Source organism: Patiriisocius sp. 208BN25-11 (assembly GCF_058147145.1).
In genome coordinates, this window is sequence record NZ_JBYVJY010000002.1 from 288358 (window position 1) to 403700 (window position 115343).

Sequence of the window (115343 nt, forward strand, 5' to 3'; positions counted from 1 at the left end):
TGCCATTTATGGTGTTGAAAAAGACGGACGTTATGTAACAGAAGCACGTTTACAAAAAATGCTTTCACACGAAATGGAACTCATTGAAGAACGTATTCTTCGTGAAAAGCATCCAAATAAAATATACTTTGCTTACGCCAATACGGTAGCTACCATAGATTTTGCAAAAAAATATAAAGGTCATGGCTGGGTAGGGATTCGTTTTCAAACAGATCCAGACGAAGCCTACAGTGAGATTATTTTGCACATACGCTTCCACGAAACAGAAGCCTTATTACAACAACACACGCTTGGAATCTTAGGAGTTAATTTAATTTATGGGGCTTATTACAAGCATGATACTCCAAAAAAATTACTTCGTTACCTCTACGATCATATTGATAAAGACAAAATAGAGATTGACACTATTAACTTCTCAGGCCCTAAGTTTGAAAAAGTTGACAACCGTTTAATGAGTTTACAGCTTATTAAAAATGGTATGACAGATGCCGTTATGTTTGGACCAGATGGAAACAACATCTTACCTGCACGTATTTTGTACAAGAAAAATGTACTCGCATTACGAGGTAGTTTTAGACCCGTAACCAAGGTAAACATTGATATGTTTGAAAAATCACATCATATGTTTGTCAATGAATCGAAGGTAGATCCAGATAGGACAGTTACCATTTTTGAGATTACACTTTCTAACCTTAGGGCAGAAGGTGAAATTGATGAAGAAGACTTCATGGATCGTGCTAGATTACTATGCTCTTTAGGGCATACGGTAATGATATCAAATTTCCAAGAGTATTATAAGTTGGTAGAATATTTTTCTAGATATACCAAAATGCGCCTAGGTCTTGCCATGGGTGTCAATAACTTAGTCGATATATTTGATGAAAAATACTACCGACATCTAAGTGGTGGTATCTTGGAAGCCTTTGGAAAATTATTCTTCAAAGATTTAAAGGTATATTTATACCCAATGAAAAACAAGGATGGAGTATTTACAACCAGTGAGAACTTAAAGGTACATCCAAGAATGAAAGAGCTTTACAAGTTCTTTAAGTATAATGGTAAAGTAGTAGATGTAGAAAATTACAATCCAGAAATTATGGATATTTTCTCCAGAGAAGTACTTGCTATGATAGAAAGAGGAGATTCTGGTTGGGAGGAAATGCTACCAAATGGAGTAGCCGATATTATTAAAAACAAAAAATTATTTAGCTGTAGCATAGAAGAGAACCATACAGCATAATATATACTTAATAAAAACAGCAACATATGTCATAAAGGTTAAGTCCCGAAGCTTCGGGGGCGCTTAACCTGACACATGTTGCTGTTTTATAATATTGTAAGTAATCGTTAACCTTCGAGAATTTGTTCTGCGTGGGCTTTTGTTTTTACTTTATCGATAACACGTTCTACAACACCATTGGTGACAATAAACGTTTTACGGTGTATTCCATCATACTCTTTTCCCATAAACTTTTTTAATCCCCAAACACCAAAGGCATTAATAACGTCTTTCTCAGTATCTGCAAGTAATGGAAAAGGAAACTCATATTTATTTCTAAAATTTGTTTGACGTTTCTCAGAATCTGCACTTACGCCAAGCAATTCATATCCTTGCTCTTGAAGTGTAGTGTAATGGTCTCTTAAATTACAAGCCTCTGCTGTACATCCCGGCGTGCTTGCTTTTGGATAGAAAAACACAATTACTTTTTTATCACTATAATCACTCATAGAAATTGCATTTCCATCCTGATCATTTACAGTAAAATTTGGGACCTTGTCTCCTACTTTAAGTGTATTCATTCTTGTAAATTTGTTTTATGTTATTCATGTAAATGTAAACCAAATGACCAAGCAAGAAAAGGTAGACTTTGTTATAAATACGTTAAAAGAGCTATATCCCGAAATTCCTATTCCCTTAGATCATAAAGATCCGTATACCTTACTTATTGCTGTATTGATGTCTGCGCAAAGTACCGATGTGAGGGTTAATAAAATTACGCCTTTGTTGTTTGAGGTTGCAGATAATCCCTATGACATGATTAAGTTGACTATTGAAGAAATTAGAGAAATCATCAAACCCGTTGGGCTATCTCCTATGAAAGCAAAAGGAATTCATGGCTTATCGCATATTTTAATCAACAAGCATAATGGGCAAGTTCCTAACGACTTAGAAGCATTGGAAGAACTACCAGCAGTTGGACATAAAACCGCTAGTGTTGTAATATCACAGGCCTTTGGTGTTCCAGCATTCCCAGTAGACACACACATTCATAGACTTATGTATCGTTGGGGTTTCACGAATGGCAAAAACGTGGTACAAACCGAAAAAGATGCAAAGCGATTATTCCCAGAGCATACCTGGAACGATTTACACTTACAAATAATATGGTATGGTCGTCAATATTCTCCTGCGAGGGGTTGGGATTTAGAAAAAGATATCATTACCAAAACAATAGGAAGAAAAACGGTACTTCAAGAGTATTATAAAAGCAAGAAAAAGTGATTCTTTAAAATAGCTTCGGAAATATTAATATTTCCGAAGAGATGGAGCATAAAAAAACCCGAAACAATGTCTCGGGTTTTTCCAAAGTTTAGTTTAGAAGTGCTTCAAACTTCAAATTTTGGTAATCTATAACACTTAAAGCCTTAGAATAATCCAGAAGAAACTGTATTGTTTCATCTTTTGGGACTAAGTTTTGATTCACCTGTCCCGACGGTGAAGTTTCAGAGTACATTTTTTGCATATAATGTTATTTTAGAGGTTATTGTTACCAAGATAACGATGCAAATATGTATTTATTGTATTAGTTCGTCAACACAATGTTATGTTTATCAATTACTTTACGTAAATTAATAAGTGCGTAGCGCATTCTTCCCAGTGCAGTATTGATACTTACACCTGTTTGCTCGCTAATTTCTTTAAAGCTCATATCTCTGTAAATACGCATCATTAGTACTTCCCTTTGATCATCTGGAAGCTCATCAACCAAGCGTCTAACATCACTTTCTACCTGACCCTTTATAAGAGTGCTTTCTGCATTTAATGCATTGTCTGATAACACAGAAAAAATATTAAAATCGCTGTTATTTTCAAACTTAGGCATGCGATTGTTCTTTCTGAAATGGTCAATAACCAAATTATGAGCGATACGCATTACCCAAGGTAAAAACTTACCTTCTTCATTATATTTTCCTCTCTTTAAAGAGTTTATGACTTTAATAAAGGTATCTTGAAAAACGTCTTCAGCAACATCTCTATCAAAAACCTTTGAATAGATAAAACTGTAAATTCTTTGTTTGTGACGTGTGATGAGGATGGAAAGAGCAGACTCTTCTCCTTGAAGGTACGAAGTAACTAAAACCGCATCTGTAGATTTGCTTTGTCTCATATCAATACTTTTTAAAGTGAACAACTATTAAATTGGGTCAGCTAGTTGTTATAATCAAATTTTAAAAAAAGTAGTAATACGCTATAGGCAATAATTTTAGTTTATATCGTTGTGAGCCGTAAATATAACAACAATAAATTTACAATTCCAAAAAAAAGAGTCATTTTTCTTAAATTAAACTTAAAAAGCGCTGCAATGTGTTAGACAAATTGCAATGTATTATATTTGTGAAAACCCTCATTTAACAAGGCCTTACATTGAAAACCGAAACACTAGACCCCAAGGAAAATATTATTATAAAAGGTGCCAAATTACACAACCTAAAAAACATAAATGTTGTTATTCCTCGTAATAAATTGGTTGTAATTACTGGTCTTTCGGGTAGTGGAAAGTCTAGTTTGGCCTTTGACACACTTTATGCAGAAGGACAAAGAAGGTACGTAGAAAGCCTCTCAAGTTATGCAAGACAGTTTTTAGGAAGACTCAACAAACCAAAAGTAGATAGCATCAAAGGAATTGCACCTGCCATTGCCATAGAACAAAAGGTAAATGCAACCAACCCGAGATCTACGGTAGGGACTTCTACCGAAATATATGATTACCTAAAACTATTGTACACCAGAATTGGTAAGACCTATTCTCCTATAAGTGGTGAAGAAGTTAAAAAAGATAACGTTACTGATGTGATTACATTTGTAAAAACTTTTAAAGAAGGCACCAAATTGCTACTCCTCACTCCTATTGTACTAGAAGAAGGTAGGACGATGGAGAACAAATTAAAGTCCTTAGCACAACAAGGTTTTGCGCGTGTAAAAATTAATGAAGAAGTCGTTCGTATAGACACACTAAAGGGGGACTCTTTTCCAAAAGATATTCAATTAGTAGTAGATCGTGTTATTACCAAAGATGACGAAGATTTCTACAATCGCTTGGCAGATGCTATACAAATGGCATTCTACGAAGGAAAAGGTTCCTTATTCATAGAACAGCTTGATACCCATAATATTTCAGAATTCAACAATCGTTTTGAACGAGATGGAATTACTTTTACAGAACCGAATGTGCATCTGTTTAGTTTCAACAATCCATTTGGAGCCTGTCCTACTTGCGAAGGCTATGGAGATGTTATTGGTATTGATAAAGATCTTGTGATTCCAAACACAGCGCTTTCAATTTATGAAAATGCTATTTTTCCATGGCGAGGCGATAGTATGGGATGGTATCGAGATCAACTCGTCAATAGCGCTTATAAATTTGATTTCCCTATCCATAAACCTTGGTTCGAGCTTACCGAAGCCCAGCAGCAACTCGTTTGGGATGGAAACGAACACTTTGAAGGACTCCATAGTTTTTTCAAGTTTTTAGAAAGTAAAAGTTATAAAATTCAAAACAGGGTCATGTTATCTCGGTATAGAGGAAAAACAACCTGTAGTACTTGTAAAGGAAGAAGACTAAGACCCGAAGCCAGTTACGTAAAAGTAGCCAATACTTCGCTGCAAGACTTAGTAGCCTTGCCGCTAGAGGAAGTTACCTTATTTTTTAAAGACCTAACTTTAAATTTGCACGATGCTACCATTGCAAAGCGACTTTTGTTAGAAATTAACAATAGGTTGTCCTTTTTAATAGATGTGGGACTCTCCTACCTTACCTTAAATAGAAAAAGCAACACACTTTCTGGAGGAGAATCACAACGTATTAATTTAGCAACCTCATTGGGAAGTAGCCTTGTAGGTTCTATGTATATTTTGGATGAGCCTAGTATTGGTTTGCATCCAAAAGACACAGAACGTCTTATAAAAGTGTTGCAATCTTTAAGAGATTTAGGAAATACCGTAATTGTGGTAGAACATGACGAAGACATCATGAAAGCTGCAGATACAATTATAGATATTGGTCCAGAAGCTGGAACCTTCGGTGGTGAAGTGGTTGCGGTGGGTACCTATGCTGAAATTTTAAAACACGACTCCCTTACGGCTGGATATTTAAATGAAAGCTTACAAATTGAAGTTCCGTCGAAACGCAGAAGTTATTCCAATGCTATTGAAGTAAAAGGAGCGAGACAGCACAACCTAAAAAATATTGATGCGACCTTCCCTATTGGTTTGTTCACAGCCGTTACTGGTGTTTCAGGAAGTGGTAAAAGTACCTTAGTGAAAAAAATACTATACCCAGCATTACAAAGAGAAATAGGTGGCTATGGAGATAAACCGGGTCAGTTTTCTAGCCTAGAAGGTGATTTTTCAAATATTAAAAATGTAGAGTTTATTGATCAAAACCCTATTGGCCGTTCTAGTAGATCGAATCCTGTTACCTACATCAAAGCCTATGACGACATTCGAAGTTTGTTTGCAAAACAAAAATTAAGTGATATTAGAGGTTACAAAACAAAACACTTTAGTTTTAATGTAGACGGCGGGCGTTGTGAAACCTGTAAAGGTGAGGGCGAAGTTACCATCGAAATGCAATTCATGGCAGATGTACATTTAGAATGTGATGTGTGTAATGGAAAACGTTTCAAAAAAGAAGTTTTAGAAGTCAAAGTGGGTGATAAAAACATAGACGACATTTTACGTCTTACAGTAGATGACGCCATTGCTTTCTTTAAGAACCAAGAACAAAAACGCATTGTTACCAAATTACAACCCCTTCAAGATGTAGGTTTGGGTTATGTTCAACTAGGACAAAGCTCTTCTACCCTATCTGGTGGTGAAGCGCAACGTATTAAATTAGCTTCATTTCTAGTAAAAGGAATCACCAAAGACAAAACACTCTTTATTTTTGATGAACCTACTACCGGACTACATTTTCATGATATTAAAAAATTACTCGCTTCTTTTTATGCTTTATTAGACAAAGGACATACGCTAATTGTTGTAGAACATAATCTGGATCTTATAAAATGTGCAGATCACATTATAGACTTAGGTGAAGATGGAGGCAGTAAAGGCGGAACAATCATGGCACAGGGCACTCCCGAAGCGATTATAAAAAACAAAAAATCGTATACTGCTCAGTATTTAAAAGAAAAACTATAGTCTTCAAACAACTCATAAAACACTAACAAACAGCTGTTTGTGTTTTTGGCACGCGCTTTGGTTTACTACTACCAATAGCGTAAGTCTCTTGGCTTTATTAAGAGACATAATCTTTAAATACTAGTACTATGAAAAAAGTAGTTTTACTCGCAAGTTTGTTTCTAGTAGGGATGACTGCACAGGCATTTACAAATCACCAAAGTGATGCAATTTCAACTCCAGGAAAACACAATCGCTATAACAATGCACAAGAAATATCTTTTGTAGAAAATGGCGTACTATTTACGGTAACCACAAATGGATATTTCCATTTTAAACAATTGGAGCGTTGGTCACCTAGAGACCGCTACAATAGAAGGGACAGAAGAGGTAGAAATCATCAAGTAGCAAATCGCAACAGGAATCAAGTACGTTATATTACAAATTACAGACCTCAAAGGTTACGTATACTAAGAGATCGATATGGATATATCACACAAGTAGGGAACACTCCTATTAACTATAGTAAAAAAGGACGTGTGAAACACATTGGAAATGTAAAAATGAAGTACCAAAGAGGACAATTAGTTCGTGTAGGGAATATGACGATTACCTACAACCGTTTTGGGGATATTAGAGATACATTTGGATATATTAATCGCTATAACAATTTCTGGCACGATGATTGTAATTTACAAAATGAAGATCATTGGAACCATCATCATAATAACAGAAGAGATGGTATTGAACATGACGATGATGATCATTCGCACAGAAGAGAAGAAAGAATTAGAACATAATAAGTTTTTGGTTGGTTAGTTTTTAAGACCCGTCTTTATCGCAAGATACTGGCGGGTTTTAATTTTTCAAGAAAGAGTAAAAGAGCTATTCATGTATTCTTTTTGTGCAAAAGTAGATTTGAGTCTTGGCGCTTGCTTATTGTGTCTTGAGTCTTGTTTACTGTTTCTTTTATCCAGAAGTTCAACGTAACTAACATTCTTGGGTCCAAGAGATTAAAACGACTCATCAACAAACACAAAATAGTTCAATAATATTTCCGAAGCTAGTAAAACCAGCAGATACAACGCATTCTTAATTTTTGGCACGGGCTTTGTAATTGTAAAATCGTACGACGCCCAACACAGTAATTTGGCAAGTACAGAAAATACATTTATTATGAAAAACTTCAAAACATTGTTAGTATTCCTTTTTGTAGGTATCACAGCTAACGTAGCAAAAGCAACAACTCCAGAAGTTGCATCGTATAACAAATATGATGGCAAAGCTTACATCTTTACAGAAGGCGGAGTTGAATTCTCAGTATTCCCAGATGGTCAGTTTGACTTTGTTTATATAGGGCCACAAAACGGTACCGAAGTCGTTATTTCAACACCAAATGTAAATGTAAGTTTTAATGGCGGACATGATTATGAAGCGTATGTACAGTACGATGATTATGGCGCAGTAATTCAAGTAGAAGATGTTCCAGTATTTTATGATGAATACGGTAGAATTACACAAGCAGGATCAGTAGATATTAATTACAGAAACAGACGTATTGTTCGCGTTGGAGGTCTTAATGTTTTCTATAATAACTATGGATATTTTGACTACTGTACAGGATTTATCAACCCTTTTAACAGATTTTATGTATACCGTCCATGGCACATATACTATGCAAGACCTATCTATAACAACTGTATTGTTTGGGATATTCCTTACAGAAGATTTTATACTCCTGTACGTTACACCTACTATAACCATGTTAGATTTTACAACAACAGATTTAACAAACCATATAACAACTGTAGAAGAGATTTTTATAGACCGGGAAGTAGAGTACATTACAGAAATGGAAGAACTGCAATAAACAGAAACTATAGAGAAGGTAGAAGAAACAGTATGGTAAGCAATCATGGAAGAAGAGATGCTTCCAGTGTAAGAACCAATACCTATAGAAATACAACTACTGCAACGGCAAGGAACGATAGAAGAAATGGAAATGCAGCTAGAAATTCGAGAACTGTATCAAGGGATGCTAACACATCTAGAGCAAACAGAAATGTGGTGACGAGAGGAAATGACAGAAGAAACGCAAATACTGTTACTTCTAGAAATGAAAGAAGAAACAACAGAACGATTGCTCAAAACAAACGTACAGCGCCTAAAGCGAATAGAAGTGTTACAAGACAAACTCCTAGGGCTTCTAAGCCAAGTTCTAGAGATGTAAGAAGAGGAGCTCAAACAAACAGAGCTCCAAAGGTAAGAACACAAAGATCACCAAAACCTAGTGCTAGAACAACTAGATCTGGATCTAGAAACAAGACTACACGTCCTTCTAGAAATACCAATACTAGAAAAACGACTACTAGGTCTGGTTCAAGAAATAATTCTCGTGGTAACACACGTAGTTCAGTTCCAAGAAGAGGACGCGGACTATAATAAATTTTTGGTTGGTTAGTTAGAAACCCCTTGTAATACTCTGTATTGCGGGGGTTTCGCTTTTAGATACCTAAAGTAGCTTCTATAACAGCAGCTAATTTTTGCGTCAATGCTTTTCTACTATACGATTCAATATGTTTTGAATCAATCTTTAAGTCAGCTTTGCCATATACTGTATACAAAGAAAGAATATGCTCTTTTAAGCGTGCTTTTTCATCTGGGTTCACATATACCCCACTTTGAGTAGTAGTAATAATATTCTCCATATCACTCCCATCGGGACCAATAGCAAGAATAGGACGTCTGGCTTGCAAATATTCAAACAATTTCCCAGGAATAATCGCTTTGGTTGCCTCACTATTTATTTCAAGTAACAATAACACTTGCGCATTGTGTTGCATTTGAATCGCTTCCTTATGACTTACATAACCTTTTAACATGGTGCTTTTTGTTAATCCATAAGAAGCAATACTTGCTAATACTTCTTCACTCACAGCACCCGCAAGAGTAATTTGCAGATCCTCACCAAAGGCATCGTCGGTCGCTGCTATTTCAGAGAGCACCTCCCATAACATTTCTGGATTCCGCTCTGTTAATAGCGACCCTATATGAGCAATTGAAAATGAAGCATCTAAAGAAGAAGTAATACCTTCTATGGGTTCGTACCCATTGGTGATTACTGTAATTGGCTTTTGTGTTAATACACTAAATTCTTTTTGAGTAGAAGGACTTGTCACTACAATGTGATCTGCTTTTTGTAATACTTCCGACTCTAATCTTTTATGTTTTTTTGCTGAAATATTAGTTAGCCGTAATGATTCATGATAATGAATGGTGGTCCAAGGGTCTCTAAAATCAGCAATCCATGGAAGTTGGGTTGCTTCTTGCAACTGCATTCCAATAAGGTGCAAACTATGCGGTGGTCCAGTAGTAATGATGCAATCTATGTTATTTTCTGAAAGGTATCGTTTCAAATATGTAACCGATGGCTTCACCCACCCTATTCTTGCGTCTGGAATAAAAAAATTACCTCTAATAAATAGCAATACCTTTTCAATAAACGAGGGTTTCTTTTTAGAAATAATCCCACGGCTCATTTGCTGAGTCTTTTTCTTTGAAAGAAATTTTGCAAATTTATAAGGCTCTTTTACTGGGTATTTTAGTACCGTAATTCCCTCTGGCACTTCGGCCAAAATATCTTCATCTATAATTGGGTAACTTGGATTTTCTGGCACATAAACAACAGGTTCTATACCAAAACTCTGTAAATACGTTGCAAATTTCAACCATCGTTGCACTCCTGGCCCACCCGCAGGAGGCCAATAATAACATATAATGAGTGCCTTCTTCATGAGATTACTCTGTTGGTTTTTGTTGCCTTTTTTTAAACTCAAACCATATTGTGCTTAACAGAAGTAAAAACAATAAAACACCACTCACTAATGAAATAGTACTCCCCGTTTTTACCACAGTAGGTTCAAACTTGAATTCAATTTTAGAATACCCTTCAGGAAGTGGTAATGCTCTTAGAATATAATTTGCTCGTATATGGTCTACTGGAACACCATTTATATAAGCGTTCCAACCCTTTGGATAGTATATTTCACTAAACACAGCCAATTGCGGAGATGTTGTTGCCGCTTCGTATATTAAATGATTTGGAAGATCTTGCACCAATTCTATGGTTGCGGTACTATCCCGCTGTATATCTTTAACCGGCAATTGTGGTAAGAATTCCTTATGGATAACTACTATTTTCTTAGTATCTAAGCTATCTAATTGCAAAATCTCTTCATCTGCAGTTGATGCCAATAATACATTTTCTACAAACCAAGCATTTCCATTAGCATAGGGGTTCCGTTGTCCAACAACTCCCCCATTTTTACTTCGCGTAATGATGTATCGAACGTTCATCATATTCAGCATCCCAATATCACCACGATTGATATAAAAATCTGCTATGTCCTGCATCCTTCTTGGTTTCGCAGCATGATAGCCCCCTAAAGAACTATGATAATAACTTGCTTCTGCACTGTTAAAAGCGTTGTTAGCTGCATCGTAGACTCTGTAACGATCTGTATCTTTTTCAAATTGTAAAGTAGCAGCCGTTTTTTGAAACGGTTGTTCCATAATGCGTTTGTTTACAAAATCTTCATTGTTTACATAACGTCTATCTACTCCTACTAAATCAAACACAACCAAGGCTGCAAGTACTGCAATAGTAATAGTTTCCTTAAATTTCTTACTAATAAATAACCAAAGAGCTGCACCCGCCAACAAAACAAAAACAAGACTTCTCAAGGCATCCATGGTAAGCAACGACATTCTATCTTCACGAACAGCATCCATAAAAGGAGCTCCCATAGCTTCAATAATATCGCCATCATACGGACTCACAAAACTGAATAATGAACCTTTTGCAACTACAAAAAGTGCAAGCAATCCTCCCGTAATTCCTATCGTGTATAGTAATGCTTTTTTCCTTTTCTCTTCGGAAATATAATCGTTAAAAAACTGGTGTAACCCAACCATAGCAAGGACAGGAAGTACTAGTTCTAGAATTACTTGGATGGACGATACTGCTCTAAACTTATTATACAAGGGTACATAGTCAATAAAAAGATCTGTTAGAAAGCTGAAATTTTTTCCCCAAGACAATAATAGACTTAGGGTAAATCCTGCCAGTATCCACCATTTTAATCTTCCTCTTACTAAGAATAGCGCCAATACCGCCAAGAAAACTACGACTGCACCAATATAGGCGGGTGCTGCCACTATAGGCTGATCTCCCCAATATAGAGGGATTTGGTATAGGGTATCTGCTGCCTGTTGCGGAGAAGCTCCCATTCTTAAAAGTACTTCTTCGGTGGCAGAATTTTCTGGGAAAGATTCACTAGAGCCCCCTCCCATAAACCTTGGAACCAATAAATTAAAGGTTTCAAGTTTTCCATAACTATAGGTCGTTATGTAATCATAATCTAATCCGTCTGTGTCTAATTTTGGAGAACCATCTGGATTAATTGTTAAGTCACTTTTACCACGAGTAGACGTATCTGCATATTCTTTAGTTGCTAACAAATTAGTAGCATTTAAACCTAAAGCAAGTAACACTCCAACTGCCATTATACCTACCGACTTAAAAAAATGTGGGACTTGTTTCTTTTTAAAGGCATCCATTAAGTAGGCCAATCCCAAACAAAGCACCAACAACAATAGATAATACGTCATTTGGATATGGTTGGCGGTAAGTTCTAATGCCATGGCAACCGTAGTGAGCAAAAATCCCCAGAGAAACTTTCCTCTAAACGTTAGGATAATTCCGCTTAGTACTAAAGGCATGTAAGCGATGGCATGTGCCTTTGCATTGTGTCCTACACCCAATATAATAATGAGGTAAGTTGAAAAACCAAAAGCCAAAGCCCCTAAAAAAGCAATTTTATAATCGAGTTTTAGCACCAAAAACAAGATATACATTCCGATAAAATACAAGAATAAATAATCTGCTGGTCTAGGCAGAAAACGCAAGGTTTCGTCAAGTGTTTTTATATAATTATGAGGATAACGAGCACCCAATTGGTAGGTTGGCATTCCTCCAAAGGCGCTATCTGTCCAATAGGTTTCGGAATCGTTTGTTTTCCTAAAATCACGCAATTCTTTTGCCATTCCATTGTGTTGTGCAATGTCACTTTGAAAAATAGTTTTACCACTCAATACTGGATTAAAATACAATAGTGACGTAATTACAAATAGTAGTAAAATCACTATATGCGGCAGTACTTTTTTAACTGAAATTTGCATACAAGAAAGTTGATTTATAAAAATCGAAAATTAGGAAAAATATTGAAGAAACAAGCGCACTATTGTTAAAAACAAAAAGAGCTAGTCTATTTCTTCATAATCTACATATTCACCAACAGTATTGCTGGTTTTTTTTGTGTTTGGCACTTTGTCAATTGTAACGCTGCCTTCTTTTTCTTCGGAAGCACTTGGAGGTCTCATATTTCCGAAGTCAGCACCAAAACGATCTGCTAACTTCTTTGAAAAATATTTCATAATGTAAGGAGCAGCGAGTTTCAAAATTATTTTAAGCCCGTAGTATACTAGCAGAATAATTAAAATCGTTTTGAGGAATGTAATCATATCAATAAAATAAATTTCAAAAATACAAATAGTGCTACAAAAAGCCTGTATAAGCCTATTAAATAAATGATAAATCTTATATCTTTGATGTTAAACCCGACCGTATGAAATCGTTTTCTTTCTCGCTTACCCTACTCGCTATTTTTTCATTTTTTATCGCAGAGGCTCAGTATACCGAAACTATAAATAACAATAGACCCGGCGGTTCTCAAGGAGCATTCTCGGTGGGTACTAATGTACTGCAATTTGAGGGAGGATTTGGATTTGGTTCTGAAAATCATAGACTATTACAAACAGACGCAAGTGCTTTTGCTATAGATTATTCGGTACGTTTTGGATTTTGGAAAGAAGAATTAGAAGTGAGCTTAACGGGTGAGTTTCAATCTAATAATGTAACCGATTCTCGTGGAGCTATTCCTACAGAATACAGACAAAGCAATTTTAGAAGCAATACACTTGGCGCAAAATATTTAGTGTATGATCCCTACAGAAAAAGAGATCTTGAAGGTCCTAATTTATATAGCTGGAAAGCCAACAACAGATTTCAATGGAGAGATTTAATTCCTGCTATCTCTGTGTATGCGGGAGCAAATTTCGATACAGCGGATAATCCCTTTACCCCAGAAGAAGCCTTTAGTATTAGTCCTAGAGTGTCTGTACAAACACAGAATAATTTTAAAAGTGGTTTTGTATTGGTTACCAATATCATTGTCGATCGTTTTACCACACAGGCACCCACCTACGGATACATTGTAACCATGACCTACTCTGTTACTGATTGGTTTTCGGTATTTATAGAAAACCAAGGTTTTGATAGTGACTTCTATGCAGACAACTTATTACGAGGAGGTGCTGCAGCATTGATTACAAAGGATTGGCAAGTAGATGCATCTTTTTTGTATAGTTTAAAAGACACACCTACAAGAACCTATGGCCGTATTGGAGTCTCATATCGATTTGATTTCCATGGAGAAGATGAGTATATTGAAGAAAAAGGGAAAGCCGGAAGAGAGAAAAGAAGAGCCGAAAGAGATAAAAAGAAAGGCAAAAAGGACAAAGACAAAAAAGAAAAAAAGGAAAAGAAGAATAGAAAAGATGGTTTTGAAGGTGACGATGACGGAGATGACGAAGGCACAGAAAGACCCTAATACATTGCCGATTGAATATTGAGATATGATTACAGTACAAGAAGTAACTAGCAAAAAACAACTCGTCCAATTTGTAAAGTTTCCTTTTAAACTTTATAAAGATTGCGATATGTGGGTGCCACCCTTGAGCAAAGATGAGCTTGAAACATTAGATAAATCTAAAAACCCTGTATTTAATAATGCAGATGCAAATTACTATTTAGCCTATAAAGACGGGGCCATAGTGGGGCGTATCGCCGCCATAGTAAATCATCTAGAAATCAATAAAATTGGTAAAAAGAAAGTCCGTTTTGGTTGGTTAGACATGATAGACGATATCAACGTAACCAAGGCATTACTGAAGAAAGTATATGAAATTGGCGCAAAACATCAATTAGAATACGTAGAAGGCCCTGTAGGCTTTAGTAATATGGAAAAAGCCGGTATTTTAACTAAAGGCTTCGATGAATTAAATACCATGATTACTTGGTATCAATATCCTTATTATGCAGCACATTTTGAAAAATTAGGATTTGAGAAGCAAGCCACTTGGGTAGAATATAAATTAACCATCCCTCCTACCATAAAAGAAAAAGTAGCCAAATTTTCGAGCATTATAAAAAGACGATACGAACTTTCTGTTATTGATTTTAAGAGCAAAAAAGACATTTTACCTTATGTAGATACCATGTTTGAATTGTTGAATAAAACGTATAACTCTTTACAAACTTTTGTTCCAATTCAGCAATACCAAATTGATTATTACAAAGAGAAATATTTTGGTTTCATACAACCAGATTACATAACATGTATTCAAGATAAAGATAAGAATCTAGTAGCTTTTTCTATTGTAATGCCCTCTTTTAGCAAAGCATTAAAAAAAGCCAATGGTTCTTTGTTTCCATTAGGATGGTATCATTTATTACAAGCACAAAAAAAGAATGACCGCGCCGCTTTCTATTTAATTGGTATTGACCCAGAATATCAAGGAAAAGGAGTTACTGCCATTATTTTTGAAGAAATGCAAAACCTTTTCAATGCTAAAGGAATTGATAAGGTAGAAACCAACCCAGAATTGATAGAAAACACAGCTGTACAGTTACTTTGGAAAGATTATGAACCCATACAGCACAAGGAACGAAGTACTTTTAAGAAAGCTTTATAAAAACAAAAACCACCTATTTAGGTGGTTTTTTTATGTTTATCTATAAAAATTTATTCTCCAAAAGCAGCAGCTACAGAAGCAGACAACCTTTTATAAGTACCATTTTCTAGACGTTCTCTAATACCAGAGAAAGCATCTAAAGTTTCTTCAATATCTTGCATGGTATGTGTTGCCGTAGGAATCATTCTAAGTAAAATAAGTCCTTTAGGTATTACTGGATACACTACTATGGATGTAAAGACACCATAATTTTCACGTAAATCTTTCACCAAAGCCATTGCTTCTGGTACAGATCCTTTTAAATACACAGGTGTTACACAACTTTGTGTGGTTCCTAAATCAAAACCACGTTGACGTAAACCACCTTGTAAAGCACGTACGTTTTCCCAAAGCTTATCTTTATACTTTGTGCTAGAACGCATCATATCTAAACGTTTTAAAGCTCCTACCACTAATTGCATTTGCAATGACTTTGCAAACATTTGAGATCGTAGGTTATACTTTAGATAATTCATAATTTCTTCATCTCCAGCTATAAAAGCACCTGTGCTTGCCATAGATTTTGCAAAGGTTGCGAAATACACATCTATATCATCTTGAACACCTTGCTCCTCACCTGCTCCAGCACCTGTTTTACCAAGCGTTCCAAAACCATGAGCATCATCAACAAATAATCTGAAATTATATTTTTTCTTGAGCGCAACGATTTCTTTTAAACGTCCTTGTTCTCCACGCATTCCAAAAACACCTTCAGAAATCAATAAAATTCCTCCGCCTGTTTTCTCTGCCATTTTTGTAGCACGCTTTAGGTTTTTCTCGATACTTTCCATATCGTTGTGCTTATAAGTAAAGCGTTGGCCCATATGCAAACGTACACCATCAATAATACAGGCATGTGCGTCTACATCATATACAATAACATCATCTTTAGAAACCAATGCATCAATGGTAGAAACCATTCCTTGGTACCCAAAATTCAATAAATAAGCCGCTTCTTTATTCACAAAGGCTGCTAATTCATTTTGCAATTGTTCGTGCAAATCTGTGTGACCACTCATCATTCTGGCACCCATTGGGTATGCAGAACCGTAAGCTGCAGCTGCTTCTGCATCAACTTTGCGAACTTCTGGGTCATTTGCCAATCCAAGGTAATCGTTCACACTCCATGTAATCACTTCTTTACCGTTGAATTTCATACGATTAGAAATCGGACCTTCCAATTTTGGAAATACAAAATATCCTTCTGCTACTTCAGCCCACTTCCCAAGTGGCCCTTTATCTCTATAAATCTTATCAAATAAATCTTTCATCTATATACGTTGGTTTCTGTATAAGCTACAAAACTACTGATTTTAATTTTCTTTGCATAGTATTTTGCGAATAGTAGCCCACAATCTTGTAAACAAGGAATAAACAAATAGCGCTAAGAATTTTTAAAAACAAAAACAAATTTCTATAAAACTAAAATTTCCGAAGGTATACTTACTTCGGAAATTTTAGACTATGATAAGTTTGCTGTTTATTTCACATAAGAAATGGCATTACTCTCTTCGTTAATTGCGTCGAAGAAGCCCTGTTGTTTCATCCATTCATCGCTATACACTTTACTCATGTATCGTGAGCCATGATCGGGGAAAATAACAACTACATTACTAGAAGCGTCAAAGAAACCTTCTTCATCTAATTGTTTGATTCCTTGCATGGCAGCACCACTGGTATATCCAACAAAAAGACCTTCGGTCTTTGCCAGTTCACGTGCGGTGTGTGCGCTTTTTTCATCACTTACTTTTTCAAAATGATCTATGGTATCAAAATCTGTAGCGGTTGGAATTAGGTTTTTACCTAAACCTTCTATTCGATACGGATATATCTCATCACGGTCAAACTCTCTTGTTTGATGGTATTTTTGTAATACCGAACCATAAGCATCAATTCCAATAATTTGGATGTCTGGATTTTGTTCTTTTAAATATCGTCCAACACCAGAGATAGTACCTCCGGTACCACTACAAGCAACTAAATGTGTAATCTGGCCATTTGTTTGCTCCCATATTTCTTTCCCAGTAGTATGATAATGTGCATCAATATTAAGTGTATTGAAGTATTGGTTTATATATACAGAGCCTTTGGTTTCATTATGCAACCTCTTTGCTACTTCATAATAAGATCGTGGGTCGTCTGCACTTACATGTGCTGGACATACATAAACTTCAGCTCCCATAGTGCGAAGCATATCGATTTTATCTTTAGAAGATTTTGAGCTTACGGCTAAGATACATTTGTACCCTTTTATAATACTCACCATAGCAATACTAAAACCAGTATTTCCACTTGTGGTTTCAATAATCGTGTCGCCTGGTTTTAAGATTCCTTTTTTCTCAGCTTCTTCAAGAATATATAATGCAATTCTATCTTTTGAGGAATGGCCTGGATTAAATGCTTCTACTTTGGCAAAGTAATTTCCCTTTAGAGAAGCAGTAATTGTGTTAAGTTCTATTAATGGGGTATTCCCGATTAATTCTAACACATTTTTATGAGCCTTAATTTGTTGTTTCATAGAGGAATTTTAATTCTAAAAGATAGCCTATTTTTAAAACTTCGCAAAGATACATAATAATAATTACTCTGTAATCCCTTCTAAGTCAAGCATAAACGCATAGTCTTTTGCTGTCTCTTTTAAAGCCTCAAAACGTCCCGAAGCACCACCATGTCCTGCTTCCATGTTTGTGTCTAAAAACAATACATTATCATCTGTCTTTAACTCTCTAAGCTTTGCAACCCATTTGGCAGGTTCAAAGTACTGTACCTGACTATCATGTAATCCTGTAGTTACCAAAAGATTTGGATAGTATTGTGCCTTTACGTTATCATAAGGTGAATACGATTTCATGTAGTCATAATATTCCTTATCATTAGGATTTCCCCATTCGTCATACTCTCCTGTTGTTAATGGAATGGTATCATCTAACATCGTTGTAACGACATCAACAAATGGTACAGCCGCAACTACACCATTGTATAATTCTGGTGCCATATTTACTACTGTACCCATAAGAAGTCCTCCTGCAGAGCCACCCATAGCATACAGGTGATCTTTTGAGGTATAGCCCTCTGTAATAACATACTTAGAAGCATCTATAAAGTCTGTAAATGTATTTTTCTTTTTTAATAGCTTTCCATCTTCATACCAGGTACGGCCTAGATATTGTCCTCCACGAACATGAGCAATAGCAAAAATAAATCCTCTATCTAATAAGCTTAAACGCGTTGATGAGAAATAAGGATCCATTGTGGCTCCATAAGAACCATAGGCATATAATAAGAAAGGATTGGTACCATCCATTTTGATACCTTTTTTGTAGACCATCGAAATAGGCACTTTGGTGCCATCTGTTGCAGTTGCCCAAATACGTTTTGATTCGTAATTATCTTTGTTAAATTTTCCACCAAGTACTTCAGCTTCTTTCAAAACTGTTTTTTCTTGGGTTTTCATATTAAAATCTATCGTCGAATACGGTGTGGTTAGAGAAGAATACCCATATCTTAAAATTTCAGAATCAAAATCAGGATTTGTTCTTGAACCCGCCGTATAGGTTTCGTTATCAAAAGGTAAATAATAACTTTCTGAACCATCCCATCTCTTGATATGCATTTTATTTAAACCATTATCACGTTCTTCAACAACTAAATAGTCTTTAAATATTTCGATATCTTCTAACAGTACATCTTTTCTATGTGGTATTTCATCTACCCAATTTTCTTTAGTGGTTTTAGTCTCAGGAGTTTTCATGAGTTTAAAATTAGTAGCATTGTCTTTGTTAGTCACGATAAAGAAATCATTACCATAATGTGCGATACTATATTCTAATCCGCGCTCTCTTGGTTGAAATACTTTAAACTCCCCATTAGGCGTATTTGCATCAAGAATTTGATATTCTGTAGAAAGCGTACTATAACTACCTATGATGATGTATTTTTTAGATTTTGATTTGTATACGAACGTCCCAAAGGTTTCGTCTTCTTCTGTAAAGATCTTTTCATCATCTTTGGCATTCGTGCCAAGCACATGCTTAAAGATTTCATTCGAACGAAGGGTTTGTTCATCTTTCTTGGTATAAAAAATGGTTTTATTATCATTTGCCCAAGTAGCGCCACCTGTCGTTAACGGAATGTTTTCTTTGAGAATTTCACCCGTAACAAGGTTTTTGATATGAATGGTATACTTTCTTCTACTTACAGTATCCACACCAAAAGTTACCATGGTGTTATCTGGACTTACATTAATACCGTTTAAATTATAGTACGAATGTCCTTCTGCCATTTCATTAACATCGAACATGATTTCTTCTTCGGCGTCTAATGAACCTTTTTTACGGGTATAAATAGGGTAATCTTTACCGGTTTCAAAACGAGTAATGTAGTAATATCCATTCAACTTATAGGGAACAGAAGCGTCGTCTTCTTTGATACGGCCTTTCATTTCTTCAAAAAGTGACTTTTGAAATGCTTTAGTGTGCGCAGTCATCTTTTCATAATAGTCGTTTTCACGCTCTAAATAGTCAATTACTTCTGGGTTCTCTTTTTCGTTTAACCAATAGTAGCTATCATCTCTTGCATCTCCATGCTTTTCAAGATTTTTAGCTATTTTCTCAACTGTTGGAGGAATGTGATTCATTGATTTCTTTGTCGATTTAGTATCATTACATGCCAATAATAATGTAACAACTAATAGTAATATTGGAGCATTTTTTTTCATGGCAAAAGTATTATTTGTATGATTGCAAAATACTAAATTTGTAAGGAACTAAAAATTAAAATTATGTTTGGAGATCTCATGGGAATGATGGGTAAATTAAAAGAAACCCAAGAAAAAGTAGCCGCTACAAAAGAGCGCCTAAATACTGTACTTATTGACGAACAAAGCAATGATGGATTGCTAAAAGTTACCCTAACTGCCAACAGAACCATAAAAGCTATAGAAGTTGACAATGCCTTACTAGAAGACAAAGAACAACTAGAAGATTATTTGATACTAACTTTAAACAAAGCGATTGAAAAAGCAACTCAGATACATGAAACTGAACTAGCTTCAGTAGCTAAAGATGGTATGCCAAATATTCCAGGAATGGATGGCTTATTTAAATAATAAATACGCGTTATTAACAAAAAATCCCGAAGTAATTACTTCGGGATTTTTTTGTTAGCTTACATACTCATCTATTTAGAAGCATATTTGCTCACAAAGGTATAATGATGTGAGGTATCCTTATAGGTATTAAAAGAACTATATCCAGATAATTTCCCCATTTCAGAACCATTTTTATCTAACATTATTATCTTAGGGAAAGTTTTGCTTTTGTTGTATTTGTCAATCATACTGCGATTGTATTTTGTTTGCTCAGCTGTTAGAATATCCTTCCTTCTAGGATAATCAATCATTACAAATACAAAGTCGTTTGCATATTCTTGTTGAAACTTCTCCGCTCCAAAAAAATCGCTTTTTAAAGCAATACATGGTGCACACCAATCGCTACCAGTAAAATATACTAAAATTGGTTTTTTTGTTGCTGCTGAAATTTTCTTGGCCTCATCAATATTAGTAATCCATTTAAAATTTGAGGTTTGTATAGTTTCTGAAGATTCTTCAATAGTAGTTTCTTCGAGATTTTCTTCAAAACTAAATTGCGCATTCATAAAAAATGAAGCACACATTAGGAGGGCTAAAAGGATAGGTTTCATAGGTTCTAATTATGAGTAGGGTTAAGCATAATTTATGCCAAAGATGCTAAAAAAAAAAAAAGAATTCCCAAATTAATGAGAATTCTCTTTATAACGAAGTATGTATATACTTAGTATGTAATATGCTTAGTTATTGATTAATCTAAACTCTGTACGACGGTTTGCACTGTGCTCACGCTCTGTACATGAAACACCATCTTTACATCTGTTTGTTAATCTGTTTTCACCAAATCCGTTAGCAACTAATAAGCTACTGTTAACTCCTTTAGACTCTAAGTATCTTACAACTGCTTGCGCTCTTCTTTCAGAAAGATCTTGGTTAGATGTTGCTCCACCTCTAGAATCTGTGTGAGAAGCAATCTCTAATTTAACACCAGGGTTTTGAGCAAGAACTGGCATTAGACGCGTGTCAATGATGTTCTTAGCTTGAGGTGTTAATGTTGCAGAACCTAAGTTCCAGTTAATTGGTAATGCTTGGTACTCAACAAGAGCACACTCTACTTCTTTCCAAGTAGTTAAACCACCTTTTGTTTGTAGTACTTCTTTAGATACTGTTCTCGTTTGAGCAGGGACAGTTACTTCCTCTACTCTTGCGTCCGCAGCTAACTTAGTAACTTTTAATGTTCTCATTTGGTTAGGAACATCAATCGTTCTAGTTGTTGGAGGTGTAGACATTACAGTTTTTGTGAATGTTTTAGACTCAGCAGGAATATCTTCAACTCTTGTAGACTCATTAGAGATAATTGTTCTCTTCACCGTTTTTGTAACAGCAGGAATCTCAATACGCTCTGTAGTTGGAGGAGTCACCATTACTCTTTTTGTCATTGTCTTACGTACTTCTGGTACATCTACAACTCTTGTTGTTGGAGGAGTTACCATTACAGTAGTTTTGATAGTCTTAGTTTCTCCAGGAATATCAATTACTCTTGTAGAAGCTGGACGTACTAAAATTGTCCTAGTATATGTATCTTGTCCACAAGGAGTACCTCCGTTGTTTCCATCAACACAGTCAGGAGTTCTTACGAAAGATGCATCAGCAGCTAAACGTTGTACAGGTACTGTTGTGTACTCAGCTGGAACACCTTTGTAACACCAGTATCTACAATCGTTAGGATCGCTTGACTGACAGTCAGCAGCAGGAGTATCACTCATTTCCCAACGTGCAGTAGCTGGCTTAACTTCGATAGTTTCGTAATCTGTAGTGAAACTAGCAGGAGTAGTACTAATAGAAGAACCAAATTCTCTTTTCTTGTACGTTGCAGTCTCAGTTCCAAACTCAGCAGGAACAACTTCTAAACGTTGCGATGGTTCTTTAACAGTAATTGTTACGTCTCTTGTTTCGTATACAGCTGGTACGATTTCAACTTTTTGGTAAGCAGGTTGTGTAACTACTTCAAAAGTTCTGTCTTCGTATACAGCAGGCACAACACGTAAGCTATAACTAGCATCGCTTACTGTAACAGTCTCAGTATCTGAACTACGCTCAGAACCAATTTTTACTAAACGTTGAGAAGCTTCTCTTGTAACTATGCTAAAAGACTCAGTTGTATACTCAGCTGGAATTACTTCTAATTTTTGTGAAGCTACTTTAGATTCAACAGTGATATTGTCTGTAGTGTACTGTGCAGGAACAACACTTAATGTTTTGTATGCAGGAGATGTTTGTACAGTAACTTGTTGGTTTACCCAAACATCTGGTGTTACACAACGTACATAACATTTTCCTGGCTCAGGATTTGTTGGTAGATCTTGTGCGAATGTTACATTAGCAACTAAAAGCGCAAGAGCTAGTAAAATAGTTTTTTTCATGTTTGTTTGTTTAAAATGGTTATTTATTATTTTGCAAAAATACTATTCTTGCATATCAAATTTAGCCAAAAGCGGACTTAAAATTGATCACCATTACCATTTTTCGACAACGAACCTTAATTGGGGGATAAATTACATTTTTTATAGATAAAAGACTTAAAATCGCGGAAAAAATACTTACAAAACCAAAGGTTACCTTAAATACAATATTAGTGTAAGTACGTAGTTATTGAATCTAAAAACCTCGTATGCATCTCTTTAGAATAATCATGATGTGTTACTACACGAAGTTTTCCTTGCCCCATAGCACTAATACGAATACCCTTTTCTGCTAAGGCGTTTATAAATGTTTCTTCAGAAATATCATCCTTCAAATAAAAGATGACAATGTTTGTCTCTGTAGGTTCTACCTTTTTGATGTATGATAGTTGTTGTAAAGTTTCTGAAATTTCTTTGGCTTTTTGATGATCTTCTGCTAATCTTGAAACTTGATGATCCAGGGCATATACTCCTGCAGCTGCCATGAAACCTACTTGTCTCATTCCACCTCCAAGTACTTTACGTACACGAATGGCATTGTTCATTATTTTCTTCTTCCCAATAAGTACCGTTCCCATTGGAGACCCCAACCCTTTACTTAAACACACAGAAATAGTATCAAATACCTTCCCGTATGCTTTAGGATCTTCATTATTCGCAACAATAGCATTCATTAATCGCGCACCATCTAGATGTAGCCCTAGGTTATTTTCTTTTGCAACTTGTTGGATTTTTAAAATTTCCGCAAAATCATAACAGGCACCCCCTCCTTTATTAGTAGTGTTTTCCAAACAAACCAAACTGGTTAACGGACTGTGATAAAAGTCGGGTGGATTAATATTTTCTAATACTTGCGCTGCAGTAATCATTCCTCGAGTACCATCTACTAACTTACAAGACACACCGCTATTAAATGAGACACCACCGCCTTCATAATTATATACATGTGCCCATTTATCGCAAATAAGCTGTTCTCCTGGCTGCGTGTGTAACTTGATCGCTGCTTGATTAGCCATAGATCCCGTTGGAAAAAACAAGGCAGTATCCATTCCAAATAGTGTTGCCATTTTTTCTTCCAGCGCATTTACTGTAGGGTCTTCTTTATATACATCATCTCCAGTTTGAGCATTCATGATCGCATTCATCATTCCTGCAGTTGGTTTTGTTACTGTGTCACTTCGTAAATCAATTTTCATAAACCTCTTATTGTTGGCGTTTGTAGTTTGGATGTTTTTTTAAGGCGGGGAGAATACTATCTAATGTTGTATTTAATGCTACAATTTCTAAATCCTTATTATAATTATAATTAATATTTGGCTCATCCTCCACTGTTGTAAGGTCTAAGAGCTTGAAATATTGTTTAAAAGAAGCTTCTCCTTGTGTAAATTTAAATACTCGTAAACAATTTTCAGTAGCTGTTCTTGAAGTAGGCTCGGCTTTTTTTCTAGAAATCATATAGGCCCTAACAGGTTTGTTTTGATAGGTATTATAGTCTTTCATAGCGGCATCAAAAAAGGTAGTGTTTCCTAAAGGTACTGTCTCATACATACCACAGTTATCGATTTGCTTTGAAAAGGCAACATCCCCATCTTTCCAAAAAATATAGGATGCTATATAATTGCCAGAAGAGAAACATTGGGTACCATCTGGCATCACAAACATTTCTATATTCCCTTTGCAAATGCGCTGTGTATAAAAGAAATTAGTAATTCCTTTTGCTTTCAACTCAGCTTCAAAAGTCTGCAGCTGTCTTTCTACATAGGCTTTGTCATTTTTCTGTGCGAAATTAATAGTAGTCAAAAACAGAAAAAAAATAATGAGTAGGTTTTTCATAATTAGTTCATTTCATGATAACATTCAAAAGATCCAATAGGGCTTCCATCTGGAATTTGGGGTGTTTTAAAAACTTTAAATTTTGAGGGCGCCTTTTTAAATTCGGAAATTTCCGAAGTCAAAAATTGGTTAAACACATTGTTATTCTTAGCAAGCATTGTGCCAATTGTTTTTATACTTTCTCTCGCAAATGCCTTTGTTTGAGGGATGCTTTTTGAATGTACCGAAAGATTCATGAGGTGCTGTAATACCTGAAATTGAACTGTTTTTTGCAGTTCCTTTTGATAATCGCTCCCACTAGGTTTTTTATACGTTTCACTTACCAGCGCGGCAAGCACTTCATCAAGACCTAGAGCACTAGATTGCATTGCATTTTGCTGTATCAATCTGTTAGCGCGTTCTGGATGTAATAACAAAGAAAGTGTAAGATTACTTGCTGTTGCAGCGGCACCAATAGCATCAAAGGCAACGCCATTATTACTTTTAAAACTCTCCCTAGAACGCCAATATCCATAGGCTCTTGGTGGAAATAACTTCAAGGCATTTTGTGGGATTTCTAAGGCTTGAACCAATATCGTTTCTAAAATCGCCTTCAATGCTGCCTTTTGTTCATTCTTTGGAATATCTATAGTTATTACTTGACCATCTCCTTTTACTGCATAATTGTACTCCATCCCTCCTATTAATTTCACAGCAGCTTCGGTTTGAAAACGATGGTAAAAATACAGAGGAACAAAAACATCTTCTAAAACAGTGTAGGGCTCTCCAGTTCTAATATTGTCTTTTGAAAAAGTTTCCATGGCGACAGCTCTTAATGCAAGAACATTGCTAAGTTCTTGTGCAGCATTTGCACCATTATCCCATAAGTGCGCTTTGGCATGCGCTCCTCCTTGGGCTCTCGCATCACTATCGGTGATATATCGTAGTTCGTCTTTTTGGGCTTTTTCAAGAATATCTTTTAAAAAGGAAGCCTCTTGGGTTTCGGAAATTTCAGAATAACTATAGGCAACCGTCACTTTATCCCATGAACCTATTCCAGTGGCATAAGCATTGCTAAAATCGACTGCGCCATTGGCAAGTGATAAGGTAGGATGCGGATAATCCATCACACTTGCTCTACTATTGACGCTAGCCGCAAAATTATGGGCAAAGCCAAGTGTGTGACCAACTTCATGTGCAGAAAGCTGTCTAATTCTTGCCAAGGCCATGTCGAGCATAGGTTGGTAGTTATCATCTCGTTCTGCAAAGGGCTTATTCATTAATGCCTGAGCAATCATAAAATCTTGTCGAATTCGTAAACTCCCTAGGCTTACATGTCCTTTTATAATCTCTCCAGTTCTTGGATCAATCACACTCCCCCCATAACTCCATCCTCGGGTACTGCGATGTACCCATTGTATGACATTATAGCGCACATCCATCGGATCTGCAGTATCGGGAAGCATTTTTACCTGAAAGGCATTTTTGTACCCTATGGCTTCAAAAGCTTGATCCCACCAGCGAGCACCTTCTAGCAAAGCCGAACGAACTGGCTCTGGTGTACCCGGATCTAAATAATAAATAATAGGTTCTTTAGCTTCGGAAATTGGAGCACTCGGGTTTACTTTCTCTAAACGATGCCTGGTAATAAATCGTTTTTTAATAGGTTCCCAAATAGGCGTGCTATAATCTAAATAATCAATCGAAAAACTACCGCTTCTTGGGTCGAATGCTCTAGGAGTGTAGGCATCATCGGGTAATTTCACAAAACTAAGATGCTGTATGACAGATACAGAAGCAGCATCTGGAGCCACACTGCGAATGTTTCTTCCTGTAGGCTGTCCAGTAAAGGTTAATAAAGCTTCAAATTCGCTATTATTAGGGAAACTTTTGGTGCGTTCCATCCAAAGAGCGCTTCTGGTTTTATCTAGTTTATAAGCACCTTCTTTATTTCTTTTTAACGTATTTGCAACACCATGTGCATCTTGTAAAAGGTATGGTGAAAGGTCGATGATATAGACATCTCCTCTAGTTTCTTTGATAGGAAATCCAAATAAAATAGATCTTGCAAAAGCTTCTTTTATAGATTTCTTTTCTTGCGCATTTGTTGTAGATGCACGATATTTCAAGTTGGGTTGTTCTAGCAGTAACTTATTTCCTGCTTTGATAAATTTAACAACTGCTTGACCTCCTAATTGTCCTCTATCAATTCCAATGTCGTTGCTTCCAAGTCCCGTTCTTAAAGAGTGTACGTATAAAAAATCTTGGTCTATTTTTGATTTTGGTACTTCTAGTAAAAGAGTTCCTTTTGCGTCATCATACGTATAATTAAAGAAGCCTGAAAAAGATTGAGTTTGGGCATGAGTTGCTCCAAAAAAGAACAAACATATAATAAGGGTAAAAAAATGTTTCATAAATATAGGGTGTCATAATACCGCAGCGCTATTAAAAATCTAAATATAACAATATCTATTTTTCTTTTAGTTTCTAAACCTTTTCTTTTTTTCTGAAATGTTATAGGGTTATTTTTACGTCGTAGAAAAGTATTGAATAGTTTTAAAAAACCGAAGATTGGGAAGATATTCCCACTTTCGTAAGAATATATGATTACAACAGACCAACTCCAAGACCTTCGCTCTCGCACAGATGCGTTAAGGCAATATCTTTGACATTGCTGGCAAAGAGATAGAAATCACCAATGACGAAGAAAAAACATTCGACCCAAACTTTTGGAACAATCCTAGAGAAGCTGAAGCTTTTATGAAGGTGCTACGTACCAAAAAGAAATGGGTAAGCGATTACAAAACGGCTGTTTCTTTACTAGAAGAGGCCGAGGTATTGTATGAATTCTTTAAAGAAGGAGAAGGCACCGAAGTTCAAGTAACCAACCGATTTAATGAAGCGCTTGAGGCTACAGAATCGCTAGAGTTTAGAAACATGCTTGGTGAAGAAGGTGATGCTATGAGTGCCGTCCTTCAAATTACAGCTGGTGCAGGTGGTACAGAGAGTTGCGATTGGGCTAATATGCTCATGCGTATGTATTTAATGTGGGCTGAGAAAAATGGTTTTAAAGTAAAGGAGCTCAATTTTCAAGCAGGTGATGTTGCAGGTGTAAAAACTGTAACCTTAGAGATTGAAGGAGAATTTGCTTTTGGTTGGTTAAAGAGTGAAAATGGGGTGCATCGTTTGGTGCGCATCTCCCCTTTTGATAGTAATGCCAAACGTCATACAAGTTTTGCTAGTGTTTATGTGTATCCATTGGCAGATGATACGATAGAGATTGACATTAACCCTGCAGATATTTCTTGGGATTTTGCTAGAAGTAGTGGTGCAGGCGGACAAAATGTAAACAAAGTAGAAACCAAAGCAATATTAACACACAAGCCAAGTGGTATTGTAATACACAATAGTGAAACTCGCTCTCAATTAGAAAACAGAGAGAAAGCCATGCAAATGCTGAAATCACAGTTGTATGAAATCGAGTTACGCAAACAACAAGCGCAACGCGCCGAGATTGAAGATGGCAAAATGGCTATTGAATGGGGTAGTCAAATACGCAACTATGTATTACAGCCCTATAAGCTCGTAAAAGATGTGCGAACAGGACATGAAAGCACAAATCCAGATGCCGTGTTAGATGGACAACTAGATGGTTTCTTAAAATCCTATTTAATGATGACCGGACAAAAAGAATCTAGTAATGAGCTTTGATTGGTGATTGGTGATTGGTGAAATGTAAAAAATATTGGAGCACCTAAACTCTTTTTTATTATGGATGTGCACTCCTAAGTCGATTTTTATCGATCTCAGAAAGCAGATAATTAAATAACAATAAAAGAGATCCGACCACTACAGATACATCTGCCATATTAAAAATTCCAGTGTGAAAAAAACCTACATCTACATACATAAAATCGGTTACTGAGTTATATAAAATACGGTCATATATATTTCCTATGCCACCACCGATAATAAACGAAAATGCTATCAAATTCAATTTTGAGATTCCTTTTTCTTTAATGATGTATAGAAACATAATCACCAAAACCAATAATGGTAGTATTTGCAAGAAAACGATTTTTAGATTCGGACTTAAATTTTCTCCCAAACTTAGCGCAGCACCTGTGTTTTGCACCTTTGTAAGAATAAAATTATCATTGACTACTTGAATTTTTTCATTTGGTGCTATTTCTTTTCTAACTGTTTCCTTAGTGATTTGATCGCAACTTATGTTGCATAGTATTAACGTTAAAGAAAGAAATATTTTAAAAAGTCTGTTCATTTATATTTTTTTAATGTTACCAATGACCTCAGTAGATTGTAGCTGTTCACTATTCACAATTCACGTATCACAAAACACTATTCATTAATATGTGCAACCAAATCCTCATAGGTATAGTATTCTTTTTGGTCTTTACCTCTACTGTATAAAACGGGGACACGAATAGCTTTTAAACCTGTAACGCCTTGTAAATCCTCTAACTCTAGAATTTCAATGTCCAGATCTAGGTGTTTTTTGTGTTGTAAAAATTTAATGTACTTGAGATATTCTGCCTCATCTTCTTGTTGAGAGTAAATAATAGCTATTTTGCCAGCCTGCGTAATTCGTTCAGAAGTTCCTTTAATATTTGCTTTATCTACACGTTTTTTGATCACTTCATACCTAGCATTGTAGGTTCCATCTACGTCAAAACGCTTTTCATCCATTCTAAAACGAAGTGATAGTGGAGCGTTAAACACCAAAATCATAGAAGCCACATCTAGCGGTAATGTTAATTTTTCTTTTAGCTTATAATAACTATTCTCCATTTGGCACATCACCTGAAGTTGCCATAAACGCAGATTGTACAAATAGACTTTATGGAAACTATTTTTTTTAGTGATGGATTCTCCAATATACATGTTGTGCTCTACCCCATCTGTTTTAAAGCGTTCAAAATAATGGGGATACATTTTTTGTGCATCTTTTTGTTTTTTATCTAACACAGAAGCCATACGCTTATTAATCTCCATAACAGATTCATCATAATCTTTGCGGTGCTTGTAGACAAATCCAGAGGTATTATCTACTTTTTTATTGTACATAGCAATAAGCTCTTCTAATGCATCGCTCTTTTTGGACAAATGTTTAAATAACGGAGTGATTTCAGATTTTAAGAAACGTAATACAGATCGTTCACTGTCAACTTGGAAATTTGTCTGCAGATCCCCAAGAAAATCTTTAATCCTAAATTCTAATTGCTCGTAGATAGGTAATTTTTCTATATCAAACACCTTCTTTACAATCTTTAAAACAAAAGCTAATTGTAGTTCTAAATCATCTTTTACTGCTAAATTTCTAGCGGTAGAAGATCCTTTTATATCTATTTGACCAAATAAAGGATATACATTTTCAAAAACAGCTTCTCTAAACGTTGGGGAATTTCCAAGTAAATCTTCTTGCAAATACCGCTTTGCTTCTTGCTTAAATTTCCAATGTACACTAGAGTGTATTGAGGTACATTCTTGTTGAATGATAAGCTCTAATTCTCCTTCTTTACGTTGTTTTGCTTGTACCAAATACGTTTCAAGATAAGGCATAATATCCCGTAACTTTGTAGCATTAACAGAGTTCAGTTTGTTAGGTGTAAATGATGCTAGCTCCATAATTCCTAGCACGTTACCATTATCTACAATTGGGGCCAAAATAGCACTCTCTATGCCCTGCTCTACTAGCTTTTTATAAAGTACGTTATTGGGGTACATTTTGTGATAACGAGATGCATTGGATACCGTGTAAAACTCATTTTGCTTAAAAATTACTTTATAAGAATGCTCACAAAGTGCAACGGTGCTATCTATGGTATCTGAGCCGTTGAGTATAAAACTATTGACATTATTATACACTACCTTTTCCAGTACATTTTCTTCTTCGTTAAATTCAGAAAAACCTAAGACCAAGTCAGAACAATTAAATAAAGATTTAAAAATTGTTTGAAACTCATCATCCAAACTATCCTTTTGTTCTTCGGTATGTAGTAAGTTTGCTTTAAATTTTGCGATGTTTACATCTGCGGTAACGTCAAACAAATTAGCAATAATAAATCCGTTAAATATGTAACTATTTGGAGGAAACTTCTCTTTCCAAAGTGCTATGTTATCAAAATTATCTAATAATTCTTCAAAATCTTTTTCACTAAAATCTGGAGCCTTGTCTGTTTTTATGATATCTACAAAATCGGCATTATACATTAACCTGTAGGTTCTAACGATGCCATTTTTGTCGGGAATATCATAATACAATGGACGTCTAAAATCAATATCAAAACCATACAAAAAGTTGGTGACAATTACACAACCCATCACATAAAATTCATCTTCAGTAAAATGATTTAATTCAGGTGAGAAATCATCTCCTGCAATTTTGATGATGTTTTTGTAGCGCTGTGTCGATTTTATAATGAGCTCACTATAAGGAACCGTTGCTATTTTTATTTCATTTAGCTGCAAAATAGAAGAAAACAGATCTGCCATAACTAAATCTATCTGTTCTCTGTATTTCAACACATCAGTTTCTACACTCAAACCCTTTGAAAGTTCAGGATATTCTTTTTCGATAGCCAATACATTCTTAGCTCTGTCAGAGAGTAAAGAGACTTCATTTGTAATTTGAGCCCTATAACTATCGAACAGTTTTTTAAAACTAATCTGTATTTGTAGCGGAAACGCTTGTAGTTTTGTATTCACGATATTCAATTTAACACATAAATGTAGGCAAAAATAAGGTTCGATAGCCCAAAAACAGCTTTATTAACAAATTTTTGTTCTTTATAACATTTCAGAAAAAACACCTATTTTTGTCTTTAAAATATAACCCATGAGAATTTCAATAGTAGCACTTCTTTTTCTTAGCCTAATTGCTTGTAACACCGATACCGATTCGTACACCCTTAGCGGAACCGCAGCAGGTATGCCAGATGGATCTGAAGTAATGATCTACACTATTAAAGATAACCAAACCAAAGTATTAGATACGCTCACCATCACGAATGGTTCTTTTTCGGGAACATTCACAAAAAATACTGAGCCATCAATACATTACATGGTTGTTAATAATAGTAGTGTGTTATACTTTCCTGAAAGTGAAGATTTAACAGCAACTATCTATAAAGATAGCATTCAAGCTTCTTTTGTGACTGGTAACATACAAAATGATGCCTATCGCTCTTTCACCAAAGAAATACGTAAAATAGCTGTTCAAAAAAGTGAAGTAGCAGCAAAATTCAATCAAGCAAAAAAAGAAAATAATAATGCTGCTTATGCTAGTTTGCAACAAGAAAACATTGCCTTAACTAAGAAAGAAAACATCTATAAAAAGGAGTTTGCTGAACAAAATCCAAATTCAGTTTTTGCGCTTTTATTGGTTTCTGAAATGTTAAACAAAAAACAACTGAACGCTAAAGAAGCTGCAGATTTGGTTTCAAATTTTAGTCCGAAGATAGCAAATACTGCCATCGGTAAAGAAATCATGGCTACTGCCGAAAACCTAAAGAATAGTGATGTTGGTGGAACGGCTCCGGCATTTACTGCAAAAACTCCTGAAGGTAGGGATTTATCCTTAAAAGAAGCTATGGGGAAATATACACTAATTGACTTCTGGGCTTCTTGGTGCGGACCCTGTAGAAGAGAAAATCCAAATGTGGTAAGAGTTTATGAAAAATATCATGACAAAGGGTTAAACATCATTAGTGTTTCTCTAGACAAAGCAGGACAGCAAAAACGATGGGTACAAGCCATTGAAAAAGACAAAATGGACTGGTATCATGTTTCTAACCTAAAATTCTGGCAAGACCCTATTGCAAAAGAATATGGCGTGCGTTCTATTCCTGCAACCTTCTTAATTGATGAAGAAGGAACCATTATTGCCAAAAATTTACGTGGCCCAGCATTGGAGAATAAAATTGCATCGTTGTTACAGTAAGAAGTACGTAACAAATTAAAAAAGAAGATGTCAAAAAAGTAAACTTAGATGTCTGTTCGAGCGCAGTCGAGAACTACACCTCACTGATAAACAACAAAGGTTTCGACTGCGCTCAACCAGACAAAAGTTAATTTTTCACTTTTTAGACATCCTCTTTTTTGTATACTATTAGGATTATTATTTACTAAAATACTTAGCAACATTGGTCTCTATTCTAGCATCAATGTTAGACACATCTGCTTTTACAAAGGTCTCCCCTGTAATATTTTCATACAACTCAATGTAACGTTCGCTTACAGTTTCAATGTAGGCATCACTCATGTGAGGTACCGTTTGCCCTTCTAATCCTTGAAAGTTGTTTTGTATGAGCCATTGGCGTACAAACTCTTTCGATAATTGTTTTTGAGCTTCTCCAGCTTCTTGACGTGCTTCATAACCATCTGCATAGAAATAGCGTGAAGAATCTGGTGTATGAATTTCATCAATTAAAACAATACGACCATCTTTTGTTTTTCCAAATTCGTATTTGGTATCCACTAAGATTAATCCACGCTTTGCAGCGATTTCACTTCCTCGTTGAAATAATTTACGCGTATAGTCCTCTAGAACGATATAGTCTTCTTCACTTACAATGCCACGCTTTAATATGTCTTCTCTAGAAATATCTTCATCGTGGTCTCCCATTTCGGCTTTGGTCGCAGGAGTAATGATAGGCGTGGGAAATTTATCATTCTCTTTCATCCCTTCTGGCATGGCAACGCCACATAATACACGTTTGCCTGCTTTGTATTCTCTTGCAGCATGACCACTCATGTATCCGCGTATCACCATTTCTACTTTAAAAGGATCACAAGCTTCACCAATAGCTACATTTGGATCTGGCGTTGCAGTAAGCCAATTAGGTACCAAGTCTTGGGTGTCTCGCATCATTTTGGTGGCAATCTGATTTAAGATTTGCCCTTTATAGGGAATTCCTTTGGGCATGACCACATCAAAAGCACTTAACCTGTCTGTAGCTACCATGAGCAATTGATCATTTTCTAGGGTATACACAGAACGAACTTTTCCGTGATACACGTTTTTTTGTCCAGGAAAATGAAAGTCGGTTTTAGTAATAGTGTTGCTCATTGCGTTGGTATTGATTGCGATAATTTTCGCAAAAATAATTCAATATGTTTGGTATTATAATATTTCCGAAGAAAAAATTACGCATCTAAATTTTCAATGCCTTTATACGCAGAAATGATCTTTTTCACCAATTTGTGACGTATTACATCTTTGTCATCAAGGTACACCATTCCTACGCCATCCACATCTTTTAAGACCAACAACGCTTCTTTTAGACCCGATGTTACACGACGTGGTAAATCTATTTGTCCAGGATCTCCTGTGATGATAAATTTTGCATGCTTCCCCATACGGGTTAAGAACATTTTCATTTGCGCATGGGTGGTGTTTTGTGCTTCATCAAGAATAACAAATGCATTATCCAGCGTTCTACCGCGCATAAAGGCTAAGGGTGCAATTTGTATGGTTCCATTCTCTATAAAGGTCTCTAACTTTTCGGCAGGAATCATGTCTCTAAGTCCGTCATACAAAGGTTGCATATACGGATCTAATTTTTCTTTTAAATCACCCGGTAAAAAACCAAGGTTCTCCCCCGCTTCTACCGCAGGACGCGTCATGATGATGCGTTTTACTTGTTTTTCTTTAAGTGCTCTTACGGCTAAGGCCACAGCAGTGTAGGTCTTCCCTGTTCCTGCAGGGCCTACCGCAAATAATAAATCATTCTTTTTTGATAGGTCTACTAACTTTCGTTGATTGGCAGTTTGAGCTTTAATGAGTTTTCCACTCACGCCGTGGACTAATACATCGCCACTTTTGGGAGAGGTTTCATAATCAGATTTACTGGTGCTTGATAGTACACGTTCGATAACGTTTTCATCAAGTTTATTGTATTTCCCAAAGTGTTCTAGCAGCATGGTAATACGTTTATCAAACTCTTCTAGAACCTCTTCATCACCATAGGCTTTTAATTTGCTGCCACGAGCCACAAGTTTTAGTTTGGGGAAGTATTTTTTTAATAGGTCAATATTGGTGTTTTGATTCCCAAAAAAGTCTCTTGGGTTCATCTCTGTAAGTTCGATAATAAGTTCGTTCAAAAGCCTGTATTTTTTATAATAGTATGGATATCGTTGTTTATAAGTCGTAATTCTTATAGTAAATATAGTTTTTTGAATTCATAAAGTAGTTTAATTTTGTAGGTGTACTGTCAACAAAATATCAACAATTCTCTATGGCCATAATCACACTCACAACAGACTTTGGTGAAAAAGATCACTTTGCTGGTGCGGTGAAAGGAGCTATTTACAGTGAACTGGAAGGTGTAAAAATTGTTGATATCTCACATTCTGTATCGCCATTCCACATCATGGAGGCGGCATATATCATTCAAAATGCATACAATAGTTTTCCTCCAGGCTCCATTCACATCATCGGAATCGATAGTGAGCTCAATCCAGAAAACAAACACATTGCTGTCTTGCTTGACGGTCATTATTTTATCTGTGCCAACAATGGTATTATCTCTATGCTCGCCAACGAGATTAACCCAGAAAAGATTGTAGAGATTAATATTCATGATCGTATTATTACTAATTTCCCTGTGCTAGATGTTTTTGTAAAAGTGGCTTGCCATATTGCGCGAGGCGGTACATTGGAAGTGATTGGAAAACAAATTGATGCCATTAAAGAAATAAGAGGCATAAGACCTACTGTAAATCAAGAAGGAAATCAAATCATGGGATCAGTGATTTATATTGATAACTACGGAAATGTGATTACCAATATTACAAAGGCACAATTTGATAAAGTAGGCAAAGGCCGAAATTTTAAAATTACCTCAAGAACGGCTAATTTCTCCACCATACATAGTCACTATAGTGATGCCATTAATTTTGATATCAGTCCAGAAAAAAGAGATGAAGATGGGAAGAAAATAGCGCTTTGGAATTCTTCAAACTATCTAGAACTGTCTATTTACAAAAGTAACCCAGCCACTGTAGGAAGTGCTGCATCTTTGTTTGGTTTGGCTTACAGAGATACGGTAACCGTTAATTTCACAAATGACAACTAATTAAAGTAATAAGTACTGCTTTCAACAACATGAAAAACACATCAAAAATCACCATTGGTTGCATGTCCTGGGGAAGTTGGGGGAAAAAACTTTCAACCAAAGAACAAACTGAACTCATTGCCTTTTGTGTAGCTCAAGGAAACACAGCATTTGATCATGCAGACATTTATGGTGACTATACTACCGAAACAGAATTTGGACTCGCACTCAAAGAAAGTTCAATTTCTAGAGAAGACATTCAACTTATTACCAAATGCGGAATTCAATATGTAGGTGCATCAAGAAATAATACTGTCAAACATTACAATTACGATAAGGACTATATTATTTGGAGTGCTGAAACATCTTTACGAAATTTAAAAACTGATTATATAGATACGTTCTTGTTGCATAGGCCTAGTCCGTTACTACATCCAGATGAAGTTGCCGAAGCAATTACCCATCTTAAAAAGAGTGGAAAAATCATCAATTTTGGCGTTTCTAACTTTAGGCCTTCACAAGTAGCACTACTTGCCGATGTCCTTCCTATTGCCACAAATCAAATAGAATTTTCACTCACCCAACATGAAGCTATGCAAGATGGAACATTAGACATGATGCTTCAAAAAAACATACAGCCCATGTGTTGGAGTCCTTTAGGCTCATTTTTTAAAGAAAATACAGATCAAACATCCCGAATACAAAGCGTACTTAGTACATTAACAGAAAAATATGATGCTACAGAGGATACCTTGCTTTTTAGTTGGATCATAAAACACCCAGCAGCTATTAGTCCAGTGATAGGAACCACCTCAAAAGAACGTATAAAAAATGCAAACAAAGCATTAGAAACTCCTTTAACAACAGAGGATTGGTTTTTAATGTTAACAGCAAGTTTGGGTCATAAAGTACCTTAACCTATTTTTAATTAAGACGAAACAAAGAATGTTTACACGTATTGTAAAAATGGAATTCAAAGAAGAGAAAGTAGCAGCTTTTTTAGCTAATTTTGAAACGGTAAAACATCGCATTCGCAATTTTGAAGGTTGTATGCATTTAGAATTGTTTAGAGACAAAAAAGATCCTACTATTTTCTTCACCTACAGCAAGTGGAATGAAGAAAGTGATTTAGAAACCTATCGCCATAGTGAACTTTTTAAAGGGGTCTGGGCAACAACCAAACCTATGTTTCGTTCTAAAGCCGCAGCTTGGAGTGTGGATGCTGAGGAAGTTTAAATGTTTATGAGTTTATATGTTTAAAATATGTAAACTTTATTCCCCCTTTGACCCTCCGACAGGCTCAGGGTGACAAAACCAAAGACCAAAGACCAAAGACCAAAGACCAAATTTAAAATGCTAGCAATCATAAAAAAAGAAATTAATACCTTCTTCTCCAGCCCTATTGGGTATTTGGTGATTGGGTTATTTCTTGTTGTCAACGGATTATTTCTATGGGTGTTTCAAGGAAATTTTAATATTTTTGACAGCGGTTTTGCAGACCTTGCGCCGTTTTTTGACTTAGCGCCTTGGATTTTATTATTCTTAATTCCAGCAGTCACTATGCGTGCTTTTAGTGACGAATTAAAAATGGGCACCTTAGAGTTGTTACTAACAAAACCCATTGCCATTAGAGACATTGTGCTAGGTAAATATTTTGGAGCCTTCATTCTAATTTGTATTGCACTTATTCCTACCCTAGGGTATATAGCTACCATCTCATCGCTAGGGAATCCTGCAGGTACTTTTGATGTTGGCAGTACGCTGGGATCTTACTTAGGGTTGCTTTTTTTAGTAGCTGCCTATACGGCTATTGGCATCTTTGCTTCTACCCTTTCTAGCAATCAAATTGTAGCATTTATAATTGCTGTGCTGCTTTGCTTTATCTTATATTATAGTTTTGATGCCCTATCGGAAATTTTAAACGGCAACACCTTGATCGGTTCAATAGGCTTTAAACAGCACTTCGACAGCATTGCAAGGGGTGTGATTGATACCAGAGATATTGTTTATTTTATAAGTATTGCCTTTTTATTTATTGGCGCAACTGTAGTAAAACTTAAAAGCGCACAATGAATCTAAAAAACATCAAAAAAATAGGAATCCTCCTTGCAGTAGTCATTGGCGCAAACCTAATTAGCAACTATCTGTACAAGCGCTTTGATCTAACTCAAGATCAGCGTTACACGGTTTCTAAAGCTACCAAAAGTATCATAGGTCCAATAGATGCACCTTTGGTGATAGAAGTTTTACTCGATGGCACTTTGCCTTCTGAATTCAAAAAATTAAAAATAGAAACCAAGCAACTCTTAGAAGAGTTTTCTGGATACAATGCTAACATTAACTATTCTTTTTCTAATCCTTTAGCGGGAGAAGAAAATACAACCGACATACAGAAACAATTGTTCCAAATGGGGATTATTCCTGCCGAAGTTGAAGTAAGAGACAACGGCAAAGTATCTGTAGAACGTGTCTATCCATGGGCTTTGGCCTATTACAATGGGAAATCTGTAAAAATCCCTCTACTTAAAAATACTTTAGGTGCTACCTCACAAGAACGAGTTACCAATTCGATTCAGAATCTAGAATATGCTTTTGCAGATGGTTTCAAACAATTGGCAACTCCAAAATCTAAAACCATTGCCTTCTTAAAAGGAAATGGAGAACTAGAGGACAAACAGATTGCAAGCTTTTTAAAAACAACGAGAGATTATTATGGCATTGCCCCTTTTATCTTAGATTCTGTAGCAAAGGACCCAGAGCGCACTTTGAAACAATTACTGACTTACGACTTGTTAGTAATTGCAAAACCTACTGAAGCCTTTACAGATAAAGAAAAGTATGTATTAGATCAATACATCATGAATGGTGGTGCTTCGCTATGGCTCATAGATGCCCTAGACCAAAAAATAGATCCTAACACCGGAAATAATTACTTAGTTGCCAACGATTTAGGACTTAGCGATTTGTTTTTTAAATACGGTGTGAGAATACAACCCACCGTTATTAGAGACCTTTACAGTGCTCCTATTGTGTTAGCCCAAGGCACAGAAAATGATTCGCAATACAACCAGTACCCTTGGTTTTATTATCCGTTATCATCCAGTGCAAACGGACATCCTATTGTAACCAATATTGAAGGGGTTAAATTTGAATATACATCACCCATTGAATTGTTAGAAACTGATGTTGAGAAAACTATATTACTAAGCTCTTCTCCTATCACCGCTGCCGAAACAACACCGCATGAAATAGACTTTGATGCTGCCATTCCATACAATTTAAAAGTAGTGAATGAAGGTCCGAATCCCCAAGAATTTTCGGCTGGAGAATTGCCCATGGCCGTATTGTTGGAGGGTCGCTTTACTTCGGGACTCAAAAACAGGGTAAAACCCTTTAAAATTTCCGAAGCAGGCATTGCAAAAGATGAAAGCATTGCTACTAAAATGGTGATTGTAAGTGATGGTGATATTATAAGGAATCAGTTTGATAAGGGCAGACCGCTTCCAACAGGTTTTGATAAAATGACACAAACCATGTTTGGAAATAACGACTTTTTATTGAATACCGTAAATTACCTTCTAGACGATACCGGACTTATAAACATCCGTACCAAGAAAATTGCCATTCCATTTTTAGATTCGCAAAAGGTACAAGCATCGCGCAGCCTTTGGCAAGGATTGCATTTAGTACTTCCATTGATAGCGCTGGCTATTTTTGGATTTATTTTTACATATTTCCGCAAGAAAAAATACCAAGGCTAAGTGTTAATAAGTTCGTGTTGTAGTATGCTACATTTGAGATATATTTGTAGGTAGTGTCTGCTAACCAATTGTGGATAGCTACAATTTCAATATTTATAACCTCTAGAAAATACATTACATGAAATTCATTGTATCTAGTTCCTATTTACTCAAGCAATTGCAAGTGCTTGGCGGTATTATTAATAATAACAATACACTACCTATTTTAGATAATTTCTTGTTCGATTTGGACGGGAATTCCTTAACTGTTTCTGCTTCAGATTTAGAAACGACTATTTCATCTAATTTAGAAGTAGAAAGTAGCGAAAAAGGAATTGTTTGTATTCCTGCGCGTTTGTTATTAGATACTTTGAAAACGTTTCCAGAACAACCACTAACGTTTACCATAGAAGATAACAGCACTGTAGAAATAAGTTCTAATCACGGTAAGTATGCCCTTGCTTATGCTTCTGGTGATGAATTTCCTAGCGCAGTTGAATTAAAAGATCCATCTGCAACGGTATTGCAAGGAGATATTTTGGCAACAGCCATTAGCAAAACGATTTTCGCATCTGGAAACGATGATCTTCGTCCGGTGATGAGTGGTGTGTTTTTCCAGTTTTCTACAGAAGGGTTGACTTTTGTAGCGACAGATGCACATAAATTAGTAAAGTATACCCGTAATGATGTGGCTGCTTCGCAAACCGCTGAGTTTATCATGCCTAAAAAACCTTTAAATCTTTTGAAGAGTATTTTGGCAGGTAGCGAAGACGAAGTAACGATTGAGTACAATGATAGCAACGCAAAATTTACGTTTGACCAAACGGTTTTAATTTGTCGTTTAATTGATGGAAAATATCCTAACTATGAAGCGGTAATCCCAAAAGAGAATCCGAATAAACTAAGCATCGATCGCAACCAGTTTTTAAACTCAGTACGTCGTGTGTCTATTTTCTCTAACAAAACAACGCATCAAATACGATTAAAAATCGCTGGTGCGGAGCTTAATATTTCAGCAGAAGATATTGATTACAGTAACAAAGCAGAAGAGCGTTTGACTTGTGATTACCAAGGAGACGACATGCAAATTGGTTTTAACTCTCGTTTTTTAACTGAAATGTTAAACAACCTTACTAGTGATGATGTATCACTAGAAATGAGTTTACCAAATCGCGCAGGGATTTTAACTCCCGTAGATGGATTAGACGAAGGCGAATTGGTAACCATGCTTGTGATGCCTGTGATGTTAAATAGCTAGGATCCCGAAGCTTCGGGAGAAATCGAAACTGAAGTCGAAGTCGAAATCGAAACTGTATTCCCTCTTTGAAGAGCGATTTCTCAGTTAGTGGTAAAAATCTAAGCAAAAACTTTTCCCCTCCCGAAGCATCGGGACTAAAGGATGGTTTTTTATTAATTTAGTGAATATTCACACCCTTTTGCACCTCCGCTAAAGCTCCTGCGACACGCGGAAGGGCGGGGAAAATAAAAATTCATGACGATAAATTTGTTATTACAGCATTATAGTAATTCCCCCTTTGAAGGTGGTTAGGGGGTTGTTTTAAAAATTAGATAGATATTTAGAGCATGGAGCATGGAATTTATACAAATTGGTATTGACCTCCTACACTCATAAACTACATTAGGTATTAGGCTGTAGGCTGTAGGCTGTAGGCTGTAGGCTGTAGGCTGTAGGCTGTAGGCTGTAGGCTGTAGGCTGTAGGCTGTAGGCAAAAATAAAAAATTGTGTAGTTACCAAACTCTTTAAAACTTTGTTCCTTTGTTCCTTTGTTCCTCTGCCCCTCTGGAACTTTAGATTTTTTGATTTTGGAAAACAGTAGTATCCTTTTAAACTCATAAACACCTAAACTCATAAACTCATAAACTCATAAACTACGTTATGTATTAGGCGAAAAAAAACCTCCCAAGATTCAATTGAATCTTGGGAGGTTTTTTTAAGATGTATTCTATTCGTCTTATTTAATAAACCGTATCGTTAAAAACTCTATTGGTGGCTCTTCGTTATTTGCTTTGATTGCATTGACAATAGGTAGTATAAAGCTTGCGATCCCGATTAAAATTAAAAGCAAAATTCCAAAACCTAATAAAAGTATGAGTGGTATACTGATAATACTCAACAAAATAATGCTTAATTGAAAATTCACAATTTGCTTTCCGTGTACATCCATTCCTTCCACTTTATCGCGCTGTGTCGCCCATAAAATTAGAGGCACTACTAAACCACCAAAACCTGTTACAAAGGTTAATAATTGACATAGGTGGGTTACGACCAATAAATTGGTGTCTTTTCTTTTGTGTGTTGCGTTTAAAAATTCCATGAGGTTAGGCTAGAGATTTAATAATAAGTGTTGTAAGCACATATGCTACAATGGCTACTCCAATAAAAATGAGCAAACTCTTTAGTACTGGGTTGTTATGTTCTGGCTTTTGTGTCATACTGCAAATCTACCCTATTAGTAGCAATCTACATAAAAATGTTACAAAGACAATACTCTACTTTCATATTTTAATATAGCTATGTTTCCCAGACCCTAAAGGGATCATGGCTACATTAAAATACAAAATAGCTAACAATTTTATTTACTAGCCTCTTTTGGCAGAACCTTTCCTTTGATAGTAAGGACTTGCTTAGGCTGCTCTGCATTTGAGAAAACTGTGATTCTCTTTGAAAAACCACCTACTCGCTTCGTATCATAAGATACTGTGATTTTTGAAGTCTCTCCAGGCATCACAGGTTTGTTGGGCTTCTTTGCCACAGTACAGCCGCAACTTGTTTTAACATCAGTAATAATAACTGGTGCTGTACCCGTATTCATAAAACTAAAAGTTTTTTCACCTTTTGATGCATAGGCCACAGTTCCATAATCAATTGTAGCTTGTTCAAATTGGATGGTTCCAACTGCGCTTACAGATTCACCTTGACCTAGCATTGGAAAGGTAGAAAATAGCATAAAAGAGATACAAAGGATCCCTAAAAGTGTCGAACGAGTTGTTTTTAAATTCATAATGATTGTTTTTAAAGTGAGACACAAACATCACCCTAAAGAACAGAGTAGCATAGAAACAAAGGGTTGAATAAAGTACTAGTCCCTGTTTGATTTAAAAGAAAACTTAGCAGCACACTACGTTCCTAATGTGTATTTTTGCATCACATTTCCGTAGAAAGAAGAAAAACATATGACACATCAAGACACTATTGTTGCCTTAGCTACTCCTTCTGGAGCTGGCGCCATTGCTGTAATACGCCTATCTGGTCAAGAAGCTATTAACATTGCTTCACAAATTTTTCATTCGGTTTCTGGTAAGGTGTTGTCAGCTCAAAAAACACATACGGTGCATTTAGGACACATTAAAGACGGAAGTCGTGTAATTGATGAAGTATTGGCTACTCTTTTTAAAAACCCAAATAGCTATACGGGTGAGGATGTAGTTGAATTTTCATGTCATGGAAGTGCTTTTATTCAGCAAGAAATTATTCAATTGTGCCTAAGAACTGGCGCAAGAATGGCTACAGCGGGAGAGTTTACCCTTCGTGCTTTCTTGCAGGGTAAAATGGATTTAAGTCAGGCAGAAGCAGTTGCAGATCTTATTGCTAGTGATAGTGAAGCGAGTCATCAATTAGCCATACAACAAATGCGTGGTGGGTTTTCTTCTGAAATTTCCAAACTCAGAGCTGAGTTACTCAATTTTGCATCGCTCATAGAACTCGAATTAGACTTTGCCGAAGAAGATGTTGAATTTGCCAATCGTGAAGAGTTTCAAAAATTAATTACTAAAATCTCCCTGGTTTTGAAGCGTTTGATCGATTCGTTTGCAACGGGGAATGTTTTAAAAAATGGAATTCCTGTTGCCATTGTAGGAGAGCCTAATGTAGGTAAGTCTACCCTACTCAATGCCTTACTAAACGAAGAACGCGCCATTGTAAGTGACATTGCTGGAACCACAAGAGACACTATTGAAGATGAAATAAACATTGGCGGGATAGGTTTCCGTTTTATTGATACGGCGGGAATTCGCGAAACCACAGATACCATTGAGGGACTAGGCATTAAAAAAACCTTTGAAAAAATAGAACAAGCGCAGGTGGTTATTTATTTATTTGATGCGAGTTCGTTAGAGGGTTCGACCCCCTCTGTCCTGCGGACATCTCCCCCTGAAAGGGGAGAACATTCATCAATCTTAATAGAAATTCAAAAAATTAAGAATAAATATCCACAAAAACAGTTGATTGTAATTGCCAATAAGGTAGATCAACTAAACAATGAAGAGACTAAAAATCTTCAATCAGCAATCAACAATCTCCAATTACTTTCTGCTAAAACGGGTGAAGGTGTTGAAACGCTCAAGACTACCCTACTCGATTTTGTCAATACAGGAGCACTTAGAAACAACGAGACCATTGTAACCAACACACGTCATTACGATGCCCTATTAAAAGCACTTGAAGAAATAAACAAAGTACAAGAAGGCATTGATGCTGGCTTGAGTGGCGACCTCATGGCCATTGATATTCGACAAGCCCTGTATTATTTTGGAGAGATTACTGGAGAAATTACCAACGATGATTTATTGGGAAATATCTTCGCAAATTTCTGTATCGGAAAGTAAGTGATTCAAAAGTAAAATACCAACCCGTGTATTTTACTCATAATTATCTAATAAAATAAAATCATAGATATAAAATTATTTTATAAATCAGAAAACAAAATAATTTTCAATATTTTGATTATCAGAACCTTATGTGTCAACGCATATATTTCACTACTAGGCGTGACATCATCTTTATTAAATACACCTACATTTACTAAAAACATTGCTCATTTAAATCTAGATTATGAAAAAAACAAGGTTAACGATGATGCTTCTTGCATCGGTCTTTACTTTAACGGCCCAAACTATTGAAATGGAACTCTATCTATCCACACCAGACATCCAAGGATCTGATGGAGGAGATAGTCAATTTTTTGATATTGATAATGACGGCGATAACGATTTGATTATTGCTGGACGCAATGGTTCGACCTTAACAACACTCTACAGAAACGATGGCGAAGGAAACTTTACTGAGACCAATGCTGGCGTTTTTACCGGACTGTTTTTTACAGAAATAATCACAAATGATATAGATAATGATGGTGATATTGACATTTTTATGCTAGGGCAAACCCAGGGAGGATCAAATGCCTCTAGCATATATGTAAATGATGGAACTGGATCATTCACTTTAGCAACAAATTCGACTATTGAGCCTTTAAGAGGTGAAGGTGCCGAGTTTGGAGACATTGATAATGATGGTGATAGCGACTTAATTATTAGTGGATTTAATAACGCTTCAAACCAAATAACCAAAATATACACCAATAACGGTGAAGGTGTATTTACATCTATTAATGCTCCAATATTCGATGGATTAGCGGGCAGATTTAGGTTCATAGATTTTGATAATGATGAAGACAATGATCTTATTTTTACTGGAGAAGACACAAACGCTAATGCAAAACTTAATCTTTATGAAAATGATGGTTTAGGAAATTTTAGCTTGGTTACAAATACTGGATTAGGTATTTTTAGCGGAGGCGATATTGCAGTTGGCGATACCGATAATGACGGTGATTTTGATGTGCTACTCTGTGGTGTAAACGCTGACATAGATGAAATTGATACGCAATTATATATTAATAATGGATCTGGGAATTTTGAATTACTAAATAATACCCTATTTAATGATGCAGCATTTGGAGAAGCTTCTTTTAATGATTTTGACAACGATGGAGACTTAGATGCTTTTGTTATTGGTACTGGAAATGGAGGGCTATCGGGTCCTAATGGAGAAAATACCATTTTGGGTAGTATCTATCAAAATGAAGGAAATAATAACTTTATTCTAGCTCAAGAAATAATAGGAGCTTATTTATCGCATCACGCTGTAGGAGATATTGATGGAGATACTACCTTAGATCTTGTCTTAGGAGGTACAACTACTGGAAACCCAGTTAGAGGTACTTTTATGTACAAAAATATTACCGAAATAGAATTAGGTATTGGAGATACTACAAGCGAGGAGTTTGTTTTATATCCAAACCCAGCTCAAAATGTGTTAAACATTACAACAAAAAATAATGAAAAAATGGTAGTGAATATCTATTCTTCGCTTGGAAAACTAGTTCAAACTTCTATAGTACAAGGAAATAGCACACAACTAGAAGTATCACTGGCTAATGGAACGTACCTAGTACATCTTAAAACAAATGACAGCTATCAAGTTAAAAAGTTACTTATAAAAAAGTAGAAAAACCTTACTACTTCAAACAAAAAGGCCATTAGCTACTAGTAGCTAATGGCCTTTTTGTTTTTGCATATATTGCTTCACCTCTACCATATATGGATTGAGACATATCAAATAAAGAATGTTTATGTACAGTTGTACAAGAAATGTTTATTTTTAGATTTTTCCAACAAATTGAAATTTTTATAAAATCACTACGCCCCACCATTTAACTAGTTATCGTTCTAAAATGAACATTCGCGCTAAAATCAATATTTTCTTACTTATATGTTTTTCTTTTGTTCTAAACATAGAAGCGCAAAACAAAAAAATAGACAGTTTAAAAAATGTCTTACAACAGCATTCTAAACAAGATACAACACGTGTCAATTTATTAAATAGAATCGCTCTACTATATGAAGATTTTGACACAAGCGAGTCTTATAGTAATGCACAAGAAGCAAACGAATTAGCAAAAAAAATTGGATACACGAAAGGTCAAGCAGCAAGTCTTTCTAGAATTAGTAAGGTTCATTTTATAAAATCTGAAATGAATGAAGCAGAGAACTCAATTCGTGCGTCTATTGATTTATATGAAAATATAAAGGATCACAAAGGGATAGGATCATCTAAATTATACTTGGCAGAAATACTCTATAGAAATAATGATATAGAAACTTCTTTGGAGCTCTGTGAACAAGTAATAAAAAATAGTGTTAGAGTCGGAGATAAATCGCTTGAATCTAGAGCATTAAATAATTTTGGTATGTATCATTATAAACAAGGAAATTTTGATGCAGCAATTCAATATTTAAAAAAATCCAATACAATAAAGGAACAACAAGGCAAAAAGGACATAAGCTTCTTAAATAATATAGGAGTTATATGTCTTAATCAAGGTAGGTATAGAGAAGCGCTAGAATATTTTAATAAAGGCTTAAGCTATTATAAAATAAAAAACAATCCCAGAGGAATAGCTCAGGCATTATACAATATGAGTGCTGTATATTATGAACTGAATGACTATGAAAAAGCACTTGAATATATGGAAGAATCTCTTGTACTTTATTCAAATTTAAATAATAAAGTACAAATTGCTTCTTGTTTAATTAATATTGGTGCTGTTTACTCAGACTTAAAAGATTTCCCAAAAGCATTAGATTACATGACAAGGTCATTGCATATTAGTGAAGATATTAATAATACAGAAGAACTTTGTGCAGCACATTTTCAATTAGGAGAATTATCATCTTCGATGCAAAACCCGAAAAAAGCAATACAGCATTATCAAACTGGTCTTGAATTAAGTGTTTCTACAAATAACAAGTTATATAAATGTCATATGCACTTAGGGTTGGCAAAAGCATTTCTTTCAACAAAAAGAAACTCAAAAGCTCTATACCATGCACAGGAAGGAAAAAAAATAGCAGATGAATTAAAACTTTTAAAACAACAAAAAATAGTATCAGAAACTCTTGCAACACTATACTTCGAAGAAGGTGACTACAAAAACGCTTTAGATGCTCATGAAGAATTTAAAAAATTTAACGACAGTATTTTTAATAGAAAAAATATTGAAAAAATAGCTCAACTTGAGTATGACTATAAATACAAACAAGAGCTCGATTCTGCAAAAATAAGAGAACTAAGACTTACAAAAACAGTAAAATTAACATCCCAGGATTTAGAAAAATCCCAACGTAATTATCTTTGGGCTATTATTGGTTTTCTTCTAGTATCCATACTCTTAGGAACAATTATTTTTTATCAAAAATTTAAAAACATCAAAGTATCTAACCAAAATATTGTGACTGAACAACGTTTATTGCGTTCACAAATGACACCTCATTTTATTTTTAATTCATTATCCGTTTTACAAGGAATGATATTAAACAAAGAAGATAAAAAATCGGTCTCGTACCTTTCAAAATTCTCAAAGTTACTGCGTATTATTTTAGAAAATTCTAGAGACAAAGTAGTCCCTTTATCTCAAGAAATAAAGGCCGTTGAAAACTATTTATCCTTACAAAATTTAGAAAATAACAGTTATAATTATAGTATACATGTTCAGGATAATATGGATACGAATGCCATAGAAATTCCGCCTATGCTTATTCAACCCTTTGCAGAAAATGCAATTGAACATGCCTTTGAAAATCAAAAGGAGAATAAACAAATAGATGTTTGTATACAGTTCGAAAATGAAAAATTAGTATGCACTATAACAGATAATGGCGTAGGAATTAATGCTAAAAATAAAAAAATCAAGAAGGACAAAAATTCATTAGCAACAACTATTACATCAGAACGTTTACAAATACTATCTAAAGACTTTAAAATGAAAGGTTCATTAACTATTGAAGATCGAAATCAAAACAATGAGTTAGGTACATTAGTGACACTTATAATACCATATAAATTAAATATAGCATCATGAGAAAATTTGATAGCACTTTAATTTTCTTAGGATTCTTTTTATTTTTTACTGTATCTGTGAAATCACAAAACAAAAAAATAGATAGTTTAAAAAATGTGTTACAGCACCATTCTGAACATGACTCCATACGTGTTAATTTATTAAATAAAGTAGCATCTGCATCTTACTCATTAGATCCAAAAAAAACAGCTAATTACCTTGAAGAATCAGCATCAATATCAAGAAATATAGGGTATACAAAAGGGCTAGCAAAAAATTTGTATATAAAAGGAGTTGTAGCTTCAAAATCGTCTAACTACAAAAAAGCGATTACTCATTATAAAGAAGCAATTGTAGAATTTCAAAAAATAGGTTCAGAAAAAGAAGTGTCAAACTGTTATGGAAAAATCGGACTCGCCTATTTTTATAATAGTGATTTTGAAAATGCTATAACAAATTACAAAAAATCTATAGCTATTGATGAAAGCATAGATGATTTCAGTACAACAGGAATGAGTTTAAAATACATAGGATTTTGCTATTCTGATATGGGTAACTATGAAAAAGCCAAAGAATTCTTCAACAAAGCCATTATAATAAACAAACAAAATAATAACGAAATAGAAATATCAAATTGCTATCTAAACATTGGTACTATTTTTAAAATCAAAGGAAATTACCCTTTAGCTCTAGAGTATTACAAAACTTCATTAGAGATTTCTGAGGAAATAAAAGACACGATTGGAATATCCAAAGTTCTAAATAATTTAGGAAATATTTATAGATTTTACGAGAGATATGATGAGGCAATTATAAATTATAATAGATCATTGACGATACAAAGGAAGATTGGAAGCAAAAGAAATGTTTCAATGGCGCTAAATAATTTAGGAAATATTTACAGAAAAAAGGAAGACTTTGAGGCAGCCCTAAAATATTATAAAGAAGCACTAATAATAAGTCAAGAAATTAATGATAACTATAATATAGCCAAATATTTTATGAATATAGGACAGGTGTATGAAAAACTAAACAACCATACTGAGGCTTTTAGCTATTATGATAAAGCCAAGGAAATTCATACAAAAATTAATCAACCATCTGGATTATACAACTATTATTTTGTGACAGCTTTTTTGTACAACAAACAGAAAAATTACACAAAAGCTTTAATCAACGCGCAAAAAGGTGAAGAAATAGCAAACAAACTAAACATTTTAGTACACCAAAGTGATATTAATCAATTACTTACAGAAATATATAAAAATAAGAAACAATTCAAAAAAGCCCTGGCCAGTCATAAAATATTAAAAAAAATAGATGATAGTTTGCTTAACAAAAAAAATATCGAGAAAATCACACAATTAGAATATGATTACAAATACAAGAAAGCACTAGATTCTGCTAAAATTAGGGAGCTAAAACTTACAAAAACTGTAAAATTAACATCTCATGATTTAGAGAAATCACAGCGTAATTATCTTTGGGCCATTATTGGTTTTCTTCTCGTATCCATAGTCCTTGGAGGTATTATATTTTATCAAAAATTTAAAAACATTAAGGTTACCAATCAAAATATTGTCACAGAACAACGTTTGTTGCGTTCTCAAATGACCCCTCATTTCATCTTTAATTCATTATCTGTATTACAAGGAATGATTTTAAATAAAGAAGACAAAAAGTCGATCTCTTATCTTTCAAAATTCTCAAAGTTACTGCGTATTATTTTAGAAAACTCAAGAGATAAAGTAGTTCCTTTAGCACAAGAAATAAAAGCAGTTGAAAACTATTTATCCCTACAAAATTTAGAAAATAATAGTTATAATTATAGTATAAATGTTCCAGATACCATCGATACAAACGCTATAGAAATACCACCTATGCTTATTCAACCCTTTGCAGAGAATGCTATTGAACATGCCTTTGAAAATCAAAAGGGCACTAAACAAATAGATGTAGTGGTACAATTCAAAAATGAAAATTTAGTGTGTACTATTACAGATAACGGTGTAGGGATTCATGCAAAGAAAAAAACAAACTCTAGAGACAAAAACTCTTTAGCAACAACTATTACATCAGAGCGATTAAAAATTCTTTCTAAAGACTTTAATATGAAGGGAGCTATTAGTATTGAAGATCGCAAAAAAGAAAATGAACAAGGTACAGTTGTGACTATTATAATTCCTTATAAACTAAACCTAGCTTCATGAAAACTATAAAAAATCCTTTTATTTTTTTAGTATTCGTTTTAATGTTTTTATTAATGTCAACCAGTTACGGACAACAAACAGCTATTGACAGCTTAAAGAATGAGTTGTCTTTACATACAATAAAAGATACCACAAGAGTTAATCTTTTGAATAAGCTTGCGTATACATACTACAAAGAAGATAATTCAAAAAGCAAAGCATATATTCAAGAATCACAAACTATAGCTGATTCTATAAACTTTACAAACGGAAAAGCACAAAGTTTATTAATTCTTGGAAAATTAGAAGAATCCCAACTAAATTTTGATCAAAGCTTACTATTTATGCAAAAGGCGCTTCAGCTATACAAAAAAAATAATAACAAATTAGGTGTCGCGCAAAGTAATGAATACAAAGGTATTTTACATTATAATCAAGGTGATTCGAAATCTGCAATAACTAATTATAAAGAAGCTAATAGACTCTATGAAAAGATTGGAAATAAAAGTAAAAAATGCGAAATATATAATTTACTTGGAAATGCGTATGCTAACCTAGGCAGTTATTCTGAAGCATTAAAATATTATAAAAATGCCGTTGATTTAGGTTATGACATTAATGATGAAGAAAAAACATCTGATTATCTTAATAATATTGGAAGTATATATGGTGAACAAGGAAACTATCCACTAGCCCTAAAATTTTTTAAAGAAGCTTTAGTAATAAAAGAAAAACTTAGAGACACAATAGGATTTCTTGCCGCCTATGGTAATGTAGGTGTCGTATATAAATTAACAGGGGATTTTGACAAGGCAATTATATATTATGAAAAAGCATTGAAAATTCAAGAGACATTTGATGATAAAGCAAATACCATTAGGTTATTAAATAATCTAGGATTAGCATATAAAAAAAAGAAAAACTACCCAACTGCTTTAAAATTCCTAAAGAAGGGGTTGAAAACTAGCGAAGAAATAAATAACAATCTATACGTAACTACTTCTTTAAACAATATTGGAGAAGTTTACTTACTCATGAATAATACAAAGCTTTCAAAAGTGTATTTTGAAAATGCTAAAAAAGAGAACATTGAATCTCAATTCAAATTAGGTTTATGTGTTTCTTACCTTGGATTGGCCAAAGTTTATTTAAAACAAAAACAATATCAAAGATCTTTAACTAATGCGCTTGAAAGCAAAAAAATTTCAAATACACTAGAAAATTTAAACTACCAAAAAGAAGCAAACCAAATTCTCTCAGTAGTCTATGAAGGCCTAGGTGATTATAAAAATGCTTTGTCTAGTCATCAAAAATTTAAAAATTTTAACGATAGTGTTTTTAATAAAAAAAATATTGAAAAATTAGCACAATTAGAATATGAATACAAATACAAGCAAGCCTTAGACTCTGCAAAAATTAGAGAACTTAAACTTACCAAAACGGTAAAAACAACGTCGCAAGATTTAGAAAACTCAAAGCGAAATTATCTTTGGGCAATTATTGGATTTTTATTGGTATCTATAGTCTTAGGAAGCATTATCTTTTCTCAAAAATTTAAAAACATTAAAGTAACTAACCAAAATATTAAGACCGAGCAACGTTTGTTACGATCTCAAATGACACCCCATTTTATATTTAACTCATTATCTGTTTTGCAAGGAATGATTTTAAATCAAGAAGATAAAAAATCGATCTCTTATCTTTCAAAATTCTCAAAGTTACTGCGTATTATTTTAGAAAACTCAAGAGATAAAGTGGTTCCTTTAGTACAAGAAATAAAAGCAGTTGAAAACTATTTATCCCTACAAAACCTAGAAAATAATAGTTATAATTACAGTATAAATATTCAAGATACCATCGATACGAATGCCATAGAAATACCACCTATGCTTATTCAACCCTTTGCAGAAAATGCTATTGAACATGCCTTTGAAAATCAAAAGGGCACTAAACAAATAGATGTAGTGGTACAATTCAAAAATGAAAATTTAGTGTGTACTATTACAGATAACGGTGTAGGGATTCATGCAAAGAAAAAAACAAACTCTAGAGACAAAAACTCTTTAGCAACAACTATTACATCAGAGCGTTTACAAATTCTATCAAAAGATTTTAAAATGAAAGGATCTTTAGTTATTGAAGATCGAAATCAAAACAATGAACAAGGTACTATAGTGACACTTGTGATTCCATACAAAATGAATACAGCATCATGAAGGCAATACTCGTAGAAGACAAAGAATATATTAGAAAAGGCTTACTAAACTTGCTACAGCTTATCAACTTTGAAGTTGAAGTTATAGGTGAATGTGAATCTGTTAAAGAAGCTGTCATTGTCACCAATGCATGCAAACCAGAACTCATTTTTCTTGATATAAATCTATTAGATGGTACTGCCTTCGATTTTTTGGATCAAACAGAACATTTAGAATTCAAAGTCATTTTCATAACAGCCTACGAAGAATTTGCTTTAAAAGCCCTTAAGTTTGGTGCTGTAGACTATTTATTAAAACCCGTAGATATTGAAGAACTTCAAATAGCACTTGAAAAAGTAAGTGCCTTGAATATTTCAGAACAAAAAAAGCAAATACAAACTGCAAAGCAAGTTTGGAATAAAAACGACAATAAACTTATTCTTTCCTTACAAGATAGTTTTCAAGTCATTGATCTTGATGAATTATTGTATTGCGAATCAGATAAAGGCTATACAACGTTTTACTGCTCTGATGGTAAAAAACATCTCGTTTCAAAGACACTAAAAGAATTTGAAGAACGACTTACTAGTGGAAATTGCGTGCGGCCGCACCAATCGTTTATTGTAAACCTAAAATACATAGACAGGTATGACAAATCGGGTGTTATTTACTTGAAAAACAATAAAAAAATCCCTGTTTCTTCCAGAAAGAAAGAATCTTTTTTATCGAAATTCCTACAATGGAATAAGGTGTAAGTTTATACTTTTAGTCAAAAACCACCGCTTTCACGTATACTTAGTCAAGTAATACAGATATTTATTCTACCACTACGGAAATAGATTCCCTATTTTTTCCTACATACTTCCTACATACTTTTATTTCAACAAAATATAACAGTATGGAAAACATTAAATCAAAAATAGGACAAGCAGGACTTGTACTTGGAGCCATGGGTATTATATCGATACTCCTCTCAATTTTTAATTACAACATTAGATTACTAGCATGGGTGGACCTTTGGGGAAGTACCATGGGATGGATTATACGTGCGCTACTCATTGTAGGCGGCGGAGCCCTGTATTTCTTTTTTGGAAACTACGAAGAAGAATAAATCAACAACTTTAAAAAACAACATCATGAAAAGAAACCTACTTATTCTATTTGTTCTTTTGGTAACATCAATTGGACAATCACAAACATTTACAGATAATTTTATAACCTATCAAGTAATATCTAGTACTAACAATACAGTTAAAACTACAAGTTATAATAGTACTGGCGGGAATATTGTTACTATTCCAAATGCAGTATCCAATAATGGAACCACTTACACAGTTGTAGAAATTGGAGCAGGTAGTTTTGGAAACAAACAATTAATAAGCGTTACAATTCCTAATACTGTTACAACTATTGGTAATTCTGCTTTTTTAACAAACCAATTAACTTCAGTAAGTATCCCAAATAGTGTTAGTACTATTGAAGGAGATTCTTTTGCTAATAATCAATTAACAAGTATTGTTATTCCTAATAGTGTTACATCTCTTGGTAATGGCGTATTTGCTAACAATCAACTTGCAAGTATCACAATTTCTAACAATATTACTAGTATTGGAGGAGGAACTTTTGCACTTAATCAACTAACAAATATCACAATTCCAAATAATATTACAAGTATTGGGGGCAATGCTTTTGGTTCTAATCAACTAACTAGTGTCACACTACCTAATAGCCTGACAACTATTGAGCAGGGTGTTTTTTCTGGAAATCAATTAACAACTATTACAATCCCTGCTAGTGTAACGAGTATAGGTAGTTCAGCTTTTTTAAACAATCAACTAACAAGTATTACAATTCCAGACAATGTTATTAGTATCGGCCAAAATGCTTTTAATTCTAATGACATCACTACTGTTATTTTAGGAAACAGTATAGAAACTATTGGTAATGATGCTTTTGTCCAAAATGATATTACCAGTGTGACTTTACCTAATAGCCTTGAGAGTATTGGAGAGAGTGCATTTTTTATCAACCAAATTACTAGTATTACAATTCCAGAGAATGTAACAACTATAGGAGCTGGCGCATTTGCGGCTAACCCATTAACAAATGTTACTTCCCTAGCAATAGCACCTCCTACAATAAATACTGTACCAGGCAGTAATTTTGACTCTTTTAGTAATAATCGTAGTACTATTGATTTAACTATCCCGTTAGGCACTACTGCGGCATACACAGCAGCACAATGGACTGGTTTTAATACTACAACAGAAAATTTAAATTTTACTCAAAATTTTATAACCTATGAAATAACCTCTACTACCAATAATACAGTTCAAATTATTGATTATGACACTATCAATGGGGGTTCAGTTGTTACTATTCCAGCAACTGTAGTAAATAATGGTTTAACGTATAGTGTTACTGCTATTGGTGAAGAATCCTTTTCTGAAAAAGATTTAACAAGTGTAACCATTCCTAATAGTGTAACAAGTATTGGAATAGATGCATTCTTAGACAATCAATTAACAACAATTTCAATTCCAAATAGTGTTACTAATATAGGAGCTGGCGCATTTGCAATTAATATGTTATCTAGTGTTACAATTCCAAGTAGTATAACAAATATACCCGCAGCTGTATTTAGAGAAAATCTACTTTCCAGTATATCGATACCTACCACTATAATTAGTATAGAAGACAGAGCGTTTGAAGATAATACGCTAACAACACTTGTAATTCCTAATAATGTAACTACAGTTGGAGTAAGGGCTTTTGGTCAAAACCAACTAACAAATGTTACTTTATCAAATAATCTAACAAGTATTGGTATTGGAGCATTTTCTCAAAACCAACTAACCGGTATAACTATTCCAAATAGTGTTATATCGCTAGATGCTGGTGCTTTTTCTTTCAATCAATTAACAAGTGTTACATTACCAAATACTATCACAACTATTGCTGATTCAGCTTTTAAAGACAATCAACTCACAAGTATTAGTATTCCAAACAGCGTTACATCTATTGTAGATGAAGCGTTTAGAAATAATATGCTCACCAATATTGTAATTCCAGAGAGTGTTACAAACATTAGCAGTGAAGCATTTCTTGATAACCCATTAAATACGGTTACTTCAGAAGCTATAACCCCGCCAACGATTGCTACAACTACGTTTGGAGACCGCAGTAGTATCGACTTAACAATACCATTTGGAACTACTGATGCATATGTTACCAATCCAGGAGCATTATGGACTGGTTTTAATAGTGTTACTGAACTAATAGAAGTGGGTGACACTTTTGTGGATGATTTTATTACCTATGAAGTAACCTCTCCAGAAGATATCGATAGTACTGTAGAAGCTATAGACTATGATATCGCTGGTGGTACAATAGTAGATATACCTGCTACAGTTCTTCTTAATGGAATTACATTTAGTGTAACTAGTATTGGTGATGATGCATTTCGAGATAAAGGCTTAACAAATGTTACCATCCCCAACAGCGTTGTTACTATTGGAAGTCAGGCTTTTAGAGAAAACAATTTTACAAATGTAACCATCCCAAATAGTGTTAGTACTATTGGAGAGTTATCGTTTGCTGCTTCTAACATAACAAGCGTTACTATAGGTACTGGTATTAACATACTTAGTGCTGGTATTTTTGCAGAAAACGAGTTAACTACGGTTGCAATTCCAAACAATGTAACTACCATAGAAGGAGAAGCTTTCATTGGTAATAATTTAGTAAGTCTTACCATTCCAAATAGTGTGACTAGCATAGAGAACGCCGCATTTCTAGATAATAATTTAACAAGCCTTGTACTTTCTGAAAATCTAACAACTATTAGTGAAGAAGCATTTGCCAGCAATGAATTAACAACCGTTATCATACCAACAAGTGTTACTAGTATTGAACAAGAAGCATTTTCTAATAACCTCTTAACCAATATTGAGATTCCAACAAATGTAACTGTTATTGGAGATGGAGCTTTTGCCACCAATCAATTGACTGAGGTGCTATTCCCAGAAAGTATGACTACAATAGGCGCTAATGTATTTAACAACAATTTGTTAACCCAAATAAGATTTCCAGAAAATGTAGCAACAATTGGTGCTCGGGCTTTTGGAAACAATCTATTAGCAGATGTCTATTCTGAAAGTTTGGTTCCTCCCACTATTACCACAGGAGGAGCAGTAGATACCTTTGGGGATCGCAGTAACACAGATTTACATATTCCGCCAGGGACTACTGGCGTATATGTGACAGATGCTGGTGCCCTATGGACCGATTTCAATTCGGTTACAGAAGATGCCATTTTAAGTACAGCTTCAAATGCATTAGCCAATGAAGTGATGATTATAAATTCTTCGGAAATGTTAGAAGTCATCACCAATGGTCCTTCAAAACTAAACAGCTATACCGTGTATAGTATTTCCGGAGCGCTTCTAAAAAATGGTAACAAAAATACCATTCCAATTGGTGAACTATCTAATGGCGTATATGTCTTAGAACTTACCTTCAACACAGGTACACTTATTAAAAAGTTTGCCAAATAGAAAATTCAGCTAACTATCTAGGTATCGTGTGTTTTGAGGAGGACATGCGGTACTTGGATATCATAACATCAACAAAAATATTTATTATGAAAACACGACAAGTACTCATAGTATTTTTTGCCATCACTACCCTACTATCTTGTGGCAATGGAACTAGCAATCAACCGCATACCGCAGAGGGATTTGGAAGTATTGAAAAAGAATTTAAAAACAAATTTGGTGAAGATGCCTATTATACAGACATACATATTAGTCATAGCGATAACATAGGAAATATTGTTACCCTAACGGTTACAGAAGATCCAGCATCCTTGAAAATGGAACAATGGAATTTAGCTCAAAATAGTTGGACCCAAGCTGCCGAAGTCACTCTTGAAATTCCGGAAGAAAGCAAAGCAACAGACTTTATGTTTCAGCTAGATGAAAAGATCAACCTCACAAAGTTTGGCAGATTGGTAGAGAAATCTAGCAAGCAATTAAAAGAAGAAAAAGATGTAGAAAACCCTACATTATTTACTGCCCTTTTTAAATATCCGCAAGATGGTGATATCACAGAGGCACAATATAATATTAGCTTAAAGCCAGAAAACGGGGGCACCACATTCCGTTTCTATTACACCTTAGACGAGGAGCTTATAAAAATGGATTATTAACAATACTGCTTTTACCCTATTAGAACGAGCCCCTAACCTACTCTAAAATCAAAATAAAAAGCAGAAAAATTAAGTCTAAACTATGATCGTTACTAGGCCATTATATAAAATAAAGATTTTTCATAGTATGGGATATGCTTCAAAAATGATATTGCTACTAGTATGTATATCCTTTTCTGCTCAGGGTCAAATAGGCATAAACACCACGAGTCCGCAAGGAACCTTAGATATCACAACTACCAACAACACGGGTCTTGTTGTACCCAGAGTTACTGCCGTGGAGGATGTCACAGATGGCGATGGAAATCCTCCTGTACAAGGCACTCAGGTATATGATCAAAGCAGAGAGGCAACATGCTTTTATCAAAACAATACATGGATTTGTATGGAATTAGACGGTAGCGGAAACCCCGTACTTACCGATGTTAATCAAACCCCAACAACTCCTACGTACTCAAACAATGCTGTTTATATTAAAGCATCTAATAACGATATCTTTGATCATTTTGGATATAGCAGCGCACTTTCTAGTGACGGCAATACTCTTGCCATAAGTGCTCGATATGAGTCCAGTAATGCCACAGGTATTAATGGGGATCAAACCAACAATGCAAGTGCTAGTAGTGGAGCTGTGTATATTTTTAGTAAGGCAGGTACTGTGTGGAGTCAGCAAGCCTACATTAAAGGATCTAATACTGAAGCAAATGACCAATTTGGAAATGCCTTAGCTTTCTCTAGCGATGGAAATACATTAGCAATTGGCACATCGGGTGAAGATAGTAACGCCACAGGGATTAATGGAAATCAAACAAATAACAGTGTTGATTTTAGTGGTGCTATCTATGTATTTACGAGAACAGGAACAACCTGGTCACAACAAGCTTACATAAAAGCTTCTAATACAGGTAATGGTGATGGCTTTGGAGAAAGTGTGGCTGTCTCCAGCGACGGAAACACCCTTATTGTAGGTGCCCCCTATGAAGATAGTGATGCAACTGGAATTAATGGAAATCAAACAAACAATTCAAATGTAAATGCAGGTGCAGTATATGTGTTTACTAGAACTGGAACTACTTGGACACAACAAGCTTATATCAAAGCGTCTAATGGAGATGTTAGCGATCGTTTTGGGATTAGTGTAGCAGTTTCTAGTAATGGTAATACTCTAGCCGTAGGAGCACTTAACGAATCTAGTAATGCCACTGGCAGTAATGGAAACCAAGCAGACAATTCTAGTACGAATAGCGGAGCTACCTATATTTTTGAAAGAAATGGAACAACTTGGACACAACAAACCTACCTAAAAGCATCTAATCCAGATGCTAATGATTATTTCGGTCAAGCGATAGCCATTTCAGATGATGGTAATACCCTTGCTGTGGGAGCTTATGGAGAAGGCAGCAATGCTACAGGCAGTAATGGAAACCAATTAGATAACACTGCCAACAATAGTGGTGCTGTGTATGTCTTTGACAGAACAGGAACTACATGGACGCAACAAGCCTATCTTAAAGCTTCTAATACAGAAACCTCAGATCACTTTGGTCGTACTGTGGCACTTTCTGGTGACGGAAACACTCTAGCCTCTGGTGCAGTGGGTATTTTAAATCAAGGATTTGATGGCGGTGAAGATAGCAGCGCATTTGGTATTGATGGTGACCAAAGCAATAACTTAGAAGCTGGTAGTGGCGCAGTCTATGCCTTTAATAGAACTGGAACAAACTGGACACAATTAGCCTATGTAAAAGCGATAGATTCAGATAGCGAAGATTTTTTCGGGTTTTCATTAAATCTATCAAATGATGGAAGTACGCTAGCCGTAACCGCCGTGAAAGAATCTAGTGAGGCTGTAGGAATAAATGGAGATGCCACAAACGATTTCGGATTTTTTAATGGCGCTGCTTATGTCTATACAACGAACTAATACTAACGATAGGATATTTCAGAAAAGAATACGTATCAAAATTACTTCGGAAATATTAGATATATGATTACTGTTTTAGTGCATAGTAAATAAGCAAATGGCTCAATAAAAGAAGAACGAATGATGAAATTTTTACATTCCAAAAAATACAATACTACGATTCGCCTAGGTGTTTTTTTAGGGATACTTATACTATCCCCTCTTATGTGTTTTGCTCAAGTTGGAATTAATACTACTAATCCTAAAGGCGCACTTGATGTTACGAGCATTAATAATACTGGTTTGGTGTTACCAAGGGTATCTGCTATTGAAGATGTTACAGATGGAAATTCAAATCCCCCACCAAATGGCACTACCGTTTTCGATGTAAGTAGAAATACCACCTGTTTTTATATCAACAACAGCTGGTCCTGCATTGATGTAAATGCCAATGGAGACCCCGTACTAACAGATGGCTCACCAGTGTTTGCTATAGACTATATCAAGGCTTCAAATACAGCCGTAACAGAGCCCTTCGGACTAAGCTTGGCAATTTCAGAAGATGGAAATACTTTAGCTGTAGGCTCGCCCTATGAACACAGTAATGCAACTGGAGTAAATGGAAATCAACTTGATAACTCTGAACCAGTAGCTGGTGCCGTATATCTTTTTGTAAAAAATGCAAATACTTGGAGTCAACAAGCATATATCAAAGCATCTAATACCGAAACGTTTGATGCATTTGGATATGCGCTAACACTATCAAACGATGGAAATACGCTTGCCGTTGCATCAGTTTTAGAAGATAGTAATGCTACTGGTATTAATGGAAATCAAACAAACAACGCTACGCTACAGAGCGGTGCAGTATATGTGTTTCAAAGAGCTGGAACAGTATGGAGCCAAGAGGCATATATCAAAGCTTCAAACCCTGAGGAAAATGACTATTTTGGCTTTTCTCTCGCAGTATCTGGTGATGGAAATACACTTGCCATTTCTGCTGCTCAAGAAGATAGTGATGCAACTGGAATTAATGGAGATCAAACAAACAATGCCGCACTACAAAGCGGCGCAGTATATGTATTTACAAGAATAGCTAGTACATGGAATCAACAAGCCTATGTAAAAGCATCGAACACCAATGCTGATGACTATTTTGGTCTCTTTTTAGCACTTTCATTTACTGGAAATACCTTAGCTATAGGTGCTGGACAAGAAGACAGTAATGCCATAGGGATTAATGGAAACCAATTAGATAATACGGCTCAAAATTCGGGAGCTTTGTACGTATTTGAAAGAACAGGGACAATCTGGTTACAGCAAGCATATATCAAAGCATCAAATGCTAGTAGTTTCGATCATTTTGGTGGAGCCACAAATAGTTTTTTTATTGCCTATGGGCGCCTTGGTGACAGTGTTAGCATATCTGATGATGGAAACACACTAGCTATAGGAGCTACTGGTGAAGACAGTATAGCAACGGGTATTAATGGAGATCAAACAAATGATCCTTTAACTAGTACCGAAAGTGGCGCTGTGTATGTATTTACTCGCGTAGGCACCACATGGTCACAAGAAGCCTACATTAAAGCATCCAATACAGAAGCACAAGACTATTTTGGTAGTGTTCTGCAACTATCTGGAGATGGAAATACACTCGCTATAGGCTCATCATCTGAAGAAAGTAATGCAACGGGAATTAATGGAGATCAAACAGACAACTCTATTCAATATGCGGGTGCAGTATATCTATATAAACGAGATGGAACTACCTGGTCTCAACATGCCTATGTAAAAGCAACCAATACAGGAATTGATCCCTGGACTTCTTGGGGTGATGCGTTTGGCTATGCCCTAGCAATCTCTGGAGATGGTACAACACTAGCCGTTGGTGCGCCCCTAGAGGATAGTGATGCCACAGGAATTAATGGAAATCAAACGGACAATTCGTTGCAAGACGCTGGTGCCGTATATGTATATACTTCAAATTAATAATCACAAAACAATAAAACATGGAAAACCTAATCGAACTTAAAGCAAAATACACCTCTTTAGATGCATTGCAAAGCTTTTTAAAACAAAACTCAAATTTCGAATGCACAACAACCTATGACATATGGGAGCAGCGTACCGATAACAATGGACAAATGGCACAATGTCTAGTGCTCAAAAAAAGTGGCATGCATGCTGTAAAAGTATTTTTTGTAAATGAAAGCACGGTAAAAATAAATCATATCATTCCAAACAAACTCATGCAAGCCTATTTTGGAGAAAGTGTAAAAGCAAGAAGAAGTATTTTAGAAGTGGTGGGAGGTATCGTAAAGCAAGCCATTTTAGCAGGACCTCAGAAGAAAGCATTCGAAGAATTAGAAATCGAGATTAAAAAAGCTGCTAAATAGGGTATCATTTCTAAATTAATTACAATCACATATGACCAATAACAACACCTATTACCCACCTATACAAACCAGGGAAATCTCAACAAAACAAGATGAAAAATGGGATGAAGCTGTAGCATTTTTTAATGCCAAAGCCTATGATAAAATACTCCCTACCCTATTAGACTATCTTGGGTCCCATTTACAAAGCAAAAAAAATGTTTAAAAATGTGATCTGCATAGTATTTATAATCGGTTTTTCTTGGACATTAAGTGCGCAAGAATACACGCATCCTATGTCCTATATTTCAAATAAAGGACAGTTTGATGATGACGCATATGCTGGATCGTACTATCATATAAAAAAGAATGATAAAGGATATCAATTAACTACAAAACGAAACGTAGTTATATTCCAAGAAACATACGATAGTATTATTAAAAATCAATACTTTATAAAGTTGGTAAAAGGAGTAACTATTACTTTGTACAAAACTAAAAATTTAGAACTCATAGACATCCCGCAATTGCAACAAGCTTATTTTATTCAAGATGGTTTAGAAGTTTTGACTCATGAAGGTGGGTATTACTTAAATAATGCCTTACAGCGCATTGACAGTTTTCCTGAAATAGAGCAATTCTTATGTGGTACTGTATTTGAAAAACGCTATACATTAACTACCAATGAAGATACTAAACTATCATATATTACAATAAAAGAAGGTCATTCTGGCATTATGGTTTCTGAAGAAGAACTCCTCCTTAAAGGGCTTCCAGAAACAATAGAATGTTTGAGTTTTATGACAAATTCAACTTATATTTCAGAAAGTGTAAACAATGAATTTACACAGTATCCCAATTTTATTAAAGTTGTAAAAAATGGAAAGAGTGGCTTATTTGAATATCATATTGAAAATGTAACCTATGATCAAAAAAAAAACGAGTCAACACCCCTTAACTATAAAATTACAACTAGTGGTGACACCCTTTATGAAATAATAGAACCAATTTTGTTATTAAAAAAGAATGGTACTGTAACACTTAAAGAGAAACTTCCAATTATCTATGATACACTTTATCAAAATCCAGATAATGGATTAATATATTTATATAAAAATAAAAAAATAGGGATTTACCCAAATTATATAGAAGTTCCCTTTTCACAGTTTAAAAAACATACAACATCATTTTATAAAATTATAAAAGATGGAAAAGTAAGTTGGATAGATATAAAAACTTTTAGAATTTATCTAGTGTAAAATGAAGTGTACTAAAAAACAATTGAGTGCTGCCTTCGCGAATTAAAAAAATAAAACCAATGAAAACTAAGGTATTCCTTTTTGTCTTGTTAATGAGTTTCTTAAATCTTTGGAGCCAAGAACGCTATTTTGTGAATGCTGCTAATGGTCTTAATGTAAGAGAGAAGGCAACTACTACTTCAAAAAAAATAGACAAACTCCCCTATGGAGCATTGGTGGAAATAATAGAAAAAACAAATATCACATATGAAGTCACAGAAGGAACTAAGACAATTTTATCACCTTGGGTAAAAATACAATATGAAAATTTTCCATATGTAAACAAATATCTTCCAACCTACGAAGGAAAGAATACAGGCTATGTTGTTAACTATTATGTAGAAAAACTAAATAAAAAACAAATTGTAACACAACCTATTGATAGTACAACTTTTTATGGATTGTATAAAGAGGGCAAACCCTATAAACCAAAAGAAATTAATTCCTTTAAAGAAGCTGCCAAAGTACTTTCAGATAAGGTTAGGTGGTCAAAAAATTCAATCTATGAAAATGAATTGGTACTTGATAAAATTTACTTACCCAACAAACAAATTCTTGATGTAGACGAAGAAGCCTTCGATTATCAATTTAGAGCCTATTATCCTGAAGAAGACATTTTGTTTTTTGAAGGGGGCCATGCTAGTGAGTTATCCATCTCGTTACAAACAGGAGAAATTCTAGAAACTACTGGAAATCCAACCTACATCATACATTCCCCACAAGATAGATTCAGACTAAATGGCTGGCATTCCGGACAGGAATGCTCCTCCTATTTTATACAGGAAAAAAAAGGAGATAGCTATAGTTACGTAACTGAAATTGAAGGTAATATATGTTATTTCAACAAATTTTATTGGATTAATGAAGGAGACTTTATCTACAGTTTTTTCGATAATTCTAGAAATGGAAATGGGAAAGAAAAATATATGCTAGCTAGTATAACCAAGAAAACTTTAGAAGATTTAATTCCAGATACCTTTAAAAGTTCCTTGCGACCTACCCAAAATCTTGAACTTGGTAAGGTATATTCCGATAAGGTAACCTTTGATGAATTTAATGAAATGGATTATGATGATAGACTCTTTAGTGTTAAAAAAAACAACACCATCATTACCCTTATTTACAATAAAGATTTAAAAACGCAACTCACTGCAGGAGATTCAATTGAAATAACATGGAAAATTGATGGTCAAATGCCCGCAGGAGATTCAGAATGGATTGTATTTAGTGAACATTTAATTAATATAAAGAAATACAAAAACAAGTAAACAGATGCATAAATTAATATCCATATTCTTTTTTTTAATAGTAGTTCTAGCTTGTAATTATAATAAAAAACAAGAAACGACAAATAGTTATCCAAATGATTTAGAGAAAACCAAATCAATACCTGATAAAGGTGAAAGAGATAAGATTTACATACCAAAAAGCGAACACGTCTCTGCAGCGATTGATTCGGTAAGCATTCAAGAAATAAAACAATTTATTGATACCACCTACCCTACTATCTTTGGTTATTACCAGCATGAGACAATAGATGAGGTAGCCATATGGTCTGATAAAATGTTTGGTAGATGTTGCACCGAGGCTGATTTATCTTATTCTGAAATATTAGAATTTGAGATCACAGCAAATACAGATACTCCTAACTATCCATACCGTAATTTATCTGATAGAGCCTATAGAAAAGCCTTTGCCTTTAAAAAAGAGGATAGCACAGAAATTTCAATTACACTAAAACGCAATGAAGAAACCCACAAATACCATACGCTGCTTTTGGTTGATGAGCTGTTAACTCCTACTGATACCCTTTTAAAACCGTTTAAATTAAGTCTTGTAAATGGCTATGTGAAATCTGAAAAAACCTTTTCAGAAAATGCTAAAGTCAAGGATATGGAAGTGTATTTAAATGACCAATACAAAGGAACCGTAACTTTATTAAATACGCCTTTACCTCAAGAGTTCTCATTAGATTTTGTGTTTTCGAAAAACGATCGTGTTACATTAAAGCCTATAACATATTTCAAAGGAACCAAGTATGATGATGTTTGTATTTCAGAAATACAAAGCAGCCTGGGACATATTGCACATTCTAGTATAAATAAGAAATACGTATTAGAAAAATTACGAAGAAAAAAATAGCTATGAAGTAATGAAATACAGACAGTATATACTATTTATAGTAATGGTGTTGATTACAATCCTTTTTGGTAATGCATATCTTAAAAGAGTAAACCTTAATTACAATACTGAAGGTTCATTTTTGGATCTAGAGAACGGAGTTGTGTATCATGAACAAACCACCGAAGTATATGGAATACTTGCGATTTTGGGATTCATATTTTCGGTTTTTCTTATCATAAGAGTTCTAAAAAAGATGTGTTGAATAAAGTAAATATTTAAAAATAGCTTAGATGTGAGCAGGGAAAATATTAGTAAAGCAATGAATATAGCTAAAAAGATAGCAGGGTACTTTATTTGGGTCTTAATAGCTTTTGTATGCGCATATGTGTACATAAGTATTATAATAGGTTCAGAACCAGAAACTTCTGAAAGTTTGCTTGATTTTTTTAGTCTTTTAATTTATCGTCTAATTATCCTAAAAGTTGTTCCTATAATTGGGAGTATCATTGCCTTGTTATTTATCTTAATGGATGTTTTTTTTCTAAAAAAGCACCTAAAAAATACTATGAAAGGAGTAGGCATTCGGTTGTTGGTAATACTACTCATCACCTGTGCTGTAGGGAGTATTCATTATATATTAGAAAAAGTAATTGACATTATATAAACATTAAAACTACAAACATTAGATGGGAGTATTATTAATCTTATTAGCATTACTACTTATAACGTTAGGAATCATTCTTTTAGTTAAAATCTTTAGATGGATTTTTCGAAAGAAATCTAGAGCTATTACCACTGCTGTGCTAGCTTTTAGCATTTTAGTTTCGGCAAAAATCTATCAGCTATTTTTTGTTAAAATGGAGTTTGTACAATCAAAGGTATACCCAACGGTGTACCTAGTAAAAAATCAAATAGAAAATAGAGACTCATTACAGGCCATTATTAAACAAATGATATTTAAAAAAATGGAGGCGCAAATACAGGGTAACGAAGAAATTTTAAAAACAAAATACAAATACGCTTCATGGTCACAGCCAGAAATAGAAGCATCAATACGATTCTATGAGTACTACAATACTTCTGGAATTATTCCTTTTGGAGAAGCTGGAACAGCACATTTTATTGACAACAAAGAAGATCCCGGAGGCTTTAGTAGTGAGTTATTATCACATTATAGAACCTATAAAATTTCAGAATTTAGTCTGCGCTATTGTGCCAATGATAGTAGTGCTTATTATGGGCATTTAACACATTGGAAGCATGGAGAAATTATTAAAACAGAAAAACTATTTAATTTTTGTCACAAATGAAATATCTATACTTGTTAATTCTATGTACCCTTTTCGCCTGTGCTCAAAAATCAAAAGAAAAAGAGCAAAGCGTAAATAAGACTACAGATGCAGTTGAAATACTAAACGATTCAACAAATAAGGTTGAAAATCTTAGTTTCGAAAAAATAATACGTGTACTAAAACCCCAAACACCCCCTTTCATTGAAGCCACAAATTTTGACTCCTTTATAGAGGCACCAAAACTATATACTAAAAAAGAAATAGCGCTTTTACAATTACAAAAACTATATCCCAATTTTTATACAGAAGGCTATCAGTACAGGGCAACACCTGGTTATAAGATCGATGTATCAAAAGATTTTCATTCTTTAGTTATTTCGGTTTTTAAAGGAGAGAACGAACTAGAATCTGTTTTAATCAATTATGAATTAAACGGAAATATGATTGACCATGAAGTGGTTTCGTATGATGAAATTGCAGAGGGAATGACAAAAATTGAATCAAAAATTGAAAACAATACAATTACAAGAACTACTCGTGTTGATCTTGAAGAAATAAACGAGACCATTGATATATTTAAAATAAATAGTAAGGGTACTATAGATCGAGATGCAGAGTTAAACGAAGCTATCGATTATGATGTGTTAATTGATAATGTACTAACACAACTTAACTTAGAACAAGCTAATATTTATGAAAAGTTAATAGTGTCTAAAGAACAACCAAACAATTCTAAAGAAACCATTATAGTGATTCCCGAAATTGCTCAAGAAGAAGAGGATCTATATAATTTCAACAGCTATATCGTCCTGGTAAATAATGCAACTGGTACGATAACTCACAAATACTTTGAAAGTTATAAAACCAATGGATGGCTTTCAGATGCTTTGACTATGGAAGAAATTAATATTGATACTGCTGCCTATACTATTTCAGAAAACACAAGAGCATTTGGAGTTCGTGTTTATTATTACAGTAGGTCGCAACCCAACCCATACAGTAACAAAACCCTTTCTTTATTTGTGCCATCAGGCGATACCTTAGAAAAAGTATTAGATAGTTATGATCTCATGAACCACTGGGGAGAATGGGATACCACTTGTGCAGGAGAATTTAATGATGTAATTAAAACGCTTATTATTTCTAAAGAAAAAACGAATAATCATTATGACATCATCGTAAAAAGTAAGATCACAGAAACCAAAAATGAGGTAGCTCAAAATGGAGCGTGTGAATCAAAAAAATCTATTTCTAATAAAACAACCGTCTTACAATTTGACGGAAATCAATATAAAGAATCTAATCGTAAACAATAACCTATGGAACTAGTAATACCCGGTGCTATTGTAGCACTTATTATAATCACAGCAATTGTAATTAACAACAGCATTATTGCCAAGAAAAATCAGGCTGCACAAGCCTTTGGAAGTATTGAAATTTATCTTAAAAAAAGGTTTGACTTACTCCCCAATTTAGTGGCTATGCTCAATAAATATTTAGCACATGAAAAAGATATCTTGATAAAAGTAACCGAGCTAAGAAGTCAAGTAAACACCGCAAAAGCTCCCGAAGAAAAAATAGATGCTTCTAATCAGTTAACAAAAATGATGAGTGGTTTAACAGTGAATGTAGAAAACTACCCAAATTTAAAAGCAGATGAGCAATTTAAAACCCTTCAATTTGAACTATCTGATATCGAAGCCCAAATCTCTGCTGCCCGTAGATCTTATAATGCAGCAGTCACCAACTACAATAACAAAATACAAATGTTCCCTGCCAGCATTGTTGCAGGTCTCCGAAAAGACAAAACACAGCTGCTCTTAGAAATACCCAAAGCAGAGCAAAAAGAAGTGAATATCAACCAATTATTAAACAACTAAAAAAACAGATTATGCAAATGTTTGAAAACTTACCATGGTATGGATATGTAATCGCTATTATTGGAATAGCATCATACGCATATAAATATTTTAAAACCGCCAAAGAAGGCCACGACGAATCCGACTTAAAAAAGGCATCTTTTAAAGTGTCTGAAGAAAGCACATTAACAAAAGAACAACAATTTGCTATTGCATTATATACACCCATTGCAGAATGGTTTGGTGCAGCTACAAATACACTACATTTTGTAAGTCAAAAAAAAGCAACCAATTATTTAAAAAGATGGCGTATGGATAGTACAGAGGGCTATTGGGGCATGACAGAATATTTTATGAAAGACGGAAGGCGTTGGTACTTCAATTTTATACATACCATGATGAAAACCCAGCCAGAAGACCAATGGGATACGCAAATGAAAGATTATTTTGGTGACAATGATAGAGCCTTTAATTACCTCAAAGTATTAAAAGCTAATAAACCTATGAATGAGCTAAAACTAAAAGGAATTTTGACCTTTGATTCTGAAATGGATCTAGGCATTGTAGGGTATGACGCTGCTATGCTAGCAGGACAAGCTAGAAAAGCATTTACAGCTGGTATCATACAAGAAGATGAAGCTTTAAAAGTCATCAATTTTGCAAAAGAATTGGCGCTAGAACACTTTAATTCATGGAAAGATTTTGGTAAAAGTTTTATACTCGGTTTTGCTTTTGATCAACAACATCGTGAACGCTCTTACAGAGAAGAAGTTTACCACATGTACCAACAAACAGTAGCCGACAGCCAAAGCCCATGGAATACTATTAATTGGCCCAAAAGCTAACTATGGAACCACTACTACAAAAAGTGTATACAGAAGTTAGCCAACAGCTAAATGACATACACAGAAAAAGAAAACGCTCACTATTTTTAAGAAAAATAGTATGGATTGTAGGAGGGTTATTTCTTTTGTTGATGCTATTTAGATTAATTGCTAATTACATTCCGGCGCTAAAAAATCTTCAAATACCTTTTTTGGAAATTTTTCTAGCCAATGAAAACAATCCTTATGCAGGTATGTACCCTATTATAGCATTAGTAGCGATACTCTATCCATCAACCTATTTATTTGCAAGAGCGTTTCAACAACAAAAAGAGAAAGAAAATCTGGTGATTACAAAAATGGTAAAAATGCTTTTTCCTAAAGCAGACTTTGCTATGCATACCATGGCTCCAACTAGTGAAATTATGCAAAGTAAACTCTTTGCCTGGATTAAAAAAGAAGCACCCATATATAGCTACGGACATCTTCGAAGTACTATAGAAGGCAATATTGTAAACATTACTGATATTGGGATTATTGAGGAAAATATTAGTAATAAAACAATGGGGGTTTTACTTAAAATTCCGTTGTTGAATATGTTTGTAATAGTGTACAAATACGCTATTAAAAATATTCTTTCTAACAAAGCTGCAGATAATGTTTATTATACTTTTCGTGGCATGTTTTGTTGGTTGAACTTTAAAAAATCACTAAAAGGACATACCGTAGTTTTAACGAACAATCAGACTACAAAAATAAATCGGTATTTTACCACAACGTTTAAAGAAGAAGAAAAAATAACACTTGAAGACCCAAGGTTTACAGATCATTTTATAGTGTACAGCACAGATCAAGTAGAAGCACGTTATATGTTAACTTCAGCGATAATGGAGCGCATTGTTGCTTTAAAAGAGAAGTTTCATCAGCCGATTCTTTTATCCTTTCAAAACAACCAAATGTATCTAGCTGTAAAGAGTGAACATGGATTGTTTTCTTTTTCTTGCGCCACCGCTAAAGCTAAAGGCGACACGCGGTCGGAAAAATTAGATACCGCAACTATTGTAGAGGCATTGGCAAATGATATTCAAACAGCGCTTGAAGTTGCAAAAGATTTAAAACTAACGACTTAGATACCCTATAAAATTTCAGAAATGCACACCCTAAAAAAAATACAATTAATTCTTTATTTTCTGTTCATAGCTATCATATTGGCATCCTGCAATAATGGAAATCCATCTACCTATTTTGATGCTGAATGGAAAATTACAACCAAAGAAAATGCAGCGTATTATAGAACCGAACCCAAATATGTAAAAGCACAATGGACAATTAATGACTTTTATATTTCTGGTGAAAAACAATTTATTGGAGCAGCAACAGACAGTCTTGGAACCATTTTAGATGGAATTTGCACCTGGTATTACAAAACTGGAAAAGTTCAAAACAAAGCACGTTTTGCAAACGGAAAACAAACAGGCACTTATGCCCTTGTTGAAGGTGCCGTAGGCTCTGAAGAAGAAGGATGGGATGAAGACGCTTTTTATTATATAAGAGAAACCAACGTAGTAGATGCTGCAGATGCACAAGAATCAATTGAAAGCACTTATGAGCAGTATTATGTAGACACATATAATAAAGCAATAGAGCTTCATTATGCTACTAATAAAGAAAACAAATTTGTACTTTATTATACTAAAAAAGGAGATCCTATTGGCCGATTGGATTATAACAATGATGGCGAAAAATGGAACGGCAAAGAAGTTCTTTTTTATGAAGAACAAAAACAGGGCAAAAATGAAATGATTGCAATAAAAAGAATCACCACCTACAACAAAGGCTTTGTAACACATACTGCATATTATGATGGAGAAGACAACATTATAACACAAGGAACTTTCAAAAAAAATAAACCTTTTGAAGGTACCTATTATGATACCCAATGTGCAAATTATAAAATAAGCACCTATAAAAAAGGGGAGCTAATTAAAGAAACTACGTATGATGTGGAAGATTATAATATAGGAGAAGTAACATTTAAAAATGGAGCTCCTTTCTCGGGACCTTATTATGGGTGTAACAATGTGAAAAATTACAAGGAGGGAAAACTACATGGGGAGTCTATAGAATATTTTTCTTTTCAAGGAGCACAAAATCATGAGGCAGCTTTTACCTATAAAAACGGAAAAAAGCATGGCCCCTATTCTATCTATGAAGAAGATCAATATATTTTAGAAAAAGGAAACTACAAAAATGGAGCATTAGTAGGCGAGGTATATTATTATCATAACATAGATATCCTGGAAGATGGTGAAGAGGCACTAGATGAAATAAGCAATAATTATTATCTTAAATCATCAATATTATATAGAACCAATAATGCTTTTATAAAAGAACTATCAAAGTATAGAACAGACGATAAAGCATTATTGGCTAGGTATGAATTTGAAGAAAATGATACAGACAATTTTTCATATCTAAATAATGGGTTTCATTCCCTCGAAGAAATAGACCTAAATTTTGATGGCATCAAAGATTTAAAAATAACATTAGATTATTATATGCTAGATCAAACTGCGCATACCTACTATCTATTTAATCCAACAACCAAAAAATATGCTCATCTTCCAGAACTAGACGATACATCTGTGGAGCTAGATCCTTCAAGTAAAACCGTATCTGTTGCTATTGGAGAAGGATATGGAGATACAATTAAAGAGTTTACCTATGTATTTAAGAACAATACGCTACGCGTAAAACGAAGCTCAGAATCCTTGTATCATTCGCATTTAGACGCTATCATTACTACACAAACATTTCCTGTACCTATCGATACCTACCCGTTGCTAGGAAGCGATATGCCTCCCCTAACATTTACGCAAGAAAATAATGTAGTATTTATAAAAAACAATAGGGTCGCAATTGATTTAAAAGCAGCGCCCTTTGCCATTTCATTTCCAGGATATTTTAAAACTAAAGACCAAGGCTTTACGGTAAAAATTGCTGCCAGTTTTTCAAAAGATATATTTAAAAAAGCCCTCATTAAACAAAGAGAAGAAGATAGTCCTATTTTAAATAGCAAACAATCATTTGCCTATGGTTCTGAAAATCCGGTTTTTATTGTAGATGACAGCGGTCATAATTTACTGTATTATGATAGCACTCCTTATGGTAATCTAGAGTATATAGAACACATTGGAGAAAAAGTGGTGCTTTTACAATGCACCATAGATAAAATAGCAACTGAAGGTGGAGAGATTTCTCTTTCTGAAATTGAAAAGCCCTTGTATATGGTTATATACATTGACAAAAATCAAAACCTTAAAATTGATGCAAATGAAATTCACTATGTAACTATTACATTTAAATAAACACCTTGTTTTTGTGGGTTGCTAGTCATTTGTAATATAGCCAAATGCATCTTCAGGCAACCATGTATTCAAAAAGTGCGTCTATGTACATAGCACCGAAATTTGAATATATACATGAATAAATCAGCCAAAGTTTTACTAAGCATCGCAATCACATTCGGACTATATTTTATTTTTGATGACATGTTATTCAAAGACCTGAGAAATTGGCTCTTTGATACTACAAACCACCTTGGAATTAGTCACATACTAACCTATTTAATCACCGGGATTCCTTTATTCATTGGAACTTTTTTGATTCATAGAAACACAGATTTCTTTCAAAAGTTAGGATTAGACCAATCAGTTCTAAAAGGATTTCTATTTGCTATAATTTGTACAGTCCCAATTTATATAGGATTTAGTTTTGTCTTTGAGTTTAATTCAAACATCAAATTAAATACAATTTTGATTAGTGTTGTTTCTGCTGGTTTTTTCGAAGAACTTTATTTTAGAGGATTTTTATTTGGATTGCCTTTTAGATACACAAAACTTGGATTTATACCTTCTGTATTGTTTGGAGCCCTTTATTTCGGTTCCCTGCATTTGTATCAAAGCCAAGAAATTAATGAGTTGCTGGGTATATTTTTAATTACTTTTTTGGGTGGTATTTTATTTGCCTGGGTATATGCAGAATGGAATTTCAATATTTGGGTTCCTATTTTTCTACACATGTTAATGAATTTAGCTTGGGAATTATTCTCAGTGAGTGACAACGCACTTGGTGGAATATATTCTAACGTTTTTCGATTCATAACCATAGCATTGGTACTTATTCTTACCATACTTTACAAAAAAAGAAAAGGAAAACAACTCACAGTAAATAGAAAATCACTGTTCCTAAAAAAGCCTATTTAATTTCTAAAGGAATATTATATGCATGAAAGCCAAATTTGCATATTTTAAGTACTTTAGCTAGAGCATCTAAGTTTCGAAGGATGATACAAAACCGTCATAACAAACATCATTCGTTTTAATTAAGAAGGTAGTATGTCAAAAAAAGGGAAAATAAAAAATGGTAATAACAAAGCGAAACACTCTAAACTCATGGCGCAGAAAAAGAGTAAATTAGCCAAGGAGAAAGCGCTTAGAAAAGAAAAACTTAAAGAATTAAATGCAAAAATAAACGCTTCTAAAATTTCCGAAGAGAAGAGCTAATAATTAAGGATAAAGAGTATCACCTTGCCCTTCTATAGGTATCGTGAAATAAAAAGTACTTCCCGCTCCTTCTTTAGAAGTAACCCATATGGTTCCTTCATGCGCATTAATTATTTTTTTACAATGCGCTAGACCTATACCTGTTCCTTCAAAGTCTTCTTTGTTATGTAAGCGTTGAAATATCGCAAAAATCTTTTCTTGATACTGCTTAGCAATACCAATCCCATTATCGGAGATAGAAAACTGCCACATTGTGTACCCCTCTTTTTTTGGATGAAAAATCATTTTGCTTGTAACCTTTATTTTAGGCTGTTTTGACGCATTTCTAAACTTTATAGCATTGACAATTAAGTTTTGGAATACAAGTCTAATTTCGACAGAAGAAGCATGTATGGTAGGCAATCTATCTATTTCTAGAATTGCTCCAGAATCTTCAATAAGTCTATGAATATCTTTTGTAATTGATTGTAAAACTAGATTACAATCTACAGATTCCTTTTGCTGAGCAACCCCTATTTTTGAATGCTGTAAAAGCGCATCTATTAATGCGCGCATCCGTACTATAGAATCATTAATATATGTAAAACTCTGCTTTGTAATATCACTAAAATTAGCTTCTTGATCTTCATCTAGCATACCAATCAGGCTAGAAATAGTATTGATAGGCTCCTTTAAATCGTGACTTGCTATATATGCAAACTGTTCCAGTTCTTTATTTTTATATGATAATTCTTTTGCTTGTGCCTCTATCGTCTCATTGGTAGACACCAATGTTTCGCTAAGTTTTTTCTTCTTCTTATAGTTAGAATAAAATAGATACGCAATCCCCATTAAAAGAGCAGCAATTAAACACAATAGGAAAACTACAGTACGTTGCGTATTAATGGTTTTTTTTTGTGACGCTAAGACTTTTTGCTGTTCTTCAATTTTAAGATCCTGAATTTCAATACTGTATTCCTGTTGTCTTAAGACATTCGTCTTTTTAGAAATTTCATTTTGTTGCTGTTTTAAAAAACTAATTTGAGATGCAATCTGTTTTTCTAATGCAGCTTCAAGAAGTACTTTATCTTCATACTTTTGTGATTGAATTTCATTTAAAGTCCATAGTTTAGTAATAGAATCTCCTTGTCTGGCAAGTAACTCTTGTGTCTTTTGTATCGTTCCTTTTTGCTTTAAAAGGGTATCATTTATTGTATAAAGCGTGTTGCGCTGTGTTTCAATAAATGTATCCTTCTTAGAGATTTCTGCCTCTTTTTTAAGAACTTCCTGTTGTTCTATTTCTAATAAACTTTGTGATTCTTTAAAAAGTCTTTTCCATTTTTCAGAAGAAGAGATCGCGTTTTGCTTTAAGGATGGAGCAAAATTAAAGTTTTCATTACGCAGTTTGTCTTCATTTATTTCGTATTCAAAGCCAGCACCAACTCCTACAATATTAATCATAGAGACATTGTAAGCGTACTCTTCTGTGATTAACAATATTTGTTTGCCCTTAATTGTGTTTAAAATGTAGGAACTATCAAAATTAAATTTCTCATGCACATACAAAATATCTATGGCTTCAATATCCTTCACTTTCTGAAACGAAACAATAGAAACAGGAAAACCAGAAATGGTTCGCTTTTGAGCTAATGCCTTTAAATCTATACTAGTTCTATCTGCGCCTAAGACACCAATAGTAATTTTTTCTTTGTTAGCTGGAGTATAACCTACTACTTGTTGGGACAAATTAAAGATAAAAATTGCACGTTGTAATCTTTCTATTTGTGGATCTACATTTTGGGCATTACTTAAAATACCAAAACATAAAAAGAGCAACACGATAGTTTTTCTAATGCTGAAATATAATGGGGATGTATTTTTCATTAGAGTCGCAATAATAGCTTTAAGAAAAAGTTGGCACCACTAACTCCGAACTGCTGTACACGCCTACTGTATACAAAATTACCACTACTGGTATTAGCCTCATGTGTGTGTGTGTCTGGATACACATTAAAAATATTATTTCCGCCAATGGTTGCAATTACATTATCGCTAAAATGATAATTTGCCGAAAGATCAGTAAGAAGTTTTGGAGAAAATGTTTGGTCTCTACTTTCAACATTACCAGTATATGAATTTAGCACCCAGTTATCTGGATTTCCGTCATCTGGATGTAAGTAGGTTACTTCTCCAAAATAAGTATTATTGAGCTGTATTCTGTATTTATTCCACTCATAAGATACGATAGAGTTCAGTTTAAAATTGGGTTGTGCTTGTTCTACCCTAGCGATATCTTCTCTACTAAATAATGCCTGTTCTTGTCCTATCAAGGTTGAAGATGTATTAATATCGCCAACTACTTTCGTCTTAGTAAAATTCCCAGCCAATGAAGCATTCAATTCGCCAGCACCAAACATTTCTTTGTAATTAATGGAGAAATCTTGACCCGTAGTTCTTGAATCTATTGCGTTTGTGAAGAACTGAGCAGCTCCTACATTAAAAGGCTCTAAAATATCCTCATAGCCCTCTGAAAATCTTCCAGAAAGTACAATTCGATCTTTAATTTTAATATAATAGTAGTCCAAACTAAATGTAAACTTACTTCCTAGTTTTCCATTAAAACCAAGACTGAAATGTTTTGATATTTCAGCTCGAAGCTTATCAATACCAAATGCCTCACTAGCAACAGCACTTTCATTATTAAAAGTTCCTACTTGAACTATTTCACCATTAATAAATTGAGTACTTATATTTTGAAAATACACTTGATGTAGTGAAGGTGCTCTAAATCCTTTAGAAAAAGCCCCTCTCACACTAATATCTTTATTTATTCTATATCTACTTGCTATTTTATAAACACCTTGACTTCCAAAATCGTTTGATGATTCATAGCGCCCACCGAGACGAAACAGCAAATTATCTGTAATGTTTGCATCAATATCTACATAACCTGCAGAGTTTGTTCTAAATCTATTTAATTCATTTTCAGGCTGAATTCCAGGAAATACTTGAGCACCTGGAATACGAGGTTGTTCTACTCCGTTTTCATCAATGTAAGTAGCTCCTCCATTTACATAAGACGCCTCCTCTCCAGCGATAATTTCATAATTTTCAACTCGCAATTCGGCACCAAAAGCTAAGTTTACTCCTTTAAAATAATTAAGAGGTCTTGAAATATCAAGATTTGTTGTGTTTTGATGGTATACAAAGCCTCCAGAATAAAAAGTTCTTGGGGAAGTTACTCCTAGGGATGCATTGTTAGAATTGTTAATTGTATAATCAATTTTGTTGGCTCCAATAGTATGGCTAAAATCTATATTAAACTTATTTTTCACCCCTTTAATACCTAAAACAACAGCATCATCTTGAATATCAGTTAATATTTCTGGAGAGAAACCATTTGGAAATAAGTCTAACACTACTCTGTCTTCATCTTTTGGTAATCTGTAAAATCCTTTTGCATTTCCCTCTCGATAGTTTCTACCTCCATGTAAGTATATAGTAGCAGAAGGTGACATATTAAATTCACCGTTAAAATATAGTGCTAAGTTTTGAGTCTCGGCATTTCCAATTTCCATGACCTGTCTATCTTCATAACCTGTCTGCTCAAAAAAACCATTTTCACTAATTAATTGCTCGTCTAAAATTGGGTCCTCTGTATATACATGCCCTGTATAATCTCCTGCTCTATTTGTTGCTTTTCTATTTCTGTATTCTGCAGTAACATTAAGAAAACCATTTGCTCCTAGTTTTAAACCAAAATTACCAGAGGAGTAATTCTCAAAACCGTCACCAGTACTATTGATAAGAACTCTATTATCAATATCAATGACTTCTGTTTGTTTTTTGAGTATAATATTTATAACACCAGCAATAGCATCAGAACCATATTGAGAAGTGGCACCCTCTCTCAAAATTTCAATGCGTTCAATTGTAGCCAACGGAATGGCATTAAAATCTGTTCCTACGCTTCCTCTTCCTACTGTACCATTTACATTTAATAAAGAACTATTGTGACGTCTTTTCCCATTGACTAACACTAATACTTGATCTGGCCCTAATCCTCTTAAAGTGGCTGGATCAATATGGTCGGTTCCATCAGAAATAGTTTGTTTTGTAGAATGAAATGAAGGAGCCAAATAATGTAATACAGTGCTTAACTCCATACCAGTAGCATTTTCTAATAATTGAGGAGAAATAATATCTACGGGAGAAGACGTTTTTAAACTTGAAGTAGGTTTACCTCTCGTTCCAATACCCACAGGCTGATCTATTGAAAACCCAGTTTCTAACCTAAAATCTAATATAGCGGTCTCTCCCACCTTAACAGCTACTTCTTTAGCATCGCTATTATACATTACAAAACTTGCGTTTATAACATAATTTCCTTCATCCACTTCGAGTGTGTAAAGTCCATTTACATCGGTAGTGGTAGTAATAGTTGATCCTTCAATACTTATAATAGCACCTGGAAGACTACCAAATTGATCTGTAACAGTACCAGTAACGGTAGCTCTATCTTGTCCGAAACTTGTTGTAAGAAAAATTAAAAAAAATAGAACAGTTATTTTATCAAATAGAGTATTTGGCAACATGGGGATTGTTATTGTTTGAGGACTAATGCATTTCTAATTCAAAGTGATTTTTTGCAACAGTAGTTAGTAAAGACTTAGAAAGAGGTTTACAGATAAAATCATCTACGGTATAATCTACCATCGATTTTCTAACTTCATCAGGATCAGAAGAGGTAGACAATAATACAATTTTAATCTCTTTGGGAATTGTTGATTTTATAAGATCAAATTGGGTTAAAAAATCCCAACCATTCATGCCAGGCATATTTATATCCAAAAAAATTAAATCAGGACAAGTAGCATTCCCTAATGCAACTTTTTTCAGGTATTCAATTGCCGCATAACCGCTTTGAACATGTTGTACTTCTTCAAAGCTATTATGTTTTCCAATCATAATAGAATTAAAAAAATTTGTTGCTTTATCATCATCAATAAGCAACACAAAATGTATCTTATTTTTCATTATTCCCGCAAGATAGCCTAAGGAAAAGACTTACAAAAGAGATCGCTTAAAAGTAAGAAATGTAAACTACCTGCTTTCGCTTAAGTGCAATAAAATAGGTTTAAATACATTGCACTACGCTAACCCTTTATAGGCTAAAATTGTAGTAACCCAAACAATCACAGAAGAAAAGAAGATACCAATCACGTTTGCTGCAAAGGCGGTTTTGCGCTCAATTTTAAAAATATAAGCCGCAATACTTCCAGCATAGACACCTGTTCCAGGTAAAGGAATCATCACAAAGAAAATTAATCCCCAAAAACCATACTTCTTAATTTTATCTCCAGAACCAGTTTTTGCCCTCCTAGCAATCCAAAGTGCCATTTTCTTGTAGGGATGCCAACGCAATAAATTTCGATTAATATGTTCTAAAAAAAACATCATGATGGGAAATACTAAAATGTTTGCGACAAGGCAAATAAAGAGTACCCAAAACATATTCAAATCTTTAAATATGCCATACGGTATTCCTACTTTGGCTTCTCCAAAGGGTGAAATACTCCACAAAAATGCTATGATGCTATCTTTAATCAAAGGAGGTTATTTGGGTAAGCAAAGATAACGCTTCCCTTTCGGTAATGTTTCATAAAAGGTTTTTTTATGAGATTTTTAGCTTTTCCACAATTGCATCTACACAATTAATACCATCGATTGCTGCAGAAATAATCCCACCAGCATAACCAGCTCCTTCTCCGCAAGGATACAAGCCTTTAGTAGTGATATGTTCTAGCGTATCTTTTGTGCGTGGTATTAATATGGGAGAAGAAGTTCTACTTTCTGGAGCATGCAACACAGCGTCGTTTGTGTAATATCCCTTCATTTTCTTTCCAAATGCCTTGAACGCCTTCTGCAAACGTTTTGCTATTAATTCGGGTAAGACCTTATTTAAATCTACTGCTACAATACCTGGTTGATAGGAAGTTTTTGGAAAATCTTTTGACACCTTTCCTTCTACAAAATCTATCATTCTTTGGGCTGGCACACGCTGTGTTTTTCCTGCTGCTTCCCAACAAGAACGTTCCACTTCTTTTTGAAAGTCTAAACACACAAAAGGATCATCTTTGGTATAATTTGGTACATCTTGAGGAGCAACACTTACCACAATACCAGAGTTTGCGTATGGATTATTTCGTTTGCTTGGACTCCATCCATTGGTCACCACTTCTTCTTGTGACGTAGCGCAAGGAGCAATGATTCCTCCCGGACACATACAAAAAGAATATACCCCAAGTCCGTCTACCTGTTGTACCAATGCATAAGATGCAGGCGGCAAATAAGGGTTTTCACCGTCTCCGTGATATTGAATAGTATCTATTAATTCTTGTTGGTGTTCAACGCGCACACCAAGGGCAAATGGTTTTGCTTCTATTGCAATGTTATTTTTATGCAATAAGTAAAAAATATCTCGAGCCGAATGGCCTGTAGCGAGAATAACTTCGGAAAAATTATACCCCGACTTTGTGTTAATTTCAATTCCAGTGATCGCGTTGTTCTTTACAAAAACATCGGTTAGTTTAGAATTAAAATGAACTTCACCACCTGCTTCAATAATAGCTTCCCGCATAGCAGTAATGATCTTGGGCAGTTTATTAGTTCCAATGTGTGGATGCGCATCTACCAAAATATCTGGATCAGCTCCAAAATGAACAAACCATTCTATGGCCTTTAATACATTCCCTCTTTTTTTACTTCGAGTATATAATTTACCATCACTATAGGTTCCAGCACCTCCTTCACCAAAACAATAGTTTGATTCTGGGTTAACCGTTTGTTCCTTGTTAATTGCAGCTAAGTCTCTTCGTCGTTCTCTAACATCTTTTCCTCGTTCAAAGACAATGGGCTTTAAACCTGCTTCTACAGCTCTTAATGCTGCATATAGTCCAGCAGGACCAGCTCCAACGATTGCAATCTCTTTGGCATTAGAAACATCCTTAGGAATAAAAGGTGGAATTATGGAACGAGTTTCATTAGCTGCCCACAATTCTATTTGCAAGTTGATTTTTATGGGAGTCCTACGAGCATCTATGGATCGTTTGCGTATGCGCCAATCACTTATATCGTTTCGTCTTAGTTTTGCCTTCTCTAGAGCACATTCCAAAATATACGCTTCGTCTTCTTGCTGTCTTGGAAGAATTGAAATTTGAAGCAGTGTAGCCATAAAAAAAGTATATGAATCTAGATTTTGATGCGATATTCGAATCCAGCTCCAAAAGTGTCGCTAGTAATATCGTTTACATCATAACCTAATAATAACGATAGAGAACCGTATGTATCAAGAGAATAAGTAGTTCTAGCGTATGTATAAAAAGAATCACCTATATATTGTAGGGTCTCAAAAAAAGTACCCCTATTTTGAAGATAGGTAGTTTTTACAGTAAAATCAAATTTTTGATACGTAGCGTTTACCCCAAAATGATGTGCTTTAACTCTTGAGTTAATTCTTACTATCAGGAAAGGGAGTCCAATATTTTGACCTTCATAGTACCAACCACTACTGTAGATTTTATTATTGAAATAACTATCTTTTCCAGAGGCACCACCATCTCCACTTTGATCGGTTGTATCAATATACTCGTACAAAAATGATCTAAAGATGGAATTGTTTTTTGGACTATACTGTATGCCCCATATTCCATCTGGAAAATTTGCCAATCGTGTTCCAGAACCATCTTCAAAAGGGTGCTCGTGGTAGAAGTTAAAATTTCCGAAGTTAGAATTCCAATAATAATCTAACAAATAAGACCCCAAATGATTTCCTAATGCATTATTTCTATCACCGGTTTGTTTTGCAACAAAGACATCAATAAAGTCTCTTTCTTCAACGCCTCGAGAAGAAGTACCTGCCCACATAGCATAATGCTGTAATCTAGCATATACTCTATTGTTGTTATTTATTTTCCAGTGTATTCCAAACCTTTTATAATGCACCCATGCATCATCTACCGCTCTGTCATCATTTAAAAAATAATGTGCGATTCCCCAATCAAGTGCAACCCCTTTAAAAAGCTTTAAGGGATTATTTGCTTCGATGCGCAATCCTGTTAAGGGTCTTGCATCTCCAGACCATAAGAAGTTTTTATTCGTAGTAGACAAACCTTCTGCAATCACTTCTGGAGCTTCAGCTCCTGCAGTAACTTTGAGCCAGTTATTTGTGAATTTTACAAACAAATTTTGTCGTTGAAAATCATCTACTAAAACACCATCTCTATAGTAAAAGAGTCCTCCTGCATCGATAGATGCATTTTCTGATATTTGATATGCTGCGCGCCCTCCTAGGGCAACAGAGGCATTTGTTCTGGCTGCAACTCTAGCATTGGTATTTGAATGAAACCAAAATGGAATGGAATCTTGTGACGCTAAAGCACCTGTAAGAATAGCTTCTCCCTCAAAATTAAATTTTTGAGAAAACATATTAAAACTACAAAGTAGTGCCGCTATAAACAGGTGATTTTTAGACATTATTAGTTAAATAGTTTTTGCCAAAAAGTCTTCTTCTCTGCAGTATAGGTATATCCGTATTTATTTCCGTATCCAAAATTACTTAAGGTTACATTATTAAGAATTAGGGATACATTAGATAATCTTCCATCCTTGATAGCATCATGAGAAAATTCTAATAACTTTTTATCAGTGTAGTTAGCTCGAATCACATACAAGGTTATGTTCGCTAACTTATTAAGTAAAATCGTATCTGTTACAAGCATTGAAGGAGCAGTATCTACAATCACATAATCGAAATCTTGTTCGATACTATCAAAAAATTCTTCAACTCTAGGTTGCATTAATAATTCTGCTGGGTTTGGAGGTATCACTCCAGACATTACAATGCTTAAGTTAGCATCATATTCACTTTGAACTACGAGGTCATTATAATCTATTGAACTATCGACGATAAATTCAGTTAAACCAACTTTTGTTTTATACTCGTTAGGAAGATATCTATGTAGTTGTGGATTTCTAATATCAGCTCCAACCAAAACAACACGTTTTCCAGTAAGTGCCAATGTCAATGCTAAGTTAAAGGCAACAAACGTTTTTCCTTCACCTTTTATGGTTGAAGTCACGAATATTTTTTTGTTTTGCTCTCCCTTATTGTCTTTATCAACTAGTAAATATTGAAGGTTTGTTCTTAAAATTCTAAAAGATTCCGCCAAAATACTGTGATCGTTCTTTTGCACTAACTCATTTTCTCCTCTACTTAGTTTTGGAACTTCACCAATTAGTGGAGTTTTTGAATGCACCTTTAAAACATCTCTTCTATTAGAAATTTTAGTATTTAATAAATTGAATAAATACACCAATAAGAATGGTATTAAAAGCCCCACAGCAGCAGCCATTATATAAATAATATTCCTTTTTGGGGTAATAGGCGTTTCACCACTGTAGGCAGGGTCTACTATTTTTGCTTTAGATGAAGTTACCGCTAATGAAATATTGGTCTCTTCACGTTGTTGTAATAAGAACAAGTATAATTGCTCTTTAATATTTTGTTGCCTAACAATACTTCTGAATAATTTTTCTTGAGTAGGCACTTTAGATAGCTTTGAATTAAGCTTGCTTTCTTGATAATTTAAATCTCTCAATGTTGTTTTAAAAGAACTTTGTTGGTGTTTTAGACTTTGAGAAATCGTTTGTCTTAATTGTCTAACTTGAACGTTTAAATTTTTAACAATAGGATTTTGATCTGTTGCAGTTTGTAATAATTTATTACGTTCTAAAACCAGTTCGTTATAGGTGGATACAGCTCCAGAAACTCCTTCGGCATTTAAACCAATATCTGAAGGAAGCAACTCAGTTTCACCTGTATTGTCCATATAATCAACCATTGAGTTTACAATCTCTAGTTGCGTTGCAATATCAACTTGTCTTCGATCAAATTCATTTGAACTCTGTAACACTAGTTGTGCTTCAGCTTCTATATCTGTAAGCCTGTTAGAGCTTTTAAATTCTTCTTTGTTTTTTTCTACCGAATCTAGCTCTTTGGTAATTATTTGCAACCTAGAGTCAATAAACCTTGATGTTTTTTGTGCAATTTGGCTTCTGTCATTTATGGCATCTTGGTTATACTGAAATATTAGTTCATCTAAAAAATGTTCTGATTTTAAAGGTATTGCCGAATTCATTGATAACAATACAACTTCCCCATTCTTACCGTCGTGTAATATCTCTAATTTACCCTGAAAATAGGCAGCAGCAGCGTTTATTGGAATATAATTTACACGAATTTTTTTGTTTATAAATTCGACAAATTTATTTTTGTTTTCTTGGTTAGGTAGTACCGTAATGCTACCAAAAGGTAGTGTTACAACATCTCCAAAATTATAGGTTTCAGCTGTTTTAGATGCTCCAATTACAAGTGTATAAGAAATGTCTGAAATAGGAGTTATAGAAATCTCTGGAACCGATGCTCCTTCTTTATTTACAATTAGATAGGAAACTTTAATTGGCTTTATATTATAAAGCTCGGCAGATTTAATGGACCCGTCATAAAAATAACGTACGTTTAAATTTAGTTCTTTGACAGCATTTGCGATAAGTGTTTTAGACCTAAGTACTACTAATTCACTTTCAATTTTATCAGAAAACGCAGAAGAGAAATATGCCAATTCTGAAAATCCAGCTAATTCTGCAGCACCACCTTTCTTTTCATCTTTTATGATGATTGTGGTACTTGTTTTATAAGTCCTTTGAGCATATCGCAAATAAATAAATGCTCCTGATAGAGCAATTATTAAACCTATAAGAAATAGATACCAATATTTTGAATATTGCTCAATAAGATCTTTAATAGATTGTTCCTTAACTTCTCTAAATGATGATAAATTACTCATTCTATATTATCTTGTAATGATGATTATTGAACTTAATATTACCGTAAAAAGTGAGATTAATGCTGGTACATCTGGAATAAAACCAGATCGCTTTACTCCTTTAAGAGATGGGTTTACAACCACGACATCATTTTGCTTAAGATAATAAAAATCACTGTTGAAAAATTCTGAGCTCGTAAAGTCTATATTTTGAACGAGGCGTTTGCCATTATTTTCACGAATTACTTTAATAGTAGATCTTTTTCCATCATCTGTTAAATCTCCTGCTAGTGCTATTGCTTCAAGTAAGGTAACACGTTCATCCTCGATAGTATACACCCCAGGATTTGTAACTTCACCCAGTATTGTGATATCAAAATTCATGATTCTTACATCCACAACCACATCTTTAACATGTACCGAAAGTGCTTCTCGCAATTTTACAACAACTTCACTACGCGTATTTCCAGCTACTGAAATATCACCAATTACTGGAAAACGAATCATTCCTTCGGATGTTACCAAATATCCATCTAAACCGGGGTTTCTATTACTGTTAACACCAGACTCTTCTTTTGATTTTTTTATAAAAGGAGCTACTACTTCGGGGTTCAAAGATGAAACAGAAATATATAGAATATCGTTAGGCTCAATGATAGGTTCAAAAGGAGTTTCAATCTCTTTTTGGTTTTGATTTTCTAAGTCTTGAAAATAAATTATTTCTTTTTTTGTAGCGCAAGAAAATAAGGTGAGTACAACTACAAGAAATAGGATGCTATGTTTCATTTTTTTATTTTAGAATCGTGCAAATATAATGCCTTCAACCAATATATAAGGCTTTAATTAATAGATAATTTAAATTAATCATCTAATTTAAAATGTAGAAATTTAGTCTTTCTCAATGTCTAGGACTTCAAACTGAGAGTTCTCGCTCTTATATTCTGGCACTAAATCCTTTAACAACATCACCACTTCTTTATCCTTACGACGTGTAGCCGTTTTTATGATCGCTTTAATTTTTTGATTAATAGTCTCAAAAGGGATGGTTGGGACTTTAGAAATCATGATTTTTGGATGATGAGTAGGTAGTGAAGTAGAAGTATCATTTAATAATTCTTCATATAATTTCTCTCCAGGGCGCAATCCAGTAATTTTAATATCTATATCTTCATATGGCTCTAATCCCGAAAGTTTTATCATACGTTCTGCCATATCAAGAATCTTTATAGGTTTCCCCATATCAAAAACGAAAATTTCTCCTCCAGACCCCATGGTCCCCGCCTGCAAGACCAATTGGCATGCTTCAGGTATGGTCATAAAATAGCGTATAATATCCTTATGTGTCACTGTTACAGGACCACCTTCGGCGATTTGTCTTCTAAAATGTGGAATTACAGAACCGTTTGACCCAAGAACATTTCCGAAGCGCGTAGTAATAAAACGAGTATTGGTTTTCTCTTTTATTTGAAGTGACTGAACATACATTTCTGCTACACGCTTTGAGGCTCCCATTACGTTGGTAGGATTCACAGCTTTGTCTGTAGAGACCATTACAAATCGGTCAATGTTATTACTAACAGAAAGCACAGCTAAATTAACAGTACCCAAAATATTTACATAAACGGCTTCATGAGGATTTCGTTCTATTAAAGGGACATGTTTGTATGCAGCAGCATGGTACACGGTATTAAAGTCGTATTTGTTGAATAGCAACTCCATACGATACATGTTACTAATATTTGCTAGCTCTGTAATAAAGTTTAAGTTTGGATAATTACTCTGCAAATAAAGTTCTAATTCATGCAATGCAGATTCCGCTTGATCTAGAATAACAATTAACTTAGGATTAAACCCAGCTATTTGTCTAACAATTTCACTACCAATAGAACCAGCACCTCCAGTAACTAATACTGTTTTACCATCTAAATCTTTCTTGATTAATTCATCTTCTATGGAAATAGGATCTCTCTCTAATAAATCTTCAATTTCAATAGGTTTTATTTGGCTTCGAATATCTTCTTTTTTATTCCATTGTTCAAGAAGTGGTACGTTAAATATTTCTATGTTGTTTTGAAGGCTTGCCTCTACAATTTTATTTTTATCTTTTACAGAAAGAGATTCGCTGATGACTAATATTCCTTGAATATCATACCGATTTACAAGTTCTGTAAAGTTATTATTTATTGGAATCACTGGTTTTCCAAGAATTTTATACTGTTTAGACATCTTTTTCTCAGTTAGAAAACCAACTAACTTGAATGGCATATTAGATTCTGTAGTGAGTGCTTTTCCTAATGAAATGGTATGGTCATCTGCTCCTACAATAGCAACTCTCTTCTTTAGAATACCTTGAGCTCCTTTTTTTAGTACTTGATATACTTCTTTTACAACTACCCTAAACAAGAATAAGAGTGTAAAAGAAATAAGCATATACAAGAGGACCTGAGTATATGTATACACTTTATTATCAGTAATAACAGAATATACTAGATTAAATACAATTATTGTTGCGGCAGTTGCAGAGGCAGAAAAAGCTAATTTAAGAATATCAGTAAATGTAGAATGCCTTATAATTCCAGAATAGGTCTTAAAAACAAAGAAATATAATAGATTTACTCCAAGCAACAAAAGTGCTTGGGTAGGGATAGAAACATATTCACTAAAAAAAACTGGAGTGCCTAGCAATAAGAAATAAACTAGCGCAAGTGACAATGCACAGACCAAAGTATCTATAACAACTACAATCCATCTTGGGAGGTATCGTTGATCAAGAATTTTAAGTTTATTGTCTCCAGTATAAAGCTTAGAAAACAGTGAGTCAAAATATTTCAATAGTCCGCTAGTTTAAAAAAACAAATATACATTATCTACGAGAAATTTCGCACAACAGTTGCTATTCTATTGCTATCAGCACTTGTTAAATTACTTCCTGAAGGCAAACAAAGTCCATTTTTGAATAGTGATTCACTAACATCACTACCAAAATAAAGTGCAGCTTTAAAAACTGGCTGCAAGTGCATGGGCTTCCATAAAGGTCTAGACTCTATATTATGACCATCCAAAGCCAACCTAAGTTCCTCTGAAGTATAACCCGTAATTGAGCTATCAACCAAAATACAAGAAAGCCAATGGTTTGAATAGCTATCTGAAGAAGGTTCGGTAAAGACCGTAATTCCATCTATATCTTTAAATAGTTCTTTGTAAAAAGAATTCATATCTCTTCGTAACCCAACATGTTTATCTAAAACTTCCATTTGTCCTCTTCCAATACCAGCAGTGACATTGCTCATTCTATAGTTATAGCCAATATGACTATGTTGATAATGAGGCGCATTATCTCTTGCCTGAGTTGCCAAAAAGATCGCTTTATCACGAATATCTTGATCTTTAGAAACTAGGGCTCCACCACCAGAAGTGGTAATTATTTTATTTCCGTTAAAAGACAAAATACTAATATCCCCAAAAGTTCCACATTTCTTGCCTTTGTATGAACTTCCTAGTGCCTCCGCACTATCTTCAAGAACAGGAATCGCATATTTTTTTGAAATTTCTGTTATAGCATCAACATCATAGGGCATACCATATAAATGCACAGCAACAATGGCTTTAGGTTTCTTACCCTTTGCTAACCTATCTTTTATGGCATTTTCTAGATGAATGGGGCACATATTCCAAGTAGTTTCCTCACTATCAATAAAAATTGGTGTAGCACCTTGATAGACTATTGGATTTGCCGAGGCAGAGAATGTCATGCTTTGACATAAAACTTCGTCACCATTTGTAACACCAAGTAAAATCAAACCAAGATGAAGTGCTGCTGTTCCAGTACTTAACGCGGCTACATGTACACCATTATCGAGATATGATTCTATATCCTTCTCAAAACCATTTACATTGGGTCCTAAAGGGGCTACCCAATTGGTGTCAAACGCATCATTTACGTAGTTTCTTTCTGTACCTCCCATATGTGGAGACGACAGCCAAATTTTTGTTGTACTCATATTATAAATTAAATCGTATAATTTTTGCAGGATTACCATACACTACTGCATTGTCTGGTATATCTTTAGTAACCACAGTACCTGCGCCAATGGTTACCCAGTTCCCAATGTTAATTTCTGGGAGCACAATGCTTCCCGCGCCAATTAGGGTACCCTCTCCAATACTTACGTTACCCGCCACTGAAGCTTGAATAGCAATGTGTGCAAAATTTCCAATGCGAGCATTGTGAGACACTGTCGCATTATTATTAATAATACAAAAATCTCCAAGATAGGCATCAGCATCAACTACACTATTGGGAAAAACGACAGTTCCTTTCCCCATGGAAGCAGAAGGATAAACAACAGCAGATGAATGAACAAAGGAAGGAAACAATATTTTTGTTTCCTTGTTTTTTTCTGAAATTTCCTTCCTAATTTTATTGTTTCCGATTGAAATAACCATAGGAATATTTTCTAATATTTCAGAAGATAACGAAACTGGAACTCCTAAAATATGTGATGTTTTTGGAGCATCATCAAGAACCTTTAAAGGAGTGTATTCGTTTAAAGACTTTATGAGTTCAATGACGGCATAACTATGCCCGCCTGCTCCAAAAATTTGAATTTCTTTCATTTGCTTCCAGTAAATGGTTTTGTTGTGGCTACGCCTTCTGTATTGATATCTTCCTTAAAAACAACTTTCTTTACGGTTTTAAAAAGAATTTTAATGTCCAAGAATAGCGATTGATGCTCCACATACCAGACGTCTAATTCAAACTTCTTTTCCCAACTTATGGCATTTCTACCCATTACTTGAGCCCAACCAGTGATACCTGGTTTTACTTCATGACGTCTCTTCTGTGTATCGGTATATAAAGGAAGGTATTCTGGTAATAATGGTCTTGGTCCTACAAAACTCATATCTCCCCTGATTACGTTTAGTAATTGTGGGATTTCATCAAAAGAAGTTGTTCTAACAAAGGAGCCAATATTTGTAAGTCTTTCTTCATCTGACAAAAGGTGTCCAGAAGCATCCTTTTTATCATTCATTGTCTTAAACTTCATAATGGTAAAAATAGTCCCATTTTTTCCGGGTCTCTTTTGAAAAAAAAAGGGCTTTCCATTGTTTGCAAACAACAAAAAAACAGTGACTAAAATAAAAATTGGGCTTATTGTAATAAAAACAAAACAAGCAACCAAGATATCTAAAAAGGATTTGACAATTGTTCTATACACGCTGCAAATATATTAAAGCTTTGCTTGCAAAACTTTATATTCGCTTAATAAATACTGCCACATTTCATCTCTGCTATAATTTTCTACAATGTGGTTTCTAGCATTATTTGTTAATGTGGCATATAAAGATGTATTTTCTAAAAGTTCTGTCATGGCAAGCAAAGTAGCTTTTTCATCTTTAACTGGTATAATCATACCATTATGATTATTAGTAATAATTTCATTACAACCATTGATATTAGAAACAATAGAAGGTAATCCCATTGCGCCTGCTTGCATAACAACATTTGGAAATCCTTCTCGATAGCTCGGTAACACTAATGCATTACTTAAGGCTAGGAATGGCCTAACATCTTTTTGAAAGCCCGTGTGTATTATTTTTTTATGAGACACTATAGCTTCTTTAATAGATGGGGACAAAGGATCTAATTCATCTTCAAAGGGTCCTACAAGAAGAAGACTAATATTACTGTTTTTTTTATGTAATCCCAAAAATGCTCCAATCAATTCATGTACTCCTTTATCACGAACCATTCTGCCTACTAACACAAAAACAAAATCATTTTCAGGAATTTCCCAAGACCCTCTGGTTTTTGTTAACATTTCAGAGGAAAACATTGAAGGATCGAAATAACTAACATCAATACCGTTAGTACTACCTTTTCCTAAAACTTTTAATTTTTCTGGAGTGATAAACTTTTCTTTTATGATAAAATCGTACAAACCAGTAGAATTAGGATACACTTTAGTTGCGCATCGATATGTTAATTTTTCAACGCTATTTAGTATTTTTCTTTTAACACCTACAGTTTCCATTAATGGCAAACCAGCAACTGTGTGAAGCCTTATAGGAACTTTAGCAAAATAAGCAGCTAACATACCAACAATTCCTGCTTTTGGTGTATGAGAATGAATAATAGTTGGTTTCTCTTTACGCAAAAATTTATAAAGTTGATACACAGATCTTAGATCTGCTAGCGGAGTAATCTTTCTTGTAAGTTTAATATGATAGGTAGCTACACCTTCTTCTTTACCATACTTTTCGAGGCGTTCTTTTTCTGCTGAAATTGCAATCACATTAAAATGATTGCTCATAAAACGAAGCTGCCCTTCCAACAGTTTTTCTAATGAAAGGGGAATTGTAGTAATTCGAATTAGTTTAGGTTCTTGCATTTAAATAATCTAAAAGTATATGTGTACATTATGGTACTAGATGCTTAATATTATTCTTTATTATTCTAAATTTTCCGCTTTTTTCTGTAGGGATGCTTGTTACAACCTCAATGGTTAAATCCATATTTTCCCCTACTCGTTCACGCCAATTTCGAAGCATTAGCTTCTTTGACTTCTCATTAAACCCTCCATCATCTTCAACCAAAAAAAGTAAAGTATTTAATTTTTCTTGGATAATTTGCATTTTACCAATTCCCTTTACATCTTTTATAGAATTTGCGATATTTGTGAGATGAATTTTCCCATTTTCCGGTGAGTATACATAATCATCATCTCTACCAAATATTTCTCTCACAAGAGGATTATTGTTCCCACAATCACAAACTTCGTCACTTAATGCTATCGCATCGCCAATGTCATAACGAATAAGAGGTGTCCCATAAGATGTGAAAGAGGTAACAACCAATCTTCCCTCTTTAGCCGGAATATTATTGTTATCAAGAACCTCAAGAATACCAGATTGCATTTCCACATGCAAGCTATGGTTTTTACACTCAAAAATAAACGGTGCCCCTTCAGAAGCAGAATACTGGTTATATACAGGTGCCTTAAAAAACTTTTGAATTACTTCTCTCATATGGGGCGTTAGTGTTTCAGAAGTGGTAAAAATTGCAGTAACAGCGCCTACAGGAAACGTCACATTATTCTTTAGACCGTAGGTTGCAATGGCAGCAATCGCAGTAGGAAATCCTGAAATAAATTCTGGTTTATATGCGATTAAATTTTCTACAAAATATCCCAAAAATGCATCTTTGATGTGAAATGTAGAATAGTAGCGAACTTTGTGATAATAATCAGTTTTCCAAAATCTATTATTTTTTAAATCTTTTTTTGTCAAAAAAGATTTCCCAGATAACCAAGCCGTTTTTTTTCCTAATGCATAACCGAATCTATTTCTAAAATCATCCAACATAGCAAAGCGATCCTGAAAATTATCTTCAGTAAAGACCACTTCTAGAGACTTTCCTGTAGTACCCCCTGTTTTAGAAAGTACTCCTTCATGTTTCGGAATTGAATAAAACTCTTCTACACGTTTCTTTAGAGTAGCTTTAGATAAGATTGGGATTTCTTGTAAATGATCTATGCTAAAGTTTTGAATTTTATTATATTCATTTTTATAGTAAATGGTATTTTCTTTAGCATGTTGCAATAGTTTAGAAAACTTTTCTGCTTGAATATTTTTTAATTCTTCTAAGGTACACTCCCTATTTGTTTTATAGGTCTCAATTTTCTTTTTATACAATCTACCATATCGCTTTTTGTATGCAAGAATATTGAATACAGAAATCATAAGATTTTGAATAATAATTGGGCTATAATTAAATACTTTCTGAAATTTCATTGATATACAAGAATTTATCGTAAACAAAACACCTTTAAAAGCATTTATGATTCAAGTTCTAAAGGTTTTTTTTGTGAATGTAACTGATATTGTTTTGCACAATAATTTACAATTAATACGAGACTTACTAAAATCCAAAACTCTCTTTTTCTTATGTGATAGGTATAACTCCAACTAATAAAACAACCTAATAAAAAAGGAAACATGGTAGCTAGATAATCTGCATATGGATTTGTAAACTTTTCTTTTCTAATACGATAAAGTCCAACAAAAGAAAAAATAAACACTAAATAACCAAAGGTCCCTATGAGCCCTGTCTCTCCCAACAATTTGAGATATGTACTATGAACTTCGTGTTTAGAGTAAGAGCCATAAAATGCGCCTATACCTGTTCCAATAACTGGTCTGTCTTCAAATGCCTGTAGTGCTGCACCAAAGTTTCTTGCAAAGAAGTCATTATCGGACGTATTATTTATGTTGGCTTCTACTCTTGATTTATATTTAGACTGTATCCTATTGTAGGTATCTGGCATAATACTTTCAATATTAATCCATACAAAAGAAAGTAAAATACAAGCAGTAGTAACGGAGAGTATTACTTTTGCATTTCGCTTGTAAAAAACAAAAAACAAAACTCCAAAAACTAAACCAACATAAGCAGCAATCTTTCCCGTTAAGAACATAAACACTAATGATACCATTAAAGATGCGTTCAAAATAGTTCTATTTCTTTTCGAAAGTAACCCATATAATTTTGAAAAACGTAACGGAATAAGTATTGATAACATGACCAAATAATATGCTCCTGCTTGACCTGCATTTCTGAAACCCGACAGTGCTTCTCCATCTGCACGCCCTGGAAACAATCGCTGAAACCCTAAAACACTCGCTCCTAAATCATAAAAACCAAGAATAGATGCAATAATAACTGTAACCATTATTAAAGGAAATAGCACATCTAATAAATTATCTTTGAAGTACTGAAAAATTACAATCGAAATCAACAACAGAAAAAATAAAATAAGACATTCAATCAGTGTTGCTTGAATGTTATAAGAAAAAATAATCGGTAAGAAAAAGGTAACTACAAGAATAAACCCCGTTTGATAAATTTTTGAAATTTCAATAGATGTAAGAAAACCCTGGATAAGAGCATTTATACTAAACAACAGTCCTAATGCACCAAATATATCAGAAAAGGTAAGTCTAGATAAAATTGAATTTGTACCAGGCTCAGCTATAGTTTGAGTGATAAATGACAAAAAAACAAATATGATAAAAAAATATTTTTTCAAATTTCAATTAAATTTTGAACAATGCTAGTTTGATCTTTACGACTATACTTTTGGAGCGCTTTTCCAGATAAAGGATTTTGTAGTTCACCATTTTTAAATGCCGAAATAATAGAACAAAAAATCTGATAATTTGTTTCTACTTCTTTTTGCAGAATATTAAAATTCCAACCTAATTCATTTTCATTAATAATCGCAGTTGCTTCAGAAGTTGGAGGGGCAAAATTTATAATAGGCCTCTTGGCAGCTATATACTCAAACAACTTGAGAGGGACACTTGCATTATGGCTTAGTTTATTTGCTTCTATCATCCACAATAAAGTTGTGTTGGTAGTTATCTCTAAAACTTCTTTTCTAGGTAATTGTCCTAAAAAAGTTATGGAAGAAAAACAATTATATTTTTTAATAGCTTCCACAGTTTGTCCGTCTATATTTCCTGCAATTTTTATTTCAAAATCTGAATCATTCAAATTATTTTCTGAAAGTGCTCTGTCTATAAGTTGTAATAAGAGATGCGGTGATCGTAACCCATTATAAAAACTACCACCATAGAATATAGACATTTTGCTTGACTTTAAGGGAGAAGTTTCATATTCTTTAAAATCCTCTACATCAACTCCATTATACACAACATTCATTTTGTGGCTATACTTTGGATAGGCTTCTGCATATAAATTTTTCATCGCAGATGTTACAAAAAGAAGCGTATCGGCTTTTTCTATAGTTTGTTTTTCATATTTCCTCTTAAACCATGTTTGCACTTTACCAGCTCCATTAGTGTTTGCAGTGTAGTGAAAATCACGTACGTCTGCAATCCATTGCACATTAGGAAATTTCCTTTTAAAAAACGCACCCAAAATCTGGTTTGTGAATAAAGGTGAGGTACTGAGCACTACATCAAACTCTTTAAAAACATTTTCGTTTTTGCGAATGTACTTTTTAACTGATGGCACCCAGAACATAGCCTTGTCTGTAACAATTGCTTTTGAAAGTATGGATACCAGTACTGATTTAATTATTGAAGCTAGTCCCTTTCTCTTTTTTGCTGTTGTTTTCTTTGCTCTTAAATTTGAGGCATTACTTCCAATAAATGCATTTGTTTTTATCAAGTGTACTTCCTCTAAATTACTATCGAAAGTGGTGTCAAAACCCAAAGAACTATCTGCATTTTCACAGGTAAATACGGTTACATCAAATCTGTCCTTATCCAAAAATTTCGCCAATGCATATGGGCGCTGTGCCGCAGGCGTATTTGAAGGAGGATAGGTATAAGATATAAGTAACACCTTTTTTTTCATTGTGTAGGAAATAAAGTAATAATAGGTTTGTTATTTTTTAATTTCGATTGGATAAAAATCTCCTCCAGTTTCATACTTTTTCCAAGTACGAGTCCATTTATCCTTCTTTAATATCTTCTTTAATGCTGGAACCAAATCTGCTTTCGGTTCTAATACATCATCATACCCAAGTTTTTTGCATACTTTTTGAAAATCATCATAGACAAAATTCTTTGCTTTACAGTGTGCTTCTGAAATTTTAATACTATCAAATGCAGTATAAATTTCATCTTGAATGCTAGGGTCAATTTTCTTAAATTTCCCCATAGAAGATGCAGAGATTTTACCGAAAGGACTATTGCTCCATGATTCAATATGCTTTTCTGTGCTTGCCGTATCTAATTTTAGTTCATCATTTTTAATGCCTATAAAATCGCAAAGCTTTTTAAATGTTGCATCGGTATCATAAACTAAATCCTCGTACTTCACTAAATAATAACGATCACTATCTGCCACCTGTAATGCAGCAGCATTATTATAAAGCCAGGTCCCTACTGCGTAAAAAACACGAGGATCTTTATTATACATTGACGCAGCGCTATCTAATGGATTTCTAGCAATATGAACTACTTTTCCCTCTGGATATTGATCTAAAAAGTGTTTAAAAGAGTAGCAATTGGAAGGAGTCTTTTCTATCCAAATAGACGCTCCTTTTTCTTTTAAGGGCCTATTAAAATATGCATCAGAAAACTCATTTATTGTTTTCGACTTTTTCAATAAAGTTTTTACTTCAGATTTTGTCCATGGATACTCATCACGAAACAAAGCACTTCTTCTATATACTTGCCATCCTTTTGTTGAAAAATATGGCAAATATGGAAGTATTTTCATTTTGTTTTTCTCCCAATTTTCAAATAACTGTTCTTTATTAAAGAAATTTATCTCATCACCACTAAAAACATTTGGGTGTGTACTCAATTTTCTTATGAGCATTGTAGAGCCAGAACTACCTGAGCCTCCAATAATTATTGACATATATTATGAATTAATTTTAATAACATATCTGTATATAGCTACAAAGATGGCATATTCTAAACTATATACAAAAGAATAAAGTAATAGGGTGTCATAAAACTCAAATTGAAAATAATATGCTACCCCAAAAACAGCAAACAAAGTAATCACTTGGGTTGCTTGAATAACAAGGGTTAAATCTTGTCTTTCATATACATGCAGTGTAGATGAAAGTGCACTAGCAACAAATCGAATTCCTGCAAGTGGAACAATAATTTTTGCATACTGTCCTGCCAAGACCCAAGTTTCACCAAAAACAAAAGTAAACACTGGCTCAGCAAGAAAGAATGCAATTGTAAAAATAGGAAAAGCCATTAAGACTAATCGTTTTAATGTTTTTGAAAAAACAGCAGAGACATCTTTATCATTATTCTTACGCTCTGCAATCTTTTGAAAATAAACTTGACCTATACTTCCTCCTAAAACTCTTGAAGGAAGTCCTAGCATTCTGCTTGCTAAAGAATAATGTCCTAAAATAAACGTTGAAAAAACAGTAGAGATAAAAAAGTTAACCCCATTTAAAGAAATAGAATTCATCAAGTTCGCTGGCAATGTTAGCTTCGGGAATCTCTTATACGCATACGCCATTTCACGTATCAATTTCTTATCAATGGTATCTTTAATAGAATGTTTTTCTCTTAACTTTTTTAGCAGTAAAAAATTTCCTGAAAAATAAGATACAATCTGGCCTATAATAAGTCCAGTAGCTCCAGTTTTCAGGAATCCAATAAGAACTTGAGCACTAGATTGCCCAACAGATTTTGACACCAAAGAAACAGATACCCCTTTGAAATTCTTTACACGAACATTGTAATAATTTAAAGCATTAAAGACACCAACCAAAAATACAGAGACAGGAGTAAAATAAAGCCAAAAACTAATCCTTGGCTCATCTAATAATGCAACAATTTGATTATTAAAAAACAACACAATTAAGAGTAATACTAATGCTGTACAAAAACTTAAAAAAACAGATAGGTATACTATATTTAAGGCCTCATCTTCCTTTTTTGGAAGCATAATAGCCATTTCATAACGCCAAGTAGCAATAATTCCCGTTATAGCAGTTATAGATAAAAACAAAGCAAGGACTCCAAAATCATCTGGAGTGTAAATTCTAGTTAATATTGGAGTTACTGCAAGAGGTATTGCCTGAGAAATTGTAGTACCAGTCATTAAAGTAGCAGCATTTACTGCAAACTCAGATTTAAATATTTTTTTAAAGTTCAAAACCTATTACTACAATTTAAACTCTAAACAAAAGAGTGATTATATATAATTCTGTTTGTGCTTTTAAGCAACACAGAGATTCCCTGCAGCTATTTTTTAATGCCACAAAAGTCTAATACAATTTTTCCTGTAGTATCAATAGATTTAAATTGATCATGAGCAACTAAAAAAGCAATAATATCTGCCTTTTTTGCAGCTTCTTCATAAGAAGTTAACTTAAAAACTTTATGATCTTCAATATTAGGCTCTACAATAAAATATGCACCATTATTATCACTTTGTAATACTTTTTGAGCGATGTATTTAGCAGGAGACTCTCTTAAATCATCAATATTCGGCTTAAAAGCAAGCCCCATTAAAGCTATTGTTGGTTTATACCCATTATTTAATTCAAATTTCAACTTTTCATTTTGAATTTTTTCTGCGCACCAAAAAGACTTATAATTATTAATCTCACGAGCCTTCCCAATAATTTGTGATTCTTTAGGGTAATCACTTACAATAAAATATGGATCTACTGCTATACAATGACCTCCTACACCACAACCTGGTTGTAAAATATTTACTCTAGGATGTTTGTTCGCCAAATTAATAAGCTCCCAAACATTAATATCTGCTTTATCACAAATTAAAGAAAGCTCATTAGCAAATGCAATTTGTACATCTCTAGATGAATTTTCTACAAGCTTACACATTTCAGCAGTACGCGCATTCGTTTTATGTAAGTCCCCTTTTACATACTTTTTATAAAAAGCAAGTGCAACTTCAGTAGCCTCTTCTGTAACACCACCAATAACACGGTCATTATACACCAGTTCATGCATCACATTTCCTGGCAATACACGCTCTGGGCAATACGCTATGTGAATTGCATCTTTTAATTCTGGGCGTTGTTCATAAATAAAAGCCTCCATTTTTTCGGTAGTACCTACTGGAGATGTAGACTCAATGATATATAAATCGCCTTTTTTTAATAAAGGTACTATTGCACTCGTAGCTGCTTGTACAAATGAAATATCTGGTTCATGATTTCCTTTGAATGGTGTTGGAACAACGATTATATAGGTATTTGCTTCAACGGCTGTTGTCGATGCTTTTAAATATCCATTTGCTACAGCAGATGCTACTGCTTCGTCTAATGATGGTTCAACAATATGAATTTTACCTGCGTTGATTGTATCTACAACCTTAGGGTTAATATCAACACCATGAACATGTGTTCCATTTTGAGCAATAAGTGCGGCAGTTGGTAAACCAATATACCCTAATCCAATCATTACTACCTCTGCATTATTTTTCATTCAATGTATTCTTTTATTTTAATAAATTTATAGAGATTAGTTTTTGTCAATAAAATCAACTACTCGCTCACATGCTTTCCCATCTCCATAAGGATTATGTAAAGCACTCATTTTTTCATACCAAGCTGGATTTGACAATAACTTTTCAGTTTCAGAAACAATTTTTTCAACATCGGTACCTACAAGAATTACAGTACCAGCATCTACAGCTTCAGGACGCTCTGTTGTATCTCTCATGACCAATACTGGCTTACCCAAACTTGGAGCTTCTTCTTGCACACCTCCACTATCAGTGATAATTAATTTTGATCTGTTCATTAACCATATAAAATCCTGATACGCCAATGGATCTATCAATTTTATATTCTTCACATCACCAAGAATTCTATATACAGGCTCTTGTACTTTTGGATTTAAATGAACAGGATATACTATATCCATCTCTGGATGATTAAGTCCTATTGTTTTTAAAGCTTCACAGATATTGATAAAACCATCACCATGATTTTCTCTTCTATGGCCCGTTACCAGTATCACTTCTCTATCATTCAATTGATTTGAAAGATTTTGTATAAGCTCACTCGGAGTTTCATTCACTTTCTTAACACTCTGTAAAAGGGCATCAATAACTGTATTACCCGTTACAACAATGCTATCTTCAGACACATTTTCTTTTAATAAATTTTCCTTAGAGGTTGTTGTTGGAGAAAAGTGATAATCGGCTATTCTACCAGTAACCTGTCTATTAATCTCTTCGGGAAAAGGAGACCATTTATTTTGAGTACGAAGCCCAGCTTCTATATGACATACTTTACTTTGGTTATAAAACCCAGCAATACTTGTAGCCATTGTAGTTGTAGTATCTCCATGAACAAAAACATAGTCTGGATTAAAGTCTTCCAAGACATCTTTCATTCCCTCAATAATGGTACCCGTTAATGAATATAGGTTTTGATTTGGTTTCATCACATTCAAATCATATGAGGGAGTGATTGAAAAAAAATCTAGTACTAAATCTAGCATTTCACGGTGTTGTGCTGTAACACATACTCTTGTGTCAAATTTTGTTTCATGCTTTTGAAACTCTTTGACTAGTGGAGCCATCTTTATAGCTTCTGGTCGTGTACCGAAAACAATTAATACTTTCTTCATTAGATTCATTAAAAAAATTAACCAAAAATGGTATTATAAAATCATTCCTGCTGCAACTGTTTCGTGTGTTGCATCATCTATTAAAACAAAACTACCTGTCACCCTATTATCTCTGTACTCATCAATCATTAAGGGTCTTGTTGTTTTTACGGTAACTCTTGCAATATCGTTCATTTCTAGAGTAGGATTATCCTCAATTCTAGAGTAGGTATTAATATCTACCTTGTAAATAACCTCTTTTAACATAGCCTTTTGCTCATTTGAAGTGTGCACAATAGTATACTTAGCTCTAGGCCTAGCAGGACTATTGTTAAACCAACATAACATGGCATCAAACTCTTGTTTTGGTTCAGGCTGATTGTTTTTCTTTACAATCATATCTCCTCTGCTAACATCGATATCATCTTCTAGCGTAACAGAAACAGACATAGGTGCGTATGCTTCTTCAAGTGCTCCCTTATCTGTATCAATAGACTTTACTTTTGAAGTAAACCCAGAAGGCATTACAACAACATCATCTCCAGGTCGTAAAATTCCACTAGCCATTCGCCCAGCATAACCACGATAATCAATAAAACCTTCTCTTTGAGGACGTAATACTGTTTGCACTGGGAAACGAGCGTCAATTTTATTTAAATCACTACTTATGTGCAATGTTTCTAGGGTATGTAAAAGAGGAGCTCCTTTAAACCAAGTCATATTTTCACCTCTATTTACTACATTATCACCATCTAATGCACTCATAGGTAAGAAACGAACATCCTTTACATATAATTTTGATGAAAACTCTTCAAATTGTGAAACGATATCATTATAAATAGTTTCAGAATAGTCTACCAAATCCATTTTGTTGATACAAACAATTACATGGGGTATTTGTAGCAAACTAGCAATAAAAGCGTGACGTTTTGTTTGCTCAATAACACCATGTCGTGCATCAACCAAAATCAAAGCCGCATTTGCTGTTGAAGCGCCAGTTACCATATTTCGGGTATACTGGATGTGCCCAGGTGTATCTGCAATAATGAACTTTCTTTTTGGAGTAGTAAAGTAACGATACGCTACATCAATTGTAATTCCTTGTTCACGCTCATCACGTAATCCATCTGTGAACAAAGCCAAATCAACACCTTCATGTCCTTTTCGCTTACTCGTAGTAGCTACTGCTTCTAACTGATCTTCAAAAATAGCTTTGCTATCATACAACAAACGACCAATAAGAGTACTTTTACCATCATCAACACTTCCTGCTGTTGTAAATCTTAATAATTGATTATTATCTATTGCCATGTTTTCTTCTGAAATTTTAAATATCGTATTTAGATTGGTCTACTAGAAATATCCTTGTCTTTTTCTATCCTCCATAGCACTTTCGCTACGCTTATCATCTGTTCTATTACCACGCTCTGTTTGCTTCATAGCACTTACCTCGGCTACAATCTTTTCTAAAGTATCAGCATCAGACTCCATACCTCCGGTAATTGTAATATCACCTAAGGTTCTAAAACGTACTTTTTTACGCTCAATCTTTTCTCCGTCTTCTAATTTTAAATATTCAGAAACTGGTATCCAACTATCACTTCTCCAAACTACATCACGCTCATGTGCAAGATATAATGATGGAATTGCAATATTTTCTCTTAAAATATAATTCCATACATCCATTTCTGTCCAATTACTAATCGGGAAAGCTCTAAAGTGCTCTCCTTCAAAGTGCTTCCCATTTAATATATTCCATAATTCAGGACGTTGATTCTTTGGATCCCATTGGCCAAAATCATCTCTATGTGAAAAGAAACGCTCTTTTGCTCTTGCTTTTTCTTCATCTCTACGACCACCACCAATAGCACAATCAACTTTATTGTTTTCTATGGCATCCAGTAACGTAGTTATCTGTAAAGCATTTCTTGTTGCGTTCTTTCCCTTTTCTTCTGCTACACGACCTTGATCAATAGATTCTTGAACAGAACCAACAATAAGTTGAGCACCTGTTTGCTTAATCAAGTCATCTCTAAACTGGATCGTCTCTGGGAAGTTGTGTCCTGTATCGACGTGCATTAGTGGAAAAGGAATCTTAGAAGGATAAAAAGCTTTTTTGGCTAAATGTGCTACTAAAATGGAATCTTTTCCTCCAGAAAAAAGAATTACTGGATTTTGAAACTGTGCCCATACTTCTCTTAAAATATATATAGCTTCAGATTCTAACTCGTCAAGATAATTTAAATAATACTTGCTCATTTATAGGGCTATTTTATTGGAAATTGATTTTAATATATATGCAACAGCCTCAGTTACTGAGGTGTCTATGGTATTAATTTGAATGTCTGGATTTTTAGGCGCCTCGTAAGGAGCGCTTATTCCAGTAAAATTTGGTATTTCGCCTGCTCTCGCTTTAGCATATAAGCCTTTCACATCTCTACGCTCACATTCTTCAACAGAGGTATGGACAAAAATTTCTACAAATTTATCTGCACCTACTGTTGCTTTAACTGCAGCTCTGTCAATAGCATATGGCGATACAAAAGAAGCCAAAACTACAAGACCTGCATCCACCATCAACTTAGATACTTCAGCAATACGGCGTATATTTTCGGTTCTATCTTCAGCAGAAAAAGAAAGATTATTATTTAATCCTCCACGAACATTATCACCATCCAAAGAATAGGTATGTATGCCTTTCTCAAACAATGCAGTTTCGACAGCATTTGCAATAGTAGATTTACCTGATCCAGAAAGCCCAGTGAACCACAATACAACTGGTGCATGATTTTTTAGTTCACTTCGATTCGATTGCGAAACATTAAAGGTATGTGGAATAATATTTTCTTGCATTTATTTCTTAAATATATTTAAAGCATAATTACGTATTCTACCTAAAGGCAATCGCAACCAAATTTTTTCATGTGCATAATAGAGTACAAATTTAGTAATTAACTCTGTTAATGCTATATAAATAGCAATTTCATCAAAACCATCGAGCACAGCACCAGAAATAACAAAAGTCATCGAAGTCGCTACCAATCGCCATGATATTGATTTGTAGACAAGCTGACGAGAACTTACTCCAACTTCTTTTCTATAATTTTGCCATATACGTTCATGAACATAATACACCAATAACTTTATTAAAAACTCAGCTGCTCCAATTTTCAGAGCATTTTCAATACTACATGTTCCAGTAATACAGGTAATTAAAAGAACTACAAAAATGGTATCTGTTGTTGCAACAATACGCCAAGAGATTCCTTTTAGAATACTTCTAATATGCGATTCTTTTTTGTAAGTACCCATTTAAATAGTTACTAAAAAATAAGGGTTCAGTAAATTCTCCTTATTATATTTTAATGGTTCTTGCGTAGTATTATCAATAACCTTTACTCCAGCTCCTTGGCAAATAGCCTGTCCTGCAGCAGTATCCCACTCCATAGTTGGCGCGTATCTTGGATACATATGTGCCTCACCTTCAGCAACCAAGCAAAACTTCAATGAACTCCCTTTTGAAACAATTTCAACTTCCTTTTCTTTTTTTACAGTTTCAACAAAGGCCTTCGTATCTTCATTTAAATGAGATCTACTTCCAACTATTTTTATTAAAGCTTCAGGAGAATCAGCTGGCTTGATACGAATAGATGCATCCAGTATTTGGTCAATTTGAATAGCATCATCAGACAGCAACATTGCTTTATAAGAAGACACGCCATCTGCTCCTGTATAGTAAAGTGTTTTTGATACAGGAACATAAATCACCCCCAAAATTGGATTTCCATTGTCAACTAAGGCTATGTTAACTGTAAATTCTCCATTTCGCTTTACAAACTCCTTGGTTCCATCAAGTGGATCTACTATCCAACACTGAGACCAATCTTTACGATCTACATAATCGGTTTGCTTATTTTCTTCACTTATGATAGGAATTTGAGTAGGTACCAAATACGTATTTATAATATCATTCGCATTCTTATCGGCCTGTGTTAATGGAGATTCATCATCTTTTGATATCACATCAAAATCTGTTGCGTAAATCTTTAAAATTTCTTTTCCACCTTTAATAGCTGCTTCTATTGCAATATGTAGTAATTTCTCCATGTAACGTGTATACGGTTAGCGGCGGCAAATATACAATTTTAAGGCTATTTAAAACCCTACTTTTTAACAATATTATAAGACTTGTAATAAACTTTGATAGCTCCTCACGAATTAACTCTAAAAATCAAAAAATAAACGCAATACAAATTGTATTTTTAACCCATAAAATAGGTCCATATGAATTACTTCTTAATCCTTTGTACACTACTAACAACACAAAGTTGCACTCAGGATTTTGGTATATTACAACTTGAAGCTTCATTACCTAAAACATTGAATGAAGTAAGTGGTATCGCTACCCATGCTGATGGGCTTTGGATGATCAACGATAGTAACAATCCAGCCACCTTGTATCACTATTATATTTCAGAAAATAAAATAGACAGCAGCTATTCAATAAAAAACGCAGAAAATAAAGATTGGGAAGACCTCACCACAGATGCTTTTGGTAATCTCTATATTGGTGATTTTGGTAACAACAAAAACAAACGTAAAGACTTAATAATCTACAAAACTAACACGCAAAATTTCAACAAAACCGAAAAAATTACTTTCAAATTAGAAGATCAACTAAAATTTCCGCCGAAAAAAAAAGATTTAAACTTTGATATAGAAGCATTCTTTTATTTTAAAGAGCATCTTTATTTATTTACGAGAAACCGAAGCCGTGACTTTGACGGAACCACCAAATTATATAAAATCCCAGCAATTCCAGGTGACTACCTTGCTAAAAAAATAGGAACATTTATTACCTGTGAAGATGCTCGCAATTGTCAAATTACAAGTGCCGATTTTAATGAGACCTCAGAAACTATTGCTCTTTTAAGCTATGACAAAGTTTGGTTACTGTCTAATTTTAATGAAGACCGCTTTTTTGAGGGTAACGTCAAAGAAATAAAACTAAAACATCGTTCTCAAAAAGAAGCAATTACTTTTAGAGATGAAAACACCCTATTCATTGCCGACGAACGTTCTGGAACCTCAGGAAGAAATCTGTACACCCTAGATATTTCAAAAATAAAACAGTAAAAAAAGTTATTTTGATGTTAATTTTATGAATCCAACCATAAAAGGCCTAGTTATTTTAACTATTTTGCCTTTATAATTTATAGGAAATGAGTGAACTTATAAAAGCCACAGAAAATTTTGTATTGCATCTATTTAAAGATAAACTAGATAGCACTTTTCTATACCATAACTACACACACACCAAACGTGTATACAAAAGTGTAAATGAAATTATAGCACATACAGAACTCACCGATGAAGACATCCTAGTACTAAGACTTTCTGCGCTTTTACATGATACAGGCTATACAGTTTCTACCGAAAACCACGAAGCCGAAAGTGTGAAAATCGCCACTCCTTTTCTAAACACTAAAGGAGTAGATGAAAAAATTATAGCAAAAGTCGCAGCCTGCATCATGGATACAAAATTTGACGAGCAACCCTCTAACACTTTAGGGGAAATTATTCGTGACGCAGACGCCTCTCATTTTGGAAAAAAGTACTTTCATGAAACAAGTGAATTTTTAAGACAGGAACTTAAATTACAAGGAAAAAACGATTATTCGGCAAGAGAATGGTTGAGTTTAAACACTAAAGTAATGATTGAAAAGCATCGTTATTACACTAATTATGCTATTGAAAATTGGCAACCAAGAAAAGAAAAAAATCTCGCAACTTTATTGCTAGATAAAAAGAAAAATAAAAAGAAAGAAAAGGACGAAAAAATAAAAGCAAAAATTAAACATGCTTCAAAAGGGGAAGATCCAGAACGCGGCATTCAAACATTCTATAGAGTTGCTTTACGAAATCATATCAAACTAAGTGATATTGCAGACACCAAAGCCAATATCTTGTTATCTGTAAATGCCATTATTATTTCTGTCGTGTTGGCCAACTTACTATCCAAACTAGACACAAATCCTTTTCTTGTAGCTCCCACAGGAGTTTTTGTACTTTCGTCTACCATCACTATGATTTTAGCCGTTTTTGCCACCAGACCCAATGTAACTAGAGGTGAGTTTACACGTGAAGATGTAGAGAACAAAGAAGTGAATCTTACCTTCTTCGGAAATTTTCACAAAATGAAACTTTCAGAATTTCAATGGGCCATTGATGAACTCTTAAAAGATAAAGATTATTTGTATTCCTCCATGACCAAAGATTTATACTTTCTAGGGAAAGTACTCGATAGAAAATACCGAATTTTAAGAATGACGTATACCATCTTTGTGATTGGTGTTATTATCTCTATTATTGCCTTTGCGCTTTCATTTTATCTAACTGAAATGCCCGCAACAGCTCAGATTATTATATAAATCACAAATTGCTTTGCACCCTAAAAAACTGCACCTTTTAGTACTTTCATGCCTGCTCATGAGTGTGCTTTAAATATTCGCACAAGAAGCGAAACCTATTTTAGACGCTCCTGAAGATTGGCGCCATGAGAGAATCACACTCCCATTCGATTTTGCTCCAGAACTTCCCTATACAGGTTTTGAAGAATTGAGATTTGCTCCTGGAATGTTTGACAGGAATTCTGAGAATTATTTCACCTACCTATTTGTAGCTTCTATAGAAAACGAAAAGAAACTTGGCAAAAGAGCAATCAAAAAATTCTTGACCCAATACTATCAAGGACTTAGAAAAGTAGTAGCGGGAGAGAACAAAAGCAATTTAGATTTCTCGAACATTAACATTTTCAGTAAAAAGAAATAGAACCTTAAAAGGCAAAAAAAACTATAGTGCAACCATATTGTATCTTGACACTTTTAACAAAGGTGAAGAAGTGTTGCTTCACATGGAACTAGAGGTTGTTTCAAATAAGAAAAAACCACACACCTACTTAAAAGTCATGGTTTCACCACAAGAAAAAGGCCATCCCATCTGGGATTTTATACGAGGTATACATAAAAAAGTGACACTTCCAAAAGCCACATCGTAACAAAAATTTAGAAGCTGCGACTCATAGAGTAAAGCTTTTCAAATTTCAGTTTCAAACCTCAATTTTTTTCACGAAATTGATACAATAATTTTTACGCAGTATAACCTTTTAAAATAGCCATACCTATGTCTGATGATTTTGACTTATTAGAAACCGAATCTTCTTCACAAAAACAAGAAAAAGTAGATGTTAATTGGGGGAAAGCCGTAGACCAAATGAAGTCTAAGCTAGCTCAAGAAGACGACCCAGAAGTACGTCAGAAAATATTAAATGCCACCCTTGATGATGTTGTAGGCATGGCAGAAAAAGATCGCTCTACCTTATTAGACGCCATCAAAGACCTTACAGACTACCAAGACGAGGTTGGAATTATCTTCGAAAAATTCTCTACACTTAATGCCGAAGAGCAAAAAGTAATAGATAGTGCACAAAAAGCACTAGAAAAAGCAAAACGAGAATTGGAAGAGGCCGAAGCAGTAAAAGACAGCTGGTGGAATAACCTCTGGGGACGTAAAGCAAAAATCAAGAAAAAAGAAGAAGCCTTAAAAATAGCTCAAAATGTAAGAGATGGTGCAGACATGAAAGCGAAAGCCATGTTCCAAGAACGTATTGAAAGTGCCGATGTACAAACCCTGCTAAATGAATTATCGTACAAATCTCAAGCTGCTGTTTCTAGATTGAAAAACCGTGAGGTTGAAATCAAAGAAGTAGAAGAAAAATTACAAGTTGCCATTGTGGAGGCGAGTAAGAACCATACCAAAGCGCTTGAAAAAAAGAAAGAGACAGAAGACAAGCTTGAAGAGCAATACGCTTTATTAAAACAAGCACGTCAAGCACTAGAAGAAGTTAGCGATAAGCAATCTGCTGCCTACTCTGAGGCCATTGGTAAAGTAACGACCATCGAACAAAAAGTAGAAGAATTAGAAGGACTTAAAAATGCTTATACAACGCTTGCTGCGAGTAAAGACAGTTTTGTACATAAACATAACTTAACTATTAAAGTACTTACGTCCTTACGTAGCAACTTACAAACACATCGTGCAAAACTTAAAAGTGATACCGATGAGCGTTTAAAGTACTATGATGGATATATTGTTGCCTTAAAAGCAAGAACAGATCAAGAATTTGCTGCCATTTTAGAGCATCTGGGTGTAAAGACAGACGAGCATATTGGACAAACATTAGCTGCTATGCATACGGCTAGTGCGAAAGCAAGACAAGACATGATGGACAACATTCCTGTGCACGAAAAAGTAATGCAAGGAGTCTATGGTAGTTATGCAGAAAGCTTACAGGAGATTCGCCAGAAGGATGGTGAAATTCAGAAGAATTTTGCAGACCGTTATGGAATTGACATGAAAGAAATTTTTGAAGAGTATTATGCTACAGATGGAGATGCACCAAGTGCACCAGTAGGTGGAGACGACACACCTCCTGCCCCAGCTCCAGATGCAGAAGATGATTTGTTAGGATAACAGACAATTGTCTGGTTGAGCGCAGTCGAAACCTATGTCAAATAACTAATACTATCCCCCTGTATGAAATCTTATTTTGTATACATACTAGAGTGTTCAGATGGATTATTATATACTGGATTTACAAACAACATTGGACGTAGGTTTGAAGAGTACCAATTAGGCAGAAACAAAAAAAGTTTTACTTATAAGCGCAGACCCGTTACCTTAATTTTTCATCAAGAATTTAATGATGTAGAACAAGCCATTTATTTTGAAAAGAAAATAAAAGGATGGACTGCAAAAAAGAAAAGAGCTTTAGCGCGTGAAGATTTTAATATGTTACAAATACTTTCAGAATGCAGAAATATGACTCATTATAGATTTCGTCCTTCATTTATTGAGGTTTCGACTGCGCTCAACCAGACAGAATAATAGAAAATGTCAATCAACCAAATACAAACCCCTCTAGACAGTGCCGTTCTTGAAACAAAAGAACAATACAAAGTCTATTTTAAAATTGTATCGCATGCCTTTACTTCTTTAGTAGAGCGCTTGGCTCAAAAACGCATTTGTGGAGAAAAAGAGGTGGTTTTTATAGAACAATACTGCGAACTACTTACCTATTCGTTAGAAGCATTTCGTATCAAGTATTTATTTGACGACGAAGAGAAAATGCGCATCGATTTAACCGAAAGCGGTTTTCCAAACTTTTTAGAGTTTCGATACTTGTACAATGACTTAGCGCTAAAACATGAGCATATCGATAGACTGCCAAAGGTGAACGATTTAAAGTCGCAGTTTCTTGAAACCTTGCTCAAAGACAAAAAAGAAGTAAGCGATTATACATTACATCAAGCGGCTTCTATTGTCTATTATACCTCAGTAGAACAGAAATATATTTTTAAAAAGTTTATACAAGGAAAAGCCATACGCAATGAAAAAGCTGGAAATCCAGTAAGTGATGCAGAGTTTATGGTGAGCTGGTCCTTTTATGATGTTACCTTAAACAGACCTTTTGTATGTTTTATGTACTTCGATTTGCATAAAATAACCTTACAAGAATATACGGCACAGATCTACGAGGTATTAGAACAGGTAGCTGACAGGAATATGTCTTTAGATATGATGGCTTATGCTATTGACAAAAAACTAACAAAACTATTACCTAAAAAGCTGCGTAAAATAGACCTAGGTCCTCTGCACAATGTTTTTGCTAAAGATGAATTAGAAGTAACGCATGTTATTCTAAAAGGAATTATTGACAAAGCCTTAGATATTTCTTCCTATGCTATTTCATTGCATTTAGAAGAAATAAAAAGCACAGGTACTTTTGAGGAAGGTAGTTTCTTTAACAAACAATATTTACAAGTTTGGGAACAACAAAAACCAGAACACTATGTGTTTACATCACATCGCGTTATCCAGGTTTTGCATGATAGCATACCAGAATTTTTAAACAGTTTAACGCAGGCAGCAATAGAAATACCTGAACTCAAAATATAATATGGAACACAACAGTACTTTTCCAATCAAATTAACAGAATTAGAAGCACTTCGTGAAGAAGCTAGTGGCTATCTAAAGGGAGTACAATGGGAACAAGGAAACAAAGCGCAACGTAGAGATAAAGATCAAAAAGACACCTCGATCCTACTCTATTTGAGTAAAGCCAATGGTGGCGGTGCTACCGATGTCACTTCGGTTTCTAAAACGATATTGGCGTTAAAAAAGCGATTATTGCCAGAGTCTGTTGCCATTCCTTTGAGCTTGAATAGATCTTTATTGGCCTTACAAGAAGGGCTTGCCATGGGTATTTGGCTAAAAGACAGCTATTATGACGCCTCTGGACTATCAAGTCTTAACGAACGTAAAAGTACCTTAGATCCTAGCCAACGTCGTGAGTATGATAGTAAAATGCATACGGCAACTGCCTTTATGTTGTTTGGTACTGCTACCCGAGTGTTGTATGATTTAAAACCTGTTGCCTCAGACGACCTATCGGTACTGAAAAACAAGTTTGCAGGCATTCCAGAACTTTCGTTTATGTCTCCCTTAAAAGGAATCTCTTGTTTGTTATACTATTTTGACAAGTACCTAGGGCATCCAGAGATGATTAACAATGATAAAGATGTGGTGGACTTTACTGTGGTGTATTTTGAAGCGATTATAGCTGAAATTTTACAACGCGTAAACTCGTTAGAATACACAGAAACCATTACAGATCGAACCTATAAGCTCGAAAAAAGTGACTATGCTGTCTCAGGCTGGGAAAATGTTTTTGAAGGCACTGCTGTGAGTGTAGAATTCAACAAAATTGAATTTGAAGAAATCGTAGGAAACCGTGATGCCAAGCACTTTGCAAGACGTTTAACCGAACGCATGCTGAGTTATGATTTTACGGCAAAGAAAAACCCGTTTCAAGAACTAGGAGGTTTTATGCCTGTATTTATGGGCTACGGTATTCCAGGAACGGGAAAGTCAATGCTTATTGCTGCCATAGCGACAAGACTTAAAAAGCATTGTGAAGAATTGGATATCCCCTTTCTATTTCACCCTATGCCAGATACTTTGATCTCTACCTTCCAAGGAGGAAGTGCAGAGAAAATGGTACAATGGATGAAACCACTTTCGGACCCAACAAAACTCATCTTTGCACCCATTGACGACGCAGAAAACAACCTACAAGAACGTACCGCACAGGGAGTTTCAGCAGGTGTAAAAGAAGTGATTGGTGTGTTTTTAAGATATACCGAAGGTGCCTATGCTATTAATTATGGAAACAGTTCTATTGGCTTATTCACCAACCTACCAGAAATGTTAGACAAAGCTGTGATCAATCGTGTGCAAGGACGCTTTAAAATAGATGGTGCGAGAAGCATTCCAGATTTTGTGGATCAAGATTATATCTGGTGGCGCAAGTTCGAAAAAACAATGCCCGATTTTGTAAACATGCAAAATCCAAAAGACTACGACTTTTTATCGGCGCAAAGTCTTGCTAAGAATTTAGGTGAAATATTAAATGTAAGTGATAAACCAACAGAAGCCAAAGTCTTAGAAATTTACGAACGCACCGAGAAGAGGTATAACACCAACGAACATTTGTTCTATGCAGAGTTATATAAAAACATCCAGGCACAGTTTCCGTTTTTCTCTTCGAGAGATATTAGAAACATTCAAAGTGCCATTTCATTAAGACTCACAGATTTTGATTTACCAGAAGATTGGTTTAACGACCCTATGCTGTATTTCAAAAAAGACTATGACACCAAATACAACATGTTGCAGGAGCTAATGAAGCAAAACATGAAAGGATTAAGCTTTAGTGATATTCGTAGACAAGAAGTGGTACGCTATTTAGACAATGTAGCCACCATAGCAGATACCGACTTTAAACGCAAAGTAGACGCAAGAGTACACGATATGAAAGTACAGTTGGAAGCTAGAAGAGAGTTTGAAGGATAGGTGGATGTTGGGTGACGGATGACAGGTGACGGGTCACGAATGATGAATGATGAATGAATTTAATTTGAAAATTAACTTAAGAATAAAAACTTTGCACCCTTTAGAGCTGGGGTAAACAAAGTTTGATTGATTAAATAAATGGCGGATTAAAAAGAAAATAGAGAATTGAATATGGACATAAAATATAATTTCAGTTTCGATTTCGATTTCTCAATGGGGCTAGGGGATGTTTTAGAGATTTAGTGATAGATGACGGATGACGGATGAAATTAATTTGAAAATGTGACAATTTGAAAATCAAATTAAAAATAAAAACTTTGATTCTTTGCCACTTTGAACCTTTGAACCTTTGAACCTTTGAACCTAAAAAATAACATAAACCTCTATTCTCCCTCTGGGAGAGTCAACTAATTGAAGCTTGCAAAGCGCACAATTAGTTGGTGAGGGATTTGACCCAGCAACATTTAAGAATATGCAAAAACTAAAAGACGCAGGATTATTTGGTAGTGGATTGGTACCACTCTCGGGATCGTTGGCAAAACGCTACAACGATTGTCTTGCTATGCTTGGAGTTTCGCCAACAAGTTTGGATCATTTTTCTATCGATGCCATGGGTTGGAGCCCAGAAATTGCCGAAGAGAAAGACGATAATTACTATTTAAACATAGGCGATGCCAATCCAAATGCAATTATCATTTCTCCCGCACAGCAAAACAAGCCTGTGTTTATGCCATCGCATAGTTTTGATAAAGATTTAATGATTGCCATTTTTACGGCCTATCAAAAACAAATACGTGATATTACTAAAGATGCCGCTATTTGTGTGCATTTAGATCAGCATATAGATTCATTTTACGAGCCTTTCGATTTATTGCGCTACAAGCATATTTCGGTGAGTTTTGAAATATTAAACAAACTAGAACAGCGTCAGAAAGAACAAAAAGAACTGATTGCCCATTTTAACGATGGCAATAATTTTATAGATCGAGATATACATCACAAACTATTGGCTTCTGCAAAGAAATATGGTGATTTACGATTTAGAAAATTAGCCCTTGCTCCCCTGTCTTTAGATGTTACGAGCTTTCATACAAGAGCTTTTGGAGGTGTGTTTGTATTGCGAGATTTTATTAAAGACATCCTAGTTTTTGAAGACGAAGCGGTTTTTAAAAAAGCCATTAAAGATACCCATCATGATGTGATGTTGTTTCACAAAAATCATGGAGAACTAATGGATACGCTCGTAGACCACATTATAGCAGAAGTGCACTTAAAAACTGCAGTAAAATCTGCTGCTTACGAACGTATTAAGATGCACACTTATGCGGCTAATCTAAAAGAAATTGAGCATCCAATTGCTGAAATTTTAGACAACCCATTTTTGTTTAAGAAGTACTTAAACGCGTTAGATCTTGAGACAAGAAAAAACATTATGGGGGTTGAGCTCTATTTAGAACGCCTAGAAGTGAGCAACCAAACCAAACGCGAGGATATTGTAAGTGATGATTATTACAATGCTTTGCACAAACCGCACTCTTCTCTTGAATTAGAACATCAAGAACTCATCTGGAAATTATTAAACACCATTGCTCCCGTGGACCCATTGCATTTGTACTGGTACAACAAAGAAGCCTTTTACAATGCCTATAAAACATGGGATGACAGCTACAAGGATTGGGTTATTAAAACTATTATGAACGCCATAAAACGATAAGCTATGACACTAGAAATCATTGTATTTATACTCTCCATTTTATTTGGAATTATACTGTATTGGCGTGAAGCTAAAAGCAATCGTTTGTACCGTTTATTCAATCATATTTCTCATAACAAGGAACTACAAATGAAGCCAGACAATCGTAAAGGGTTTATTCATCAGCAGCCTTTTTTGTTGAGACTTGTTTATGTAACACTGTTGTTTGTTATTGCAGGAGTCATTGTGAGTTTTGCAACCCCTGTAAATGCTTTTTATGTGCAATATTTTGTGTCTGCAATTGTAGGAACTCTTATAGGCACCTATATCGCTTCTATCTTCTTATTCGCAAAAGAAAAGACCACCACAGAGACCTTGAAAAAAGTATATGAACAAGGAAAAGAAACTGTTGAAGACTTTGTAGAAGAGGTAAAAGAGAAAATAGATACTGATACAGATACGACAACGAACACAGCTACAAAAGAGGATATTTCAGAAACCCCAAAGAAAAGCGCCAGAGATCGCTTTAAGGATAAGGGGATGATTAAATAGTAGTGAGTAGTGAAAATTTAAATTATAAGGTATGAAATCATATTGGAACAAAGGTGGAAAACAAAAACGCATTATAATTGCAGGTGTTATTCTATTGATTTTAGCATTATTCTTTTTAAGAGATGACTACCAACCAGCCTTATTATTTCTTCGGAAATATGCTTTCTTGGTACTCTTGAGTGTTCTCTTCTTAGGGTTTACACTCTCTAAGTTTAGGGCTGCCGTTGGTGCTGGAAAACGAATTTTAATTCTGGCAGGGATCCTTGCCTTTTTTGCAACAGGATGGTTCTTGGGCTGGAAAACAGGTTTGTATTCTTTTATGCAAACCTATAATGTCTACAACAATTTAAACCTAATAGAAATTAACGAATTGCCACTTACACGAAATGAACGCATACAACCTTATAACAATATTGTGACCATGGCCTACGAGTCTATAGGTGAAACGCAAGAAGTATCTCCACCACAGTTGGTGCGTGTAGATAGTGTAAATCAATGGACCATGGCGGTTCAGCCTGCCAAAGAGTATTCTTGGCAACGTATGCATGATAACACCGAAGAGATTTTTGCTGTTGCAAGTACCTCACCATTTCCAAGGTTTTCAGATAAAAACAGAATTCCGGTGACCTTTGCCATTGGCGAATCCTTGGCCTTCAGTAGAAATACATACAATGCAGTAGTGCAACGTTTTAACTTCTTTCAGTTGTTTACCTTAGAACCTAGTGAGGTGTTTTATATGAAAGACGATAGTGGTAATTGGGTGCAGGTAGTAAGTCTTATTAAATGGAAAGGGTTCTTCTTTCCGTATCCTACTTACGGCGGCGTGATGGTGATTGAACCAGGAGAACACGATGCAAGCGATTATCTAGAGCGTATTACCATAGGTAAGGGAACGTATATTTCGGCAGAAGAAACAAACAACTACCCCTTCTTAACAAGACAAAACACTTTGGCAGAAAGTGTCTCTAGATTACAAGCTCAATCTTTACAATTTCTGGGAGGTTTTACAGATCCGTTACCTTGGAATATGGAAACGGCTGTTAAGATTCCAGATCTAGCAGATGATGAAAATCAGCAGCCTTTTGTGACCGATTTCGATTTTGAAGGTATGACAATCGATGCCTTTGACGGGCT

At 34.5% G+C, this 115343-nt stretch carries 94 protein-coding genes and 1 pseudogene (2 of these 95 only partly in view); 51 read left to right on the forward strand and 44 right to left on the reverse strand.

Features of this window, described 5'->3' with window-relative positions:
- Window positions 1-1240, forward strand: partial view of a TonB-dependent receptor gene (locus ACY2RS_RS04225; protein WP_490097503.1) — the 3' portion only. Its footprint begins 209 nt before the window's first position; the window shows 1240 of its 1449 coding nt (coding positions 210-1449); its start codon lies off the left edge, out of view; its stop codon occupies window positions 1238-1240.
- Between the two features lie 107 nt (window positions 1241-1347).
- Here ACY2RS_RS04225 and bcp read toward each other — a convergent pair whose 3' ends face one another.
- Complete coding sequence (gene bcp / locus ACY2RS_RS04230; protein WP_490097366.1) at window positions 1348-1800, reverse strand: thioredoxin-dependent thiol peroxidase; 453 nt, start codon at window positions 1798-1800, stop codon at window positions 1348-1350.
- A 43-nt stretch (window positions 1801-1843) separates the two neighbouring features.
- Here bcp and ACY2RS_RS04235 point away from each other — a divergent pair, with 43 nt between their 5' ends.
- A complete protein-coding gene (locus ACY2RS_RS04235) occupies window positions 1844-2503 on the forward strand; it encodes an endonuclease III domain-containing protein (RefSeq protein WP_490097504.1) in 660 nt (219 codons plus the stop codon).
- A 301-nt stretch (window positions 2504-2804) separates the two neighbouring features.
- Here ACY2RS_RS04235 and ACY2RS_RS04240 read toward each other — a convergent pair whose 3' ends face one another.
- Window positions 2805-3389 carry an RNA polymerase sigma factor gene (locus ACY2RS_RS04240; protein WP_490097367.1) on the reverse strand — a complete coding sequence of 195 codons (585 nt, stop codon included), beginning with the start codon at window positions 3387-3389 and terminating at the stop codon, window positions 2805-2807.
- A 257-nt stretch (window positions 3390-3646) separates the two neighbouring features.
- Here ACY2RS_RS04240 and uvrA point away from each other — a divergent pair, with 257 nt between their 5' ends.
- From uvrA to ACY2RS_RS04255, 3 genes are all read left to right on the forward strand, one after another.
- Window positions 3647-6424, forward strand: coding sequence for an excinuclease ABC subunit UvrA (gene uvrA, locus ACY2RS_RS04245; RefSeq protein WP_490097368.1), 2778 nt, complete (start codon window positions 3647-3649; stop codon window positions 6422-6424).
- 128 nt (window positions 6425-6552) lie between these two features.
- Window positions 6553-7203 carry a hypothetical protein gene (locus tag ACY2RS_RS04250; protein ID WP_490097369.1) on the forward strand — a complete coding sequence of 217 codons (651 nt, stop codon included), beginning with the start codon at window positions 6553-6555 and terminating at the stop codon, window positions 7201-7203.
- A 376-nt stretch (window positions 7204-7579) separates the two neighbouring features.
- Window positions 7580-8845 carry a hypothetical protein gene (locus ACY2RS_RS04255; RefSeq protein WP_490097370.1) on the forward strand — a complete coding sequence of 422 codons (1266 nt, stop codon included), beginning with the start codon at window positions 7580-7582 and terminating at the stop codon, window positions 8843-8845.
- A gap of 62 nt (window positions 8846-8907) precedes the next feature.
- On the opposite strand, the gene ACY2RS_RS04260 is transcribed toward ACY2RS_RS04255, so the two are convergent.
- From ACY2RS_RS04260 to ACY2RS_RS04270, 3 genes are all read right to left on the reverse strand, one after another.
- Window positions 8908-10197, reverse strand: a complete 1290-nt coding sequence (locus ACY2RS_RS04260; RefSeq protein ID WP_490097371.1) for a glycosyltransferase family 4 protein — start codon at window positions 10195-10197, stop codon at window positions 8908-8910.
- Window positions 10198-10201: 4 nt separating this feature from the next.
- Window positions 10202-12643 (reverse strand): hypothetical protein, encoded by a 2442-nt coding sequence (locus ACY2RS_RS04265; protein ID WP_490097372.1) that lies wholly within the window; start codon window positions 12641-12643, stop codon window positions 10202-10204.
- Between the two features lie 81 nt (window positions 12644-12724).
- Window positions 12725-12985, reverse strand: coding sequence for a DUF4834 family protein (locus ACY2RS_RS04270; protein WP_490097373.1), 261 nt, complete (start codon window positions 12983-12985; stop codon window positions 12725-12727).
- 104 nt (window positions 12986-13089) lie between these two features.
- On the opposite strand from ACY2RS_RS04270, the gene ACY2RS_RS04275 reads away from it, so the two are divergent.
- Window positions 13090-14133: a transporter gene (locus tag ACY2RS_RS04275; protein WP_490097374.1), complete on the forward strand. Its 1044-nt coding sequence runs from the start codon at window positions 13090-13092 to the stop codon at window positions 14131-14133.
- Between the two features lie 25 nt (window positions 14134-14158).
- A complete protein-coding gene (locus tag ACY2RS_RS04280) occupies window positions 14159-15277 on the forward strand; it encodes a GNAT family N-acetyltransferase (protein ID WP_490097375.1) in 1119 nt (372 codons plus the stop codon).
- A 50-nt stretch (window positions 15278-15327) separates the two neighbouring features.
- On the opposite strand, the gene capB is transcribed toward ACY2RS_RS04280, so the two are convergent.
- The 3 genes from capB to ACY2RS_RS04295 form a co-directional block, all read right to left on the reverse strand.
- Window positions 15328-16587 (reverse strand): cysteate-C-fatty acyltransferase, encoded by a 1260-nt coding sequence (capB, locus tag ACY2RS_RS04285; protein ID WP_490097376.1) that lies wholly within the window; start codon window positions 16585-16587, stop codon window positions 15328-15330.
- Between the two features lie 209 nt (window positions 16588-16796).
- On the reverse strand, window positions 16797-17834 hold the full coding sequence (capA, locus tag ACY2RS_RS04290) for a cysteate synthase (protein ID WP_490097377.1): 1038 nt from the start codon (window positions 17832-17834) through the stop codon (window positions 16797-16799).
- A gap of 63 nt (window positions 17835-17897) precedes the next feature.
- The gene (locus ACY2RS_RS04295) at window positions 17898-20033 is read right to left on the reverse strand and encodes a S9 family peptidase (RefSeq protein ID WP_490097378.1); all 2136 of its coding nucleotides are present in this window, start codon (window positions 20031-20033) and stop codon (window positions 17898-17900) included.
- Window positions 20034-20096: 63 nt separating this feature from the next.
- Between ACY2RS_RS04295 and ACY2RS_RS04300 the strand changes: the two genes are divergently transcribed.
- Window positions 20097-20423, forward strand: coding sequence for a YbaB/EbfC family nucleoid-associated protein (locus tag ACY2RS_RS04300; RefSeq protein WP_490097379.1), 327 nt, complete (start codon window positions 20097-20099; stop codon window positions 20421-20423).
- Between the two features lie 71 nt (window positions 20424-20494).
- Here the strand turns inward: ACY2RS_RS04300 and ACY2RS_RS04305 are convergent, their stop codons facing one another.
- The 5 genes and pseudogenes from ACY2RS_RS04305 to ACY2RS_RS04325 form a co-directional block, all read right to left on the reverse strand.
- Complete coding sequence (locus ACY2RS_RS04305; RefSeq protein ID WP_490097380.1) at window positions 20495-21016, reverse strand: thioredoxin family protein; 522 nt, start codon at window positions 21014-21016, stop codon at window positions 20495-20497.
- Window positions 21017-21142: 126 nt separating this feature from the next.
- Window positions 21143-21598, reverse strand: a pseudogene (locus tag ACY2RS_RS04310) (OmpA family protein); the annotation flags it as partial.
- A gap of 1436 nt (window positions 21599-23034) precedes the next feature.
- Window positions 23035-24060, reverse strand: a complete 1026-nt coding sequence (locus ACY2RS_RS04315; protein ID WP_490097381.1) for a threonine aldolase family protein — start codon at window positions 24058-24060, stop codon at window positions 23035-23037.
- A 7-nt stretch (window positions 24061-24067) separates the two neighbouring features.
- Window positions 24068-24697 (reverse strand): hypothetical protein, encoded by a 630-nt coding sequence (locus ACY2RS_RS04320; RefSeq protein WP_490097382.1) that lies wholly within the window; start codon window positions 24695-24697, stop codon window positions 24068-24070.
- A 2-nt stretch (window positions 24698-24699) separates the two neighbouring features.
- Window positions 24700-27090: a zinc-dependent metalloprotease gene (locus ACY2RS_RS04325; protein ID WP_490097383.1), complete on the reverse strand. Its 2391-nt coding sequence runs from the start codon at window positions 27088-27090 to the stop codon at window positions 24700-24702.
- A 189-nt stretch (window positions 27091-27279) separates the two neighbouring features.
- On the opposite strand from ACY2RS_RS04325, the gene prfB reads away from it, so the two are divergent.
- Window positions 27280-28387 (forward strand): peptide chain release factor 2 gene (prfB, locus tag ACY2RS_RS04330; protein ID WP_490097384.1). Its coding sequence is split into 2 segments (ribosomal slippage): window positions 27280-27342 and window positions 27344-28387, totalling 1107 coding nucleotides; the frame shifts between segments, so codons are not numbered across the junction.
- A gap of 58 nt (window positions 28388-28445) precedes the next feature.
- Here prfB and lspA read toward each other — a convergent pair.
- Together lspA and ACY2RS_RS04340 are read right to left on the reverse strand one after the other, a co-directional pair.
- Window positions 28446-28958: a signal peptidase II gene (gene lspA, locus ACY2RS_RS04335; protein ID WP_490097385.1), complete on the reverse strand. Its 513-nt coding sequence runs from the start codon at window positions 28956-28958 to the stop codon at window positions 28446-28448.
- Between the two features lie 77 nt (window positions 28959-29035).
- A complete protein-coding gene (locus ACY2RS_RS04340) occupies window positions 29036-31402 on the reverse strand; it encodes a GAF domain-containing protein (protein WP_490097386.1) in 2367 nt (788 codons plus the stop codon).
- 130 nt (window positions 31403-31532) lie between these two features.
- Here ACY2RS_RS04340 and ACY2RS_RS04345 point away from each other — a divergent pair, with 130 nt between their 5' ends.
- Entirely contained in the window at window positions 31533-32636 is a 1104-nt protein-coding gene (locus ACY2RS_RS04345; protein ID WP_490097387.1) for a redoxin domain-containing protein, read from the forward strand.
- Between the two features lie 177 nt (window positions 32637-32813).
- Here ACY2RS_RS04345 and ACY2RS_RS04350 read toward each other — a convergent pair whose 3' ends face one another.
- Both ACY2RS_RS04350 and ACY2RS_RS04355 read right to left on the reverse strand, forming a co-directional pair.
- On the reverse strand, window positions 32814-33764 hold the full coding sequence (locus ACY2RS_RS04350) for a phosphoribosylaminoimidazolesuccinocarboxamide synthase (protein WP_490097388.1): 951 nt from the start codon (window positions 33762-33764) through the stop codon (window positions 32814-32816).
- 77 nt (window positions 33765-33841) lie between these two features.
- On the reverse strand, window positions 33842-34798 hold the full coding sequence (locus tag ACY2RS_RS04355; protein WP_490097389.1) for a PhoH family protein: 957 nt from the start codon (window positions 34796-34798) through the stop codon (window positions 33842-33844).
- A 134-nt stretch (window positions 34799-34932) separates the two neighbouring features.
- Here ACY2RS_RS04355 and ACY2RS_RS04360 point away from each other — a divergent pair, with 134 nt between their 5' ends.
- The 6 genes from ACY2RS_RS04360 to dnaN all read left to right on the forward strand — a co-directional run bounded on the left by ACY2RS_RS04360 (window position 34933) and on the right by dnaN (window position 40749).
- The gene (locus ACY2RS_RS04360) at window positions 34933-35772 is read left to right on the forward strand and encodes an SAM hydrolase/SAM-dependent halogenase family protein (protein WP_490097390.1); all 840 of its coding nucleotides are present in this window, start codon (window positions 34933-34935) and stop codon (window positions 35770-35772) included.
- Window positions 35773-35801: 29 nt separating this feature from the next.
- Complete coding sequence (locus ACY2RS_RS04365) at window positions 35802-36668, forward strand: aldo/keto reductase (protein WP_490097391.1); 867 nt, start codon at window positions 35802-35804, stop codon at window positions 36666-36668.
- 28 nt (window positions 36669-36696) lie between these two features.
- The gene (locus ACY2RS_RS04370) at window positions 36697-36987 is read left to right on the forward strand and encodes a putative quinol monooxygenase (RefSeq protein ID WP_490097392.1); all 291 of its coding nucleotides are present in this window, start codon (window positions 36697-36699) and stop codon (window positions 36985-36987) included.
- 117 nt (window positions 36988-37104) lie between these two features.
- Window positions 37105-37824 (forward strand): gliding motility-associated ABC transporter permease subunit GldF, encoded by a 720-nt coding sequence (gldF, locus tag ACY2RS_RS04375; protein ID WP_490097393.1) that lies wholly within the window; start codon window positions 37105-37107, stop codon window positions 37822-37824.
- Window positions 37821-39512 carry a gliding motility-associated ABC transporter substrate-binding protein GldG gene (gene gldG, locus ACY2RS_RS04380; RefSeq protein ID WP_490097394.1) on the forward strand — a complete coding sequence of 564 codons (1692 nt, stop codon included), beginning with the start codon at window positions 37821-37823 and terminating at the stop codon, window positions 39510-39512. The genes gldF and gldG overlap by 4 nt, the downstream gene beginning before the upstream one ends.
- Before the next feature lie 118 nt (window positions 39513-39630).
- Entirely contained in the window at window positions 39631-40749 is a 1119-nt protein-coding gene (gene dnaN / locus ACY2RS_RS04385) for a DNA polymerase III subunit beta (RefSeq protein ID WP_490097395.1), read from the forward strand.
- 715 nt (window positions 40750-41464) lie between these two features.
- On the opposite strand, the gene ACY2RS_RS04390 is transcribed toward dnaN, so the two are convergent.
- Entirely contained in the window at window positions 41465-41827 is a 363-nt protein-coding gene (locus tag ACY2RS_RS04390) for a DUF4870 domain-containing protein (RefSeq protein ID WP_490097396.1), read from the reverse strand.
- Between the two features lie 258 nt (window positions 41828-42085).
- Window positions 42086-42514, reverse strand: coding sequence for a DUF1573 domain-containing protein (locus ACY2RS_RS04395; protein ID WP_490097397.1), 429 nt, complete (start codon window positions 42512-42514; stop codon window positions 42086-42088).
- Window positions 42515-42686: 172 nt separating this feature from the next.
- Between ACY2RS_RS04395 and mnmE the strand changes: the two genes are divergently transcribed.
- The 25 genes from mnmE (at window position 42687) to ACY2RS_RS04520 (ending at window position 74026) form a co-directional block, all read left to right on the forward strand.
- Window positions 42687-44117, forward strand: coding sequence for a tRNA uridine-5-carboxymethylaminomethyl(34) synthesis GTPase MnmE (gene mnmE / locus ACY2RS_RS04400; RefSeq protein WP_490097398.1), 1431 nt, complete (start codon window positions 42687-42689; stop codon window positions 44115-44117).
- A 226-nt stretch (window positions 44118-44343) separates the two neighbouring features.
- On the forward strand, window positions 44344-45798 hold the full coding sequence (locus ACY2RS_RS04405; protein WP_490097399.1) for a T9SS type A sorting domain-containing protein: 1455 nt from the start codon (window positions 44344-44346) through the stop codon (window positions 45796-45798).
- A 226-nt stretch (window positions 45799-46024) separates the two neighbouring features.
- A complete protein-coding gene (locus ACY2RS_RS04410) occupies window positions 46025-48211 on the forward strand; it encodes a tetratricopeptide repeat-containing sensor histidine kinase (RefSeq protein ID WP_490097400.1) in 2187 nt (728 codons plus the stop codon).
- Complete coding sequence (locus ACY2RS_RS04415) at window positions 48208-50400, forward strand: tetratricopeptide repeat protein (protein WP_490097401.1); 2193 nt, start codon at window positions 48208-48210, stop codon at window positions 50398-50400. Before ACY2RS_RS04410 ends, ACY2RS_RS04415 begins: the two co-directional genes overlap by 4 nt.
- Window positions 50397-52595, forward strand: coding sequence for a tetratricopeptide repeat protein (locus ACY2RS_RS04420; RefSeq protein ID WP_490097402.1), 2199 nt, complete (start codon window positions 50397-50399; stop codon window positions 52593-52595). The genes ACY2RS_RS04415 and ACY2RS_RS04420 overlap by 4 nt, the downstream gene beginning before the upstream one ends.
- A complete protein-coding gene (locus ACY2RS_RS04425) occupies window positions 52592-53329 on the forward strand; it encodes a LytR/AlgR family response regulator transcription factor (RefSeq protein ID WP_490097403.1) in 738 nt (245 codons plus the stop codon). The genes ACY2RS_RS04420 and ACY2RS_RS04425 overlap by 4 nt, the downstream gene beginning before the upstream one ends.
- 143 nt (window positions 53330-53472) lie before the next feature.
- A complete protein-coding gene (locus ACY2RS_RS04430; protein WP_490097404.1) occupies window positions 53473-53685 on the forward strand; it encodes a hypothetical protein in 213 nt (70 codons plus the stop codon).
- Between the two features lie 25 nt (window positions 53686-53710).
- Window positions 53711-57130, forward strand: coding sequence for a leucine-rich repeat protein (locus ACY2RS_RS04435; RefSeq protein ID WP_490097405.1), 3420 nt, complete (start codon window positions 53711-53713; stop codon window positions 57128-57130).
- 86 nt (window positions 57131-57216) lie between these two features.
- A complete protein-coding gene (locus tag ACY2RS_RS04440; RefSeq protein ID WP_490097406.1) occupies window positions 57217-57783 on the forward strand; it encodes a hypothetical protein in 567 nt (188 codons plus the stop codon).
- Window positions 57784-57910: 127 nt separating this feature from the next.
- Window positions 57911-59707: a hypothetical protein gene (locus ACY2RS_RS04445; RefSeq protein WP_490097407.1), complete on the forward strand. Its 1797-nt coding sequence runs from the start codon at window positions 57911-57913 to the stop codon at window positions 59705-59707.
- A gap of 120 nt (window positions 59708-59827) precedes the next feature.
- Window positions 59828-61678, forward strand: coding sequence for an FG-GAP repeat protein (locus ACY2RS_RS04450; RefSeq protein WP_490097408.1), 1851 nt, complete (start codon window positions 59828-59830; stop codon window positions 61676-61678).
- 20 nt (window positions 61679-61698) lie between these two features.
- Window positions 61699-62085 carry a hypothetical protein gene (locus tag ACY2RS_RS04455; RefSeq protein ID WP_490097409.1) on the forward strand — a complete coding sequence of 129 codons (387 nt, stop codon included), beginning with the start codon at window positions 61699-61701 and terminating at the stop codon, window positions 62083-62085.
- A 31-nt stretch (window positions 62086-62116) separates the two neighbouring features.
- On the forward strand, window positions 62117-62290 hold the full coding sequence (locus tag ACY2RS_RS04460) for a hypothetical protein (RefSeq protein ID WP_490097410.1): 174 nt from the start codon (window positions 62117-62119) through the stop codon (window positions 62288-62290).
- A gap of 4 nt (window positions 62291-62294) precedes the next feature.
- Window positions 62295-63323, forward strand: coding sequence for a hypothetical protein (locus tag ACY2RS_RS04465; RefSeq protein ID WP_490097411.1), 1029 nt, complete (start codon window positions 62295-62297; stop codon window positions 63321-63323).
- A 59-nt stretch (window positions 63324-63382) separates the two neighbouring features.
- Entirely contained in the window at window positions 63383-64630 is a 1248-nt protein-coding gene (locus tag ACY2RS_RS04470) for an SH3 domain-containing protein (RefSeq protein WP_490097412.1), read from the forward strand.
- Window positions 64631-64634: 4 nt separating this feature from the next.
- Complete coding sequence (locus tag ACY2RS_RS04475) at window positions 64635-65504, forward strand: NADase-type glycan-binding domain-containing protein (protein WP_490097413.1); 870 nt, start codon at window positions 64635-64637, stop codon at window positions 65502-65504.
- 301 nt (window positions 65505-65805) lie between these two features.
- Window positions 65806-66150, forward strand: coding sequence for a hypothetical protein (locus ACY2RS_RS04480; protein ID WP_490097414.1), 345 nt, complete (start codon window positions 65806-65808; stop codon window positions 66148-66150).
- A 22-nt stretch (window positions 66151-66172) separates the two neighbouring features.
- The gene (locus tag ACY2RS_RS04485; protein WP_490097415.1) at window positions 66173-66796 is read left to right on the forward strand and encodes a hypothetical protein; all 624 of its coding nucleotides are present in this window, start codon (window positions 66173-66175) and stop codon (window positions 66794-66796) included.
- On the forward strand, window positions 66793-68094 hold the full coding sequence (locus ACY2RS_RS04490) for a PA3715 family protein (RefSeq protein ID WP_490097416.1): 1302 nt from the start codon (window positions 66793-66795) through the stop codon (window positions 68092-68094). Before ACY2RS_RS04485 ends, ACY2RS_RS04490 begins: the two co-directional genes overlap by 4 nt.
- A 3-nt stretch (window positions 68095-68097) precedes the next feature.
- Window positions 68098-68658: a LemA family protein gene (locus ACY2RS_RS04495; protein ID WP_490097417.1), complete on the forward strand. Its 561-nt coding sequence runs from the start codon at window positions 68098-68100 to the stop codon at window positions 68656-68658.
- Window positions 68659-68669: 11 nt separating this feature from the next.
- Window positions 68670-69482 carry a DUF1266 domain-containing protein gene (locus ACY2RS_RS04500; RefSeq protein WP_490097418.1) on the forward strand — a complete coding sequence of 271 codons (813 nt, stop codon included), beginning with the start codon at window positions 68670-68672 and terminating at the stop codon, window positions 69480-69482.
- 2 nt (window positions 69483-69484) lie between these two features.
- Window positions 69485-70591 (forward strand): DUF3137 domain-containing protein, encoded by a 1107-nt coding sequence (locus ACY2RS_RS04505; RefSeq protein ID WP_490097419.1) that lies wholly within the window; start codon window positions 69485-69487, stop codon window positions 70589-70591.
- A 21-nt stretch (window positions 70592-70612) separates the two neighbouring features.
- Window positions 70613-72829: a toxin-antitoxin system YwqK family antitoxin gene (locus ACY2RS_RS04510; RefSeq protein ID WP_490097420.1), complete on the forward strand. Its 2217-nt coding sequence runs from the start codon at window positions 70613-70615 to the stop codon at window positions 72827-72829.
- Between the two features lie 114 nt (window positions 72830-72943).
- Window positions 72944-73726 carry a CPBP family intramembrane glutamic endopeptidase gene (locus ACY2RS_RS04515; protein WP_490097421.1) on the forward strand — a complete coding sequence of 261 codons (783 nt, stop codon included), beginning with the start codon at window positions 72944-72946 and terminating at the stop codon, window positions 73724-73726.
- Between the two features lie 132 nt (window positions 73727-73858).
- Window positions 73859-74026, forward strand: coding sequence for a hypothetical protein (locus ACY2RS_RS04520; protein WP_490097422.1), 168 nt, complete (start codon window positions 73859-73861; stop codon window positions 74024-74026).
- 3 nt (window positions 74027-74029) lie between these two features.
- Here the strand turns inward: ACY2RS_RS04520 and ACY2RS_RS04525 are convergent, their stop codons facing one another.
- The 25 genes from ACY2RS_RS04525 to cysQ all read right to left on the reverse strand — a co-directional run bounded on the left by ACY2RS_RS04525 (window position 74030) and on the right by cysQ (window position 104097).
- The gene (locus ACY2RS_RS04525) at window positions 74030-75889 is read right to left on the reverse strand and encodes a YfiR/HmsC family protein (protein ID WP_490097423.1); all 1860 of its coding nucleotides are present in this window, start codon (window positions 75887-75889) and stop codon (window positions 74030-74032) included.
- The gene (locus tag ACY2RS_RS04530; RefSeq protein ID WP_490097424.1) at window positions 75889-78600 is read right to left on the reverse strand and encodes a TonB-dependent receptor; all 2712 of its coding nucleotides are present in this window, start codon (window positions 78598-78600) and stop codon (window positions 75889-75891) included. The genes ACY2RS_RS04525 and ACY2RS_RS04530 overlap by 1 nt, the downstream gene beginning before the upstream one ends.
- A gap of 22 nt (window positions 78601-78622) precedes the next feature.
- The gene (locus tag ACY2RS_RS04535) at window positions 78623-79042 is read right to left on the reverse strand and encodes a response regulator (protein ID WP_490097425.1); all 420 of its coding nucleotides are present in this window, start codon (window positions 79040-79042) and stop codon (window positions 78623-78625) included.
- Between the two features lie 114 nt (window positions 79043-79156).
- Window positions 79157-79615 (reverse strand): COG2426 family protein, encoded by a 459-nt coding sequence (locus ACY2RS_RS04540; protein ID WP_490097426.1) that lies wholly within the window; start codon window positions 79613-79615, stop codon window positions 79157-79159.
- A 64-nt stretch (window positions 79616-79679) separates the two neighbouring features.
- Complete coding sequence (locus tag ACY2RS_RS04545) at window positions 79680-81239, reverse strand: NAD(P)/FAD-dependent oxidoreductase (RefSeq protein WP_490097427.1); 1560 nt, start codon at window positions 81237-81239, stop codon at window positions 79680-79682.
- A gap of 17 nt (window positions 81240-81256) precedes the next feature.
- Window positions 81257-82540, reverse strand: a complete 1284-nt coding sequence (locus ACY2RS_RS04550; RefSeq protein WP_490097428.1) for a capsule assembly Wzi family protein — start codon at window positions 82538-82540, stop codon at window positions 81257-81259.
- Window positions 82541-82542: 2 nt separating this feature from the next.
- A complete protein-coding gene (locus ACY2RS_RS04555; protein WP_490097429.1) occupies window positions 82543-84912 on the reverse strand; it encodes a GumC family protein in 2370 nt (789 codons plus the stop codon).
- Window positions 84913-84918: 6 nt separating this feature from the next.
- Window positions 84919-85677, reverse strand: coding sequence for a polysaccharide biosynthesis/export family protein (locus tag ACY2RS_RS04560; RefSeq protein WP_490097430.1), 759 nt, complete (start codon window positions 85675-85677; stop codon window positions 84919-84921).
- A gap of 102 nt (window positions 85678-85779) precedes the next feature.
- On the reverse strand, window positions 85780-87723 hold the full coding sequence (locus ACY2RS_RS04565) for a polysaccharide biosynthesis protein (RefSeq protein WP_490097431.1): 1944 nt from the start codon (window positions 87721-87723) through the stop codon (window positions 85780-85782).
- A gap of 35 nt (window positions 87724-87758) precedes the next feature.
- Window positions 87759-88892 carry a DegT/DnrJ/EryC1/StrS family aminotransferase gene (locus ACY2RS_RS04570; RefSeq protein WP_490097432.1) on the reverse strand — a complete coding sequence of 378 codons (1134 nt, stop codon included), beginning with the start codon at window positions 88890-88892 and terminating at the stop codon, window positions 87759-87761.
- Window position 88893: 1 nt separating this feature from the next.
- Window positions 88894-89508 carry an acetyltransferase gene (locus ACY2RS_RS04575; protein WP_490097433.1) on the reverse strand — a complete coding sequence of 205 codons (615 nt, stop codon included), beginning with the start codon at window positions 89506-89508 and terminating at the stop codon, window positions 88894-88896.
- Window positions 89505-90110, reverse strand: coding sequence for a sugar transferase (locus ACY2RS_RS04580; RefSeq protein WP_490097434.1), 606 nt, complete (start codon window positions 90108-90110; stop codon window positions 89505-89507). The genes ACY2RS_RS04575 and ACY2RS_RS04580 overlap by 4 nt, the downstream gene beginning before the upstream one ends.
- A gap of 12 nt (window positions 90111-90122) precedes the next feature.
- Window positions 90123-91283: a glycosyltransferase family 4 protein gene (locus ACY2RS_RS04585; protein WP_490097435.1), complete on the reverse strand. Its 1161-nt coding sequence runs from the start codon at window positions 91281-91283 to the stop codon at window positions 90123-90125.
- Window positions 91284-91311: 28 nt separating this feature from the next.
- Window positions 91312-92685 carry a phenylacetate--CoA ligase family protein gene (locus tag ACY2RS_RS04590; protein WP_490097436.1) on the reverse strand — a complete coding sequence of 458 codons (1374 nt, stop codon included), beginning with the start codon at window positions 92683-92685 and terminating at the stop codon, window positions 91312-91314.
- 44 nt (window positions 92686-92729) lie between these two features.
- The gene (locus ACY2RS_RS04595) at window positions 92730-93980 is read right to left on the reverse strand and encodes an O-antigen ligase family protein (RefSeq protein ID WP_490097437.1); all 1251 of its coding nucleotides are present in this window, start codon (window positions 93978-93980) and stop codon (window positions 92730-92732) included.
- Window positions 93977-95275, reverse strand: coding sequence for a glycosyltransferase (locus tag ACY2RS_RS04600; RefSeq protein ID WP_490097438.1), 1299 nt, complete (start codon window positions 95273-95275; stop codon window positions 93977-93979). The genes ACY2RS_RS04595 and ACY2RS_RS04600 overlap by 4 nt, the downstream gene beginning before the upstream one ends.
- Before the next feature lie 30 nt (window positions 95276-95305).
- Entirely contained in the window at window positions 95306-96289 is a 984-nt protein-coding gene (locus ACY2RS_RS04605; RefSeq protein ID WP_490097439.1) for a sulfotransferase family protein, read from the reverse strand.
- A gap of 3 nt (window positions 96290-96292) precedes the next feature.
- Window positions 96293-97558, reverse strand: coding sequence for an oligosaccharide flippase family protein (locus ACY2RS_RS04610; protein ID WP_490097440.1), 1266 nt, complete (start codon window positions 97556-97558; stop codon window positions 96293-96295).
- 89 nt (window positions 97559-97647) lie between these two features.
- The gene (gene wecC / locus ACY2RS_RS04615; RefSeq protein ID WP_490097441.1) at window positions 97648-98859 is read right to left on the reverse strand and encodes a UDP-N-acetyl-D-mannosamine dehydrogenase; all 1212 of its coding nucleotides are present in this window, start codon (window positions 98857-98859) and stop codon (window positions 97648-97650) included.
- Window positions 98860-98895: 36 nt separating this feature from the next.
- On the reverse strand, window positions 98896-100011 hold the full coding sequence (gene wecB / locus ACY2RS_RS04620; RefSeq protein WP_490097442.1) for a non-hydrolyzing UDP-N-acetylglucosamine 2-epimerase: 1116 nt from the start codon (window positions 100009-100011) through the stop codon (window positions 98896-98898).
- Between the two features lie 33 nt (window positions 100012-100044).
- Complete coding sequence (locus ACY2RS_RS04625; protein WP_490097443.1) at window positions 100045-101301, reverse strand: sulfate adenylyltransferase subunit 1; 1257 nt, start codon at window positions 101299-101301, stop codon at window positions 100045-100047.
- A gap of 42 nt (window positions 101302-101343) precedes the next feature.
- Window positions 101344-102249: a sulfate adenylyltransferase subunit CysD gene (cysD, locus tag ACY2RS_RS04630; RefSeq protein ID WP_490097444.1), complete on the reverse strand. Its 906-nt coding sequence runs from the start codon at window positions 102247-102249 to the stop codon at window positions 101344-101346.
- Entirely contained in the window at window positions 102250-102843 is a 594-nt protein-coding gene (cysC, locus tag ACY2RS_RS04635) for an adenylyl-sulfate kinase (RefSeq protein ID WP_490097445.1), read from the reverse strand. It lies immediately after the preceding gene.
- Window positions 102844-103302: a DUF2061 domain-containing protein gene (locus tag ACY2RS_RS04640; protein WP_490097446.1), complete on the reverse strand. Its 459-nt coding sequence runs from the start codon at window positions 103300-103302 to the stop codon at window positions 102844-102846. It abuts the gene before it with no gap.
- A complete protein-coding gene (cysQ, locus tag ACY2RS_RS04645) occupies window positions 103303-104097 on the reverse strand; it encodes a 3'(2'),5'-bisphosphate nucleotidase CysQ (protein WP_490097447.1) in 795 nt (264 codons plus the stop codon).
- 177 nt (window positions 104098-104274) lie between these two features.
- Between cysQ and ACY2RS_RS04650 the strand changes: the two genes are divergently transcribed.
- The 10 genes from ACY2RS_RS04650 to ACY2RS_RS04695 all read left to right on the forward strand — a co-directional run.
- Window positions 104275-105126 (forward strand): hypothetical protein, encoded by an 852-nt coding sequence (locus ACY2RS_RS04650; RefSeq protein WP_490097448.1) that lies wholly within the window; start codon window positions 104275-104277, stop codon window positions 105124-105126.
- A gap of 86 nt (window positions 105127-105212) precedes the next feature.
- Entirely contained in the window at window positions 105213-106421 is a 1209-nt protein-coding gene (locus ACY2RS_RS04655; protein ID WP_490097449.1) for a Pycsar system effector family protein, read from the forward strand.
- A 437-nt stretch (window positions 106422-106858) separates the two neighbouring features.
- Window positions 106859-107047, forward strand: coding sequence for a hypothetical protein (locus tag ACY2RS_RS04660; protein ID WP_490097450.1), 189 nt, complete (start codon window positions 106859-106861; stop codon window positions 107045-107047).
- A 125-nt stretch (window positions 107048-107172) separates the two neighbouring features.
- The gene (locus tag ACY2RS_RS04665; RefSeq protein WP_490097451.1) at window positions 107173-108522 is read left to right on the forward strand and encodes a microtubule-binding protein; all 1350 of its coding nucleotides are present in this window, start codon (window positions 107173-107175) and stop codon (window positions 108520-108522) included.
- Between the two features lie 63 nt (window positions 108523-108585).
- Entirely contained in the window at window positions 108586-108936 is a 351-nt protein-coding gene (locus tag ACY2RS_RS04670; RefSeq protein ID WP_490097452.1) for a GIY-YIG nuclease family protein, read from the forward strand.
- 6 nt (window positions 108937-108942) lie between these two features.
- A complete protein-coding gene (locus ACY2RS_RS04675; RefSeq protein WP_490097453.1) occupies window positions 108943-110007 on the forward strand; it encodes a hypothetical protein in 1065 nt (354 codons plus the stop codon).
- 1 nt (window position 110008) lies between these two features.
- Entirely contained in the window at window positions 110009-111964 is a 1956-nt protein-coding gene (locus ACY2RS_RS04680) for an AAA family ATPase (RefSeq protein WP_490097454.1), read from the forward strand.
- Window positions 111965-112436: 472 nt separating this feature from the next.
- Entirely contained in the window at window positions 112437-113678 is a 1242-nt protein-coding gene (locus ACY2RS_RS04685) for a DUF6638 family protein (RefSeq protein ID WP_490097455.1), read from the forward strand.
- Window positions 113679-113681: 3 nt separating this feature from the next.
- A complete protein-coding gene (locus ACY2RS_RS04690; protein ID WP_490097456.1) occupies window positions 113682-114209 on the forward strand; it encodes a hypothetical protein in 528 nt (175 codons plus the stop codon).
- Between the two features lie 31 nt (window positions 114210-114240).
- Window positions 114241-115343, forward strand: the 5' portion of a protein-coding gene (locus ACY2RS_RS04695; protein WP_490097457.1) for a hypothetical protein. It continues 571 nt past the right edge of the window; the window shows 1103 of its 1674 coding nt (coding positions 1-1103); it begins with the start codon at window positions 114241-114243; the stop codon falls past the right edge of the window.

Bases quoted from the DNA above. Each gene is read 5' to 3' on its own strand.
- ACY2RS_RS04260 (WP_490097371.1), bottom strand. From the start codon at position 10,197: ATGAAGAAGGCACTCATTATATGTTATTATTGGCCTCCTGCGGGTGGG.
- ACY2RS_RS04600 (WP_490097438.1), bottom strand. From the start codon at position 95,275: ATGAAAAAAAAGGTGTTACTTATATCTTATACCTATCCTCCTTCAAAT.
- ACY2RS_RS04450 (WP_490097408.1), top strand. From the start codon at position 59,828: ATGATGAAATTTTTACATTCCAAAAAATACAATACTACGATTCGCCTA.
- ACY2RS_RS04455 (WP_490097409.1), top strand. From the start codon at position 61,699: ATGGAAAACCTAATCGAACTTAAAGCAAAATACACCTCTTTAGATGCA.
- ACY2RS_RS04440 (WP_490097406.1), top strand. From the start codon at position 57,217: ATGAAAACACGACAAGTACTCATAGTATTTTTTGCCATCACTACCCTA.
- ACY2RS_RS04605 (WP_490097439.1), bottom strand. From the start codon at position 96,289: ATGTCAATAATTATTGGAGGCTCAGGTAGTTCTGGCTCTACAATGCTC.
- ACY2RS_RS04685 (WP_490097455.1), top strand. From the start codon at position 112,437: ATGCAAAAACTAAAAGACGCAGGATTATTTGGTAGTGGATTGGTACCA.
- ACY2RS_RS04530 (WP_490097424.1), bottom strand. From the start codon at position 78,600: ATGTTGCCAAATACTCTATTTGATAAAATAACTGTTCTATTTTTTTTA.
- ACY2RS_RS04320 (WP_490097382.1), bottom strand. From the start codon at position 24,697: ATGAAAAACCTACTCATTATTTTTTTTCTGTTTTTGACTACTATTAAT.
- ACY2RS_RS04525 (WP_490097423.1), bottom strand. From the start codon at position 75,889: ATGAAAAATACATCCCCATTATATTTCAGCATTAGAAAAACTATCGTG.
- ACY2RS_RS04235 (WP_490097504.1), top strand. From the start codon at position 1,844: ATGACCAAGCAAGAAAAGGTAGACTTTGTTATAAATACGTTAAAAGAG.
- bcp (WP_490097366.1), bottom strand. From the start codon at position 1,800: ATGAATACACTTAAAGTAGGAGACAAGGTCCCAAATTTTACTGTAAAT.
- cysQ (WP_490097447.1), bottom strand. From the start codon at position 104,097: ATGGAGAAATTACTACATATTGCAATAGAAGCAGCTATTAAAGGTGGA.
- ACY2RS_RS04670 (WP_490097452.1), top strand. From the start codon at position 108,586: ATGAAATCTTATTTTGTATACATACTAGAGTGTTCAGATGGATTATTA.
- ACY2RS_RS04510 (WP_490097420.1), top strand. From the start codon at position 70,613: ATGCACACCCTAAAAAAAATACAATTAATTCTTTATTTTCTGTTCATA.
- ACY2RS_RS04640 (WP_490097446.1), bottom strand. From the start codon at position 103,302: ATGGGTACTTACAAAAAAGAATCGCATATTAGAAGTATTCTAAAAGGA.
- ACY2RS_RS04500 (WP_490097418.1), top strand. From the start codon at position 68,670: ATGCAAATGTTTGAAAACTTACCATGGTATGGATATGTAATCGCTATT.
- ACY2RS_RS04680 (WP_490097454.1), top strand. From the start codon at position 110,009: ATGGAACACAACAGTACTTTTCCAATCAAATTAACAGAATTAGAAGCA.
- ACY2RS_RS04560 (WP_490097430.1), bottom strand. From the start codon at position 85,677: ATGAAACATAGCATCCTATTTCTTGTAGTTGTACTCACCTTATTTTCT.
- ACY2RS_RS04520 (WP_490097422.1), top strand. From the start codon at position 73,859: ATGTCAAAAAAAGGGAAAATAAAAAATGGTAATAACAAAGCGAAACAC.
- ACY2RS_RS04650 (WP_490097448.1), top strand. From the start codon at position 104,275: ATGAATTACTTCTTAATCCTTTGTACACTACTAACAACACAAAGTTGC.
- ACY2RS_RS04550 (WP_490097428.1), bottom strand. From the start codon at position 82,540: ATGTCTAAAAATCACCTGTTTATAGCGGCACTACTTTGTAGTTTTAAT.
- ACY2RS_RS04280 (WP_490097375.1), top strand. From the start codon at position 14,159: ATGATTACAGTACAAGAAGTAACTAGCAAAAAACAACTCGTCCAATTT.
- ACY2RS_RS04470 (WP_490097412.1), top strand. From the start codon at position 63,383: ATGAAAACTAAGGTATTCCTTTTTGTCTTGTTAATGAGTTTCTTAAAT.
- ACY2RS_RS04495 (WP_490097417.1), top strand. From the start codon at position 68,098: ATGGAACTAGTAATACCCGGTGCTATTGTAGCACTTATTATAATCACA.
- ACY2RS_RS04325 (WP_490097383.1), bottom strand. From the start codon at position 27,090: ATGAAACATTTTTTTACCCTTATTATATGTTTGTTCTTTTTTGGAGCA.
- ACY2RS_RS04475 (WP_490097413.1), top strand. From the start codon at position 64,635: ATGCATAAATTAATATCCATATTCTTTTTTTTAATAGTAGTTCTAGCT.
- ACY2RS_RS04430 (WP_490097404.1), top strand. From the start codon at position 53,473: ATGGAAAACATTAAATCAAAAATAGGACAAGCAGGACTTGTACTTGGA.
- ACY2RS_RS04570 (WP_490097432.1), bottom strand. From the start codon at position 88,892: ATGAGTACAACAAAAATTTGGCTGTCGTCTCCACATATGGGAGGTACA.
- ACY2RS_RS04665 (WP_490097451.1), top strand. From the start codon at position 107,173: ATGTCTGATGATTTTGACTTATTAGAAACCGAATCTTCTTCACAAAAA.
- ACY2RS_RS04315 (WP_490097381.1), bottom strand. From the start codon at position 24,060: ATGAAAATTGATTTACGAAGTGACACAGTAACAAAACCAACTGCAGGA.
- dnaN (WP_490097395.1), top strand. From the start codon at position 39,631: ATGAAATTCATTGTATCTAGTTCCTATTTACTCAAGCAATTGCAAGTG.
- ACY2RS_RS04485 (WP_490097415.1), top strand. From the start codon at position 66,173: ATGGGAGTATTATTAATCTTATTAGCATTACTACTTATAACGTTAGGA.
- ACY2RS_RS04300 (WP_490097379.1), top strand. From the start codon at position 20,097: ATGTTTGGAGATCTCATGGGAATGATGGGTAAATTAAAAGAAACCCAA.
- ACY2RS_RS04240 (WP_490097367.1), bottom strand. From the start codon at position 3,389: ATGAGACAAAGCAAATCTACAGATGCGGTTTTAGTTACTTCGTACCTT.
- ACY2RS_RS04505 (WP_490097419.1), top strand. From the start codon at position 69,485: ATGGAACCACTACTACAAAAAGTGTATACAGAAGTTAGCCAACAGCTA.
- ACY2RS_RS04460 (WP_490097410.1), top strand. From the start codon at position 62,117: ATGACCAATAACAACACCTATTACCCACCTATACAAACCAGGGAAATC.
- ACY2RS_RS04575 (WP_490097433.1), bottom strand. From the start codon at position 89,508: ATGAAAGAAATTCAAATTTTTGGAGCAGGCGGGCATAGTTATGCCGTC.
- ACY2RS_RS04480 (WP_490097414.1), top strand. From the start codon at position 65,806: ATGAATATAGCTAAAAAGATAGCAGGGTACTTTATTTGGGTCTTAATA.
- capB (WP_490097376.1), bottom strand. From the start codon at position 16,587: ATGAAAGATTTATTTGATAAGATTTATAGAGATAAAGGGCCACTTGGG.
- ACY2RS_RS04690 (WP_490097456.1), top strand. From the start codon at position 113,682: ATGACACTAGAAATCATTGTATTTATACTCTCCATTTTATTTGGAATT.
- mnmE (WP_490097398.1), top strand. From the start codon at position 42,687: ATGACACATCAAGACACTATTGTTGCCTTAGCTACTCCTTCTGGAGCT.
- cysD (WP_490097444.1), bottom strand. From the start codon at position 102,249: ATGAGCAAGTATTATTTAAATTATCTTGACGAGTTAGAATCTGAAGCT.
- cysC (WP_490097445.1), bottom strand. From the start codon at position 102,843: ATGCAAGAAAATATTATTCCACATACCTTTAATGTTTCGCAATCGAAT.
- ACY2RS_RS04350 (WP_490097388.1), bottom strand. From the start codon at position 33,764: ATGAGCAACACTATTACTAAAACCGACTTTCATTTTCCTGGACAAAAA.
- ACY2RS_RS04360 (WP_490097390.1), top strand. From the start codon at position 34,933: ATGGCCATAATCACACTCACAACAGACTTTGGTGAAAAAGATCACTTT.
- lspA (WP_490097385.1), bottom strand. From the start codon at position 28,958: ATGAACAGACTTTTTAAAATATTTCTTTCTTTAACGTTAATACTATGC.
- ACY2RS_RS04420 (WP_490097402.1), top strand. From the start codon at position 50,397: ATGAAAACTATAAAAAATCCTTTTATTTTTTTAGTATTCGTTTTAATG.
- ACY2RS_RS04295 (WP_490097378.1), bottom strand. From the start codon at position 20,033: ATGAAAAAAAATGCTCCAATATTACTATTAGTTGTTACATTATTATTG.
- ACY2RS_RS04265 (WP_490097372.1), bottom strand. From the start codon at position 12,643: ATGCAAATTTCAGTTAAAAAAGTACTGCCGCATATAGTGATTTTACTA.
- ACY2RS_RS04555 (WP_490097429.1), bottom strand. From the start codon at position 84,912: ATGAGTAATTTATCATCATTTAGAGAAGTTAAGGAACAATCTATTAAA.
- ACY2RS_RS04545 (WP_490097427.1), bottom strand. From the start codon at position 81,239: ATGGCTACACTGCTTCAAATTTCAATTCTTCCAAGACAGCAAGAAGAC.
- ACY2RS_RS04270 (WP_490097373.1), bottom strand. From the start codon at position 12,985: ATGATTACATTCCTCAAAACGATTTTAATTATTCTGCTAGTATACTAC.
- ACY2RS_RS04365 (WP_490097391.1), top strand. From the start codon at position 35,802: ATGAAAAACACATCAAAAATCACCATTGGTTGCATGTCCTGGGGAAGT.
- ACY2RS_RS04425 (WP_490097403.1), top strand. From the start codon at position 52,592: ATGAAGGCAATACTCGTAGAAGACAAAGAATATATTAGAAAAGGCTTA.
- ACY2RS_RS04405 (WP_490097399.1), top strand. From the start codon at position 44,344: ATGAAAAAAACAAGGTTAACGATGATGCTTCTTGCATCGGTCTTTACT.
- ACY2RS_RS04515 (WP_490097421.1), top strand. From the start codon at position 72,944: ATGAATAAATCAGCCAAAGTTTTACTAAGCATCGCAATCACATTCGGA.
- ACY2RS_RS04585 (WP_490097435.1), bottom strand. From the start codon at position 91,283: ATGCAAGAACCTAAACTAATTCGAATTACTACAATTCCCCTTTCATTA.
- ACY2RS_RS04275 (WP_490097374.1), top strand. From the start codon at position 13,090: ATGAAATCGTTTTCTTTCTCGCTTACCCTACTCGCTATTTTTTCATTT.
- ACY2RS_RS04370 (WP_490097392.1), top strand. From the start codon at position 36,697: ATGTTTACACGTATTGTAAAAATGGAATTCAAAGAAGAGAAAGTAGCA.
- ACY2RS_RS04410 (WP_490097400.1), top strand. From the start codon at position 46,025: ATGAACATTCGCGCTAAAATCAATATTTTCTTACTTATATGTTTTTCT.
- ACY2RS_RS04395 (WP_490097397.1), bottom strand. From the start codon at position 42,514: ATGAATTTAAAAACAACTCGTTCGACACTTTTAGGGATCCTTTGTATC.
- ACY2RS_RS04345 (WP_490097387.1), top strand. From the start codon at position 31,533: ATGAGAATTTCAATAGTAGCACTTCTTTTTCTTAGCCTAATTGCTTGT.
- ACY2RS_RS04435 (WP_490097405.1), top strand. From the start codon at position 53,711: ATGAAAAGAAACCTACTTATTCTATTTGTTCTTTTGGTAACATCAATT.
- ACY2RS_RS04535 (WP_490097425.1), bottom strand. From the start codon at position 79,042: ATGAAAAATAAGATACATTTTGTGTTGCTTATTGATGATGATAAAGCA.
- ACY2RS_RS04590 (WP_490097436.1), bottom strand. From the start codon at position 92,685: ATGAAATTTCAGAAAGTATTTAATTATAGCCCAATTATTATTCAAAAT.
- ACY2RS_RS04675 (WP_490097453.1), top strand. From the start codon at position 108,943: ATGTCAATCAACCAAATACAAACCCCTCTAGACAGTGCCGTTCTTGAA.
- ACY2RS_RS04415 (WP_490097401.1), top strand. From the start codon at position 48,208: ATGAGAAAATTTGATAGCACTTTAATTTTCTTAGGATTCTTTTTATTT.
- gldF (WP_490097393.1), top strand. From the start codon at position 37,105: ATGCTAGCAATCATAAAAAAAGAAATTAATACCTTCTTCTCCAGCCCT.
- ACY2RS_RS04390 (WP_490097396.1), bottom strand. From the start codon at position 41,827: ATGGAATTTTTAAACGCAACACACAAAAGAAAAGACACCAATTTATTG.
- wecB (WP_490097442.1), bottom strand. From the start codon at position 100,011: ATGAAGAAAGTATTAATTGTTTTCGGTACACGACCAGAAGCTATAAAG.
- capA (WP_490097377.1), bottom strand. From the start codon at position 17,834: ATGAAACAACAAATTAAGGCTCATAAAAATGTGTTAGAATTAATCGGG.
- ACY2RS_RS04625 (WP_490097443.1), bottom strand. From the start codon at position 101,301: ATGGCAATAGATAATAATCAATTATTAAGATTTACAACAGCAGGAAGT.
- ACY2RS_RS04445 (WP_490097407.1), top strand. From the start codon at position 57,911: ATGGGATATGCTTCAAAAATGATATTGCTACTAGTATGTATATCCTTT.
- ACY2RS_RS04305 (WP_490097380.1), bottom strand. From the start codon at position 21,016: ATGAAACCTATCCTTTTAGCCCTCCTAATGTGTGCTTCATTTTTTATG.
- ACY2RS_RS04255 (WP_490097370.1), top strand. From the start codon at position 7,580: ATGAAAAACTTCAAAACATTGTTAGTATTCCTTTTTGTAGGTATCACA.
- ACY2RS_RS04250 (WP_490097369.1), top strand. From the start codon at position 6,553: ATGAAAAAAGTAGTTTTACTCGCAAGTTTGTTTCTAGTAGGGATGACT.
- ACY2RS_RS04655 (WP_490097449.1), top strand. From the start codon at position 105,213: ATGAGTGAACTTATAAAAGCCACAGAAAATTTTGTATTGCATCTATTT.
- gldG (WP_490097394.1), top strand. From the start codon at position 37,821: ATGAATCTAAAAAACATCAAAAAAATAGGAATCCTCCTTGCAGTAGTC.
- wecC (WP_490097441.1), bottom strand. From the start codon at position 98,859: ATGAAAAATAATGCAGAGGTAGTAATGATTGGATTAGGGTATATTGGT.
- ACY2RS_RS04490 (WP_490097416.1), top strand. From the start codon at position 66,793: ATGAAATATCTATACTTGTTAATTCTATGTACCCTTTTCGCCTGTGCT.